Raw genomic sequence first — 115,343 nt, 5'->3', positions numbered from 1 at the left:
GTGAAATTTTCTCAATATTTATGTGTAAAGTGAACACAATACTTTAGAAAGAAATTTCTAAATCCATTCCTTATCCCTAAAGCTTTTCATATTACTGTTTAAAAAAATAGGCTATTTTTTACCTAACGGTAGGTTGAAAAAATCACTTGTAAATGATACGATTTAAATAACCTTTTTTTAGGAGGATCTATATGAGTAAAAGTGAAGAAACACTCTCTTCAATAATGGAAGCAAGTTATCGCCTTTTTGCTACGTACGGTATTGTTAAAACAACTTATACAATGATTGGTGAGGAGGTTGGTATCGCAAAACCATCTATATATTACTACTTTAAGTCTAAAGATGCTTTAATTGAATGTATTTTTACTGAATTATGTAAAGCTATGCAGTTCTCTTCGTATTTCCATACAGAAGAGTTTACAAAATCAAATTTTATTGAAAAATGTATTGCAATTGGCCTTAAAATAATTGATGAACAGCGAAACGACCCTTATTTTAACCGAGTGCTACAAGAATATGTATTACTATCTTCAAGAAACAAGATGTACAAAGATCGATTACTAACTGTGCAAACAGAATATTTACATGGATTTGAAGTACTCCTTACAAAAGCAAATGAACTTCAATTAATTGAAAATAAAAATCTAGTTTCAAAAGCTCATATGTTAGCATTAGTGCTTGATAATATCGGAAATTTTATGATGATTGATGCAAAGATAGATTATAAACAAATTTGGATTGAAGCTGTAAATAACATTTTTGAAAGAAGGGGTTGAAGTGAATATAAAAAAACGCATTATCGGCTTAGATTTTGCTAGAGCTTGGGCGATGTTTGGTATGCTACTTGTTAATTTCATGGTGATAACAGGTGCAGAAGGAAATGGTCCCCCTTTTTTAATAACCTTCATGTCACTATTTGAAGGTAGAGCCTCTGCTTTGTTTGTTATACTTGCTGGCATCGGTATAACTTTAATGACTAGGTCAGCCGTTGCTAGCAATGAACAAATAAAAATTTCTAATAGCCGAAAGACCATATGGAAACGATCACTTTTCTTATTTATTTTAGGATTACTACTATATGTAATGGAGTGGACTGGGGATATATTACACTACTATGGTGTTTACCTTTTCGTTGCTGCATTACTCATGACAGTACGCAAAAAACTATTACTTTTTCTTTCTATCATTATTTTATTGTTCGCACAATCTCTTCAGCTTACTTTCAATACTTTCGAGGGTTGGGTAGGTCCAACTCCATTTATAAATTATGTAGACTTCTGGACAATAAAGGGTTTTCTTCGCAACTTATTCTTTAATGGCTATCACCCTATTTTCCCTTGGTTCTCGTTCTTCTTAATCGGTATGTTAATTGGCAGGTTAGATCTTCATAATAAAAAAATAAAAAAAAGATTACTCTTACTCGGTATTACAATCACAATATTGACAGAACTTTTATCAAAAGGACTTACACACTTTTTTATTCCATACATCGGCAGAGAGGCCGCCACATTTTTATTTAATACAGGACCCATCTTACCAAATGTATTATATATTTTATCTGCTACAGGATCCTCTATTGCTATATTAATCATTTGCCTCTATATCGCTGAAAAATATAGAAATAATTGGTTTGTCACTTCCATTGTACAAACAGGACAATTAACATTAACTCATTATGTCAGTCATGTATTTATCGGTATTGGGACATTAATTCTATTAAATAGAATGGAAAATCAATCACTACTATTCGTTTTATTATTTGCTACTGCATTTTTCATTTTCAGCATTTTAATTAGTGTGTTATGGAGAAAGAAATTTTCTAGAGGTCCTATCGAATGGATTATGAGGAAATTAGCCGGATAAATTTCCATCATACAAAAAGGAAGTTGGAATCATTCCAACTTCCTTCTCCTTTAATGAGCCGCGCTTAATTTAATTCGAACTTTCGTTTCACCTAAAGAAAGTTCATCATCTTCGTTCGTTAAGTGACCAAATGTAAATTGTTTAACGAGTAAGTTTTCTTCCAATAAATCTTTATGGTTCGTTAACGTTCGCTGTAGCTCTACTTCTGTATCAAGAATAACATCCACTCGTAAATTAACTGGTAAATTCAACTGTTTACGATATTCTTGAACCGCACGAATGAATTCACGCGCTACTCCTTCTTGCAACAATTCTTCCGTTACATTCGTATCTAACATAACCGTATATTGTCCGTTAGTCGTATTAGAGAATCCTGATTTTGCAACTTTCTCAACTAACACATCTTCAGCAGTTACAACTACTTCTTCTCCTGGTGTTGCTTCGTAAACTGCTCTTCCTGTTGATACAAAGTTTTGTACTTCTTCTTGTGATAATTGTTTTAGCCAACCATTCACTGCATTCACATTTTTACCGAATTTCGGCCCCGCTGTTTTAAAATTAAGCTTCAATTGATATGATGTGTATTTTGTTTCATCGAGTTCAACATGGAATGCTTTTACATTTAACTCATCCATAACGATATCACGATAAGATTCCCAATCCATATCATTCTCGTTATGCTCAAGTAATACAAGTTCTGCTAGCGGCTGTTTTACTTTTAAAGAATGCTGATTACGGTTACTTCTTCCAAGTTCAACAACTTGTAAAACAGCATCCATTTCCGCTTCTAATTTCGGTTGAAGTAGTGATTCATTTACAACTGGATAATCAGCTAAATGAACGCTGCCTCCTTCTAAATTTAGATGAATGTCTTCCGCGACAAACGGTGTAAATGGTGCAATTAATTTACTAATTGTTACAAGCACTTCATGAAGTGTCTCATACGCAGCTGCTTTCTCAGCGTTCATACCAGATTCCCAGAAACGATTACGTGAGCGTCTTACATACCAGTTACTCACTTCATCTACAAGTGCTGCAATTTCACGAGCTGCATTCGTAAATTGATAATCATCAAGTGCAGTTCTTACTTTTTTCGTTGTACTATGCAATCTTGATAATACCCATTCGTCTAATTTTGTAAGCCTTACATCATACGTTTCTTTCGGATTATATTCATCTAAATTTGCATATAAAACGTAGAAGCTATACACATTGACTAATGTATCTACAAATTTAGATTTCGCTTCCAGTACTGTTCTTTCAGAAAAACGCTTCGCATTCCACGGGGCACTATCAACAAGTAAAGCCCATCTTAGCGCATCTGCACCAAATTTATCTACTAAATCAACTGGATCTAGTGCATTTCCTTTGCTTTTAGACATTTTCTGCCCTTCTTCATCTAAAACATGCCCTAGTGATAACACTCGTTTATACGGTACTTTTCCTGTATATAGTGCTGATACTGCTAATAAACTATAAAACCAGCCGCGTGTTTGATCAATTCCTTCAGCAATAACATCCGCTGGAAACTGCTCTTCAAATAACTCTTTATTTTCAAATGGGTAATGATATTGTGCAAATGGCATAGAACCACTATCAAACCAAACATCAATCACTTCTGGTGTACGATTCATTGTGCCTCCGCATTTCCCGCAGCACACTTGCACTTCATCTACATAAGGCTTATGCAATTCCAAATCTTCTGGTGTTTCTTTCGTACTATGCTTTCTTAATTCGGCAATGCTTTTCGGTGCGAACTGATGATCACAACTTTCACATTCCCACACGTTTAATGGCGTTCCCCAATATCTATTTCGGCTAATATTCCAGTCCACCATATTTTCTAAAAACTTACCAAAGCGCCCATGTTTCATATGATCCGGATACCAAGTAACAGAATCATTATTTTGTAAAAATGTATCTTTAATTGCAGTTGTTCGGATTAACCAACTTTCTCCTGCATAATAAAGTAGTGGTGAATCACAACGCCAGCAATGCGGATAGCTATGTTCATATTTTTCTTTATGATACAGTAAACCTTCCTTCGCTAAATAACGAACGATATCCACGTCACAATCTTTTACAAATTTCCCTTTCAAAAATGGTACTGCCTCTGTATACTCACCTTTTTCATCTACAACGTGCAAGAATGACAAGCCTTCACTTTGAACAACTCTATAATCGTCCTCTCCATATGCTGGAGCAATATGAACAAGTCCTGTACCACTATCTCCCGTTACAAAATCTGCTGCAATAACGCGGTAACCATTTGTAACTTCTTTCATCGGAAATGGCGCTGTATAAGATGTGTTTAATAATTCTTCGCCTTTATGAACAGATAATACTTCATAGTTCTCTTTTAATACTTCTTGTACACGTTCTTTCGCAACAATGTATACATGACTTTCTTGTTTTGCTTTAACGTATTCCATATTTGGATGGACAGCAAGCGCAACGTTTGCTGGAAGTGTCCAAGGTGTTGTGGTCCAACCTAAGAAATACTCATTTTCACTATCTTTCACTTTAAACTTCACAGTTGCACTTAAATCTTTTACTGTTTTATACCCTTGTGCAACCTCATGTGAGCTCAATGAGGTTTGGCAGCTTGGGCAGTATGGTGAAACTCTATGTCCTTTATATAACAATCCTTTTTCATGGATTGTCCCCAAAATATGCCATACACTTTCGATATATGGATTCTTTAAAGTTACATATGGATCATCCATATCTACCCAATAACCAATACTTTCAGTGAATTCACGCCACTGCTTCTCATATGTGAAAACACTCTCTTTACACTTTTGAATAAATGGTTCAATACCATATTCTTCGATCTCATGTTTACCAGAAATACCAAGTTGCTTCTCAACGCCTAATTCTACAGGTAAACCATGTGTATCCCATCCCGCTTTTCTTAACACTTTATAACCAGCCATCGTTTTATATCTTGCTACTAAATCTTTAATTGTTCGTCCAAGTGCATGACCTACATGCGGTAGTCCGTTCGCCGTTGGTGGTCCTTCATAAAATACGAAAGACTGTGCGCTTTCTCGATTCTGAATTGATTGTTCGAAAATATTTTGTTCGTTCCACTGTTTGCGAATTCGCATTTCTCTTCCTACAGCTGATTCTTTTACATCTACTTTTTCCATATACAATCACTCCTTTGAATATTTTAAAGCACACAAAAAACCCGTCCCTATAAAGTAGGGACGGGTTTACCCGCGATACCACCCTAATTCTATTAGCATTTTCACTAATAGCACTTAGCAACGTACTATCATACGTGTTCTTTGTAACGGTAGACATCCGTCCGGGCTTACTTACTTTCAGCCTCGGCTCCTCGGAGATGATTTTCAAATAACGTCTGCACACCGGCTTTCAGCAATATACCGGCTCTCTGGAGAACAGCTCACTATTTTACTCTTTCTCGTCTTCAGATTTGTATACTTTGTTAAAAGTTATTTTATGCCATTTAGCAACTAATTGTCAACTAATTCAAAATATATCCTTATCTTTTTTCCCTATTCTTATACAATTACTTTTCAAATTCTCGCAATGCTGCTAAATTTTCATCATCCTCAATAAGTTCAGCAAAGAATCCCGATTCATCCTCACGAAGGACAAATTCAAGCTCTTCCTTCGCCTCTTCATTTCTATTTAACTGCGCTAAATAACAAGCACGATCATATCTTGCTAACAAATCACTCGCGTCAATTATTAATACTTCATTTGTTATTTTTTCTGCCTGTATCGTTTGGCCGGCACCATGATATGAAGATGCTAAAGAAAGAAGAATTGCTGTTTCATTTGGATGATGTATAGAAGCATTTTCTAATACATGAATTGCCTCTTCAAACCTTTCTTGACTTTGATATATTTCTCCTAAAGCAAGAAATGCTCTACTTACAAACGGTGTTTGCTCTGTTAATTGTAAGATAATCTTTTCTGCTTTTCTTTCTTCCCCTGCTTTAAAGAATACTTGTGCTTGCAGAAGAAGAGTATCATAATCATCTGGTAGTTCTCGAACCATTTGTTTCGTTAATTCCAAAGCATCTCTTAACATATCTTCTTCCTCGCACTCAACGAAAAGATTTACAAGTTGCTTCGCTACGTCATAATCCCATTTATTTTCTAGTGACGTGTGCAGAATCTCTATTGCTTCTTTATCCATCTCTACATTCTCATAAAATAGCGCAAATCGCTGTGCTGCCATACTATTTTTCGGATTTAACTTTAAAGAGATTTCATATAAATCAATTATCATAGTAACCATTGAAATTTCTTTCGCACGATTTTTCATACGATAAAAAGCTCTCGTAATGATAGATCGTTTTGGCTGTTCATGCAGCTGGCGTTCAATCCATATTTCCGTGACCGCAGCTGCAGCATACATGAATGCTGTACTCCTTTCTGCTTTTTTCACCTTTAACGTATGAAGAAAATCTCGTATGTTAGACAATTTTTTATGTTGCTCTACTGCTTTTACATAAACATCAAATATACGTTCATTATCAAAATCTTTTTGTATTACTTTCATTGCAACTTCAATTGCTTTTACATTTCTTTTTTTCACTAATACTTTTGCATAATGATATAGAACTTCTATATGCTCACCATCTAATTGTAGTGCGTATTCAACCTGTGCTTGTTCTTTATCTATTTCATTCATCGCTCCGTACACATATGCAATCGCATCTAAACGCCATATTTCAGGTACTTCGTCCGCTAATTGTTCTAGTTCAGTCAGCAATTCTTCCTGAAGATTCATATCTACTGAAAGCTGTGCTAAATATTCCATATTAATATGCAACGGCTCTTCTTTCATCGCCTGAACCATATGACTTTGTTCTTTAGAACGGTTTTCTTCTTTTTCGTATATTTCCGCAAGCTGTAAATGTACACCTACGAAATTCCCATCAAGCTCTAAACATGTTTCATACGCTTGTTTTGCTTCCGTCAATTGCCCTAATGCCATAAGTGTTTCACCAATTCGGTAATACGGTAATGCCGTTTCCATTTGTTCTATCGCCTTATTATATCTTTTCATCGCTTGGCCGTACTGTCCAATAGATTCATATAAAATACCTGCATAACAACCGTACTCACTTACTTCATTTCTTTCTTTGTGTAACGTTCTTAAAAATGCTATACCTCGTTGTACAAATTCCGTTCCTTTAATTCGATTCACATATTCATCTAACGCACTTGCTACATTATAATCACTTTTCTTTATACCACTTTCTAACTTAGATAGTGCTACTTTAAACCCTTCTTCATTTCCACCAAGTTCAATTTCAGCATCCCATAAAACCATTCCTGCATTCATGAGGAAATCTTGGCTCTTTTCAATTTGCTTCTCAAGACCAAGTATATATTCTTTTGCTTCCTTATATTGTTCTCTTGCCATATAAACTTGTGTAAGTCCGAAGTGAGAATAAACATCCTCATCATTTTCTTCTAAAGCACGCTTATACAATACTTCTGCTTCTTCCAAGCTATCATTTTGAAAATGATAATCACCTAATTTTACGTAAAGAGGTGCTTTATCATCACAATTCTCAATACCGTTTAATAAAATTTCTTTCGCACTTTCCTCATCCTTCAAATCAGATTCGTATATTTCCGAAAGTTTCGTATAAATGTAAGGTGCATTACTATCCAAATGAATCGCTACTTTAAGCCCTTTTATTGCTAAATATAATTTCCCTAGTTGATGTGCACATCTCGCTCGTTCATACCATACATGCGCTTCATATTTGTACTCTTTTAACAAGTCATTAAAGATTTCATATGCTTCTTCATATCTTTCTAAATCTATTAATATTAAACCGTGATTTGTTAAAGTGAACCTTTCAGGACTATGCTCTAACGCAACTTGAGAGTATTGCAATGCTTTTTCAGATTGATCAATATACATATAGGATAAAGCGAGAAAACTCCAAGCAATAGGCTGATCTGCGTCTAATTGTAACGATAAACGAAAGCTTGAAATCGCTTCTAGATAACTTTCCTGTTCAAACGCATATCTTCCGTTTATTAAATGATATAAAGCACGATTATTTTTCTTCTCAACGCTTGTCAGCATTTGCTCCGCTTTCTCTACTTCTTGAAGACGAATAAAACATTGTGCACCATGCAATTTAACAAAGTCCGAGTTCGGAAACTTTTCCATTAACTTATCGATACAATATAAAATAAATTTTTTATCTACTTCAACATCTAAGTGCTTTATCGTATATAACCACGTATTTGGATTATCACTCGTTTCTTTTAAAAATTGTACTAAGTTACTAATTCCCTCTTTGTCATGTTCATCTAAATGATCCGTAAGAGAAAAAATAGATTTAAAGTAACGATTTTCTTCCTCACTTAGAAACGCTAGTTGCTCCTTCTTTTCTTTCGGAACAAACGTGATTGCTAAACAGCCTGTATAACGATATTTTTCTTGTAATTTACTATATTCCACAAGAACTGGTTCTATAAAGTTTGGATCTTGAACATAGAAAGCTTGCAATGTATCATCATATCCAGATAGAACTTGTACGTGTGAAGCATGCTCAATATCTATACTTAATAAAACAGGAATTCCTTCGTCAATCAGTCTCTTATAATTCTCTTCGTTCCCTTTAAAATAACGATATTCATAACCTAATTCTTCTAAATAAGAAACAGTATCTGAAAACTTCGATCCTGTCATATCAAAAATAAACTCTGCTATTTCATCTTGTGTACGTTTCTCTCCCCATATACGCAACATCATCTCTAAACTTGTCGGAACACAATAATTATCCTTTTGTACAATTGGAACTATCGGCAAGTGAACCTTTTTTCCATCCGGATTTTTTTCTAAATTATGATATAAAGATTCTTTTAAACTCTTTTCTTCTTTTAATAGTTTTTGTAAATCTGCAAATTTATTCATTTTGTACAGTGCTTCTGCACGTAAATGTACAAAGTAAGTATTATAGGCATGATATGGCAGCTGAGTATTTATGTTATCTATTACCGCTAACATCTCTTCATATTGCTCTAAATCTAATAAATACTTTATCTTCTCAAAATGAAAATATGGTACTTGTGGGAATTTTACAATCGCATCATCGATTAACTGTATCGCGCGTTTTTGTTCTCCTTTATTCGCATACAATTGTGATAATAAATAGGTAGATAACTCTTCACAATCTTCATGCTGCATGCCAGCAATAAATTGTTCTTCCGCTTTCTCCCATTCACCTGTATGCATATAAACGTAGCCCCATTTATCAAACACTGCGCGCGCACTGTACTCCTCTGCTTTTTGCATATACATTAACGCTTCTTCGTTTCGTTTCATTTCTAAAAGACATCGTACTAACGTAAAATATGTTTTCGCTAAAAAATCTGCATCTATTTCTTCTTTACTTAACTCTTCTAAAGAAGATTTTAACAACTGCTCTGCTTCAAGAATTTTCCGCTCATCAATTAACTCATCACAATATAAAGAGAGCGTTCTCATATTTGGGAATTTTTTATAAGCGTAACGAATGAGGAATGAACTGTATTGGTGCATAAGCCCTTCATCAGTAAGGCGAATTAATATATCGAACTCCTTATGCGAAGGAATATTGGCAAGCCAATTCTTCACATAGGATAAAGTATTCGTTTCTTTTATATATGCAATTTCATTATTTATTTCCTGTAATCCATCTACAAATCTCTTGTCTTTTAAACAAGTTTCTAATTGCTTAAAATCTAGCATGCATTCACCTCGAATTTATATTTAAACTGCTACTTGCTTAGATTTTACACACCATATAGTATGTATTCAACTAAAATCTCTTAAAATGGATGGTATTAATTAATATTATTCAAATTTATAACAAAATATAGTAAAAACGATTGTTTTTCTCCGTATTTTGTTTAATTATATGGAATAACGTAACATGCGGTTTTTATCTTGTAGAAGCTGAAATTAGTACATAAAATTATATCGGCGATAATTCAAATATATCAGCGATTCTTTCATTTTATCGGCGATTTTCAAATTATATCGACCGATTCTTAACATTTATCAGCGATTATATGTCGAATATCGACTTATCGACATTAAACGACAATCCTTATACATCATACCTTTTAACAAACTATGTCACCAAATGTAATTTTCATATTGGGAGCGTATACAAAAGAAGAATACACATGAAATATGTTAAAAAATCGTAGTTCAGCTTCATATTGAGCTAGCGCATTATCATATGTTAATCCTCTGGCTATTAAACGTTCTACAAATTGTTGCTTATCACCCGGATCACCTGCAATCCCCTCTTCTTTTAATGATTGATACAAATCGTTTTTATCATTGTGATGCATATTTGAATCTAAAAAGTTCACTTTATCGCTTACTCTACATTCAATATTTTTCACACCTAATTCACTTAAATATATCGGTATTTTCATGCCTATATTGCCATCTTTACCATTTCTTTGCGTATCACTTTCAAATAATTTCTGCAAAACACCTAGCTGAATAAATTCCGATTGTTTCTCCCCATCTAGTAAATAAGAAGCCATATTAGAAATCCAATGTGGTTCAAAACAGATTATTTTTCCACCCTTTTTAACTGAATGTATCATTTTTTCTAGCATTGTTTCTGGAGTAGTCATATGTAATAAGAAAGCATGACAGATTGCTATATCGTATTTATCGTTCAGTTCAATTTCTGTAGCATCTCCTTCAAGAAATTCTGAATCATACGGAAGTAAACGAAACAACTCTCTGGCTTCAGCTAATAATGTTTCTCCACTATCAATACCTGTATACTTTGAACCTTCTGGGAGTAATGGCATTAATACTAATCCTAAATAACCATATCCACAACCGTAATCAACGATATGTACAGGCTTAGTAATCTTCCAAACTGTATTTACTAAAAAGCTTACATAATCGTCGTTGTAATATAAATCTCTCGTGTTTTTTAAATATGTTAGTTTATTGTTCCAATCATACGTTTCCAACATCTAACGCCTCCTTTTATATACAAAACTAAAGTTCTCTATATAATAGCCGTATTCCTACACTTTTCTTAAAATTTCAAAGCAAAAAAGCTAGTGTATTTTTAATAATGCACTAGCTTTTTATTTGGAAGAAAAATTTAACAAGTACAATCACAATCAAAACAATCCGTACAGTCTAAATCGTCACAATCTGCTTTTCTCTTTCTTTTGTTTCTTTTAAGATAATAATACAGTAGCCCAAACAATAGTATACAAATAACAAAAGCTATTATTGCTTCTGTATACTTATTTTGAATCATAAAACCAATTCCACTTCCGCCTGAAATAAAAATTAGAATTAAGTAAATCCAGAACATCTATGTAAATACCTCCATTACTATATATCTTAAGATAATATCCATATAACACTAGAGGAAATGAATAATCCCATACCATTACCGCTTAATACACCAGTAGTTATTCTTAGCAAATTTGAGCTACTTCTCCATTTCCACTTTTGGGTGAACCCATCGATAAGTAACGGAATTTGAGCGAAAAATGATAGTATGATTGCCAAAAGAAATGAAGGTGTCATATAAAAATAAATTGGAAACATTAAAATACCAATAAGCATGCCTGTACAACGCGCACATAAAGGTATGTACTTTTGTAGTTTAAAAAAACTCCTATCTAATCTTCTATGACAAGGAATTTGTAAAATAAAAGTTCGAATCAATATGAATCACCCTCTCTAAAAAGATTTTAATTGATTTTGCAAAAAAAATATATATCCAATAAAAAAACAAACCAGGTTTATACTAGACCCAGTTTGTCAGTTTACTACTATGTTACATTTCCTCAGGTGCCTCCACCCCAAGTAAACGTAATCCTTCTTTTAATACAACCGTCACAGCATAAACCAATGCGAGTCTGCTGTCTTTTTCTTTGCTCTCTTCTAATATACGAACATTACCGTAATATTTATTGAATGATTGTGCTACATCTAATATATATTTCGAAATAATCGATGGCTCATTTTTATTGAAAGCTGCTTCAATTATTTGCGGGAATTTATTTAGTAATTTTACGACACTCCAGCTATGATCGTCTTTTAAAGCAAATGTACATGTTTCAAATTCTACACTTTCTTTTCTTAAAATAGAACAAGCACGTGCATGTGTGTACTGTACGTAAGGTCCTGTTTCTCCTTCAAATTTCAGCATATTTTCTAATGAGAATTCGATATTATGCATACGCTCATTTTTTAAATCGTGGAAGATGACTGCACCAACACCGACTTGCTTTGCTACTTCTTCTTTCTGTTTTAAGTTTGGATTTTTCTCTTCAATATTTTGTTTTGCAAGTTCGATTGCTTCTTCGAGTACTTCTTCAAGTAAAATAACTCTTCCTTTACGTGTCGACATTTTCTTACCATCTTTTAAAATGAAGCCAAACGGTACGTGTTCCATACCATCAACCCAAGTATAGCCAAGTTTTTTTAATACGGTGAAAAATTGATTGAAATGTAAGCTTTGTTCTGGACCAACAACATATAGCGCTTTATCAAACCCATAAGTGTTTTGACGATATAAAGCTGCCGTTAAGTCACGCGTTGCATAAATCGTCGCACCATCTGATTTTCTAATTAAACAAGGCGGCATTCCTTCTTCTTCTAAATTAACGACTAATGCACCTTCTGATTGTTCAAGCAACTCATGTTCTTCTAAAATCCCAATAAAATCTTCCATTAAATTATTATAAAATGCTTCTCCCTGAAAATTAGTAAATTCTACGCCGAGAAGTTCATAAATGCGAGAAAATTCTTTAAGGGACTCATGACGAAACCAATTCCAAAGTTCTACCGCTTCTTCATCACCTTCTTCTAGTTTCTTAAACCAAGCACGTCCTTCTTCTTCTAGTTCTTCGTCGTCTTTTACCTCTTCATGGAATTGGACATATAACTTAAATAGCTCACGTATTGGATCTTCTTTAACTACTGCTTCATTTCCCCATTTTTTATAAGCCGTAATTAACTTTCCAAACTGTGTTCCCCAATCTCCTATATAATTAATCCCTACAACTTCATAGCCACATTTTTCAGCGATATGTTTCAGCGAATTTCCTATCATTGTAGAACGTAAATGCCCCATCGAAAAAGGTTTCGCGATATTAGGAGAGGAATAATCAATTACTACTGTTTTTTCACAGCCAAAGTGGTTTTGACCGAACTCTTCTTTCTCCGCTAAAACTGTTTTTAATACTGCATCACTTACAGTTTCACGATTGAAAAATACATTTACATAAGGACCAACGGCTTCTACTTTCGTAAAAAACGGATCATTGAATTTCTCAGCAACTTCCTTTGCGATAAGAGCTGGTGCTTTTTTATATTGCTTCGCTAATGAAAAGCATGGGAACGCTGCATCTCCAAATTCATCTTGTTTCGGTGTTTCAATTAAATCTAAAATTTGTTTTTGCGTTAATTCATTCGTGAAAATATTAGATAAACTTTCCGCAAACTGCATTTTATAATCCATGATACAACCTCCTTATTTTTTAAAACACAAAAAACTCGTCTCTAAAAAAGAGACGAGTTTTAACCCGTGGTACCACCCTTGTTGTTCGTTACGAACCACTTTCCCGTTTATAACGAGGACAGGGGGCCTCGGCTTTCTCTACTATTCGTTCAAGAAGCATCTCCGAAGTGCGCTTCATCTTTTTCTTCCGTACTAGGCTCACACCATCCCTAGCTCGCTTTCCTTCTAAAAAAGACTACTCTCTTCATCACAGACAGTATATTTAATTAATTATTGCTTATTATACATCTTTTCAAACAATTAGCAAGGGTCAATTACACCAAAGTGAAACTTAGCACTTTTTCTTTTGTATACATAAAAATTGTGTTTTTCAAATCTAGAACTACGAAAATGATCTTTTAAAACGACACGTTTTCTCGCCACTCGTTTTGCCTCCGCAATTGTTTCGTCAGTAATATCATGATACAAAGCGAAGTGTTTTAATCCTTTAATTCCATCGGATTCTATGACAGTTTCTTCAAACATCGGATCAAGGTAAACGACATCGTAACTATTGTCTTCACATTGCGCTAAAAATGAAAAATGCTCCGTTTGCTTTACTTGGATTCTTTGCATTGCTTCATCAATTTCAGAAACAGATGAAGACCATGTTTTCAAACCATTTTCCATAATATAAGCCATATACTCATTGCCTTCAAGTCCTGTTACTTTTCCGCTTTCCCCAACAACATAACTAGCTACAATACTATCTGATGCCATCCCGAGCGTACAATCTAACACTGTCATTCCTCTCTCTAATTGCGTGGCTTGTACAAACGGATCGTGTTCTCCACGCATTAACCTTTTCACACGAAACATCGCTGAGTTCGGATGAAAGAAAAACGATTCTTCCGTACCTTTTGGATAAATAGCTAATCGGTTCTTCCCTACGACAAGCACATCTTGTTCATACTGCTCATGTAGCTTATGTACCGGTATGTCATTACGTTTAACGAAAGAAGCATTTAATTCTGCTGCTACCTCGTTTGCATAATCTGTCATTTCTTTGTTCGTTCTTCCTGCTGTTGTTACGATCATTGTTTCACCTCTATATAAAGAAAAGAGGGAGATTTACTCTCCCCCTTCTTTAGCAATTCTTTTCGAAAGCTTGTTCTAAGTTCGTAATAATTTCGTCCATAGTTGCACCTTCAATTTCATGACGGTGAATAAAGTGAACAACTTCTTTTCCTTTTAATAATGCCATAGATGGTGAAGATGGAGGAATTTCTCCGAAGTATTCACGCATTTTTGCAGTAGCATCTTTATCTTGACCTGCGAATACAGTTACAAGATGATCAGGTTGTTTTTCAGCACGAACAACCGCTTGACCTGCTGATGGACGTGCTAAACCAGCTGCACAACCACAAACAGAGTTTACAACTACTAAAGTTGTACCTGATGTATTTTCCATAAATTCTGTTACAGCTTCTTCTGTAGTTAACTCTTCAAACCCAGAACGCACTAACTCTTGGCGCATTGGGATTACCATTTGGCGCATGTATTCTTCATAAGCATTTGACATCTTGTAATCTCTCCTTCAACTTTCATTCCAAATTCATCATATCACGCTCTATTAATAGGTGCAAAAGAAAGATAACGATGATTTCATTTTTTTGTAGGGATTTCACAAACCCCACCGCGGCAATGTCCCACTGGAACAAGTTTTCTATTATTAGCGATATAATCGTATACTTTACTTCCAAAACCAAGTACGATAGATAGCTTTATAAAAGGAACTGCAAACCAATAAGATGGAACGGCCTTTGCTAATACATCTATGCTCTGAATACCGTCATACCACTTATTATTTTTAAAAATATACAGTCTTTGTTCCATCTTACTTTGTAGTTCTTGAGAAAGCTCATACTTCTCAACTACATCTTCATTTCGAAATGAAACAAATTTCATCTTACCCTTTTTATCTAATTTTTTCGTACGTTCTGCAACGGCCGTACACATCGGACACCAACTATCATAGAAAACAATCATACATTATTCCCCTTTACGAGACTCCGTCATTTGTTTCCATACAGAACCTTTTGCTTCTTCTCCGCCTTCAATACGCTCTAATGCTAGACGTGCTTGCATGGCTACTTCAAACTCTGGATCATCTTGCGCTGCTTTTAATGCTGGAATCGCACTTTCATCTCCAAGTTCAAATAAGAACATCGCTGCACGCCAGCGTACTAATTTACTTGGATCTTTCAGAGATTTAATCATAACGAACATCGCTGCCGGATCACCTACATCTGATAAACAATCTCCTGCAGTACGGCGAACACTTACAGAGCGATCTAACAAAGCTTTATATAATAACGGTAATACTTCATCACCTTTTACCATACCTAAATAAGCTGTTGCTAAACGGCGTATTGAAACTTTTTCATCATCTAACGCCATCTTCAACACTGGAATATCTTCTTCAGTAGGATCCATTTGTTCTAATGCTGCAAAACGATTTTTCCAGTCAGAATCTTTCATCATCTCTTCTGTTACTTTATATGGCTCACGCTTTTGAATCGTTACTTCAACAGCACCTGCTTGATTTAATAATTCTTTAACCGTTTCATTTACACGTTCTTCTGAATAAGCAGCAACAATCTCTTCCACTACTTCTTTCCCAATTTCTTCAAAATTACCGTAACGTGTACTTTGTTCTACCCATTTACGCTCTTTTACAACGTTTGGTGCAGACATTTGCACTTTCATAATTGATTCTTTAAAACGATCTGGTAAGCCAACACGTTCTTCCGATGTTCCATCTGTTAACTTTACTTGCATTGGAATTGTAAAGAACATTTGAACAAACACTTTCACTTCTCCAAAATGAGACAGTTGTTGTTCTTCACTTTCTTCCAATACTTCTTCGCCGAAAACCGCACGAACTTGTTGTAATAAAACTTTCCAGTCATACTTCGCATTTCGCTCCACTGCTAAAAAGTCGGCTACATGATATACACCTTTAATGCCTTCAATTTTCAAAATTTCTTGCACTTGCATTGGTGCTTGTTCTTTATTTTCATTTGTATAATTATTACGTGCTCCTGATGGTAATAATTCATTCAAAATAACTTTCATTGTATTTGGACTTGGCGTCGGTTCAATTGCTTTAATCTTCACGTAAAAAACTCTCCTTTATTGCGTGTTCTTAGCTGTATTGTAACATGTTATCACTCTATACTCCTACTGGGATGCTTAATTTTACTACTTTCTTCCCGCTACCATACTATTTCATTCTTTTTACATTTTAAATTAGGAACGGGATTTTAAAAGCTTTCGTTTCCGATGATTTTTATTTTTTATCCATTTCTTGAGGTACCACCAGTATAAAAAAAAAAAAAAAAACACGCTAAGCAAAAAAATATATTAAGCTATCCATATGGATAGCTTATTTACATAATTTTCGTTATTGGAAGACAACTATTTTTATAAATACAAAAGGCAGAAAAGTATATAGATTCTACAAAATATTTTGATTGTGATACATTTACAGAATCTCTTATTTTGTAATTAATGTCTTATTATTTTTTGGAGGGAATTCGATGAAAAAGTTTGTTTTGATATTTGGGCCACAAGCAGTTGGGAAAATGACAGTTGGACAAGAACTAGCAAAGATGACTGATTTAAAATTATTTCATAACCATATGACAATTGATTTATTGGAGCCATTGTATGGATTCTCTTCGGAAATGTGGCGATTAACACATCTTTTTCGAAAGGAAATATTTCAATCATTTTCAAAGAGTGAACATTATGGAATGATTTTTACATACGTATGGGCGTTTAATGAAAAGAAAGATTGGGATGATGTTGAAAGTATATGTAATATTTTTCGTTCCCAAGGGGTTGATATTTATTTTGTTGAATTAGAAGCTGATGTAGAAGAAAGACTTCAACGAAATAAAACACCTCATCGACTTGAACATAAGCCAACGAAAAGAAAGATTGAACAATCTGAACAAAATTTATTAAGCACATTTGAAAATTTTAGATTAAATTCAAGAGAAGGAGAAATTACAGAGAAAAATTATATAAGGATCAATAATACGAATTTAAATGCTACAGAAGTAGCTGAAATTATAAAGAAAGAATTTCAACTATAGTTTTTTTTAACAAATTGAACAGTTCGGATTTTATGAATATCGTATACATTTCTAATTAACATAACGTCCTATTATCGGTAGCAACAAAAAGGAGGATTCCTTACTCTCAGAAGGAATCCCTTTTTTATTTTCTATCACTCGATTCATCTTTTTATACATTCCTATCCTGTGATGGGTTTTACGGTTCTCGTTTGTTACTGGATTAGCCAAAAAACGTTATAAAATTTTGTATACTCTTTACTTGTTTTTTCAAAAAAGCTGGCGGTATCCCCTCTTTAAGTTTATTAAAATACTTTCCACAATTTTTTCCGAAGCTATTACTTCAAATCACCTTTTATTACGATGCCCCCTCCCGCCTTCTCTCCAAAAAGGTAATACTCTCAATCACAACTTCAGTTCTATATATTCTCTTGCCTTGTTCATTATCGTAATTACTAGTCTGAATACGCCCTGTAATCCCAACGAGTGATCCCTTTTTACAATATTCAGTTACATTCTCAGCCGATTTGCGCCAAACGACACAATTAATAAAATCGACTTGTTGTTCACCTAAACTATTTCGAAATCCTCTATTCACCGCAACACATATTCGTGCATAAGCGACGCCTTGTTTTGTGTAGTATAATTCTGGCTCCTTTGTCAATCTACCGATTAATACAACTCGATTCATCATAAGTTATACCACCTCACATGTTTTTCTTCATTGTAAGGAGAAATGTTTGAATGGTAAAAAGCACAAAATGATATATCCGTAAGTAAAAAGTATTATTTTAGACCTTACAAAACAAAAAAAGAAACCATACATAGTTCAAACATGTATGGTTTCAAAATTTATTACACTTCAGTACAAGATATGTAATATCCTCCGCGAGCCATCTTTATTTCAGCACGGTACATTGCATTTTCTAAGTAGAAAGTAATCGGTTTAACTTTACTCTCAAATTTTAGTCTTTCATTGCATTCAGCTGCATATCCTTCAATCGCTGAAGTAATAACTTTTGATGATGGATACGTTAAAGCTTCATCTAGTTCTATGAAAAAACTTTTAGAAAATAGTTTTTTCATAATCCCCTTCTTCTCTTTCATCATATTCCATCTCCTTCACTTCAAGTTGCTATCATCCATATTATACCATGCATTCAATATATCTTTGAAAATAAAAAAATCCTGCATTTTTCATGCAGGATTTTTTTATTAGTCATTTTTCGTAAAGTAAGAAACGAAACGAAGAATTTCTAAGTATAACCATACTAATGTAAGCATTAGTCCCATCGCAGTATACCACTCCATATATTTCGGAGCTTGACTACGTACACCATTTTCGATTAAATCGAAATCTAGTAATAAGTTTAATGCAGCAACTACAATAACAACTGCACTAATAATAATACCGATTGTACCACCTTGGTGAATGTATGGAACAGTTACACCAAACATATTTAGTAGGAATACGACTAAATACATAACCATAATTCCAAGTGTTGCTGCCATCACGCCTGTACGGAATTTATCCGTTACTTTTACTACGCGTGTTGCATATAACACTAACATTGCAAATAGAATTGAGATTGTTAGTAATACAGCATTTAAAACGATAGAATCGCCAAATTTCATTGTATAAACTGCTGAAATACTTCCTAACACAACCCCTTCTACCGCTGCATAGATTGGTGCACCAAAAGGTGAAATACGTGGGAAGAACATAGACGCAAATGCGATGATTGCCGCAACGATTAAAGCACCAATTAATACTGGCATCTTCATCGTCCCCTGCATCATCTGTATGTATGAATAGACAGACGTTGCAAGTAGCAAGATAAGCATAATGAACGTTTTGCCTACTGTTCCGCCAATCGTCATCGCAGAAGCACTTGCTCCCTCTTTACGGAATGCCTCTTTTTTCAACATTGGATTAGATGTTCTCATTTTTTCCCTCCTAAAATAGGTTCTACCAATAGTGTAAAGTTTTTCTCTTTACTTTTCAATATATGCAGCTTGTTTTTATTTTAATCCTTCAACGATGTCTGATAGTTCACTCCATCTTTCCATCTTTTTTTCTAGCTCTTCTTCTGTTTTCTGCTGTGCTTCAGATAATTCTTGTGCCTTTGTGAAGTCAGATCCAACTTTCGCAAGTTCTTCTCCAATTGACTCAATTTTCTCTTCAAGTTCGGCAATTGTATCTTCAATCGTTTCCCATTCACGCTGTTCATTGTATGAAAGTTTACGTTTACGTTGTTGTTTTGGCGCTTCTTCTACAACTTTTTTCTCTTTTTGAACTTCCGCTTTCTCCATAAGTTCTCTCGTTTTTTCCATTTCTAAATAATCTGTATAACTACCTAGAAACTCACGCACTTCGCCTCCGCCAGTAAAGATGAACAGTTCATCTACTACTTTATCTAAGAAGTAACGGTCATGCGATACAGTTAAAACGACACCTGGGAAATCTTCTAAATAATCTTCTAGTACTGTTAATGTTTGTGTATCTAGATCATTCGTAGGTTCATCAAGTAAAAGTACGTTTGGTTCTCCCATTAAAATACGTAATAAATATAAACGTCTTCTTTCACCACCAGATAGTTTACCAAGCGGTGTACCATGTGAATGAGTCGGGAATAAGAAACGTTCTAACATTTGAGATGCACCAATTACTTTTCCATCTGTCGTATGAATAACTTCTGCAATCTCTTTAATGTATTCAATCATACGCTGATTTAAATTCATCTCTTCATTTTCTTGCGTATAATAAGCAACTTTTACAGTTTGTCCTACTTCCACTTCACCACTATCAGGAGATAACTTACCTGCAAGCATATTTAATAGGGAAGATTTCCCGCTTCCATTCGCCCCAATAATTCCGATACGATCACCCGGTTTCACAATATGATTAAAATTATGTAATACCGTCTTATCGCCAAATTTTTTCGTTACATCTTTTAACTCAAGTACTTTCTTTCCTAGACGACTTCCGCTTAGTGCAATATCAACTGACTGTTTTGCAGCTGGTCCTTCTTGTTCCTTTAGCTCATCAAAACGCTGAATACGCGCCTTTTGTTTCGTAGAACGGGCTTTTGCACCACGACGAATCCAAGCAAGTTCACGACGATATAAATTTTGGCGTTTCGATTCTTGTGCCAATTCTTGCTCTTCACGAAGTGCTTTCGCTTCTAAAAATGTACTATAGTTTCCTTCGTAGCTATATAGTTTACCATTATCTAATTCAAAAATACGATTCGTCACACGATCTAAGAAATAACGATCATGGGTTACAAGTAATACCGAACCTGTATATCTCGCTAAATATTCTTCTAACCATTCAACTGTCTCGTGGTCAAGATGGTTCGTAGGCTCGTCTAAAATTAATAAATCCGGTGTTTCAATAAAACATTGTGCCATTGCGATACGTTTTTTCTGTCCACCAGATAAATTCCCAACAATTGCAGTGAAGTCCGTAATTCCTAATTTCGTTAAAAGAGATTTCGCATTTGCATTTGCTTCCCATGCACTCATTGCATCCATACGTTGCTGCACTGCAAATAATTGTTCCTGTACTTTTTCATTACTTGGATCTTTTTCAATATTTAATAGTGCTTTTTCATAATCACGAAGAAGACGAATTAAAGGTGTATCGCCATGGAACACTTGCTCTAATACTGTCAGTTTTTCATCAAACTCTGGTTGCTGTGATAAATAACTAATTGTATACCCACGTGAATGCGTCATATCACCTGTATCAGGAGTTTCTAATCCCGCAATAATTTTTAATAATGTCGATTTACCAGTTCCGTTTACACCAATAATTCCGACACGTTGTCCTTCTGTAATACTACATGATAATCCATCAAATAACGGCTTTTCTCCATATGATTTTGATAAGTTCTCCACAGTTAACATTTTCATATTTGTGCATTCCACTCTTTCATAAATTGTTCAATAAACTGTTCCATATAAAGATGACGAATTTCAGCCTCTTGTTTTGCTGCATTCGTATTTATTAAATCTTTTAATTTCAAAAGTTTTTCATAAAAATGATTTAAAGATGGATCATTATTTTTTCTATACTCTTCTTTCGTCATTTCTTCACGCGGCGGAATAGTTGGGTCATACATTAATCTCCCTTTCGCCCCGCCATATGCAAATGTACGAGCAATTCCTATTGCACCAAGAGCATCTAAACGATCCGCATCTTGAACAATTTTCCCTTCAAGTGACTCTACTGTGCCGCCATGGCCACCTTTATAAGACATATTGGCGATGATATGAAGAATATGTTTACTTTCCTCTTCTTCAACACGTAGCTCTTCTAACCAATCAGAAACTTTTTTCATTCCTGCTTCTTCACTTTCATTTAGCTTTTCATCTGCCACATCGTGAAGTAATGCTGCCATTTCAATTATAAAACGATTTCCACCTTCTTGCTCAGATAAAGAAATCGCCATTTTATGTACACGTTCAATATGATACCAATCATGCCCACTCGCATCTTTTTCTAAAATATGTTTTACAAAAGTAATTGTTTTTTGAATTTTTTCTTGTTTTGTCATTTTATCTTCACCCAGTTACTTATTGTAACACGCCCGCATTTTTTCATCACATATTTTCTTGTCCGCCCATACACTAGGTGGTAGGCATCATCATGAAGGAGGAATAAACATGTTCTATAATAATCAACCGCCTTATCCAAGGCAACCATTGTATCCTCAACAACAAGAACAGAGATACACAGAACAATACGAAGAACAAGAGTTACAACAGCAAGAGCAACAACATGACGAAAACCCATATGCAACAACGCAAAACCAAGAAACTGAATTTCAACAAAATCCATATGACACACGTCCAAATTATGAATATCCTCAAAATCCATATGCAGCACCACAAAATCAAGAACAGCGATATCCTCAAAATCCATATGTAATACCACAAAACCAAGAACAACAATATCCACAAAATCCATATGTAGCACCACAAAACCAAGAACAACAATATCCACAAAATCCATATGTAGCACCACAAAACCAAGAACAACAATATCCACAAAATCCATATGTAGCACCACAAAACCCATACACAACTCAGCCGCAACAACCGCAATATCAACAACAAATGTATCAACCAAACTACGACGCACGTGTCTCACCACCTAAACCACCAACAATAGATCCAACTCAACCACAAATTTTACCGCCCGGACCAACACTAGACATTACACAACCACAAATCTTACCACCTGGACCAATTACTGAACCAACACAACAACAAATTCAACAAGTTGTCGGTACACAATTTTTACCTTTCAAGAAACCTGTACTAGATTTCGTAAAACCATGGGTAGATTACGGTTTAAATGAAGCAAAACATACATCACACGAACACGCATTAACAGAAGTTGCTGCGATTATGTTTTTAGTTGGTAAAGGCTTCAATCCGACGATTGCACATTATATCGTTGAATCTTGGGAGAAGAATGAGCAGTTTTAGGGTTGTTTATTTGATAAAATATAAAAAACACAAAAGTGCCAAACCCCTTATACCACAAGGGTTTTGGCACTTTTTAATATCTAAAACAAATTTTATTGAAATAATTATTTTTATAGATTTTCATACTTTTTTATATAGTACGTGAACATATACAGTACAAAAATACACCTTTGTATACACATTTTTAGAAACATCTTACGTTTATCAAACAATAACCAAAAGACGTACCTGCAACCTCATCATATAAATAATAGATATTAAAAAGAGGACACTATAAGCGCCCTCTTCCTTAGGTTTTAAATATGTTCTCCATGATCCATAAACACTTCAATTGCTTCGTTTTGTGGTATGTCTTTTGCATTAGTAAGACCAAAAGTAAAAACAGCGGATAACATCATCATTAATAAGATTGCTTTTTTCATTTTAGCGCCCTTCTTTCTATGCTCTTTTTGTCTGCATCTAAAGCGATGTGCAAATACTTGCTTGCTTTTCTATGATTTTCTGAACCATAGAATATTTCACCTAAAAGAGAAGCATATTCTTTTACCCAATCATATAATTCTTCTTTTTCAAAATACGAAATACCTTCTATAACCACATTTTCTAATTCTTCTTGCGGTACATAGTTATGTACTGCTTTTAAAATTCGGAAATGATGACGATAACATAAGTCGCTAATCTTATAGCCATTCTCAATATATTCATTAGCGATATGACTATAACCTAACTTAAAATGTTCTCTTGCTAAAAGAAACATAGTTTTAGCGTTATTTTCTAATGAATCCTCTAAGTGTTTAATTGCTAACTCTGGCATGTTTTGACTTGCGTATAAAAGTCCTAAATTATGCTTAACTCGTTTAATAAGAAGTTCATCATTAGATTTTTGGAAGGTACCTAGTGCTGAAAGTAAATATTCCTCTGCACTTTCGAATTCATTTAGTCGAATGTGTGCCATTCCTAAAGTATTTAAGCATGCTGCAGTTTTTAATTCATACCCTGGACTAATTGAAAATACTTCATTCGCCTTTGTAGCAAATTGAACTGCTAGGATCGGTTTTAATACGTGATAGTAATGGACTGCAAGCCAATAATTAAATTCAGCTTTTTCAATTTCATCATGCATGTACTCTAAAAACGTTTCAGCTTTTTCAAATTGCATTCTTGCTTCACTATGGTTTGCTTTATTAATAGCGTAAATTGCTTTAAATAAATGATGATAGTACTCTAAAAATGTTTCTGTAGACTCTGGTAAAGGCTCGATTTTGTCCAGAATATCTTTTGTACTATCCATATCCCGAATTAGCAGTTTATACCGTGCATTCAATAAAGCGTAGTAGACTAATATTGTTTGGTCTTCCTTAATATTATTGATTTTATTTGCAATATCTTCTTTTATTTTCTGAGACTGTAATACACGTTGTGAAATCATAGCTTGATACCAGTCGTTTAATAATTTTGTGATTTCTTCTTTAGAAATAATGTCAACACTCATCTACTTCTACCCCCTTTTGTTAAATGTTATCATGACATGCTTGTTTGCATAAATAAGTTTTTGAATATTCTAACTTGAAAAAATTATTTTTGAATATTCATGTTAACAAAATGGTCCCTTTTCAAACCCAAAAAAAGAACACACGTTTGTTTGTAGTGGAGTTAAAAAAACAAAAGTGAGGTATTACATCATGGAATATAACGGCTTTCCTGTAGTACGTGGAAGAGGTATGGTGAAATGGAATCCGTTTGCTTCAATACCGGAGCAATACGAGGAAATACATAGAATGTTTGAGGAACAATATAAAGTACCTAAACCTTTTTTAACACAAGATACTATGGAACGAATAGAAAGAGCGTTAATGCAATCTTTTCACGAGGAAGAAGAAATACATATCTCATACTATCGTGATGGAATGGTGCAAGACATGTACATAAATGTATTACATATTGAACCGATGACGAAAACTATATATTGTACAGATGCTTTTGGTTTGAATACTAAGTTTAAGTTTGATGAATTGGTGAATATAAATTAAAAGAAGCCGCCCGACAGGACTGAAGTGGCTTTTGTACGACAAAAAAAGAGCTCTGCTATACAGCAGAGCAAAAGAAAAATATATAACCCTATAAAAATAATACAAATTATTGATACTTTCAAAAGACGAAATTTAAATTTCCATCACAATAATACCTATGTTTAAGTATGAAACATTCTACCTTCCCTATAGCTATGAATATTCTTATTTTAGAATTCCATAGTATCCAAATAGCTCTTTGAGAAATACCTCAATACCGAACTTCTTCAAAGAATCTTTTCTTTATTCAAAGAGAAGTTCTAAAACTTTTTTCTTATCTTTGTCTCTTCCATAATGAATCAACCTATGACAGTTCGGACATATACTAACTATACTTCCAACAACATCTAAACTATTTTCAAAATCATGTTGCATTCTTAACGGTATTAGATGATGGGCCTCCATATAATTTTTTCGGCTGGCTTCCGATACAAATGTTTCATGTGTGTCATCTATTTCACATTTAAATTCTGCCTGTTTAATAGCTTGTTTAGCTTTTTTCGGATCACGAGGCCATACTTCCCTACCAGATTCCATTTTAGTTTTTTTTCGATTTTCCGATTTCTCTTCTTCTGCAATCTTTACTTTACTAAAATCCGAATCAATATTAGTAAATCCTTGTGGTGTATGGTTCAATTTGTAGCCAAAGAAAGCTGCGAATTCGATTGCTTTAATGTTTACAGGTTTTAGGTCCTTAATAAAATAGATGTATTCCCAAGTTTCATCATTATCGTTTGTTTTCTAAATTTTTCTAGCCACATCTGGGTTATGAGTCTTAGCAAAAATTGTCCCGAAAAACTTAAATTCCCCTTTAGAATATGCTAAAATCCCGTCACCCTCTTTTAACTTTTCCCATCTATCAACATTTGAAGAACCAGGAGTTGCTCCCCACATACATACATTCTCATGTAATTCATTATCTTTAAGTTTAGTTACTGTATCGGCATCTAAATCTGCTAAACATGTAGAAATAGGATATGTTTTTTCAATAGTAGCTTCCAAATTTTTTATAGCACTATCATTACTTGCAGTAAAAAGATATAACATATTTAATTCCACCTTTTTTAAATTTCATTATATTTCTTTTTAGAGTCTCGAGATTTCTCTACTGGATATTTTTTATTATTTTTTCTATTTTGTTTATAATAATCTCTTCTAAGTCAATATCCAATTGATCTGCCAACTCATCTTTCATGTCTTCTTTTTTTGTTTCTACAGCTTCCTTACTGCTTTTCCACTGAAAATTCTCCAACAACTCACTCGCCTCTAAAGAAAGAGAAATAGCTAAATCTTTAGGATTGTGGAACTGCTTCCAGTTCCTATCATCCCGAAATTTTAGGACTTTCTCTAAAATAGTTTGATTCATTTTTTGAATCCCCCAGTTACTTTTCATTGGTAAACTCTTCTATTTATCAGGTAAACTATCATAAAAACGTTCAATGGCCGCTACTAAAACTAAATCTTCTAAATGAGCAGTTTTAGGGTTGTTTATTTTTAAAAACATCAAAAATACCAAATCCCTTATATCACAAAGGATTTGGCATTTTTAAGTATCTAGAACACACGCTAAATTTAAGGAGAAATTAACAGACATGCGTCCGGCATAATGCCGTGTCCACACCCAAGGATCGGTTACATAAAATAACGTATCTAACATGGGAAGTCTATTGGTCTTTTCCCCTTATAGTAACACTCTCTTCTACTAAGACCTTTTCTTTCTAGGACCTACAATTAATTTAATCGCTGTTCTTTCTTCATTATTGATAGAAATCTCTTGAAATGCTGGTACGAAGGCTAAGTCAATACCACTTGGAGCGACGAACCCTCTTGCAATCGCAATTGCTTTAATCGCTTGATTTATAGCTCCAGCCCCAATCGCTTGAATTTCCACATTACCACTTGTTCTTAGTACACCCGCTATTGCACCCGCGACTGAATTTGGGCTTGATTTTGAAGATACCTTTAATATATTTTCCATGTAAGTTGCTCCCTCTATTATTTAATCTCTCTTTCGTTACAATTTTAAATATTTTAGCGTATCTTTAATTACTATTCACACCAAAAACAAACGATGCTTCATATGTACATTATTCTATATTTTCTGACTTCTTCCTGCTCAGCTACGCAAATAAAAAAATAAACTGAATAACCTAATATACATACAGTTAAATGTCATAACTTCACCAAATGATAACATCCATACAGCTAAAGATAATATTGCTGTTTTGTCAGACTAAATAAATATAGTAAATTGAAATTTTAATGAGTGGGGGTTTAATTCATCCCCCCACCTAACTTCTTTGCTTTCGCTGAATTTTGAGATGGGAGTCTTACTGCTCGAAAAATAGCGGGATAAACGTTTCCTCGTTACTTCAATCTATTTAGAAATTCCATTTATTTTTCTATCAAATTATGAACCTTATCATCTTCAAAAGGTGTTACAGGTAATACCCAAATACTACATTTCATCATTTGACCACTTTATATTCCACATCTATCTCCTTTTATAGTACAAGCATACACGCCAATTTTGATTCATCTTCATAAACTACTATGTGGTTTAAATTTATTAAGAATAGGAGGTAATATATTGGGTTCATACTATCATTCTTCAAACTCGTATAAAAAATGCTCATGCAAATCTTCTTCCAGTTCAAATAAAAAATGTTCATGTGACCATTCACATAAACGAAGCTGTCCTGCATACGGAACTTTTTGGCAAACTGAATTTATAACTGTTCCTTTTGGCGATCCTTTTCCATTTAATCACGTTGGACCTTTAGCAGGAGGCGTTTCCTTACTAAACCCTACTACTATACAATTTAGACAAGCTGGTGATTATAGAGTTTCGTTCATTTCCAGTATTAATACTACTTTAAATCCTGTATTTCCACATATCCCAGTCATAACTATATTTTTAAATAACAATCCACTTGCTAATAGTCAAGGTGACTTCGCTATTCAAATGAATACTTCATCAAATAACGAATGTCTTCAACTCATTGGCGAAACGATTGTTACAGTGCCAGCTAATTCAACTCTTCAACTTAGAAATAATAGTGGCTTTAATCGTCAAAGTATTGTAACTTGTGACAATGGTATAAATTCAGTTGAATTAACAGTTACAAAACTAAGTTAATATTATTTCTTTACATTCAGATGCTATTTCAGCATCTTTTTTTATTGAATAACAGTTTTCTTCGACTTTTATTATCTTTCATCACGCAAAAAAAGTGCAGAATTCTTTCTAACACAAGATTTCTGCACTTTTATATTATGCTTATTTATTCTTCCTTATTTCTCTACATAAACCGACTTAACAATCGTACGATTATATGGTTTTCCTTCTTTATTCATCCCTTTTATATCCATCGTAACGTTATATACTCCCGGTTGTTTTATATCTTTCAAAGCACCTGTAAATGTATTCGTATTAACATTTTGTAATTCATTAAATTCAGAGACTAACTTACCTTCTTTATTAACGACTCTTACTGTTATGGAAAGATCCCCTTTCATTTCAGGTGCCACTGGTGATTTTTTCAGTTTATACTCAGGTTTATTTACTTTAACTTTTGTAGGCATTTGAAGAACAAATGGCGCGCTATTATTGTAATCGCTTACAACTAAATATGCATCTTTCGACTGCTTCGCCATCATTTTGATTTTCCATTCGCCTACTTCCAATTTATCAAACTTAAATGTTCTAATTGTCGCCCCATTAAAGAAAGATTCGCCTTCACCAGTAGTTATAGCGCTATCTTTGTTTGCATAGATTTCTCCTTTTGGAGATACCATTTGTACTTCTACATCAGAAGAAGCAGTTAGTACAGAAACTATTCCTTCAGCCTTTTTATCAACAGAAATACTTTGCTCTATCCACTGATTTTGTGGTAATTCGCCTCCTAAAATATTTTGATTTGAAGTTGTATTTAATTGTTCTAGATTTTCATTTGAACTAGTGCTGGATGCTACTAAAGCTGGTAACCCCACATTTGTCGTACGTAAATATGGTTCAATTCGTGCAAAAACAGCTGATCCTTTTCTTATATTGTCATGATCAAATCTGGAATCTGTAAATAAATGTGTACCGTACGATAGCTTCGCACTCCATTCATTTACTAGTCCATCATTTGAACCGTACGATGATAAATATAACCCGCCCATAGATAATGCAGAAAATGTTGGTCCCCAGCTAGTCCCAGTAGCCGTATAGTAACGGTTTAATTTAGCTGCTGGGTTGTTATCTATTATTGAACGAAACTTTGCCATTTCACCTATTTGTAACGAATACGTACCATCATCTTTTTGACCTAATATAGAAGCAAGCCACCCTGCCCACCAACTATATGACAAATCTGCTAAATTTGAGCCATGATGCGGTGTAGCAAGTGTAATAACATTTCCAACAAATCGATTCGCACCATATTCAACTAATGCAGCTTGTGTATCAATTCCACCTTTACTATGCGCTACAATATTAACTTTCTTACCGAAATGATTATATATTTCTTCAAGTTTTTGTGCCAACAATTTTCCGTTATCCCACTGACTAGCCGAACCTTTCCCCGCTGCATCATACAATTGTATAAACACTGTTTGATAGCCTGCTTTTAAAGCATAATCATACATATCATTTATATCATGATATACTGTCTTTCCATACCAACTATCAGCATTACCATTTCTTCCTTGTACAAAGAGAATTGGCGGTTTATTCTCATCATAATTAGCAGGTTTTTGGCCTAAAAACCATTCTCCAGGTGTGAATACTTCTGTATCAGGAAACCCCTTTCCAAGCTCTTTTACAACTTCTGCCTGTACATTTGTGCTAATCGTTGGAGCCATGATAAAAAATACAATTAGTAAGGCCACACATCTTCTCATCAGTCGCATATTACTCCCCCTATTTTTTTGAAAGAAGGTGTTCTTTATAATATTTTATATTTTCCCTTCCTTAATAATAGCTAATCTTTTATTTTAAAAAGATGTTAGCCCTATTTTTAGAAGGTTACTAGTTGTATACCCTCTTTCTTAACTCTCGTTATTCTCTTTGTTTCTACCTCTTCCTTTTGATAGAATACGACAAAAAAGTTTCTCAATAATTGTTTACTTCGCTACACCCAGATATTTTTTAAATCATTATTGTTTATATAAAGCATACAAATCTTGAAAAAATTTTAGTAAAAAAACATTTTATTACTAGTTAGTTATTTAAAAATATAATAAAGATATGTACTTTCTTTTCATTAAATACAAACTAATTTTAAAGGAGCTTGTATTATAAGACTTTCCTACGATTAAAAATTAAACTGAAATTTCCGAATAGAAAATCATATTTCCAGAAACATATATTATGATAATTTCCGCACACTTGAATTAACTTTTTAGAAGTACTAACCTATCGGTGAGCAGAAGAAAATTCTGTAAAAAGAAAGGAGAATACTTTATGATGACCAAATTACAAAAGGAGTTTTTTAAACGCTTAGAAATTCCTGCAAAAGAAATAACATTTGATGATTTAGATGAAATTCTCTTAAAAATGGGAATGATTCTCCCCTATGAAAATCTTGATATTATGGCTGGTACTATTAAAAATATCTCAAAAGATAACTTAATAGAAAAGTTACTTATTCAAAAACGAGGTGGACTTTGTTATGAATTAAACTCCCTATTGTATTATTTTTTAATTGATTGTGGGTTTCAAGTATACAAAGTAGCCGGTACTGTTTATGACCTTTACGATAATAAATGGAAACCCGATGATGGTCATGTCATTATCATATTAAGTCATGAGGATAAAGATTATGTTGTGGATGCAGGTTTTGCATCTCATCTCCCTTTACATCCAGTCCCTTTTAACGGAGAAGTCATCTCCTCTCAAACAGGAGAATATCGAATTCGTAAGCGAAATACTCGAAAAGGTACGCATATTTTAGAAATGAGAAAAGGAGCTAACGGGGAATCTACAAGTTTCTTACAATCTGAACCTTCAAACGAATGGAAAATAGGCTATGCTTTCACTGTAGATCCAATAGATGAGAAAAAAGTGAATAAGATTCAAAAAGTGATTGTAGAGCATAAAGAATCTCCTTTTAATAAAGGAGCTATCACTTGTAAATTAACTACTTATGGTCACATATCATTAACAAATAAAAATTATACAGAAACCTTTAAAGGCACCAAAAATAAACGACCAATAGAATCTAAAGATTATGCTCGCATTCTTCGTGACTCTTTTGGAATAACGCAAGAGAAATATGTAGGAAAAACACTAGAAAGAGGCTAGTTGACTACAAGTATTTCATAATAAAGCAGATTCTATATTTAGAATCTGCTTTATTTTATATTTTGTTATAAATTAATTTAATTTTGTTGTTACCCTTTAATTTTCAATTATATACTCATCATCATATTTATCGTATTGTAGCCCTTTCCCTATCTTTGACTCCGTAACTTGATCTTTTAAAAACGGTGCAGCATCCATTTTACTAGTTGCAATTTCAATTCCATATTTTTTCGTTAAATGAGCTAACTCTATTAAAAACCACTCTCTTCGCAATGTAACTGGAATATCCAATGTTTTTCTTTTCATATATAATAGCACCTCTTTTATTTTCATAGCTTAAAAATATCACTGGATGCACTTATTAAAACTACCTTTCACCGCTAACATCCAATGAAACATTATAGTATATGCATGTCCATTTCAAACGTGCTATCACAAATATGATATTTAAGTTTACATAATTATATTATGTAATAGTAGAAAAGGAAGGCATGTCCCTTCCCCTTCTACTATAGAGATTTAAATTAAGAACATCTTGGTACACCTAAAGCTAAAAATAAACCTGCTACTCCCGCAGTAATCGGTACTTTTAACGTAATAACATCATCTACCTTCGTTACTAAAAAGTAAGCATTACCTTCTTGTAATATACAAGTTACCAACAATTGAAATTCCATTCAAATCTCCTCCTTTCAATCGATATACTATAATTTATGAAATCTCTTTCAAAAAGTAATAGGAAATATATCCATTTTTCCTTATATATAAAATAAATGTTTATAAGTCTATTAAAAATATTAATTTTCTAAATTTATACAAAACGTGTAATATCCAATAAATTCCTATATAATCAATAAGAAGAATCTTACAAATGGAGGTATGAAAATGTCGATTTTAAGTAATATTGGTGCAGCTTTATTTTTTATTGCTTTTATTCTTTTAATCTTATGTATCATTTCATTCTTTAAGAAAAATGGAAAATCAAAACAATATGGACGTCCTACCGTTATTCTTTTTATGATTTCTATTATATTAATAACGGCCGGTACACCAAAATCGGAACACCCCGTCGTCGAGTTTTTTTCTACTTTAAGTTTCATTCTATTTATATTCTTCCTTGTTCTAGCAATCTTATCTGTTATTAAGAAAACAGGTGTAGCGAAAAAACAATTTATTATTACAGCTGTATTATTTGTCATTTTTGTTGCGTTATTAGGTATTTCAGCTCCTTCTTCTGAAAAAACGACAGCAACTAGTACAAAAGTTGCCTCTAATAATGAAGAGCCAAAAGATAGCGAACAGAAAAAAGAGCTAGAAAAGAAAGAGGCGGACGAAAAAACTCAAAAGCAAGAAGATGAGAAGCGTCTAGCCGAAGAACAAGCTCGTAAGCAAGAGGATGAAAAACGTCTGGCTGATGAACAAGCTCGTAAACAACAAGAAGAACAAAAACGTCTGGCTGATGAACAAGCTCGTAAACAACAAGAAGAACAAAAACGTCTGGCTGATGAACAAGCTCGTAAACAACAAGAAGAGCAAAAACGTCTGGCTGATGAACAAGCTCGTAAACAACAAGAAGAACAAAAACGTCTGGCTGATGAACAAGCTCGCAAACAACAAGAAGAACAAAAAGCACAGCAAGCTCAAACACAACCAGCTAATGGTAATACTGATAGTGCATACTACAAAAATTGTGCTGCAGTTAGAGCAGCTGGGAAAGCTCCTTTACATAAAGGGCAACCAGGTTATAGCTCTCATCTTGATCGTGATGGCGATGGAATTGCATGTGAAAAATAGTAATAAAAAAGAAGCTTTTACTAAGCTTCTTTTTTATTAACGTAAAATATTACCACTTATTACTTTCCCCCTTATTTTAATAACATTCTTCTTATTATTCTCAAAAACGACACAGAATAAGTGATTTCAATCACTACATAGATTTTAATTTATCGCTATTCTTAATTCAGATATTACATTAAAATTTTATGGAGGCATTCATATGGAACATACATTTACTGAAACTTCAATTGTTGGTGAGATTGTTACACAATTTCCGAAAGCTAGTGATCTTTTTAAATCATATAGAATAGATTTTTGTTGTGGCGGTAATAAGCCACTTATTGATGCAATTCATGAAAGAAATTTATCAGCTACTGAAGTGCTTACAGAGTTAAATACGCTTTATCATAATACGAAACGATTAAATGAATCGGAAATTGATTGGAAAAATGCTTCTTATCGTGAATTGATTGATTATGTTATAAATAAGCATCACCGCTATTTAAATGAAGAATTACCACAGTTAAGTCCATATGTGACAAAAGTATTACGTGTTCATGGGGCAAGTCAGCCTCATTTAGCTCAAATTCATAAGCTATTTCATGAACTTAAAATGGAATTAGAACAGCATTTAATTAAAGAAGAAATGGAAGATTTTCCATTAATTTTAGAATTTGAACAAAATCCAACTAATGAAAACTATGCTAAGTTACGTAAAGTAGTAAATGAACTAGAAAATGAGCACAATCATGCTGGAAATATTATAAAAGAACTTCGTAAAGTGACAAATGACTTTACTCCTCCAGAAGGTGCTTGCGGTACTTATCGACTTGTTTACCAACGCCTCGAAGCGCTAGAGTCTGATTTATTTGAGCATATTCATTTAGAAAATAATATTTTATTTCCGCGTGCCATTACGAAAGCATAAATCAAGTGCAGGACATGAGTGTAAATACTTATGGCCTGCTTTTTCGTTTTGCGAAAAATATTCACATCCCCTTCACATAAAACCGAATTTTAACAATTTGTGAATCATTATAAAAATGTGATAAATATCACATCTCCCCCTTATTTGATTTTCTATAATAAAAATATAATCCTTTGTTCAATATTTCACATAAAAAGGGGAAACGAAAATGAAAAAACGTTTAGTTATGATCGGGAATGGTATGGCTGGCATTCGCTGTATGGAAGAAATCTTAAAACATGATAGTGATTCATATGAGATTACTATTTTTGGAGATGAACCGCATCCAAACTACAACCGCATTATGCTCTCTCATGTTTTACAAGGCAAAACAAATATGCAAGATATCATTATGAATGAATACAGTTGGTATGAAGAAAACGAAATAACTTTGTATACGAATGAAAGAGTTCAAAGTATTAACCGAGAAGAAAAAATTATTATTACAGAAAAGAAGCGTACTCTTACATACGACAAGCTCATTATCGCAACAGGTTCTAGTGCTTTTATTTTACCTGTTGAAGGTTCCGCACTTTCTGGTGTAACAGGATTTCGAACTATTGAAGATACACAATTTATGATAGATACCGCTAAAGAAAAGAAAAAGGCCGTTGTCATTGGTGGCGGGTTACTCGGTTTAGAAGCCGCAAGAGGTCTAATTGATTTAGGAATGGACGTACATGTTGTTCATTTAATGCCTAGCTTAATGGAGCAACAACTAGATACGAAAGCAGCTGCTCTTCTGCGTGAAGATTTAGAAGCACAAGGCATGAAGTTTTTAATGGAAAAGAAAACTGTAAAAATTCTTGGTACAGACCATGTTGAGGGCATTCAATTTGAAGATGGTGAAGTTGTAGATTGTGATTTAATCGTAATGGCTGTCGGTATACGCCCAAATACGCAAATAGCAAAAGATGCTGGTCTAATTGTAAATCGCGGTATTGTAGTCAATGACTATATGCTAACAAATGATGAGTCCATTTATGCAGTTGGAGAATGTGCAGAGCATGACGGTATCGCATATGGACTTGTTGCTCCTCTTTATGAACAAGGTGCGATATTAGCAAAACATATAACAAATTTACAAACTGATGGATATTCGGGCAGTATCGTCGGTACACAATTAAAAGTTGCTGGTTGTGATTTATTCTCTGCTGGCCAAATTTATGAAGATGATCAAACGAAAGCAATATCCATCTTTAATGAATGTAAACGTTCCTATAAAAAAGTATTAATTCGTGATAATAAAGTCGTCGGTATCGTTTTATACGGTGATACAGCTGACGGTACCCGCCTCTTTAGCATGTTAAAGAAAGAAGAAGATATACAAGAATATACACCAGCTTCCATTCTTCACAAAGCTGGTGAAGAATGTGAACTTGACGTTGCTACTATGAGTGCGGATGACACAATTTGCGGATGTAATGGTGTTACGAAAGGCACAATCGTTCACGCCATTTTAGAACAGGAGTTAAAGACTTTTGAAGAAGTTAAAGCCTGTACGAAAGCCGCAGGGTCTTGTGGTAAATGTCGTCCGCTTGTAGAACAAGTTTTATCTCATACACTTGGAGATGCTTTTGATGCTTCTGCACAGTCTACCACCGGTATGTGCGGATGTACACCTTTATCACGTGATGAAGTCGTAGCGGCCATTCATGAGAAAAGTTTAAAATCTCCAAAAGAAGTACGAAACGTTCTTGGTTTTGTACATGAAGATGGATGTTCGAAATGTCGTCCTGCTTTAAACTACTATTTACGTATGGCGATTCCAGAAGAATATGAAGATGATAAATCATCCCGTTTTGTGAATGAAAGAATGAATGGTAACATCCAGCACGATGGTACCTTCTCTGTTATTCCACGTATGTACGGAGGCGTTACAACAGCAGATGATTTAATGAAAATTGCTGAAGTTGCGAAAAAGTACGATGTTCCACTTGTGAAAATTACAGGTGCGAGCCGAATTGGCTTATACGGTGTTAAGAAACAAGATTTACCTAACGTATGGGCTGAATTAAATATGGCTTCTGGATATGCGTATTCAAAATCTCTTCGTAATGTAAAATCATGTGTTGGCTCTCGTTTCTGCCGTTTCGGTACGAAAGATTCATTAGGACTTGGTATGTTGCTTGAACAATCATTAGAAATGGTAGATACACCTCATAAAATGAAGATGGGTGTAACGGGCTGTCCGCGTAACTGTGCGGAAGTACTGACGAAAGATTTTGGCGTTGTTTGTGTCGAAAATGGATACCAACTTTATATTGGCGGAAATGGTGGTACGGAAGTACGCGAAGCTGATTTTGTAATGATTGTCCCTACTGAAGATGATGTCCTTCGCATCGCTACAGCTTACATGCAGTATTATCGTGAAACTGGTATTTATGGAGAGCGTACTGCCTACTGGACAGAACGATTAGGCTTCGATCACATAAAGGAAATACTGCAAGATGCAAATATGGTCACTAAGTTAAATGAACGTTTCCAAAAAGCTCGTGGCACATATAAAGAAGCATGGGGACAAGCACTAGAAACGAAATCATTAAAAGCGATGTATGAAGTAGAAACTGTGAAATAAGGAGCTGTGATCTATATGATACAAACGAAAGAAAAAATAAAAGTTATGCGTGCAGAAGACCTTCCTATTCAAATCGGTAAAGAGGTACAAATGAAAGGTATGTCTATCGCCCTATTCCGCCTTTCAAATGGCGATATTCAAGCTGTAGAAAATCGTTGTCCTCATAAAAACGGGCCATTAGCGGAAGGTATTGTATCTGGAGAATTCGTCTTTTGTCCACTACATGATTGGAAAATTTCACTACTAACAGGTGAAGTTCAAAAACCTGATGATGGTTGTATTCAAACGTATGAAGTAGAAGTTATTGACGGAGATATTTATATATACATGTAATTTACAAAAGGAAGCCTCCCCTGGCTTCCTTTTAAATAAAAATAGACGAGGTGCGGAATATGAACGGATATGTATATTTAGTTGGTGCAGGACCAGGTGATGAAGGGCTTATTACAAAAAAAGCGATAGAGTGCTTAAATCGTGCAGATATCGTCTTATATGACCGCTTATTAAACCCTTCCTTTCTTAATTATACAAAAGAAACATGTGAACTTATTTATTGCGGAAAAATGCCAAAGAATCATACTATGCGTCAAGAAATGATTAACGCACACCTCCTTCAATTTGCGAAAGAGGGAAAAATCGTAGTCCGCTTAAAAGGCGGAGATCCATCTATTTTTGGCCGTGTTGGTGAAGAAGCAGAGACTTTAGCATCAGCAAATATTCCATATGAAATTGTACCAGGTATTACATCTAGCATCGCCGCTAGTATCTATGCAGGTATTCCCCTCACCCACCGTGACTACAGTAATAGCGTCACTTTATTAACCGGACATGCAAAAGGTCCTTTAACCGACCATGGAAAATATAATTCATCTCACAATAGCGACACAATTGCCTACTACATGGGTATAGAAAACTTACCTACAATTTGTGAAAACTTACTACAAGCAGAAAAAAAAGAAGATACGCCAGTAGCAGTCATTGAATGGGGTACAACTGGTAAACAGCGCGTTGTCACAGGGACACTGTCTACCATTGTTTCTATTGTCAAAAACGAAAATATTTCTAATCCTTCTATGACAATTGTTGGTGATGTTGTTACTTTGCGGAATCAAATCTCTTGGAAAGAACGTAAACCATTGCACGGCAAGAAAGTTTTATTTGCAGCTGCAACAAATAAAAAAAGCGCAATAAAGCAAAAGTTACAAGAGTCCGGTGCAGAAATATATCAAATTCCAACTTTCAAAAAGAAAGAATACACATTAACCTCTGAACAAATCAATAAGATTTTTAACGTTGATCGTCTTGTATTTTGTTCCGCTGACAGTGTAGACATCTTAATGCAATCATGCAGTAAATATCATAAAGATATTCGTTCCTTACAGGCAGAACTTCAGTATATGAACCTTTCTATTCAAGAAAAGCTCATGCAATATGGATTGTTCAGTAAACCTGCGCAATTTTCTTCGAATTCAACGATTTATTTAGGACGAAACATTAACCGAATTGCTGTTATTCAAGAAAAAATTGGTGCTGGTTCCTATATGATGACTCATGAGTACACAATTGATCATCGCTTCGATGAAATTCATTCACGTATTCTTTCTGAATTCTCATGGGATAGCATTGTATTTGAAGGTCGTGCTTCTATTGATACGTTTCTAGCAGAAATAAAACGCCTTGGCTTTATCAATATTCTTACTCTCCCATTCTCGTATACCGACGTTCCAACTTTATACTATGCAAATAAAGTTGGGTTTCATAACGTAGATCATCAATTACAAGAAACTCTTATGAAGAAAGACATGGTGAGACAATGAAAGGAATTGTATATGTTGGACATGGGAGCCGGCTACAAGAAGGTAATGAACAATTCATTCAATTTATTCAATCTGTTATGAAAGAGCGAAACGAAAGAATTCAAAAAATAGCTTTTCTAGAACTAACGACACCTACTATTTCGGATGCAGTTACAGAAACGATAATAGAGGGAGTAACTGAAATAATGATTGTACCTGTTTTATTATTTGCAGCAGCTCACTATAAACGTGATATTCCTTTTGAAATAGAACAACTACAAAAGAAATATCCACAAATAACATTTTCAGTTGTACCTCCTTTTAGTACACATCCACATATGGTGGAACTTGTAGTGAAAAGAATACGTGAAGCTATGCCAATGCAAAATAGTAGTATTTTACTCGTAGGGCGAGGCAGTAGTGATCCACAACCGATACATGAATTACAACAAATCGGAGCAGCTGTCGAACGAAAACTTGGTATGCCAGTATCCTGTTCCTTTTTAACGAAAGGAACTCCCTCTTTCGCTGCTGAGCTCAAGGCTATAACATCGACTGCGTCCCATGTATATGTCATGCCGTACCTTCTCTTTACCGGATTATTACTTCAAAAAATTAAATTGCATACAAAAAAATATAATCACGTCACGACTTGTAACTGTCTTCAGTTTGATACATATATGAAACTAACATTATTAGAACGAATGGAGGAATGCATATATGTATAACATGTACCCTCTTATGTTTAATCTACAAAATAAAGTTGTCATTATCATTGGTGGAGGTAAAATTGCATATCGAAAAGCGTCTGGATTAAAAGATACAGGCGCTTTCGTCACTGTTGTCAGCCCAGAAATTTGCGAGGAAATGAAGGAACTTTCTTATATTACTTGGAAACAAAAAACTTTTAGTAATGATGATATTAAAGATGCTCATCTAATTTATGCAGCTACAAATCAACATGCTGTAAATATGATGGTCAAACAGGCCGCTCATGATTTCCAGTGGGTTAACGTTGTAAGTGATGGTACAGTATCATCGTTTCACACACCTGGTGTCATTCGAAATGATGAATATGTTGTCACTATTTCGACTTCAGGTAAGGACCCATCGTTTACGAAGCGTATGAAACAGGAATTAACTTCTGTCCTTCCTAAACTTATAAAAAGAATTTCTCGTACTCATAAAATGGAATCTATCACTTAGCTAAAATAGGAATTAACTGTGAACAAACGTTTTTTAGAGACGTTTGTTCTTTTTGCTTTAGTTTCGTTTTTTAGGATCAGACAAACAATTGGACAAGAATCTGTGAAGAAAAATAACGGCAACAATTACGGACAAAAAAGCAGTTGCTTGAGAGCAACTGCTTCAATACAGGTTTTATATTGGATATTCATTCAACCAAATTAGCGCTTGTTCATAATCATCAAAAAATCTCACAGATTCTTTCGTATTAGATTGTTGTAAATAATCCATTATCTCCCCCTCTTCAAGGAGAAATGCAATTGCCTTACTGTTATTCAAAATGATTTCATTGAAGAACTTCTCTTTCCATACTTTTTGAACAGAAAAATGATTTGGCGTGTATCCTTTTCTATCCACCAACAGTTTGTATTTCCGCCCTTCAGAAATGAATTGTTGACAAACCTGCTCAAAACCATTAAACCATTCATACACATCATCTGTTTTTATATTGCCAACTAGATGGGTAACAATTATATCTCCTGAAACTGTTGTGCTGATATTCTGTTTACTCAACTTGGAATCCCCCCTTAGTTACAATTTTGCGGAAAAACCGCATAAAATCAATAAAGAAAAAATTCTTACTTGACGCTCCCACCCCACCGCTATCAAACTAAGCTCATGTAACGTCAATTATAAGCGAAATTGTGTCTTTTTTCGCAAGTCTATATGTAGATGCTTTAAAGATTTTCATACGAAATAACCCGTAACGAGTTTCCTTTTTTTGAATTAAGCCACTTGATTATCAGACACGGTACAATTGTAAACGCCCCCCATATATCATAGACTGTTTTCTTCTCATATCGATGGGGTTTCCGTCCATCATTTACCGCCTCAAATCTATTCGTTTTTGCACGTATATTCAAAACAAAATATATGACAAATAAATAACAACAGTTACTGTAATAATACTGAAAAGTGTTGAAAATAAAACGATTTGTGCATGTAATTCAGGCTCTATTTGATATTCCATAGCAATGGTTGATGTATTTCTTGAAGTAGGAAAAGAACTTGCAATAAATAATGATTGTGCAACAATACCATCGATGTTTAGTATGTATATTACGGCAAGTGCTAATAATGGTCCCATCAGTAACCTTCCAATTAAAGCCCATGTTATGACTCGATGGAAAAAATTAAGTTTAATGTTAGATAATTGTGCCCCTAGCAATATGAGTGCTATTGCAACAAAACCATTCGCAAGCTGATTAAGAGGTAGCAAGATAGAATTAGGTATTTGAATTTTAAAAGATTGAAAGAGAACCCCTAATACGAGCGCATGAAATACAGGCAGTCTTAGAAATGATCGAATAATACCTCCGATTGTTTTTGTTGCTGATAGTAAGTTATATATCCCATATGAATAAGTTAAAAGATTCTGGAAAATCACAATAAAAATTTGAATGGAAACCCCCACTGGATTGTGACTGAAAATCAATTGACTTACTGGTAACCCATAATTACCAGAATTCATTAACGAAATGCTATTTTTTAGAGCTGCACTTTCTCCTTTTTCTAACTTTAATATTTTTGAAATGAAATGACTTACTATGATCAGACTCAGACTATAAAGCATTAAATAGTATATTATCTGGAGCAAAAAACCTGTTTCTATACGAATATCATATATATTCACAAATACAGCCGCTGGCATTAAGCAATAAGTAATAAGTGTAGATAGCTGCTTTAAGTTAAATTGGAACTTTCTTTGTAAGATTGCACCAATTAGCATCAATATTAATATCGGTAATATTACGTCTAATATAATAAATACAAACATGTAAAACCTCATTCTAAATATATTTTAGTTGGATTAAACGCTTTACTAAATGTGGACACATTTCATTCATCGGAAAACACCCTTAGTTCTCAATAATCAGAAAACTGAAATCGATAATATGAAAATGCTCATCAAAAATTCTTATTTCATTCCCCTCTCCTCTCTTTTCTTTAACATATCAAATATAACTCATAAAGAAAATTATGGATTATTTATACAAATTCATAATTTTATCTTATCGAACTAAACTGTATTCTTTAGTGTAGTACTTTTTCACAATATCCGTTAGCCTTACCAAAAAATTTGGCCCTAAAAAAATCTGATACTGCAGTTACTATGCGAAGAATACTTACATCAATCCCATACTTGTCGCTTAAACTACCTAACACACCTGATACTTGTTTATCTTGAGTGGACTTATATTTTTTTCATCTAAACATCCCGATTCAATTAAATATTTGCATTCTAAAAATGAGTTCGATCTTTAGAATATATTTAAGATTTCCTTCACTAATCTACCCTTTAATTGAATAACTTTTGACTTCTATATTTTAAAATAAAATTCCATAAACCTTCTGTTTTTCATTTTAAAAGCACATTCTTTTAGAAAACGAGCGTTTGTTGAGATAGCAATAAAAACATGTTGAAGCCTATTACTAAAAGAACCATCCCAATATACTTTGGGACGGTTCTTTTTCCTTATTAATGATTCTTTAACATCACTAAGAGTTTCTCCTGGCTATACATCCATACTGTAATAATTAAACAAGCAAGTGCGACTTCTGATAGCGCCATAAATCCAATTGCATAATGACCTGTTAATTGGAATAGTAATGTTAAAATTAGCGGTGGGAAGAATCCTCCTAGTCCACCTAAAGCTGATACGAGACCATTTACAATACCAGCTTGTTCTGAGAAATACATTGGAACGAGTTTGAAGATTGTACCATTACCAATCCCTGCACAAAATGCGACTAGTAAGCAACCAAATGTATACACGTTCATACTTGGCATAAACGATAAAATAATACCTGAAAGTGTTAAACCGATAAATACGAAGATTAATATTTTAAATGGATTAAACTTATCACCGAGCCAACCACCAATCGGGCGCATAATTGTTGCGAGTACGATGAATCCGGCTGTCCGCATACCTGCATCTACTTTCTCTAATCCGAAGTGAGATACTAGAAAGTTTGGTAAGTATACTGTAAATGCGACAAATGATCCGAATGTTAAAAAGTAAAAGATACATAAAAACCAAAGTTTCTCATTTTTATATACACCTTTTATTTGTTCCATTAGTGGTGTATTCACTTTTTTCTCTTTACGATCACCTAATAAAAAGTTCATAAGTGCAAACGCTGCAAGTAAAACTAAATAACATTGTACTGTCGTTCTCCAGCCAACTGAAGTTGCAATGACAGGTGCTAAAAACGAAGTAATTGCTGTTCCGGCGTTACCGACACCGTAAATACCATTTACAAAACCGTGACTCTCTTTCGGAAAGTATTTTGGTAAAGAGGTTACTCCTACAGAGAATACAGCTCCACCAATTCCTACAAATAATCCACCAATAATTAAATCCATCATAGAATTAGCAACACTAATATAAAAGACAGGAAATAATAATAGAATAAAACTAATATAGAATAATTTTCTTGCTCCGAAACGATTTGTCCAATAACCAATTGGAATGCGAAGAACAGAGCCTAAAATAACAGGTACTGCTGTGACCATAGAAATTTGCCCCGCAGTTAATGGGATATCCACTTTAATATAAGGCATTAATGATGATAAAATGACCCATACCATAAAACCTATAATTAGATTAGAAGTTTGTAAACTTAATTGAAAATTAGGACTTTTCATCCTGTTCCCTCCTATGTATGCATAGTTATATTCATTCTCTCCAGCCTAATCACGTCGTAACATGATTAAGTCGAAAAGAATCAACCACCACTTACTGGCGGAATCATCGCCACAGTATCACCAGTTTGAATGATGTCATTCTCATTTGCATACTCTTCATTTATAGCTACCATGATTTCATTTGAAATCGCTACGTTGTATTTCTTAATGAGTACCTTCTTTAGTTCAGCAACTGTAATATTTTCACAATCGATTTGTAATGCTGGCTTACTTACTTCTTCTTGTAAATGTGCAAATAATAGTACTTCAATCATATTCTCATCTCCTCTTCAGGTTCACCATTCTCATATGCTACATTCTCTAACTGATCACCAATCCATGATTCACCATCTTCCCAAAATTCTTTCTTCCAAATTGGAACGATTTGTTTTATACGCTCCATAATATATTCGTTCGCCTCATATGCAGCTTTCCGGTGTGGTGTAGAAACAGCGACGACAACAGCAAGATCAGAAATTTGTAATGTACCAATGCGATGTGTAATGGCGACAAATGTCCCAGACCACCTCTCTCCTACTTCAGTACCAATTCTCTCAAGTTGTTTTTCTGCCATTGTTTTATATGCTACATACTCTAAATGTAGCGTACGACGCCCTTTCGTAAATTCTCTAACAGTACCAACGAAAGTAGTAACTGCGCCACACTCACGACGAATTACTTTGTTTGTAACTTCCTCAATTGAAATAGGTGTATCAATTACTTCATAATACGTTTGTATCATTTTGCACCTCTTATCTTTGTATAAGTTAGTAATCTATTTTTCTATTATTTGTATGATCGAAGTGGTTCTTCCCACGGCCACTCACTTCCAGCGTTTGATTCTAATAACAGTACGGAAACAGTTATTCCTGCTTCAAATCCTCTCGTTCCTCCTGGCAGGACGATAAATGCGTTCGCCTCTGCAAGTGAAGAAATTGCACTAGATTTATCTAAACCAACTGGTATAGCTTGCAATGTTCCATCTACAATTTCTACTTTCCCTCTTACAAATCGAGTAAATGGATTTGCTTTCGGAAAGTCTTTTTGTAATATTGCCTCTGCACGATATATGTGCGGATCTTTCCTATGCAAGTATGTTCCAATGACAGGTCGAACAAACAATTCACATCCGACATAACAAGCAGAAGGATTACCAGATAGACCAAATAATAGTTTTCCCTCTAACTCAGCTACAGTTGTCACACTTCCTGGTCGCATCGCTATTTTGTTAAAAAGTACATTAGCTTGTAATCTCTCATAAATAGCCGGTAAATAATCATAGTCTCCTACTGAAACGCCACCAGTTGTAATTAATATATCAACTTCTTTTATCGCTTTTTTTACAGTGTTATAACACGTCTCAAAATTGTCAGCGAATTGCCCATAATACTGTACAATTCCACCTGCTCGTTCAATTTGAGCAGCTACCATATAAGAGTTACTATTTCGAATCTTCCCTGGCTTTAATTGTTCATGTACTTCGAGCAGTTCACTTCCTGTCGTTACAATTCCAATGACTGGCTGTTTTACAACATATACCGTACTATAACCAAACGTAGCAAGAAGCGCTGCAACTCCAGGTTTAATAACAGTCCCTTTTTTCACCAGAATGCTATTTTGTTTTACATCTTCTCCTTTAAAAGAAATGTTATCCCCAGCAACAAAGGAGCGTTTCAATTTCATATAAGTCTTTTCGTTTTCTTCAAATCCTTCCGTTAGCTCTAACATAACTACTGCATTACACCCCGCAGGAATTGCCGCACCTGTCATAATACGGACAGCTTGAAATTCTTTCACTTCTTCTGTAAAAACAAAGCCTGCTCCAATTTCGCCAATTACTTCAAATTGAATGGGGTTACTACTACTCGCTTCTTTTGTATCTTCCGCTCGAATCGCAAACCCGTCGTACGGAGAGCGATCAAAATGCGGAACATCATGATCTGCAATAACATCTTCTCCAAGTGTTCTACCGTAGCTTTCTATAAGAGAAACCTTTTCCATTTCACCTTGGTAGGCATATTTCATTACACGAGCAACTGCTTCTGCTACTGGAATTGGTATACGTTTTTCTAACATTCTTTTTCACCTCGTTTTAATAAGGGGCAACTCTCTTTCTGTTCATCCTATATATTTTGCGTATAATCGTTTTGCTATTTTCACATCATTTGTTCCATGAATAAATGCCCTACCGTCTGTAAATAAAACGAAACGATATTCATCAATTAGAAATGATAGTAAGTAAGGCGTTTTTTGGACAAGTACACTTTTTTGTAATCGTTTTTGAACTTCCTCTAAATGAAGAACACGTTTTATCCCTGGACGGATTTGAACCGTATTCCGTCCACATAGCACTTCCGTTTTCATCTGTGCTTCAAATGTTAAACTTGGATACGTGCGTGTATTTCCACAAGATGGACATGTATTTTTCTTCTGTCTATTTACTTTTAATGAGAGATATTGATTGTTCCAAATATCAAATGACAACATCGTTCCTCTTAATGATTCATAATCACCCACCAATATTTTCATCGCCTCTGTAACTTGGTGAGCAACGACCATTTGTACAGCTGACTGAATGATTCCGGCTGTATCGCATGTTGCACCGCCCATAGGATGATCCATTAGACAGCGAAAACATGGTGTTTTCCCAGGAAGAATTGTATACGTTACACCGTAACTCCCAATGCATCCGCCATATATCCAAGGTATATTTTCTTTTTGTGAAATGTCATTTATAAGTAGACGCGTATCGAAATTGTCAGTCGCATCTAATATGAGATCCACATCTTTTGTTAACTCTTCTATTTCTCGCATTGTGACATCTGTTACAACTGGTACAATTTCCACTTCAGAATTAATCTTTCTTACATGTTCTGCTGCTGCAATTGCTTTTGGTTTACACTGCTGCGCATCTTCTTCTGTATATAACTGCTGCCGCTGTAAATTACTCCATTCGACGTAGTCACGATCAGCAATTGTCAATTTCCCAATTCCCATCCTAGCAAGTGCTTCTGCATTCGCAGCTCCTAGCGCACCCGCACCGATTAGGAGCACATGCTTTTCTCTTATTTTTCTTTGTCCCATTTCACCAATTCCAGAAAACAACACTTGTCTTGAATAACGCTCTTGCATAAGAAATCCTCCTTTCACTATCCACCAATGTAAGACATTTCAACTTTTGGACGTTTACTTGTATTCTCAACCGTTCTTTCATCTGAATATCGATCTGTTCTATATCGCCATGTATCATTTAAAATTTTTAATAGTGATGCATCAGAAATATTTTCTCGAAGAAGCGTTCGCAAATCCGTTCCTTTCGCTCCAAATAGGCACGTGAAAAACTTGCCGTCTGCCGAAATACGAGCTCTCGTACAAGAAGAACAAAATGACTCAGAAACAGAAGTAATAAATCCAACTTCTGCATTACTCCCTACATATCGATACAATTTCGCAACCTCTCCAAAATAACGAGGCTGAGCGGGCTCAATTGGATATACACGATTAATTTTCTCTATTAATTGTTCCTTCGTAATGACTTCTTCAAAATTCCATCCGTTTGTACTGCCTACATCCATAAACTCAATGAAACGGAGCTGAATTTCTTTTTCTTTAAAATAACGAGCCATATGAAGAATTTGACTATCATTCATCCCTTTTTTTACGACCATATTTACCTTTACTTCTAATCCAGCAGCATTTGCTGCTTCTATTCCTTTCAGTACAGGTTTTGTACTTACATTTCTTCCGTTAATTTTTTTGAAGACATGGTCCTCTATCGCATCTAAACTAATATTTACACGTTTTAATCCCGCGTCTTTTAGCGCCTTAGCTTGTTTTGCTAAATGAATTCCGTTTGTTGTGAGTCCAATGTCTTTTAAGCCTTCTAGATTTGTAAGTCTTGCAATTAATTTCGGTAAGTCTTTACGCAATAAAGGTTCACCGCCAGTAAGCCTAATTTTATTAACTCCCATACTTATAAATAATCTAGCTAACCTTTCTATTTCATTAAATGTTAATAAACACTCTTCCTGTAAAAAAGCATAATCAGGTCCGAACACTTCAGCAGGCATACAATATGTGCACCTAAAATTACAACGATCAATAACTGAAATGCGTAAATCTTGAAGTGGCCGCTTTAAAGAATCTTTCATGTTCTCGTGCATCTATATCCCTTCTTTTCTGCTGCAATCCTTAGTAAGTTTTCATTTTTTTATTTGCCTTCATTATAAAAAAGAAGCTACATATTCAATGTGACTTTTCTCACATCACTTTCCCCATTCAAAAAATTTTCACAAATCCGTTCGCATTTTGTTCACATCTTTAGCCACTCCTCCTTACGGTCATTGAAATTTCAATTTATTTTTAAATAGCTCTTGCATTTTCATCATACTTACACTCAAAATAGGAAATGTATTGCTTATAAGAAGAAAGGTGATCACTGTGGCAAACAGTATGACATTATCTCAAGATTTAAAAGAATTACTTGCATCTGTTGAATATAAAATGCAGATAAAAAAAGGTAGTTTTATTTTTCAAGAAGGTATGGAGGCAACAGAACTCTATATCATTCACTCAGGGAAAGTACAAATTAGTAAACTTAGTGCTGACGGACAAGAATTAACACTTCGAATTTGTTCGGAATATGACATTATTGGAGAATTAACATTGTTCACGGATAATGCAAAATATTTATTAAACTCAAAATGTCTTGAAGATGTTGAAGTAGGTGTAATAAAACGTGAAGCGTTAGAAAAAGCATTACTCCAAAAACCCGCTCTTGTATTTGAATTTATGAAATGGATTAGTGAACATTTAAGAAGAATGCAAACGAAGTTCCGAGATTTAGTATTACACGGCAAAAAAGGTGCCCTGTACTCTACTCTTATACGAATGACAAATAGTTACGGTGTATTAAAAGAAAATGGTATTCTCATCGATTTACCATTAACGAATCAAGAACTCGCTAATTTCTGTGCAACTTCACGTGAAAGTGTAAATCGAATGTTAAATGAATTAAAAAAGCAAGGTACAATTTCAATTCATAAAGGAAAGATTACAATCCACGATTTACAATTTTTAAAATGTGAAATTGCTTGTGAAGATTGCTCTGCTTCTGTTTGTAGCATTGATTAGCATCTTATTTAGATGCTAATCTTTTTTCAATTTAAGCTATTTATTAACGGTTATTCCCTATGTAAACAAAAACGAGGCCTTCCATATTAGACCTCGTTTCGTTTTAACCATTAGCTCCTATCCGTTTACAGCAGTATTATTTTTTCAACTCATTAGGAATACGTCTTCTGTAAATTACATAACTACGGCTTACATATTTAATTGGGGCACTAAATACATGTACTAGTCTTGTAAATGGCCATACTGCGAATAAACCCATCCCTGCAAGAATATGAATTTTAAACCATACTGGTACTTCCATCATATATTCAACTTTCGGTTGGAAAATAAAGAGACTTCGGAACCAAGGGCCAATTGTTGTACGATAATCAAATCCTTTTGAATCGATATTTAAAAATGTTGAAGAAATTCCTGCTAACATTACGATAAGTAATAAAATAAGCGCAATATAATCTCCCTTTGTACTCGTTGCAATGATACGTTTTACAGTTACGCGGCGGTAAGTTAATATAATTAAACCGATGATAGAAGCAACACCTGCCGGAAGCCCGAAACTAATTGCCATTATGTGATACGTATGCTCAGAAATACCTATCGAACGGTATACAGCTTCTGGAATTAATATCCCCATAACATGACCGCCAATTACGAACATAATCCCAAAGTGGAATAATAGACTTCCGATTCGGAGCATTTTCTTTTCTAATAGTTCACTAGATTTTGATGTCCATCCAAATTGATCATAGTTGTATCTAAAAATATGTCCACCGATAAAGATTGCAAAAATGATATAGGGAAACAATACCCATAGAAATTGATCCATCATTTTAACAACTCTCCTTTCTAATTTGTCTGTACACCCCATGTATCGATAGCGAGTAGAACAGCCGCAAGAATTGGTTCATACATACTACCTGCTTCTTTTAACTGAACGTGTAATGCTTGGATGTTCTCCTTGTATTTACTCATAATTGGTTCAATATCTATCTCATTTGCATTTGCAAAAAACTCAAGCAATAGCGGTAAATAATCAGGTAGTTCTTTATCTGTTACTTCAAAACCAGATTTTTTATAATGCTGTTTTAACTCCAGTAATTCAATACCTCTTTCTCTTTGTTCACCAGTGTTCATATAAGTAAGATACATATTTGTTTTCTTACCAAAATCGAATGTATATACGTAACTATCAATGAGTTGATCATTCGTTTTATTTAGCGCTTGCTTTATAAAGGCTGTAAGTGATGCTTTAACTTCTTCCTTTTCTATCGTTTCAATCTCTTCTTGCAATTCAGTTACAGCTTCTCTCCACCCTAGTTCAGGATAGGAGAGAAGAAAAGAAGAACAAGAAAAAGCAGTTTGTAAACTTTGTTTCATCATTTTCTGCCCCCTTTATTTAAGAAATTGTCATACAAGAGCCTGGACCACCTGCGAATGATAAACCACAGCTTCCTTGTTCGCTATATAAATCTGCCACTTGTTCACGGTGAGTGCCCGGAATGACGAAGCGATCTTTATATTTCGCAATAGCAAGAAGACGATACATATCTTCTACATCCTGTTTTGTTAAACCAAGTTCTTTTAATACAGCTTCATTTGGCTCTTTATTAATTTGCAGCGCTCTCATATGCGTTCGCATAACAGCCATTTTCTTCAATGTAAGACGAATGTGTGATTCATCTCCTGCAGTGAGTAAATTCGCTAAATATTGAATTGGAATACGCATATTATCGATAGCAGGGAAAATCTCTTCTGCTTGCCAGTTACTTCCTTTCCCTTCCACCATATTCATAATTGGACTAAGCGGCGGGATATACCAAACCATTGGCATTGTACGATACTCTGGGTGAAGAGGTAGAGCAATTTTCCAATCGATAATCATTTTATAGATTGGTGACTGTTGTGCCGCTTTAATCCATTCTTCAGGAATGCCTTGTTTTTTCGCTTCAGCTGCTACTTCTGGATCATTTGGATCTAGGAAAACAGTAAGCTGAGATTCATATAAATCTTTTTCGTCTTCAACAGACGCTGCTTCTTTTACTTTATCAGCGTCATATAGCATTACCCCAATATATCTGATACGTCCTACACATGTTTCTGAACAAATTGTTGGCATGCCAGCCTCAATACGTGGGAAACACATTGTACATTTTTCAGCTTTATTCGTTTGCCAGTTAAAATACACTTTTTTATATGGACAAGATGATACGCAGAATCTCCAAGCACGACATGCATTTTGATCCACAAGTACAATCCCGTCTTCTTCACGTTTATACATTGCACCAGATGGACAAGATGATACGCACGATGGATTCATACAATGTTCGCATATGCGTGGTAAATACATCATAAAGACGTTTTCAAAATCAGTTTTAATTTCTTCTTCCATTTTTTTTACGTTCGGATCTTGTAATCCTGTTATATGTCCGCCTGCTAAATCGTCCTCCCAGTTTGGACCCCATTCAATTTTGTCGATAAATTCGCCTGTAATTGCTGATTTCGGACGAGCAACTGGTTGATGCTTACGCTGTGGGCTATTTGTTAATGTTTCATAATCATAATTCCAAGGTTCAAAGTAATCATCAATTGTTGGTTGATCTGGATTGTGGAAAATGTTCATAAGACGCTTCATTTTCGAACCAGATTTCAGCTGAATTTCACCATTTTTCAATTCCCAGCCGCCTTTATATTTCTCCTGATCTTCCCATTGCTTCGGATAACCAATACCAGGTTTCGTTTCTACGTTATTGAAGTACATATATTCAGCACCTGGACGATTTGTCCAGGTGTTTTTGCACGTTACGCTACAAGTATGGCAGCCGATGCATTTATCTAGGTTCATTACCATTCCGACTTGTGCTTTAATCTTCAAGCCAATCTACCTCCTTCAGTTTGCGAATTACAACGTTTAAATCGCGCTGATTCCCAGTCGGACCATAATAGTTAAATCCATAACTTAATTGACCGTATCCACCAATCATATGTGTTGGTTTAACATGAATTCGAGTTGGACTATTATGCGTTCCCCCACGGTTACTTGTTAATTTCGTACCAGGTACGTTTATATGACGATCTTGCGCATGGTGCATAAACGCCATTCCTCTCGGTATACGGTGCGTTACAACAGCACGCGCTACAACAACACCGTTACGATTAAAGCACTCAATCCAATCATTATCTGCAACACCCGCTTCAGCAGCGTCCTCTTTATTCATCCAAACAGTTGGACCACCTCTAAATAGCGTTAACATCGGTAATGAATCGAAGTACATACTATGAATCGACCACTTATTATGCGGTGTTAAATAGTTTAGTGTAATCTCTTTCCCTTCTACTTCGGGCCGTGATTTACGGAACGGTTTATGTTGCAGAATTGGTTTAAATGTTGCCATCGTTTCACCAAATTCTTTCATCATGTCATGGTCTAAGTAGAAAGATTGTCGACCAGTTATCGTTCTCCAAGGGATAAGACGTTCCACATTTGTTGTAAACGGTGAGTAACGGCGTCCACCTTTTTCTGAACCTGTAAATGCTGGAGAAGTAATTACTGTTTTCGGCTGTGCTGTAATTTGTTCGAATGTGAAGCATTCCTCTTCACGTTCTTCTGCTAAATCACGTAATTTTAGATCTGTTTGTTTTTCAAGTGCTTCCCATGCTTTTACTGCCATATGACCGTTTGTTGTAGAAGATAGTGTTAATACCGCTTCAGCAGCATTGATTGCTTCTTTAATGTCTGGGCAACCTTTCGCGATAGAATCCGTTCGAACAACTCCTAATCGGCTCTTTAGTTGCTCATATTCTTTTTCCGCAGACCAAGAGATCCCTTTCGTACCAATCGGTTGTTTTCCGACATTCGGTCCAAGCGCAGTCATTTTGTCATAAATCGTTTTATAATCTCTTTCGACAACATGAATTTGTGGCATCGTTTTACCCGGGATTGGTTCACATTCACCTTTACTCCAATCTTTAATCTTGCCAAGTGGTTGCGCTAATTCTTGCGGTGTATCATGAAGAAGTGGTGTTGCAACAACTTCTTTCATTGGTTCAAGATCAATTTTCTTCGCTAAATCTGACACAGCTTTAGAAAGTGAAGTGAAAATATCCCAGTCAGAGCGTGCTTCCCACGGTGAACCGATTGCTGGATTAAAAGGATGCACAAATGGATGCATATCTGTACTACTTAAATCATGTTTTTCGTACCAAGTTGAAGCTGGTAATACAATATCAGAATACAGTGCTGTTCCAGCCATACGGAAATCTAAATTAATGAGTAAATCAAGCTTCCCTTCTGGTGCTTCTTCATGCCACTTAATTTCTTCTGGTCGTAATGAATCACTATCGTCATTCATTAATCCGTTTGTTGTACCTAGTAAATGTTTTAAGAAATATTCGTGCCCTTTACCGGAACTTGAAATTAAGTTCGCACGCCATACGAATAAGTTGCGCGGGAAGTTATTTTTGTTATCTGGATCTTCAATTGCAAATTTCAGTTCTTTTTCTTTTAGTTTTTGTGCAACGTATTTTCCGATTTCTTCTTGTGTTGTTGCACCAGCAGCAACAGCTTCTTTATATAGTTCAATTCCATTTTTCTCAAATGTAGGATAAGAAGGTAACCAGCCGAGTCGTGCTGCTAATACATTGTAATCACCGTGATGTTGATAACGAGAGTTTCCTTCCACTGGTGATGCTAAATGTCCAACTGGTGTATCTTCATAGCGCCATTGATCTGTTACGAAATAGAAGAAAGATGTACCATTTTGTAATTTTGGTGGCCCTTGCCAATCTTTTGCCATCGCGATTGTTTGCCATCCTTCTGCTGGTCGTAATTTTTCTTGCCCAACGTAATGCGCCCAGCCACCGCCGTTTACACCTTGTGCCCCAACGAGAAGTACAAGATTTAAAACGGCGCGATAAATCGTATCAGAGTTAAACCAATGGTTAATACCAGCTCCGACAATAATCATTGAGCGACCGTTCGTATCAACAGCATTTTGTGCGAACTCACGAGCGATTTGAATAATAAGCTCACGTTTTACTCCTGTCATTTTCTCTTGCCATGCAGGTGTAAACGGAACGTCATCATTGAAGTCTTTCGGCTCTTGTCCGCCAAGCCCTCGGTTCACACCGTAATTTGCTAACGTTAAGTCGTATACAGTTGTAACGAACACTTCGCCTTCTTCTGTCATAACCTTTTTCACTGGAATTGTACGTTCTAATACTTTGTTTCCATCATCAGAGAAGTACGGAATTTGTACAGTTCCAATCGATTCTTCCATTCCAAGTAAAGAAAGACGTGGATCAATCTTTTCACCTGTTTCTTCATCTTCTAAACGCAAGTTCCATTTCTTTTCGTTATCCCAACGTGAGCCCATTGTGCCATGAGGTGTTGCAAAATCATTCGTGTTCTCGTTCCAAAGAACAGGTTTCCATTCTCCTAACTTCGTTTCGCGTCCAATATCAGCAGCGTTTAAGAAACGATCAGCAACGAATTGATCTCCTTTTTGTTTCAATGTGACAAAGAAAGGAAAATCAGTATATTGCTTCGCATACTTTGTGAAATATTCCACTTGATTATCTACGTAAAACTCTTGTAAAATCACATGCCCCATTGCCATCGCAAGTGCACCATCTGTACCTTGTTTCACACTAATCCAATCATCCGCAAACTTTGTAGATTCAGCGAAGTCAGGACTGACAGAAACGACTTTCGTTCCTTTATATCGAACCTCTGCTAAAAAGTGAGCATCTGGTGTTCTCGTCATCGGTACATTTGAACCCCATGTCATAATGTAACCAGAGTTATACCAGTCACTACTTTCTGGTACGTCTGTTTGATCGCCCCAAATTTGCGGAGAAGCTGGTGGTAAATCTGCGTACCAATCATAGAAACTAAGCATCGGCCCACCCATAAGTTGCATAAAGCGGCTGCCTGCAGCATGACTTAACATCGACATAGCTGGAATTGGTGAAAAGCCAACATTTCGGTCTGGACCGTATTTCATTACTGTGTACAGTAATGAAGCTGAAACGAGTTGTAACACTTCATCCCAATTCGCACGAATGAATCCCCCTTTACCACGCGCCTGCTTATACGTACGTGCCTTTTCACGGTTTTCCACAATGCTTTTCCAAGCCTCTAATGGTGACTCGTTATTTTGCAATTCTTCTTGCCACATATTCCAAAGAACACCACGTACATACGGGTATTTCACACGAAGTGGACTATAAATGTACCAAGAAAAACTTGCTCCACGTGGGCATCCTCGCGGTTCAAAATCTGGCATATCAGGACCTGTAGTCGGATAGTTAAGCTCCTGCCCTTCCCAAGTTACAATTCCATCTTTCACATATATATTCCAGCTACATGAACCAGTACAGTTCACGCCGTGTGTAGAACGAATTACTTTATCATGCTGCCAACGCTTTCTGTACACATTTTCCCATTCGCGATCTTCATATGTTTCTTGTGTATGATTATCGTTATAACGATCTATTGGCGAAAAATATTTTAAACGTCTCATTAGTGCTGAAGTTTTTTTCTTCATACTGTTCACTCCTTTAATACGTCTCTCTTACATACCCTTACTATAAGAGAGGTTGTAAAATACAGATGTGACATTTCGCACAGTTCAAGAGATTGTCAAAAATTCAGTAGAAAATAAGTTTGTGAGAAAATCTTTTGTTCCGTTGTGAAGATTATGGTTAATCTTAATTATTAGGAGAATGCTATTTTGAGGTATCGACTATTTTGCAAAAGAAAAAGAGTTTTGATATTATTTCAAAACTGCCATAAGGAAAAGAGTATAAATTGTATGTAAAAAAATTTTTCCCAATGTTATTATTTTATATTGAGTCTGATTTTACATAAAACTACAAATCATTATTTACTGTATTGCCCTTAGTTACGGAAACAATTATACTAGATGTAATCGAAATAAATAATCTGAATATTCTTAGAATTTAAGGTAGACCTTTTACTATCTACATATAGAATTAGAAATATGTCCACTAAATTGATTAGAAAACGATAATATCATTAGGAGGATTACGATGCCCCAGCTTGATTCATTACATCCCACTGTAGAAAAAATAATCAATAATATTGAAAAAATAATGGTCGGAAAACGAAAAGAAACAATCTTAGCTTTGACAGCTCTCTTAGCTGAAGGTCATGTGCTATTAGAAGATGTTCCTGGTGTCGGGAAAACAATGCTAGTACGTGCTCTTTCTAAATCCATTGATGCTGATTATAAGCGAATTCAATTTACACCTGATTTATTGCCGTCAGATGTAACAGGAGTTTCTATTTATAATCCGAAAGAGCTCCAATTTGAGTTCAAGCCTGGACCAATTATGGGGAATTTTGTACTTGCTGATGAAATTAATCGTACATCTCCAAAGACACAATCTGCTTTACTTGAATGTATGGAAGAAGGCAATATTACAATAGATGGCATTACAAGACCTTTACCAAAACCGTTCTTTGTCATGGCTACACAAAATCCGGTCGAATATGAAGGAACATATTCTCTACCAGAAGCTCAGCTCGATCGTTTCTTATTGAAACTAAAAATGGGATATCCTACACCAGAGGAAGAATTTGAAATTTTAAACCGGATGGAAAAAACAAATCCACTCTCTCAATTACAGACCATTACTACAATAGAAGAATTAATTTATTTACAACAAAGCGTACGGGTAGTAAGTATGGACAAAGCAATTAAGCATTACATTGTAAAGCTTGTTAATCAGACTCGTACGTACAGTTCTATACAGTTAGGTGCAAGTCCACGTGGCTCGATTGCTTTAATGAAAGCTTCACAAGCTTATGCATTTATCCATGGCAGGAATTATGTTATTCCAGACGATGTTAAATTTTTAGCTCCTTACGTTTTAGCACATAGACTCATTCTAAAAATGGAAGCAAAATTTGAAGGAATAACAGGAGAACAAGTTATCGGAAAAATCGTTGCACGAACTACCGTGCCTACTCAAAGGACGATGAACCCTTGATGAAACGAATGCTGCGAGCGCTATATCACGTTATGAAGTTATTGCTACTCCCTTTATGCCTAGTCTTAACATTTATGTACGCTATGTTTCAAGGCGGGTTTGTCAGTTGGTTTTTGTTTTACAGCATAATTCCCATTGCTCTTTATTCGCTACTACTCCCCTTCTACGCTTTACGGGACGCTGAAGTAAAGCGAATAACAAACCAGAATGGATATGTAGTAGGAGAACAATTTGTAAGCACGATTACAATAAAAAGAAAATTTCCTTTTCCCTTACTTTATTTAGTTATAGAAGATGAACTGCCACCACAATTTATAAGTTGTAAACAAACAAAGATGAATAAGGTAGTACTCTTCCCAGGATTGAAACGAAATATTTCGTTTCAATATGTTATTGACACAATCCCTAGAGGCGAGCACACTTTTTCAAGCGTTCGTGTCAAAACCGGCGATTTATTCGGCATGATAGAGAAAGAAGTAACTTTTTCAGTTCCAGATACATTTTTAGTCTATCCCCAGTATGTAGATATAGCATATCGACAATTGGAAAATCATTTCGAACAAGGAGCGCTTTCAGCAAATATAAATTCAGCAAAAGACTCTACAATCTCTGTCGGTGTCAGAGACTATAAACCTGGTGATCGCTTTTCATGGATTGATTGGAAAGCAACTGCACGAACAAACAATATTATGACAAAAGAGTTTGAACAGCAGCGCAGCCATAATGTCATGATATTCATAGACAGAACCGAGTCTCCTCTATTCGAATCAGTCGTCACATTTACTGCCTCTATCGTAAGGGCTGTCTTGAAACAAAATTCACCAGCATCATTCGTGTCTATCGGAAAAGAACAAACTATCTTCCCTTTAGACAATGGAGATACGCAGTTACAACAAATCCTTTGTCATTTAGCAAAAGTGCAAGCAGACAGTGTATTCCCGCTCTCCCAGAGTGTAGACATGGAACTAAGAAAAATTTATGAGCCCGTCACGGTTATACTCGTGACCAGTAATCTTTCTCCCGATATTCAAAAGGCGGCTGATTGTGCTGCTATAAGAAATAGAAAATGTATGGTTTTTGTCGTGAAAGAAAAAGCGAATCAACTTTCACACCGAGAACTCAGTATACTAGAAACTCTAAAAAAACGACAAATATTTGTAAACACGGTTTATGAAAACCGGTATACAAACGTGTTTTTTGAGGTGAACAAATGATGATATTACAAGCAAAATACAAGTGGGATACGAACAGATTCTTCATGCATGCATGTGTATTTCTTCTTTTACTAGAATGGCTAAGACCTCTTATAGGTATTACAAATGTAGGTAGATTAGATATTTTCGTAACATTTATAGGAATTTGCTTCGCTCTCTCTTTTTTTCAAACGAGGTGGCAGATTCCTATAAAAATTGTCACAGTCTTATTTATCATTCATTCCCTATATTATAAAAATGCTTTTATAAATCCATCTTGGCTAACAACATTCTTTTCTGATATGTTTCGAAATTCCTCCCTGTTTTTCCAAGGGAATTTACTAGATATTTCTCCAGTTTTTCCGACGGTTTTATTTTTTCTCTCATTTTGGTTTTTGAGTTCTTTCACTTCATTTTGGATTATTCATAAAAAACGTGGGTTTCTATTCCTTGTATTGACTATTATTTATATCGCAACTTTTCATAACTTACATTTATACAATGCAAACTACGCTATTATTCGTACTGTTGTCATCGGCTTTTTTATGCTTAGTCTTCTTCAAGTAGAACGAATAAAAGAACGTGAACACTTACAAAATTATGCTAGAGAAATCTCAAAATTACTTAGACCACTTACAATATTTATCGTATTATTAGCAACCATTGCATACTTTGCTCCAAAATTTGGCCCTCAATGGCCAAACCCAATGGATTTTTTAAAATTCAACACATCTGAAGCAAGTAAAGAACAAAAAGTTTCTACAATTGGGTATGGTTTAGATGACTCGCGATTAGGCGGTCCTTTTAAGGCGGATCCTACAGTTGTTTTCACAGCACGAACGCAAAACAAACAATATTGGAGAGTAGAAACAAAAGATTTTTATACAGGAAAAGGCTGGGAAATTTCTGAAAATCCGAAAAAGATTTCTTTTAAAAATAAAAACGACGTCGTAAGCTGGTACGAACAAAATACAAAAATGAAAACGACTGAGGCAACAATTACCATGCAAAAAAGTTATCCTCACCTTACCTATCCAGCAGGATTAGTATCAGTTGAGGCTGCTTCTGATGTATCATACAGTGTTGACCCGTTTTCAGAAAAAATTTATACAATGAATGGAGACTCTTCTACTACTTTACATTCGTATAAAGTAACATATGAGATCCCTGAGTTTTCCATAGAAAACTTGAAAGCTGTAAAAACAAATGAAGGTCAAGAAACAAATCCTTATTTTATGACAAAGTACACACAACTTCCCAAGTCATTACCACAGCGCGTAAAAGACTTGGCTGTCAATCTTACAAATGATAAAGACAACCGATATGATAAAGTATTAGCTATTGAAAATTACTTTACAGACAACTCTTTTACATACGAATCAACGAATGTCTTATTCCCTGCCAAAAGCCAAGATTATGTAGATCAATTCCTTTTCGATACAAAAAGCGGCTACTGTAATAATTTTTCGACGTCTATGATTGTACTACTTCGTTCTGCCGGGATTCCTGCTCGCTGGGTAAAAGGCTATACAGAAGGAACTCTTGACAATACACTTGCCTCTGCAGAAGGTGAGGATGTTTATACAATCACGAACGATAACGCACACTCTTGGGTCGAAGTATATTTCCCAGGATACGGATGGATTCCATTCGAACCAACAAAAGGATTTACTAATCCCTATAATTTTATAAATAATACGCCTGCTCCTATTTCACAAAATAGCGAAGCAAATAATTCTAATAACACGCAAATACAACAACGAAATAATGAAGCAAAACTTAAAAGTTTAATAAAAAATACAGAAGAAGCTTCTACTAAAAAGGTCACAAATTCTCAAACTAGTTTTTCTTGGTGGTACGTATTCCTCTCTACGATACTAATTAGTATTATGGGATACATTCTCTTCACCACTAGAATGATATGGAGGACATTTCTTATTATTCATTTCTATAAATACCGAAAAAATGATGCTGTTTATCAAAAAGCTTACGGTGCACTTTTAAAACAATTTGCAAGAATTGGCATACCACGGGGTGAAAGTCAAACATTCCGAGAATACGCTCTCCATATCGATACACTTTACAACTCGGCCGATATGCAACAACTTACTGCCAGTTATGAGAACGCTATGTATAAACAGGGGCAGGCTGCAGCAGAATGGAAGAAATCCGTACACTTATGGGAAGTGCTTATGAAAAAAGCAGCTTCTCTACCTAAATCAGATGGCTTTGATACAGTAATTTAATCTTGAAAATGTAAGTTTAAAGAAAACGTCTCAAAGAACTACATTGTTCTTTGAGACGTTTTTTAATAAAGTGAAACTCCTAATTATTCTCCAAGTACCTTCTCAATCTCAACCTCTAAATCTACCGGCTTCGTCTGTGGCGCAAAACGCCCTACTACTTTCCCGTCTTTTCCAATTAAAAACTTCGTAAAATTCCATTTCACTGCTTTCATACCGAGTAAACCTGGTGCTTGTTCTGTCATGTATGTATATAAAGGATGAGCCTTATCACCTTTCACATCAACCTTTGCAAACATTGGGAAGTTTACACCGTAGTTTAATTCACAAAAACTAGTAATATCCGCTTCTGTACCTGGTTCTTGTCCTCCAAATTGGTTACAAGGGAATCCGAGTATTTCAAGTCCTTGGTCTTTATATTTATCATACACCTCTTGTAATCCTTTATATTGCGGTGTGAAACCACATTTACTAGCTACATTTACAATAAGAAGTGCTTTTCCTTCGTAATCTTTTAACGATTTTTCTTCACCGGTAATTGTTTTAGCTGAAAAATCATAAACTGTCATTGTCTTTGCCCCTCTCTTCACTATCATTCTATGTTTATACTATACTACATTCGTGAATATACATCTCTTATTACGTACTTATAAGATATAATGATAGCGCTTTATTTTCGTTCAAAATTCGACACATACTACTAGACTTTTATGATGGAAAGTTTTACAATTGAAATGTGAACAAAATGTGACAGTTTATATTCCATTATAAAAGAAAAGGATGGTGTCCATTATGAAAACTGCACAACATGAAACGATTTCAAATCGCGAGTTTTATTTCGTACTATATATGATGTTATTGTATGTTACTGGCTGGGTAATCGATGTAAATGGTTTATTCTTAAGCTCCTACTTTAATTTAGCAGGAGAAATTATGCTTCCATTAGTAGGCGGGATTGTTGGACTGTTCATTATGTCTATTAATAAACAACAAACGAAATAATAATATTACAAAAAGGCAGAAGACGAGCTTCGTTTTCTGCCTTTTTTCTATTTTAGCGTATAATAGAAACATGCAGTATATAAGGAGTGGTAAATATGAAAAAAGTAGAGCAATTATCTTCTCACCTATATCTGATTGATGATTTCGATTTACAACATAATGAACGAACTGGTACGTACGTTTTATTAGGTGACGATATTACTTTAATTGAAACTTGTGCAGCCCCTTCTCTTCCGTATATTTTAGAAGGCTTACAACAATTACATATTGATTTAAACGCAGTTAAAAACATTATCGTTACACACGTTCATTTAGATCACGCAGGGGCTGCTGGTTTAATGATGGAAAAGTGCCCAAATGCTACTTTATATGTGCATTCTCGTGGTGCTCGTCATATGATTGATCCAACAAAACTTATTTTAGGTGCAAAAGCTGTCTACAAAGAAGATTTCGATAAACTCTTTGACCCAATTCTTCCAATTGAAGAAGAACGTGTTCATATTGTACAACATGGTGATACGTTAAAAATTGCAAAAGACCGCACCCTTACATTTTATGATACACCAGGACATGCGAAGCACCATATTAGCATTCACGATTCATTAACAAACGGGATTTTTACTGGCGATACAATTGGAATTTATTATAGAGAACTCGCAGACGTTGATGTAGAGTTATATCTACCATCAACGTCCCCTTCACAATTCCAACCAGATGCGATGATTGCTTCTAAAAATCACATTCAAAGCATGAATGTAGATACTATTTATTTCGGTCATTACGGCGCATCCTCTCATGTTACAGAAGTATACAATCAATTGGAACATTGGCTACCTATTTTCGTTCAGACTGGTAAGGAAGTCTTTGACAAGTATAATGATTTCGATGAAGCGACTAAAGCTTTACAAACTTTGTTAATGGATAAAATCTCTTCTCATCTTACAAAGTTAAACGTTCCATCAGATCATTCCGTTTATAATATTTTACATTTAGATATAGAAATTAGCGCAATGGGCATTATTGATTATTTCACGAAGCAAGAAAAAGCAAACTCCACTATTAACTAACAGTAAAAGAAGAGATATACAACAGTAGTTATTGTATATCTCTTCTTTTTTTGAATATATTTTGAGTAAAGGATGGTGGAATATAATGCAAAAATTGATGCTATACCTCTGCTTTACATTATTTATCGTCTTATTATTATTTGTAGGAGTAAAAATTCAATTTTATTTAGATACAGACACGCAAGTGAACTTTAACGTTTATCCAAGATTATTCTACTTTACACTCTTCCCTCTTATAGTTGGCATTTTATTACGATTCCTTCAATCTATTAATCGCGAAACAAGTAAACAAAACTGGAGCTTTCAACCGGATAAATTTATTGCTATTACAGTGCCTACACTATTCATTTCCTTTTCCCCAGCACTACTCTTTTCACCACTTGCAGAATACCTACCTTATTTAGTTAATATTATTCTAATAAATACAACTTTTGTTACTATAATTAGTTTAATAGCTGGTTATTCACTTTTAGATTGTTTTATACAAAAAGATACTGCAAATATGAAAAAATATAATTGAACACTCTTTTTTTGTTTTAATAAAAAAGCTCAAAGCTAAAGCATTGAGCTTTTTACTTATCTCACCTTTTCATCTACATACTCCATAAACTGCTCCGCTTGAATAAATCTTTCTTTGTACGCCTCAGGTACTTCTTCTACTTTCATCCCACCAGTTGATTTTGTCTTCACTTGTACGATTTCATATGTCATTAAAGCTTCCACATAACGGTCAAACTCTTTTTGTGTTAATACTTCTTTACTAGACTTATGACCATTTAATTTATCAAAGTATGGCTGAAGACCCATACTTACCTTTTTCATTTCTTCTCTTTTTGCTGGTGATAATTGATCATAATCTATATTACCATTCGAATCTCCGTACGCAAGCTTTGCATTTGTTAATTTTTTTAGTTCTTTTGTAAACTCCTCATATTCCTTCGTGCCCATTTCATCTTTCGCTTCTGATAATTTTGCATTAAAACGCATATACGTTTCTAATGTCATTGCTCCGGCATGTTTTTTTAAATTCTCAAAAGATCCATATATACCATCCGCCATAATAGATTGATACGCAAAACCTGTCGTCGGGATTAAAAGAGCTGCTGCAAGTACTCCTGCGATAAGGCGTTTCTTCCTCTTACTCTCGCCGTGCTTCATTTTTATTTGCACGATTACTTTTTCTTTTAAATCCGGCGGGGCAACAATACCCTTTGCTTCTTCTTGTATAGATTCCCTAACTCTACAATCTAAACTCATTTCACATTCCCTACCTCTCCTAAAAAAATTTCTTCTACTTGCTCTTTTTGACGTAGTTTCTTTAATGCCGCATGAATTCTAGATTTCACTGTACCGATTGGAATATGTAATATTTGTGCTACTTCTTCTTGTGAATAATCGTGTAAGTATCTTAAGATAATAACTTGTTTCAATTTATACGGTAATTTATGAATGAGTTCGATTAGTTTTTGGTTTGATATTTTACTTACAACATCGTTAGAAAAATCAATTTGCACTGGCTTTCTTTGCTCTTCTGCTTTTTTTATAATTCGTAGTCGCATCCACCTCTTTCTTCTATAAGAATGAATTTGTTTAATCGCAAGCCCAATTAGCCAAGGGCGAAATGGCTTCTCGCTATCATATTTACGAAGCGATTCATATAGCTGTATGTATACTTCTTGAACGACATCATCTACATCCGTTTTATCTTCAATTAAAAAATGTGCTGTTTTATATACTTCTTGAATCGTTACATCATACAATTCGCTATACGCTTCTTTATTGCCTGATAAAGTTAATTGAATTAAATGTGCGTAATCTATTTCATCCTTCATATTCCAGCCCTCCTTTGTCTTACACTATATATTGGCAGGTAATTCATATTTCGTTCGATTTTTCCGAAAAAGTTTTTTATATAAATTAATATAATGATCCACTGAGTTCATAAGCTTCACTTATAACCACACATAACTATTATATAATTTTCCAATTTCTGATAAAGATTTAAAATAATTTATATAGTCAAATTTAGGAGGACATATAATGAAAGCTATCGTTGTAACGTCGTTCGGTGGTCCTGAAGTGATGAAATATACAGATTTTGATATACCGGCTATTTCAGAAGATCAAGTTTTAATTCGCGTAGTTGCTACTAGTGTAAATTTCGCTGATATTAAATCACGTTATGGTAAAAAAGGAAATAAAGCACTACCTTTTATTCCAGGTATAGATGCCACTGGTATTGTAGAACGTGTCGGTTCTCATGTGAAAAATATTCACCCTGGACAACGTGTCATTGCTTTTCCTCAAAATGGATCTTACGCAGAATACGTTGTTGCAAATGAAAATCTTACTTTCGTATTACCCCATGAAGTTGACTTTCACACTGCAGCCGCTTGTCCGATCGTATCTTTTACAAGCTATAATTTACTCGCAAATGTTGCAAGGATTCAAAAAGGTGAATCTGTACTCATTCATGCAGCTGCTGGCGGGATTGGTACTACCGCAATTCAATTTGCAAAACTATTAGGGGCTAGAACAGTTATCGGTACTATCGGAAGTGAAACGAAAAGAAAAATCGCTTTAGATGCTGGAGCTGATTATGTTATTTGTCATCAAACTGAAGATTTTGTAGAGAAAGTCAATGAGCTGACAAACGGAGAAGGAGTGAATATTATTTTGGACTCTATTTCTGGAACTGTTTCTGAAAGAAGTTTAAACTGCCTTGCTTTTTACGGTCGCCTCGTTCATTTCGGTAATGCTAGCGGTGAAATTGGTAACTTTCAAACGAAAGATTTACATGCAAGTTGCCGCTCTATACTCGGTTTTAGCTTTGGAACCACACGAAAAAAGCGTCCTGAACTGCTCCAAGAAACTGCAAATGAAGTTTTCCGTTATTTGCGTGACGGACGTTTACAAATTAAGGCTACGAAATCTTTTCCACTTCAAGATGCAGGGAAAGCACATGAATGGGTCGAAAGTAGAAAAAGTACAGGGAAAGTAATACTAACTGTTCAGTCCTCTTCCTGAAATGAATACTGGAAACAGAGGTGGCATTCATGGGATCACGAATTATGCATGTTATTATCGCTAACGGTATTGCTGAGAAACTATCTATTCACGATAAGACTTCTTTCTTACTTGGAGCTGTAGCCCCTGATGCTGTTCATTCAAAAAAAGAAAAAGGAACCTCACATTTTTATGACGGTACAACGAAGAACTATACGAGAAGAATAGATTATGATTCATTTTTTCATAAATATGAATCACATATAGATTCCCCATTTATTTTAGGCTATTATACCCACCTCATTGCCGATGATAATTGGCTAAGTGGATTTTTTCTACCTTGGCTAAAAAATAGAATAGAGAATGACGAAACTATCGCACCCCTGTACTATAACGATTTTAAATTGTTAAATGCAAAGTTGCTTCATCATTACGATCAAGAACAACAGCTTTTCTCTCTTCTCAATCAAGAGGCTCACATTGTGGATATTGAAGAGGTTTCTAAAGAAAACGTTTTAGAATTTCGAAAGTATCTTTTTGAAGATATGTTATATCCAAAGCAACACTTGCATGAAGACTTACAAGTATTTACGTTTGACCAAATTGTTGGCTATATTGAGACAGCTATTGAAAAAGGAGTATTTTTTATTAAACAACTCTCTAATGAAAAATCCACTTCAAAAATTTAATCCCCTTCAAATATATTTGAGGGGGATTTTCACATAGCAATATTATTATTGGTTCTTCTCCATAACCGCAAAATAATTCCCTTCGCTATCAGCAAAGTTAAACACTTTACCAGAAGGCATAGTTACCATTTCTCCAACAGTAACATTTTTATTTGTTAAATCTGTATATAGTTGATCAAGATTTTCTGAGAAGAACATTAAAGACGGTGTATCAAGATTCAATTCTGGGCTCATTTTCGAAATAACTTCTTTATTATGTAATATAATGCTCGTTTCCGCACCGCTTTTCGGAGCGATTTCAATCCATCTCATTCCTTGCTTATTATCTTCCTCTGCAACTACATGAAACCCTACCTTTTCCGTCCAAAAATTTACTGCCTCATCTTGATTATTTACATATAACATAATTTGTCCGACCTTATGAATCATTTGTATTCCTCCTATTGTTTTTATATTCTATGTAACTTTCTATAGATGCTATCGTTATTCCTTTTGAGTTGGTATGTACTTCTTTGCAAAATTTATCGACTGACTCATCCCATCCAGTTCATCAAAATAATCATTTCTTTCAATCATGTTATATCCGTCGAATCCAATTTTATCTAATACTTTGAAGAATATATCGAAATCTACTTCACCATTCCCTGCTGCGACTTCTATATACTTAGTTGAACGATCACTTTTCACTTCTTTACAATCTTTAATATGAGTTTGTACTATATAATCTTTTAATAGTAATAAACCTTCTCCCGGATTTTCATTTACATCACTTATTAAATTTGCTGGGTCAAAGTTAACAGCTAGTCCTTTCGAGTTTGCAGTTTCTAAAAATCGTTTTAATACTATTGCTTTTTCAGATCCCGTCTCAATGGCGAAGAATCCTCCAAATTTGAACGCTAATTCCCCTATCTCATAACAAACACGTAGCATTTTATCATAGTACTCACTATTTTCATCATCAGGGATTTTCCCAATATGGGCTGTTACTACGTTAGCTCCTAACCCTAACCCTTTATCAGTAATATATTTAAAACTCTCTATTACACATTCAGCTTCAGTTCCTATTATTCCATTTTCTCCGAAGCTAATTGCTAATGATGGGACTTGAATCTCATTAAAAGATAAGTTTTCTTTTAATGTATTCCATTGTATCTTTGAGATGTTAGCTAAGTTGAAAGTCGGATTCATAGCATATAATTGAATATATTCTAAATCCCATTCCCTTGCTTTTTGTATTCCTTCGTTTACTTCAATATGTTTCGTATTTAAAAACATTCCTAATTTCCTATCCATATGTGTACCTTCTTTTTATTATTTCGTGTCAGTTTAATATTCGACTTTTTTTATATTATTTCCTCGTATAAACCAAATAAATAAACTACCCTTTTTTCGATACTCCCAGTAGAAGCATATATATGATAGGCACATTAAAAACACTAATACAATTCCCATTATCGCTTGTTTACAAACAAAAAAGACGTAACTACAAATAGTTACGCCTTCCCTATCATTTATCTAGGCTTTTTCTTCCCAGTAAATGCTGGTTTCTTTTTCTTTGGTGCTTTCGGTTTCGTTTCTACAAATGATCCCTTGAACATTTCTTGCTTCGTAAATACGATGCCTAGTTTTTTCGCAAATTGTAGTAATTTACGCTCTTCTTGTGGTGTTACAAGAGACACGACAGTTCCTTCTTTACCCATACGTCCAGTACGTCCTGAGCGGTGAATATATTGGTCTACTGTGTCTGGTAACTCTAAATGAATTACGTGTGTTAAATCGTCAATATCGATACCGCGTGCTGCAATATCAGTAGCAAGTAGAATTTCTAATTTCCCTCCGCGGAAAGCACGCATTGTCGCTTCACGCTCTTGTTTACTTGCTTCTGCATGAAGAGCTGCTGCTTTCATTTTACGGAATTTCAATTTCTCAGTAATTTCATCTAAACGGAATGGGTCGTTTAAGAACGCAACTGCTTTTACATCGCCCATATGCATAATTCTTCTTACGTAATCATTTTTTTCGCGTCGCTCACAAATGATATACGTATGCTCAACTAAGCTTTTTGATTCTGCACGTGTTACACGTACTAATTGTGGTTCCACTGCTAAATCACGTGCCGCATCTTCTGCCGCTTTTGTCATTGTCGCCGAGAAGAATACTAATTGACGATCGCGCATCGTTGATTTAATTACATCTTGCACTGCGCCCATCATTTTTTGCTTTACAATTTGATCAAACTCATCAAATACAATTGTTTTTACTTCATGCATTTTTAGCTTTTTCATACGAATTAATTCTAAAATACGGCCTGGTGAACCGACAATTACTCTTGGGTGTTTCTTTAATTTTTCAACTTGGCGCTTAATATCTGCACCACCAATTAAAGATGCACCTGAAATTTCAGTTCCTGCTGTAAACTTTTGAACCTCTTCATGAATTTGCATTACAAGTTCACGTGTTGGCGCTAAAACAACAACTTGTGGCTGTTTTACTTCAGGATTAATTTTATGTAAAAGGGGTAATAAGTACGCTAATGTTTTTCCTGTTCCAGTTGGAGATTCAGCTATAACGTCTTGTCCTTCTAAAATAGTTGGAATCGCTTGTTTTTGAATTTCAGTTAACTCTTTAAAACCAGCCTTCTCCCAAGCTTGTTGTAAAAATGGTTGCATATCTTTTATCATTTGTTTTTCTCCTTTATCTCTATTTTTGAAGAAAATGCTGTATTGTTCGCACCGTTTCTATCATGTGTGAAATAACAGCTATTAAATCATCAACATGGTCTTCTGTAATCGCTTTTTGAAATAGAACCTCTACCTTATTATGATATGAAATCGCTTGCTTATTATATTCGTATGAAACTTTCTGCATAATCATTCTTTCTTTTCCCCATATAGAACGCATTAATGTTTCAATTTCTTCGCATTTTACTTCTGGTTGTTCTAACGGGAATGAAAATGCTAGCTTCATTTCACAACCTGGTGTAAACTGAGGCACTTCTAGTATTTCACCAGACAAGTTCTTTGCATCCACAGATAATGAAAATGTTGCTTCTACTAATGGTTCAAACGGTTCTGTTAATTGAAATGAGATATGATATATACGACTTAATGAAGCAAGATCCATCATATCTTTTCGATCTGTTACAAGAATATCTCCATGTAGATCAAAATCATACACAGCACCTTCTACGATTACTTTTAAATTGTCAAAAGCAGTTGGATCAAACATAATTTCCTCCAAAAAACAGGCGCCTTTCGATGGAAAGGCGCCACTTGATGTATATATAGTTTACAGATAAACGAGATGAATTACAACCTTTTAGAATAAACCTACTGCTTTTCCATCTTCATTTACATCCATTTGAAGTGCTGCTGGCTGTTTTGGAAGACCAGGCATTGTTAACATTGTACCTGTTAACGCAACGATAAAGCCTGCACCGATAGATGGTTTTAACTCACGAATTGTAACGATAAAGTCAGATGGACGACCTAATTTTGTTGCATCGTCAGAAAGAGAGTATTGTGTTTTCGCCATACAAACTGGTAGATTACTCCAACCTTCTCCTTCATATTGAGCTAATTGCTTACGTGCTTTCGGAGCAAATTCAATATCTTTTGCGCCATATACTTTTTGAGCAATTGTACGAATTTTTTCTTCTAATGGTAATTCTAATTCATAAAGTGGTGCGTAGTTGTTTTCACCTTTTTCGATTTCTTTTAGTACTTTTTCAGCAAGGTCAACTCCGCCTTGGCCACCTTTCTCCCAAACTTCTGTTAAGGATACTGCATAGCCACGCTCATTACACCACTCTTGTAAGTATGTAACTTCTGCATCTGTATCTGTAATGAATTTATTAATTGCAATTACGAAAGGCACACCGAAGCTTTGAATTGTTTCAACATGCTTCTGTAAGTTTTCCATACCTTTTGCTAATGCATCTACATTTTCTTCTTTTAATTGATCTTTTGCAACGCCGCCATGCATTTTAAGCGCACGAATCGTCGCAACAATAACAACTGCTTCTGGTTTAATGCCAGCTGCACGAGCTTTAATATCTAAAAACTTCTCAGCGCCTAAATCAGCACCGAATCCAGCCTCTGTAATAACATAATCACCTAATTTTGCTGCCATTGTTGTAGCGATAACACTGTTACAACCGTGAGCGATATTCGCAAATGGTCCGCCATGAATGATAGCTGGTGTATTTTCTAACGTTTGTACTAAGTTCGGCTTTAATGCGTCTTTTAATAATAGTGTTAACGCACCTTCTACACCTAAATCTTTAACCGTTACAGGTTGATTTGCAAAGTTATAAGCAACTACGATGCGAGATAGACGCGCTTTTAAGTCTTGAATATCTGTTGCAAGGCAGAACACGGCCATAATTTCAGATGCTACTGTAATGTCAAAACCGTCTTCACGTGGTACACCTTGTACAGGTCCACCAAGACCAATTACTACGTTACGAAGGGCACGATCATTTAAGTCAACACAGCGTTTCCAAACGATTTTACGCGTATCAATTCCAAGTGTGTTTCCTTGTTGGATATGATTATCAATAAACGCTGCTAATGCGTTATTGGCAGTTGTGATCGCATGGATATCTCCAGTAAAGTGAAGGTTAATGTCTTCCATTGGTACGACTTGTGAAAAACCGCCACCTGCTGCTCCGCCTTTTAATCCCATCGTTGGTCCAAGAGATGGTTCGCGAAGTGCAATTACTGTTTTCTTACCAATTTTGTTAAAAGCTTGACCTAAACCAACTGTTACTGTTGATTTACCTTCTCCAGCTGGAGTTGGGTTAATCGCTGTTACTAAAACAACTTTACCGTCTTCCTCATCTTGTAAGCGCTTAAAAATATCAAGAGATAACTTACCTTTATAATGTCCGTATGGCTCTAATTCATCTTCTAAAATATTTAAATCAGCTGCAATTTCTTGAATCTTCTTCATACTCGCTTCTTGTGCGATTTCAATATCGGATTTCACTGTTGTAGTAGTTGTCATATACCCTAGTCCCCCTTTAATTGGTTCTGATGATATTGTATCAGTTTTTTGTATTTTCTGCACTTATTTACCTCCTAAAAATTCTTTCATTTCTTTATACGTTTTTTAACATAAATACCCATAAGAATGTTAACGATTGTTGTAACTCTGTAGGTAGTTGACCTAACATCTTCTCATTTACTCCGCGCTTATATACGCCGATGCCATCTATAACTTTAAAACCTTGTTCTTTCGCTAACTGTTCAAATTCCCAAGGCATCATCGTATTACAAACAACGTCTTTTCCATACAAGCGAGGATAACTGTTCTCTCGTGGCTTTGCTGTCGGTCCTAAAATTGCAATACATGCATATCCATCTTTCTTTAACACACGCTTTATTTCATTTAACGCTCGTAATGGCTCTTCCGTCCATTCTAAAGAATTAATTGCCATAATTGATTCAAATTGCTCATTTTCAAATGGTAATGCAGAAAGATCGCCTTTTATAAAAGATAAATTCGGTCCTTCTCCGCGCTCCTTACCTTTTTGAATCATCACTTCCGATAAATCTACTCCCACTGCTTTATAGCCTGCGCTACTTAATTTATATGTACCGTACCCATCACCACAACCAACATCGAGCACTTGTGCTTCTTTCTTTACGTATTGTTCAAAAAACGGAATAATTGTACTTCTACTACCACTGTCCCACATCTCTTGACTATTTTGATTCCAAAACTCTGCGCTACTATCCCATTTCTTTTCTGCTGATTCATGCCAATTAAATTTCGTCATGCATTCCCCTACCTTCACGCTTTATCACTCATTTCATTCTACATCATTTTCCAAAATTCCTGTTTTATCCCGCTTGCAGTAAGACACCTACCTCAAAATTCAATGGATGCGGACCAGTTAATGGGAGAGAACTGCTCATAAAAATCCAATTGTTGCTGGCTGATAATCAGTCGTGATGGAAAAAATCCCTCACTTTATCTTCAATAGGAGATGGATATGTTAACGATGGAATACGTATTCTCCATTTTTTGCTTTACTTGGGTTTAACTCATACTCATGTTCTTCTCTTTATGAAAGATACTATAGGTACACCCAATTGAAAGAGAGGGATGTACATGCGAAGAAAAAGAAATCATCATTTTAAAAGTGGTGAAAAAAACGAAGAGTATGCAGCTGAAATATCACCAGCTGGCATTCCAATTAGACATAAGCGTAAAGAAATTGCAAATGAGATAGAAGGTACAAATACCGGTGCAATGGTAGGCTATGTCGCTTTATTTCTTTCGTTATTCTCCATTGCTTTTTATCCAGTTACGCTCGGCTCCCTAGCAATTTTAGTTGGCCTATTAGCTGTCAATTTCGGAGCAAGAACACTTGGATATACAGCCATTGGTTTTGGTAGTTTTTCTGTTTTATTTACTTTACTTTATCCGCTTGCTTTGTCAGCGTTTTAAAAAAACACACCAAGTCATACTTGGTGTGTTCATTCATGATACAACATAATATGGCCGCATCCACAACAATGTTTCGCTGTAATTTCTTGAAACACTGGATAATTTTCTTCATCTCGATGCTCAATAAATACTTTTTCAAATCGATACATGTTTGGTGCATATGCCCAATCTTGTTTCGTACGTGCATATAACGTTGAGGAAAAAAACTCCTCACCGCCACAAACAATACATGTGTTCTTCATCAATACCCCTCCTATGCTTGTCTTACTTCATCTATATGAACATAAGCATAAAAAAAAGACCTTCTATTACTAGAAAGTCTTCTCTGAAACAAAAAGAAATGTACCAAACATTCCTACTCCGCTATATTCTTTTGAAACACCAGCTTCTGTTTTAAATGTTTGCTTTACAGTCATAAAGAATACACCATTTCGTGCATCTGTACTTTCAAATTGTAGTTTTTCTTTTTTACCATCTACATTTTGCGTGCATTCAAAACTACTCTCATTACAATTCAACGCATACTTATCCTGTACATACACTTTAAAATCTGATTCTTTCGGACAAGTTATAAGTAATATTGCCACGAGAATAATACTTATAATACCCACAATTGTATAATATTTCTTCATTTGTACTCCTTTCAAATGACAAGAAAACTTGACTTCATACGCCAAGTTTTCTTAGTCAACAACCCATTGCCACTCTTGTTCTTTCTTATCAAAAATGAGCCAACCTGTTTCTGTTGCTTCCTCTTTCAATTCATCGATATTATCTAACACCTCATCCGTACTTTCATACGAACCAACTACATATACCGGAATTTCAAGACCTCTTCTTGACTCAATCTTCCCTGCTAGATCTATGTAAAGACCATCTTCCATTAGTGGAATAAGTCCCATAATCAATTCTTTTGAAATCGCTGGGAAAATTTTTGATTTTTGGAAGAAAGAAAAACGTTTCTTACCGAAAGCACCGAGTTTATACGGAATGACTTTACTTAACATTCCTACAAAATCAGCAATTCTACGATAATACACTTTGTTGTACCATCCGTCATCATGTGAAAAATAAACAAATCGATTTTTCAGTAACGGAAAGAATGTTCTTGCAAGTGGTTCTTTTTTGTGAGCCAAATATAATAATTCTGCAATTTCTTTCGGCTCTAATTCATCTAAATCGCTTGCATCATCAAAATCTACCCAACAAAATTCATCAAATTCATCAATCTCTGCTTGAATTAACTTATGTATATTTTCTTCCTCAACATATTCAAATAAAGTATGATAATGAAAATCCGTCCATTCAAAGTTGTGCTTTAAAAGCAACACTTGATGAAGCGGTGAAGGGATGTTACTCGCAAACTCTTTAAACGTAATTCCTGATGTAATAAAACAATGACCTCGACGATTACCATTAATATATATCATATTCTTTACTTGGTCAGATCCTCCAGACAAAGCACCTAGCCACCTTCGTTTTATATGTTTCAATTCTATAGCATATTTTAACATGAAAAATTTTAGAAACATAGAAAAAACTTCAAAAACTATTTACAATTTCATGTGTTTTATTACATAGTGATTACAAGAAAAAACGCCTGCTCATAAGCAGGCGTTTTTAAAGGATTTCATCAGGGTTTTGAGGATGATGATTTCCCTCTTTCTTTTCTTCTTTTTGGAACATCGATTGAATTTTATCAATTGTTTGTGGAGCTAATTCAATCATTTTTTCTGCTAAATGTGTCGCATTTTGTAGATGTAGAATATTTACTCCATCTTTATTCACCACAAGAAATGCTACTGGTGTAATCGAAACACCACCCGCGCTACCGCCACCAAATGCAGGGTTACCGTTCGCTCTTTGTCCATCATTCGTTTGGAAATCAGAACCTCCTGCTCCAAAACCGAACGCTACTTTAGAAACCGTTAACACTACACCACCGTCAGCCGTTTGAACAGGCTCTCCAACAATCGTATTTACATCGACCATTTCTTTTAAATTTTCCATTGCTGCTTTCATTAACCCTTGAATTGGATGATCCACCGTTCATAACCTCCTTTGTCATATCTTTCCTAGTTTTTCCGAAAGTTTGTGAACTAAACATAAAATTTTATATTGATTTCAAAAAACTTAAGTTGTAATATTTAGAAAAATAAAAAAAGAGGTCGATTCGTTATGATGCGAAAATTAACAAAGAAAGATCATGAACAAGTATTCGCTTATCTAAAAGAAGAAGCAGCCCTTAACTTGTTTATTATTGGAGATATTGAAGCTTTCGGTTATGACACAGATTTTCAAGAATTATGGGGAGTATTTAAAGAGAATGGAACATTAAAATCAATTCTACTCCGATTCCACGATTCATTTATACCCTATAGTAAAGAAGAATTTATTACCACTGATTATGAGGCACTTCTTTCCACATATAAGCCGCTTAAACTCTCTGGTAAGTCAACTATCGTAGAACAATTTGAAACTGCTTCAAATATACAACTAGGTACTAAAAATGAAATGTATTTTTGCGAATGTCTAAATGACAACAACTTACCTAGCACACCAATTCATGAAACAATTAAACTTGCCTCACTCGATGATATAGAACGAATTATGAAATTACGAAGTGACATCGCTGAATTTCCGACTACCAATGAATCAGAGAAAATATTAAGGCAGGCTATCGAAACAAATACAGGACGCACATACTATATTGAAAAAGATGGCGTGATCATCGCATCCGCCTCTACTTCCGCTGAAAATTCATTATCTGCTATGGTAGTTGGTGTATGTACACACCCGAATTATCGCGGAAATGGTTACGCTTCACTCATATTACAAAAAATGATCCAAGACTTTACGAAAGAAGGCCGAACACTTTGTTTATTTTATAACAATCCAGCTGCTGGACGAATTTATAAACGACTAGGATTTAAAGACATTGGAATGTGGACGATGTATCGATAATAAGAGATACTCTATAAACGAAAATAGTTGTAACTTAGCAATAAAAGCTGATTACACAAAAACCCCACACCGTTATTATGAAGAAACTACTTGTAAAGCCATGCCCCTAACTAAAACATGTCATGTATTCAAGCTAATTTTAGATAGATAAACGCCCCAATTGTTGCATCTACTCCAGCAATTGGGGCGTTTATCCTCAAATTCTTTCCACTATATTTATGAAATATTTATCACACCTATGTCGCTATTATCTTTACGTGCAAATGCTCTTTTTAATATTACTGCTTCTTATTATACTGTGCTTTAAAATCAATATATTCCTGTCTCGCGTCCTGATTATTACCTTGTTGACTATCAAAGTATGTGTGTATTTGTGATATGTGTTCTACTGACTTTCCTTCTTCATTTCTCTTTTTATAATTCACTACAATACTCACTTCCAATATCTGCTCTGAGCCCTTTGTAAACTCAATATGCAGTGCGATCGATCCACCACCATATTCATCATATTGTATTTTCAACTTATCATTAATAATATTTTGAAACTCTGATTCAGTTAGTGTATATCCAACAGTACTAGGCTGACCAAACTTTTTTATATCACCTCCTGACTTCATCTTTAGTTTCCCTATCCCTTTTAAACGATCTACAATTAAGTTCACGTATGAAACATCCAGACTTGAATCCCTACTTTGTACCTGTCCATTCTCATAACTAATATTTGTACTATAATTAACTTCTTCTTTATAATTTTTATTATCTACTTCCGAGGTAATTTCTTGTGTTGTATTTCCATATAAACTTTTATCTTTCGTATTATATATGCCTTTCGAAGTTTGATAGATTGTTTTACTGTGCTCTCCATCTTCCTTTTGCTCATATGTACTATATATACCTCTTTGTTTCACATACGCATATCCATCATCACTCGCAGACATAACCTTTTTCATATCACCTTCATCCAAAGCTTTGACAAATGGCTTATAATCTATCTTCGTCTCCCCAAAACTACATCCACTTAATAAACTTGATACTATTAACAGAACTATCATCATCCTAGCTTTCTTCTTTAACTTCATACTGACACCCCCTTGATTTCTCTAGGCATTTTTAGGTTCATTACATTCCCATTTTGATAGTAATATAGTTCACCTTTACTTACCGGTATTTATTAACTCATACAGATTATATTGAAGATACTTTAATTTTTAATAGCATCGATTTTTATACAATCCTTAATTGTTTATATATTCCGTTCGAATTTTCAGAAATCAAAACTTATTTTATTTCTTTGGCTTGCTTTTTTTCCTTTTCTTCATAAAGCTTTAGTCTTTTCTGACGTTCCTTTTCGTGCTCTTCCCACGAAATATAAAATGACGGAAACTTAAATCTACAATAGGCTAATAATTGGAACTCTGCTCCACCTATGGCTACTGTGTACATTACAAGGGTTCCTGCCATATACCCCACTAAAACCCCTGTTTCATAATTATTATGAAAATAAATTAAAATAAGAAGGGTTAGTACATATATCGTAATACCAATCATTGTATTGTTTTTTATTTTACTAAAAAATGAAGTTGCTCTTTCATCCATACTAAATGCTCCACTCTCTGCTTGTTTAAAGGTATCAATCGTTGTCACCAGATGAACAAAAACTGCTCCTAGGAATAATACGCCCACATACAATAATGTAATTTGATCAATTGAATAATTTGAAATTGCTGGAAGTATAAATAATGTGAATCCTATAGTTCCTAGCTGAAATGCAAATAATAATATCACAAATGCTTGCAACTTTTGATATTTGAAACGAGCTTTTGGAATTAGATATAGAATGAAAAAGATTACTTGCAAACCATATAACACTAATTCAATACTAACAATTATTTTGTCAAAGAGAGTTGGATAGTAACCCCAGCCAATCTTAATTAATGCTGCCAAAATAAAAAGCATGAATAATGAACTATAAACTATTCCTCCAAACATAAACACCATAGAATCTTCTGGGCTTAAGCGATTTCTACATGTTATTTTAAATTCATCTAAATCTTTTTCTTTTATATTCCACATATAATTACACCATCTTTTCTAAAATCATGTAATAACTCTATTTTTGTAGACAAACTGAGAGTAAATAAATGTTTTTGGTATTTCATATTAAACTAACCTTTTTTACTTTTTTTAACAAACACAAAATACAGCGATAGCATTAGTATTAAGCCTATTCCACAAACCAATACACCTCCATATTCTTTCTGGTATAAAAAAATAAACATAATCCGACAATAATAGGTGCTATTACACTTTCAAATAAACCTTTTTCTTTTTTTACAGCTTTAGAATCTTTATTCAAGATATTACATTCCTCCCTTTACTAGTTAATTTATGAATAATGTATTCATTCTATCTTCAATATAAGTTTACGAGTATCATTTATAACTTTCTTTTCAGTTTTTGTTTCGCTTTTGTTCTTTCTCTCTTATTCTTTTTCTATTTGCTATAAATTCTTGGCGTTCCTTTTCATGTTGTTCCCACGTAATATTAAATGATGGAAATTTAAAGCGACAATACACCAATAGGACGAATTCTGCTGATACTACAGCGAATATATATAATATTATTGTTTGTGTCACATAAATTGCCATTTCATCAAATGTATAATTAAGGTTTAAAAAAATTAATACAAGTAGAACTATTACACCGATCGTTATTCCGATCAATAAATATAATTTCGTGTTAGTAAAAAATGAGACAGCCGGTCCTTCTAATTTATATCCTCCATGCTTTGCTTTTCTAAAAACATCGATCGTTGCTACAATGTGGGTACAGATTGCTCCTAATAGTATTAAACCGATATAAACCAATGTTTTATTGTCACATGGAAAATCATATATTCCTTCAACAACCATAACTATGAAAGGTAATGTCGCTAACTGAAAAGCATAAAATACAGTTACGATTGTTTGTAGTTTCTGTAATTTAAAAGCAATCTTTTTAGACATGAATAATATTAAAAAAATGAACTCCAAAACATACAACTTAACCTCAGTTTGTACAACTATCTTTTCAAAAGGATTTAGAGAAATCTTGTCACCGTTCAACAAAAAAGCTAAAAACATAATAAGCATGGGTATAGAAGTATATGCAAAAACTCCCCCACAAAAGATTCTTATATAATCCGGACTTAATCGATTTTTATTTTCAATTTTGAAAAAACCTAAATCTTCTTCCTTTATTTTAAGCATTCATCTTTCCTCATTTCGACACAAAACTTATTTTATTTCTTTAGTTTTCTTTTTTCCTTCTCTTCATAAAGCTTTAGTCTTTTCTGACGTTCCCTTTCATGTTCCTCCCACGAAATATAAAATGATGGAAATTTAAATCTACAATAGGCTAATAATTGGAATTCAGCTGCGCCTATGGCTACCGAATATAGTATAAGGGTCAATATGGCATACCAACCTATTTGCCCCATCGTATAATCATTATTAATATAAATTAAGATTAAGAGAGTTAATACATATAGTATAGAGGCAATCATTAATAAATCTTTTGTCTTACTAAAAAATGAAACTGAATTTTCCCACTTACTAAATGCGCCTTCGCTAGCTTGCTTAAAGGTATTAATTGTTGTAAAAATATGAATAATAAAGGCTCCTAACAATAATAAGGCTCCATAAGTCAATGTAACACGATCATTTGAATAACCGAAAATACTCGAAACAACTACTGTTACAAATCCTATAGTCGCAAGTTGAAGTGCATATAGCAATATAACTATAGCTTGTAACTTTTGCAATTTAAAACGAGTTTTGGGAAATAAATATACAATAAGAAAAATGATTTGTATGCTATACAAACATAACTCTATTTTAATAATTGCTTCATCTAGTAAACTAGGATATACGGACCAACCAAATTTCACCAAACCATAAATTACACCTAACATTATTAATGAGGTGTATATGATTGAACCTAACATAAAACCTACAGCAGCCTCAGGACTTAAACGATTTCTACATGTAATTTTAAATTCATCTAAATCTTCTTCTTTTATATCCCACATCCAAGTTTCCCACCTTTAACTACCTTTACTTAAATCATGTAGATTTAAAATAAAAACCTTCTCATTTACATGAAAAGAGAAGGTTCTATTGGCACCATATAGCTTTATACTATTCAAAACTATCTCTTTTGAGATGCTTCATTTATAACAGATAAAAAATTTTTCAAAAATGAAATCAAGTTACTGCTCCTATTATATTACTGCGCTTCATCTTCTGGAGCTAAAACGTTCATATGATATTCTTCTAGCTTAGCAACTAATGTTTCTCTGTCTATTTCTAATAAGTTCATATGAATATTAAACGGTACAAATCCAGTACGCTTATTAATTCGATACATCCGTTGCGCTTTCGTTGGTAAAGAAGCTATATATTGCTCTTCAACATCATCCTCTATCAAAACTCCTAAGAACGACTGCCTGCGAATTTTATAGGGTAAAATACTATTTACATCTTTTAAAGCGATTTTCACAGGATATTTAGCATCATTAATAACCGTAATATACTCTGATTCTAAAATGGCTACTGGTGTTCTATTCATAATCTTCTTAAATATTTTCCACAAAGCAACTAACATGATTAATGCACCGATCCCAACTATAGCCCCCCTTACATAGTAAGCTTCCTCAGACGAGAAAGTGAATATAACAAAAATAAGCAACAAAACTTCAATTACAACGAATAAAAAAAACCTTCTGATTAATTTAACTTTCGATTCATAAATATAATATTTTTCCATATGATTCTCCTATTAATTTCGGTATTATAAATCTATTTTGATTTGTGCCTCTACATCACAACACGTTCTTGATTTATCCTATCATCATGTAACTCCTACTTAATCTCCCGACATGTTTAAACTATCGCTCTTTCTGCCCATGCTATTTCTAAGATAAAAAATGAAGGAACGGGCTAAGATCAGATACGTATAGCTGGACAGTAGGGTGTATGACATACTTTAAATAATGATTAAAAGCCAAACCGATATACAGACAAAAGAAGATAATCAACCACAAATAATAGGTGATTATCTGTCTTTTAATAGACTTTTTTTATTTTCACTTCGTTCATGTAATAATTATATTTTTGTAGATAAATTTAACGCCACACAAAAAGCTTTTTTAGTTTGCAACATAGAATTAACCCTTTTTACTTTTTCTAACAAACACAAAATACATCGATAGCATTATTATTAAGCCTATCCCACCAACCAATACACCTCCATATTCTTTCTGATATAAAAAAATAAACATAGTAACAATAAAGCTCGGTATTGACAAGATAATGAGCCATTTCCCCAGAAACTCTGCTACTTTATATAAAATTAAAAAAATAAACATAATCCCGACAATAATAGGTGCTATTACACTTTCAAATAAACCTTTTTCTGTTTTTGCAGTTTTAGGATCTTTATCCAAGGCGTTACATTCCTCTCTCTACTATTTAACTTATAAATAATGTTTTCATTCCATTTTCAAAATTCCCTTTTGATAATTGAGATAAAGTAAATGTACTATTATCGTCTAGTTGTGATAAATCAAATATAGTACTATCTTCTAAATGAGATAATATCCATTGTGTATGTGCTGTTTCAATAATAAAGAAACCTTTATCTGAAATAACCTCACCTTTGTCTTGTGTATCAAGTCGCATAACACTGTATATACTTTTTGTTGTTTTTATATCATTTAGGAAAACTTCTGCATGTGAAGGTTTTACACCGTTCTCAATTAAAATATTTTTCCCCTCTTCAATAGACAAAGTAATAAGATTACCAATTTCTTGTACTACATGATTTGGTAAAGTTTCTTCTAAATCAATATTTATATTTTGTTTTTCAATCTCAATTTGCAATAGATTTTTTGCTTCTGCATACAATTCATAATCTGATAAATTTTTAATTGTATGTACAATTCCATTCGTACTTTGATATGAAATATTAAAGTCACCTTGATTATAAATATTACCAGTGATTGTTATATCATTTTGAAAATCAATTTTTTGCAATAAAATAGAAATAGATGGACGATTAAAAATATTAAATAATATTTCTACATCAGGCTTTGGGAATACTTCTTGTTTTTGTTCATCAAATGTTAGTAAATTCCTTGCTAATAAGGAATGTGCTGCTGTTAAAAAGATCTTTTCTGTTTCCGTTTCTTTAAGCTCATCATAAACTATTTGTAATAGTGATTTGGCAAAGGGTTGATTATCTTTATAATTTAATAGGAATGCTAATTCTTCTAAAGAAAACGTATATTTTTTTTCCATAACTGTTAAAAAGTCTAGTTAAAAGACTTTTATTCCCCTCTTTTCTTTAATAAGTTTATTCAAACCATTTTTTTATAGATTTTGTAAAATTCGATGCATATTCTTTCATTTTTTTTCGTGGTGCAATATATTCAAATGCTTTACTAAACACTGTACTTCCTACAGTAGCTCCAATTATTCCACCTGCAATAGCTCCAACAGCAGTACCGATACCAGGGCAAATTAGTGTACCTAATGCACCTCCCGCTTCTACACCACCTACACCTCCAGCCCACGAAAAGTAAGTATTACCTGCAACTTTTGCTACAGAATAAGTGACGTCGGTTGCCTGCTCAACCCCGGTTTTGTCTGATTTAAGAGCTGTATGAAGTTCACCTACTTCAAATGCAGAGTTTATTAATACCGCCGGTATACCAAAAGGTTTCAAATTTTTTATTATATGTTTTGGAACATTAATTGCTTTAATACTGTTCTCAGGTAATGAGTGATTTAAATTCCCTACTTTTGCAGCTACTTTCTCAATTGTGGAAAATTCTTGTGCAACTTTCCCCATAGTTGTAACTGCCTTCCCGACTAATGGAATTTCCTTTAGCCCTTTCCCAAAAAGACTCTTAGAACTTGCTACAGAGAACGCTGAATTTACCCCTTTAAGCCATTTACTCCATGTATTCGCGATTTTTCCATTCGCTAAGAAACCTTTTTGAATATCAATAAGATCAGTACGTTTAGGTTTAGCATTTTGAACAAAATTTAATGCTCCTAATACGAATCCCATTTTTCCAGTTATAACTGTTCCTTTCGTTGCAAGCATTAAAAGAATATCTCCAATGCTCAATCCATCTCCTGAATTTCCATTACTCCCCCCCGTAGTGCTATTATTTATGGTTCCGTACCACTTGCTAGACATAATTTTTTCTATTGAACTACTAGAAAAATCTCCACTATTAGTTCGTATTTGATTCATTCCACTGTCTAATGCATGCATCATTTCACGAAACGCTTGCAGGTCATTTTGTTGACTGTTATAAGTTTCTAACTTTTCAAGCGTGTCACTAATTTCTTTTTGGCTTTTTACAGATCCTTCCGTAATTCCTGAGGATGATGGATATTGAATTGCAATAATATCACTAATGGATCCTACCGTTTGTCTCGCTTCGTCATTAGAGTGATTAAACCCTTCATTGTATCCATTAATTCTTTTCTTTACATCATCCAAATAAATTCCGTAAATTTTGACATCTGCATCACTGTCAACCGTAGAACTGAAATCCTCCACTGTTTTTTGAAATTGACCTTTTAATAACTCAGCTGATTCCATATAACTAGAAATAATTTTCCCATGAACCATGGCTAAATACCCTTTAATTCCATCAGCTGTTTTCCCTTGAAAAGAGCTAATTTGTGTAACACCCATTATTTTTTGTAATACTGATTCGAAATGTTGATTTAACTCTTCAACATTTGAATTAAAGCGCGTTTGAAGTTCTTTCACTTCCTGTAATTCAATATTTTTGTCCACCTTACATCCCCCCTATTTCAAAATTAATGGCCCGGAATGCTGCTTAAACTTTTTTCAAGTTGTTCATCTTGTTCGACTATTTTCTCCCCGGCTTGTTGTATGTTATTTAAATCATTTTCTAATAACTGTTCATATTGCTGCACCTTTTGAGATAACATTTCGATTGCTTCACAAAATTGAGTTAATCTAGTCAAATTCGTACGACTCAACTTCATATCATTAAATTTCGTTTTCCCTAAATCACTAGCACCACTTTTCAAATCACTTACTTTCGCATCAAATACCCCTTTATTTAATTTAATTTCCCCCATTTATCATTTCCCCGCCTTCTGTACTTCTACTTGAATACTAGCGTCAACCATTGAAACACTTCTACTTAGAGAAAGAATACTAGACTCACATGTAGCGATTTCTCTTTCAAGCCGCCGTATAGCTTGATCGATGTCTTCTTGCACTCTCCCTAGTTCTCCGATAAACTTCCCTAAATTCGAAATGACTTGTTGTTCATATGTTTCTTTAAAAGTAGTTGCTCTTTGCCCTTTCCAACTACTCTCGTTTATTTCTAAGGACTTAAACTGCTCTTGATTTTGTTTAATTGCTTCAAGATTATTTACAAATTTCCCTTTAGCAGTTATTAGCCTTCTTAGTTTCATTTGTAGTTCAGCCAATTGCCCTTGTTGATGACTTATACTACTTAATAAACCAGATTTTTGACTATTTAATTCCTCTATCCCCATGCAAATCCCCCCTTAAATAGTTGGCACTTTAATTCTAGTAGCAAAACGATTTTCAACAAAATACCCTTCAAATGGATTTAATTTTGTACTACTTAAATCTTTATTAGATACATCGAAGACCATTTGGCCTGATGATTTTCTAAGTAAAATAACATGAGATTGCGTTTTTATTGTTTTTGAAACTAAGTCATATCGACTGTCAATTGAATCAACATCACAGCCAATTACGAAGTGGATGCCCATAAATGCACCATTTGTTATTAATTCTGCTAAACTATATATATCGCTATCTTCTAAATTACTTAAAATATCATTTACATCTGCAATTACGATTACAATCGGCTTAAATTTCTTAATAAATTCTGCCGGATTCACTGTTTCACTTGATGCTTCCTGCTCCTCTTTAAACGCCGCTTCTCTCGATTTATAAGCGTTTGTAACTTGTTTAATCGTTTTCTCAATTCCTGTTTTTTCAGCTACATATAAAGCAGCGCTCTCTCTATAGTTTGAGAAATTTCGTGTTCTTGTATCAATTAAACCTAGGTCAAAGTGTCCACTGTCTGCTAACTGTTGAAGGAATTGATGAACTACATTTTCAACTTCATCTTTCTTAATTCCCCCTACAACAATATTAGACGCTTCCGTTAAATCTAATTCGAGAGGCGTAACGTTTTCTGTCTCTACACCAAATGTTAGTTTGCCTGCTTCAATAATTTTTCTTGTTTCTGGCCATGCAATGAATTCCTTGTATTCCAGAACTTCAGGTACCATAGGAATTGCTTTCGGTCTTTCTCCATCCCAGAAGGAATCCATCTCTTTTCCTTCAGCTTGTATATTTTCAATTCGAGTAAGGACATCTTCTCCATTTGTCGGTAAAGCTGTTTGGAAGATTGTTGGTTCGTCAATTTTAACTAAACCACGGCCTGCTAATTCTTCAATTTTTAAGTCTGTTCTTCCTACAATAGCTCTAGATTCTGCCTCATCTATCATATATAGAGCAATTTGTAGTTTAATATTTGTATTTACTTGTACTCTCAATGCATTTTGACGTGTAGCCGTAAGCATTAAATGAATTCCTACTGCTGCCCCTTCACGTACAATTTGTGCAATAATGCGTTCAAAGTCTTCGACAAATCCAGCTTCTCTAACAGCATCATAGTTATCTAACGTAATTAATATTGTTGGTAATACTTCTTTACTAGCTCTCTCATACATTTCAAGACTCGCAACACCATATTTACTTAGCAATTGCTTTCTATCTTTTAATAGGTCTTCTATGCGACGAAGAAATTTCTCGCATTTTTCAACTTGGTCTAATGTAATGATGTCTGCCACATGCGGTAAAGATTTTAATGGCATTAAGCCATTTGTTCCGAAGTCTAATAAATACACATGCAAATGCTCCGGACTATGCTGACGAGCTACATCCATAATGACTGATTGTAAGAATGTTGATTTTCCGTAGCCTGGACTTGAGAAGACCGCTACGTGTCCGTCTTTACTAATATCTAGTGTTAATGGTGTTTGTGATTGTAATTCAGGCTGATCTAGTAGACCAATTGTTGCTTGTAATGGTTTCTTTTCTTTCGTCCATGCTTCTTTGAACTGAATAGCGTGTAAGTCTTGTAAATATACGCTTTCTGGAAGTGGTGGTAACCACGGTCTAGCTAACGCTTCAATTTCATTTATTTCTGCGTAATCGTGAATGTAGTCAATAACAGCATCCAGTTCAGATGGTACGCTTATTACTTCTTTACTGCTACCAAGTCCACTTAAGTCTTCACTTAATATTTCATATTGTCCTAGATCATTTATTGCATAGATTGTTGCGTCTAAATGTTCTTTATCCTCTTTATTTTCTACATAGTCTGCTCCGCTCCAAGCTGATTGGAATAGTTCATAAATTTCATTATTCCCAACTTGTAAATAAGCACGTCCTGGTAATGTAATTTCAGCAGCATCTGGCGTTTTTAAAATTTCATTACTATCTGACGTATTTTGAACTTTTAGTGCTAGTTTGAATTTCGAGTTACTCCAAATTTGATCATCTACAACACCACTCGGTTTTTGCGTAGCTAATATTAAATGGATTCCGAGTGAACGACCGATACGCGCTGTTGAAACTAACTCTTTCATAAATTCTGGTTGTTCTGACTTCAATTCCGCGAATTCATCACTAATTAAAAATAGATGCGGCATCGGCTCACTTACTAAGCCTTCTTTATACAGTTTTTGATACTGATTAATATGGTTTACATCATTTTCACCAAATAATCGTTGTCTTTTCTGTAATTCAGCTTTAATTGATGCGAGCGCTCTCATACTTTGTGCTCCATCTAAGTTCGTAATTGTTCCTAATAAATGCGGTAAGTTTTTGAATAAATTCGCCATACCGCCGCCTTTATAGTCAATTAGTAAAAAGGCTACTTCGTACGGGTGGAAATTTACTGCTAGAGATAATATATACGATTGTATAATTTCCGATTTACCTGAACCCGTTGTACCTGCTATTAATCCGTGTGGTCCGTGTGCTTTTTCGTGTAAGTTTAAGTTTACGATATCTTCTTTACCACGTAATCCAAGTGGTACAGCTAAAGATTTATGCGCTGCATTTTTCTCCCAACGACTTGTAATATTCAGTTCTTTTACTTTTTCAACGCCATACATTTCTAAAAATGTTACACTTTCTGGAATACTATTTTTTAAGTTTTGCAAATGATTTAATGGTGCTAATGCCCGTGAAATATCTTCTAAATTGAATCCTTTTGGCACATGATTTAGTTTAAATTGACGGTTAACAAGTTCTCCTTGCTCTAAGATGATGTTCCCTTGTTTTGCATCTCTTATATCTATTACCGTTTTCACATGCTCCGGTAAACTTTGCATAACATCTTGTACAAATACAAGTGATACACCTAATTGACTCGGATCATCATTAAAGAATTCCATAACAACATGGTCTAATATTAGTTTTTCATCTGTAATGAGAACGACATAGTGCGGTGCAAAGTACATTTTTTCATTAGTAGAACTTTTTTCATCTAGTTTTAATTTTCGTTCTTTCAATATTTGATACAAACTATTTAACACTTGATCACGGCTACGATCATGGTATACAAATCCACGTACATTTATATCGCGAACACTTCCATGAGGTAACCAGCGCATCCAATCCCATTTTTCTTTTTCTTCTTCCGGAAAAATAGTAATAAACTGCAAGTCATAATAACTATGGAATAAAGCCGTTTGTGCAACTAATAATTGTAATTGCTCTAACACTAAAGAGCGTTGGCCAATATAACCGACTGGTCCATTCATTAAATCTGTTACAACTGGTACATCTTCCAATGATAGATAACGCTGTCTTAGTTCACGTGCTATATCAATTAATTCATCTTTCGTTTGACTAAATTCTTCTTCATTAAATTGAATTTCAAAACTCGTATTAGCTTGTCCTGTTCCAACGCTAAATGTTAAGAAATCATGATGTAACATTGTTTTTTCATAAATTCTAGGATTTACTTGAACTGCCATATTACGTATTACTTCTACATTTGGATTGTGATAATGTAATGCGTGACGCTGTTTTTCACTTTCTGCATGTAAATCTTTCGTTTTTTGTTTTATATACTCTCTATAGCTTTTATCTCGTTCAACAATGTCGACTTTATATTGCTTCAAATTTTTAATATACGATGTGACAGAAACAATGATTGTTACTAATGTCATCGCAATCGATGCGATAATAAACATTCCATATTTCATGAAAATAGCAAGTAATACAGTTACGACAATCATGACAAGTGAAGGTGCAATGATTCTTGCTAAATGCTCCGTTGGTTTTGATGGCATACTTGAAGGCTTTGCAATTGTCATTTTCTCTTCTGGTTCACGGTAAATAATACGTGGTGAACGATGATAGTCTGGATAACCACTTTGATAATTCGTTTCTGATTCTACTAAAATAGGTAACGCAGATTTCACTTTATCTTCTGAAGAAAGTACTTGAATGTCTTCACTACCAATCTCCAATAAAATACCATCAAAATATAATACGTCTCCTGATTCCAACATAACGCTATCTTTTAACTTCGTATAATTATGAAATACATCCCCGCCATACACGTTCACTTTAAAAGAATCGTACAACGTTTCGCGAGATAGCATTAAATCTACACTAGTCCCGGTAATAGAAATATCATCGTAATCGTTTTGACTCACTGTAAGAGAATGTTTCGTTCCAATATCAAACACTTTAGTTGTGCCAACAATAGATATAAAGATTTTCAAGCTCACATCTCTTGTTTTCCCAATCTCAATTTCCTTATTGAATTCTATTAATTGATCCTGTACCATCCAAGCATTTACTTCATTATTCCACTTTAACTCTACTTCTTGTTCTAAACTTGGATTCGTAATATCATTTGTCCACTCTTTTCCAATCGACACTATTGATTGCTCATTTGGATGTAATGTGCACTTATATATTTTGTCTCCATAAGTCAATACTAATAGTTGCTCCATCCGTGTTCACTGCTCCTTTTCAACTGTCTCATCAAGTGCTTACTCTTTTTTCTCTGTGTCCGACAAATTTTTATCGTTTGATGAATTGCCATATTTCTTTTTATATTCATCTAATTGTTGCTCATATGTTTTTAACTTTTGATCACGTTCTTCCCCTGATAAATCCGGATTATTTTTCAGTGATTCAATTTGTTTAACAAGGCCGTACATAATAAGCTGAGGATCATCAAGTGTTTTAGCTAAATCTAATGATTTATCAAAATTACCTTTTCCGTTATACATCCAATACAGCAAATACTTTTCATCACTTTTCAAACTAATGTTTTTCATAATCGATTTCTTTTGAGCTTCACCTAGTTTTTCAGCTGTAATGTATGCAAATGCTAACTCATATTTAGATGCAATCGGTAATGATTCAAACTCCTCCTCATTCAATTGCGTAATGACTTTGTCATAATCAGTTGCTATGAAACTTGCATTTGCTTCTAACAATTTATTTTGATAAGGAAATTTTATAAAAGTGAAATATATTAAAGGAGCAGCTAAAATAACTGTCGCCGCTATGAAGGAAAAAGCTAAGTATTTAAATGATTTATAGCTTTTTTTAGGTACTAACTGCATATTTTTTTCTGTTTTTGTTTGTTCCTTCTCAAAGCTGTCATCAAGAAACTGCAGTAATGCATCTAAGCTTTCCATTTGAGCAACGGTCTGTTCAAATGTTGTTTCTTTTGCATCTTTTAGTAACCCAGCATACAAATCATCAAAGTTATGTTTTTGGGAGAATAAAGCAATAATTAGACACTTATATTGTGTTAAAAATTGCTCTTCTAATAATGGGGTTGGCGGAACAATATCTCGAATTCCTCTATGTATAATACTTGGTATTAAATTAGCATTAAAAACTATATTGTCTGGATGTAAAAAGAACGTGATTCGTTTATTTAAATATTTACGAAACTGCGCAACATTCCGAAGTAGTCTTAATTTCTCATTTCTTCCAAAACGGCTAAGATCGCCCCACTTATATAATTTTTTATCTACTTGATATAGAAACGTAAACATATCATCCGTTTCTTCTATTGTTAATGGTACAAATTCAGATGATTCGCCCGTAATTATATCGAATTGACGGAAGTCTTTTATACGTGTTTGAGATTTGGTCATCTCCAATTTCCAATTTTCTTTTTCTATTTGAAATTGATAGTTCATTGCATCAATTTGAATTATTTTTTCCGTCATGTTTATCCTCTTCTCCTTTTCTTTATAACCCGTAATAACTTATTTTCAAATAACTAAAAGTAAAAAATATTCTTTATAAAACTTGCAAAATATCTCCATCTGTTATTTGGTGATCAATTAAACGATCATTATCTGTTAAAACAATTGACTTATTTTTCACTTTAATCACAAAATGCGAACCTTCATGATTATCAATCTTTAGCGTATCTAATAAGTTTTTCAATAAATATTTAATAGATTGATGATTCGGAATACGCAAATCATATGTATTTCCATTCCATTTACTAAAATCTACTGTCACATTGATATGTGTTTGTATTGCCATCGCTTTACCTCCAACTTTTACGAAGAACCGTATAAATACCGATGCAAATAAGTAGAATGCCGCCGCCAAATAATAATATTATTGCTATACTAATTGGCTCTTCATTCATTGTTTCATTACTTGCTACTTCATCTGCACTTTTTCTGACAATGTATTCACTGCTAAACAAACTATTTTTCGTATCTTTAACACTATTATTCTCTTTTTGTTTTATAAAAAGAGAATCTCGCAAAGCTTCCATATCTTTTTGTTCTTTCTTTTTCTTTTTCTCAATTTCTTCTTCTATATCTTTGTTAAATAATTCAATCGATGCTTTATCTAATTCTGTTTCCTTATGTTCCTTTTTATTTTTTTCTTGGTCGCTTTCTTCAAGTCGATCCACTTTAAACTTAATCTTCCCATCATCACCAAGATAACTGTCAGCCGCGCTCCTTATCGGTAGCGCGACAAACAGTAAAAGGATAGAGAGAAATGATAACTTAGCCACTATGCTCCATTGTTTGATCATTTACTTCTTTTTCCTCCCATTTCTTATGCCATACAAATAGATTACTAACCAATCCAATAATGGCAATTACAAACAATACGACAAAAATAACTTTCCCAGTATCTTTACCACTAATAAAATCATTTAGAAAACTTTCTATATACTGAAGCGGTGAGAATTGACGTATCTTTCCGACAGACGACATTTGATCTACTTTACTTCCAACTGCCTCAGTTAAAAACAGGTACATGCTTAAAAATACTAATAGTATAAACATTCCTACCATTTTTATTTGTCGTAATAAGTAGGTTGAGACTAATACAAACGCCATCATAATAAATGTGATGAACGCAATCCATAGTAAACTTTGATCCTGACCAAACTTTAAAAGACGCCCAGAAATGATACCTATACTAATCCCTTCCACAATTGATATACCGAAAGCTACTACTGTAGTTGGTACATTCATATCAATTAATGAGAATTTCTCTTCAAAATGATCTGATTGCATTCGTTTCTTTTCTTGATTCGCAATTGCGTATGCTGTAAATAATGCAACAATGAAACAAGTTAATACAATTAAGTATGGTGTAAAAGCATTACCTGCTACAATTACTCCATCATTTTGCTTTTGAACTGGACTAGCTAAAAAGTCATATAGCATTTCATTTTGACGATCTCCAATACGACTATTCGCTAAAATTTTCGTAAAGTTTTTGGAGAATGATTTATCATCTTCCATTTTCTTCGTAAAGTCGTTTAGTAATAAATCAGCTTTTGAAACAATTGTCGTTCCGCTGTCTTGAATTTCTTTTGCTTGTCCATTGATTTGATCAAATGTTTTATATACATCGTCTGAAGTTGCTAAACTATGCTTCGAACTTTCGACCAATGACTGACTTTGCATCATTAATGATTTAATACCAGAATCTAACGATAAAATAGCTGTTTGCTCACCAGCATGATTTGTTGTTAATACTTGCTGCTCTTCAACTAGCTTTAAGCTATTCTCACGCCATTTCGCTAAACCTTTTACATACTCTCCTAAATTTTCATTCATACTAGTTGCTTGTTGCGTCGTTCCATTTAATTTCTCCGCTAGTAGCATAGAATTTTGATCCGCACTAGTAATAGATTGTTGATAAGAGTTTATTTTTTGTTTTAAACCTGACATATCTTGCTTTATTTCTGTAGTAATACTTGATGAAACAAGATTTGAAATTAAATCAATTAAGCTTTGTTTATTTAATACGTAGTACAAAGATTGATCCGTCGCAATTGCATCTAAACTTCCCTCTTCTAACTTAGGACCTACATCTTTCGTTCTTAAATCAATCCCATAATACATTTCGTAAAGGCTCATTAAACCTTGATAACTTTCGACTGTATCTACTGCTTCTTTTATTAATACACTGGAAGTAATATCTGTTATTTTTTCTGTTTTTTGATGTACAACTTGATTCGTTGTACTTTCAATAATTTTTGAATTGCTACCGTTATCTGTCCCAGTGTCTGGCTTCTCTCCTGTATCAGGTTTTTCTCCTGTATCAGGTTTCTCTCCTGTATCAGGGTTTCCTCCCGTGTCTGGATTTCCTCCTGTATCAGGTTTCCCTCCTGTGTCTGGATTTCCTCCTATATCAGGTTTCCCTCCTGTGTCTGGATTTCCTCCTGTATCAGGTTTCCCTCCTGTATCAGGTTTCCCTCCTGTGTCTGGATTTCCTCCTGTATCAGGTTTCCCCCCTGTGTCTGGATTTCCTCCTGTATCAGGTTTTCCTCCTGTATCAGGTTTTCCTCCTGTATCAGGTTTTCCTCCTGTATCAGGTTTTCCTCCCGTATCAGGTTTTCCTCCTGTATCAGGTTTTCCTCCTGTGTCTGGATTTCCTCCCGTATCAGGTTTTCCTCCTGCATCAGGCTTGACACTGTCACCATTATTACTCTGTTCTGTTTTTTGAATAATAGGCGTTTTAGCATTGTGTACTAACGGCATTATGCCATACTGTGATTTATGAACCACATTTTCCACTTTGCTATTTTCCGTTTGTGTTCCTTTATCTTCTTTGTTAGGTTTTTCTTTTTCAGGACTAGTTTCTTTTGTATGAGTCCCACTCAATTCCCACTGCCATGTTACAGGAGAGAAAACATCTATATTGATGTTTGGATCTTTTAACTTCACATCCAAGCTAATCTTTATATCCCCTTCATTACGAGGAGCTATTGTAATTTCTCCTGCTTCGCTTTGAAGAAAGTCACTTGTACGATCCTCACCATCAATATGTAAGAATCCTGTACTTCCATCTAGTTTAAATTCTTCTGGAATCTTTATCTTCAAAATTTGCGGAGATTCCATTTTAATTACTTTAGCAGTATCACTAAATGTAATTCCCTCTGTATAAAGTCTATCCTTTACTTCTTTAATTGCGTTTCCTAAAGATATTTTATTTACAGGATCATAATAAAAATTATTTTCTTTATTATATTTTTTTGTAAATTGAATTACATTTTGCAGTTGTAATTTCGTTGTATCTGGCAAATCACTTTGACCGATTTCTTCCATGTTTAAACTAGGTAATTTCGCAATTAAATTCTCGATTTGTTTCTTTATTCGAGCATCTGGTTGTTTCATTAATGTATTTATGAAGATTTCTTGCTTTCCATCATTCGACATAGATTGCTTTAATTTCTTAATTACCGTCTCTTGAATATCACTTTCTAACTTCCCTGCAAGTTCTGTATCATATTCAGACACTTGTTTTTTTACATCTGCTAAATATTTTTGAATTGCTGCAGCATCAGTTAAAATATTTGGTTCTTTCTCTGAAAACGTAAATTGATTTGAAATAATTTTATTAGCGGATTCCAATGCACTTAATTGCTTTAAAGCATCGCCTGTATTCATATCATTCATATATTGATTGAATTGATTTGTGAAATTATTCGCTAACAAATTGTTATCAGTTTGCATTTTTTGAAAGTTATTAAAACCATCTAAGTACGTACTGTTAGATTTATTCCCTTCATCTAACGCTTGACCGAAACCTTTTAAAACATCCTGAAATCCTTTGAAACTATTAACAGAAACACCTGTATAATCTTGTACTGTTTTAAATTGATTTGTGTAATTCGCTAACGGACTATGTATATCTTTTTTATACATAGTTGTTTGAACGTTTCCTTTTTCAATTATTTTACCTATATTATCTTGTGCACCTTGTAGCTTACCGATAATACTCGCAAAATAAACGTCGATTATTTGCTTATTGAAATCTTCTAAAATAACAGAAGCTGTATTTTCTGCCTCAGCTTTCAAATCCTTATTCCCAGTTGCATTTACTTTGTAGTTTAACGTTAATTTCTCCGGAATCTCTGAATCAATCGCAACTGCTTTCCTAGAAAAATCATTTGGAATAACAATCATCATATTGTAATTATTATTTTTCAATCCATTTTCTGCTACCCCGCGACTAACTACGTACCATTCTTGTTTCGTATTTTTATTTACATTTTTAACAAATTGATCTCCAAACGCTATTTTATTACCCTCAAATACAGTACCCTGATCTTCATTTACCAACGCAACTGTCATTTTTGGTGTAGTATTCTCATTAGCTTTCTTAACATTTTGATTTAATGCTAAATAGGAGACCCCTGTTGATAGTACAAGAGCTAAAATAATAAACAACAAGATGCTCCATTTGAACTTTTTCACTACTTATCACTCCTGCGACTGCGAGTCTATCTAATGAAAGACTTCGTATCTTACTCTAGTTTTAAAGTAATTTAGCCATACAACGTATGGTTGCATGGCTAAATTATATATTTCTTTTTATCTGTCTTATTGTAGACCGAAATTACGAGAAAGATCTTCGTCATGTCTAGCAACAGCTTCTGCAGTTTTATTAAGCTGCATATTAATTTCTTGTAATAGCTGTGCGAAGTTTTGTACTTTTGGCTTTAATTGATTGAACTGTTGGTCAAAACCTTCGAAAGCACGACCTTCCCATTCTCCTCTTAATTCATTTTGTAAGTTTTGTAGTTGACGTAAAATGTCCTCAATTTGATTTGCACCTTGTCCATATCGAGTCGCTTTCGATTTAAGCTCCTCTGGTGACATACGAATTTGTCCTGCCATTATTAAATCCCCCTTAAAATTAAAAAATAGTAAAATTAACCAATAATCAATTCTACAAATTGATTATATCAATAATTTAAAAATTTCTAAACAAAAAAATGATATTTTTCCAAAATTTCTCTTTTACTATAATAACGATATATTGTATAATACTAATTTATTTGTTTTTTAAGCACACTCTATAAATCTACTATAAAATAAAGGCAAACCATCTATTTTATATATTTATAAGGACTTATTCACTTTAAATCCCAGCGATAAAGTAGCCACTAAATCATTATTTTCCTCCCATTCAGACTATAATACTCACTTCAAAGTCATAATTACCTGCCTTTCAACAAACCCAAACTCTTCGTACATCTCTTTTGCAAAATTCCCAGCAAATACATTCAACCGAATTTCTGAATACTTCTCCTTTAATTCCTTAATACCAGCTTCCATCAGTTCTCGCGATAATCCTCTCCCGCGATATTTTGGGAAAACGTACAATTCATATATAAATCCAAGTTTTTCACGAGAAAAATAGTCTGTATTTTCCCCTATTAATATCCATCCCATTACTTTATTTTCTTCTTTAATAATTAAATAGTATGCTCCTTTTTCTACAATCGGCTTTGTAATCTCAATTGCTTTCTTGGTACTTAATTGACAATTGCCTCTCGTCCCTTCAAAAAGCGATTGAGCCGCATATTTTAATATTTCATTGGTATCTTCTTGATTCGCCTTAATTATCATTTTTCACAACTCCCCTTGAATAATAGGCATTACTATCGCTTGTTCAAGATTCTCCGCTTCCATAACAATTGCCGTTAATCCGTGTTCTGTACTTGTTTCATGGAGCTCTCCCTTTTCCCAAAACACAGCTTGTCCCGCCTCTATCTTTATCTTTTCTTTATTTACTCCACATACATATCCTGTCCCGTCCACAATAAGAAGCAGTTGAGATACAACTGCTTCATGATTACCGATGATTCCATTCTCGTGTAAATGCATAGCACCGATATGTATATTTCCTCGATGGTTTAATATTTTCGACATGATGAAATTAGATTGAAATACTGATAGGTGCTTTCCTACTTTTTCACTAAAATCAAAAATTTTCATTACTAGTTCTCCTTATACGTATAAAACCATCCTTACTGTCTGCATCATATGTCCTTCAAAGTCTTCTTCAAATTGCTCTAATTCAGCAAAACCTTTCGCTTCATAAAAGCGTTTTCCTTTTTCATTTGCTGCTTCTACATGTATGTACAATTTCCGTATCCCATTTAATGCTTTAATTCCTTTTTGTAATAAAGCACTTCCGATCCCTTTTCCTTGCTGATCTGGTAACAAATAAATCGCACCTAATTCCGCTTCGTTTTGTAGTCTAACAGGTGAAAAGTTCGCAAACCCTATTACTTCACCCTCTTCTTCCGCAACGAATAAATGTGTATTTTTAAGACGATATTTCATTTTTTCATCAGAATATGCCTCGTCTAAAAAACTATCTTGAATTTCTCTCGGAATAATGCCTTCATATGTATCATGCCAAGCTATTTTTGCTACTGATTGTACAGCGTGAATGTCTTCTTGCTTCATTTCTCTAATTATATATGTCATCTCGATGTCTCCATTCTCTTTAAATTATATTCTGCTAATATACTAGAAGAAACGGCAAAACCATTTTCATAATTCACCTTAATTAATTTTAATTTCTCAATTGAAGCTGTTGCAAAATTAAACTTTCCATAAATATATTCCATTACACTTAAAAACTGCTTTGTATGTAATCTATTTGCAATTGTACAATGCGGAACCCATTTTCCCGGTACGTAATATGAATTTGGGTTGTCATGAAAAGTTTTAAAATAATCATGATAAGAATAATGAAGTTTTAACAATTCATCGGTAACGGTCGGCGCTAGAAAGACCGTTCCATTAGTAGGAAAAATTCCAACAGAAGGAAAAATTACTGCGTCTATATTTTCTTGAATAGCTACAAACTCCCCTAGTTTCTCCGTATACAAATGAACATCTAACTCATTATAATCCGCAATCGTTATATGAGGTTCTACTCCAGCTAATTGATTTGTTCCAATTACATTTGTTAATTCATTTTGCAGTTCTGTAATTTTATTAGTAAACACACCATCAAATGTAGCAATAATAGCGTACAATCTTTCTCACCCCTTCGTTACACATAGCGCTTCCCATTCTTCACGAATCATGCCCATTCGAATAGAATCATAGTATGTTCCGTTATAATAACGACACTTTCGCATTCTACCTTCTAAGCTCATTCCTATTTTCTCCGCTACTTTCATCATTCGTTCATTACCAGACCAAGTCGTGAGCCCTACTCTACCAATTTCCATCTTTTCAAATAATAAATCTCGATATAACGTTAACGCTTCTGTACCGTAGCCACCATTCCAGTAAGTTGGATTATAAATAACAATTCCCATCTCCAACCAACGCGTCGGTTTATGCTCCCAATAAAATCCGACCGTCCCTATAATTTGACCGTTATTTTCTATAATTAAATTTGACAGTGGTTCTTCTTGCAAACGAGTTTGCATCTTCTCTTTATAGGAAGAGTATTCTTGCATTGAGAACGGGAAATATGGCGCATCCCATTTCTTCCATTCTGGGCTTTCTTCTTTAAATATGATATTCCATAATGTTTTTATATCCGATTCTTCTATTGTACGAATTGTAACTTTCTTCCCCTTTAATACAACGTTTTGCATAATTCCCTCCTGCATTCCTCTTTATTTCATATATAATTATAATATTTTTTCAGAAAAATCAAAACTAATATCATTTATTATATTGTATAATTTTGTTATTAGATACCAATTATTGATTTAGAAAGCTGGTGATTTAGTGAATAATCGATTTAGTATTGCTATATTTCTCACTATTATTACGACAAATATTATTCTATATTTCTTCTTACCATCAAATATTGTTACGAAATGGGACTTCAATGGAACGCCTACATCAACAATGGATAAAAGCACTTTTGTAATCGTAAATATAATTATATGTTCCTTCTTATTCTTTGTATTTTTAGCTTTATCTAAAGCAGCGAGTAACCAGAAATTTCTCCATTGGATCGGCAACACAATGTTACTATTCTTATTTTTTGTCGATATTGTCATCGCCCTCATCGCTCTTGGCTTTTCACTTCCTCTTGATCATTTCATATTTTTAGCATTAGGGCTTTTATTTATATTAATAGGTTATTTCAGTTCCAAAATTGATACGACTAAATTAACCGTTTCATTAGAATGGAATGATAAGCACCTTGAAAAAAGAGCTTCAAATATTAGTAGTATTTCAATGATGATAGCAGGTATTTTTTTAGCGATACTTCCTTTTATCGTTTCTGCTCCCTATAGAGGTTATGCTATACTAGCAATTCTTTTAGGAATGACGCTTATCATTCTGCCGAGTACGATTTATTTACTTATTAAAGACAGCAAGCAATCTACTCCTTTAAAAAAATAGGAGGTTATATCCCTCCTATTTCAGCTTAATGTTTTATTTTTCACTTTTTCTATCTCAACTAAAATCCCTTTCCCTATCCAACCCTCTACGCCATCTTTTTTAATTAAATCATATCCTGAACAGCTATCATCAATGAGAGAAACGATATCTCCCTTCCTAACGCTTATTTGCGCACAAGAAATATCGGTTTTCACTGTATATTCACCTGACTCAAGTTGTTTCATATATTCATTTTTTACAGTGAGTAAATTATTCGTTTCCTTTTGTTTACATACGGTGTAATCTTGCATCTTCTCGATAGGCTCTATGTAATAATACGGATATGTCACTCCGCCCTGCATTTCTGAATTCGCATTAAAATCCGCTATTACTTCATACTCCGGAAAATAGTCTACATATGTATAAGAAAACGTATCGCCCGTTTGTTTCCTCTGAATAATAAATACGTTTAATTGCCCTGCTTCTTTAATTGCATTTCCTCCATCAATTGCAATAATTTTTTTCTCCTTATCAATAACTGGATTGTTAGACGGTGCTTCTTCAGAATAGTTCACGACAGGCCAATGACCAACTATTACATACTTATTTGCTTTATGTGATTTATTAAAAAACTGTGGCATTGCTATCGCATTTTTGCGCTCAGTTTGTTTCCAATCTACTCTATCTTCTAGACCGGCATGCACAAAAATATAATCTTCTGTTTCAATCGCTGTTGGCAACTCTGTTAGCCAATATAGTTCTTGTGAAAATTCACTTAACAATGCTTCTTTCACTTCACGAATTGAAGTGCCCTCATGAACTGAAAAACCCAATTGCTCTAGCCATTCATTAAAAATCGAGTGCTTTCTCATACATAAATAATTAATAAGATCAGGATTTTCATTTAGAAGAGCATCAACTATAACTTCACAATTCCCTTCAACAACGTGAACCTTTGAATTGTTCTTTACAAGATTCATAACGTAGTTTACTACGCCTACGCTATCTCGTCCTTTCTCGCAAAGATCTCCATTAATAATTAAATAATCTTCATCTTTAAAGTTAACTTTATGTAGTGCTTCTTTTAAAAGATTTAATTCTCCATGAATATCAGATATGACGATAACTCTAGCATCATTAGGGATTGATAGTTTCTTTATTTTTTTCAAGTATAAGCGCTCCAATCATTCTCTTTATTAAATTAAAACAATTCGACAAAATACACTATATAACCTTTTCAAATACATATACCATAACTTACAACCTATTTACGGTTTAATAATAACTTAAAAAATAAGAAGAAGCTGTTCCCAACTTTTGCGGGACAACTTCTTCTTATTTTTTATAATTCTTTATGAAAAGAATAACTCACCTTATCATACCCTTCTCTTTCATAAAAACGATGAGCATCAATTCTTGAAAATGCTGACGTGAGGACGATAGACTCACATTCGTTTTCCTTTCCCCAGTTCTCTATATACGAAAGTAATACTTTCCCATGTCTTTTTGAACGATGTGCTTCTGCTGTTACAAGGTCATATACGAAAATGTGTTTCTTATTATAAAAGTTCGTACAAATTGCTACACCTGCAAGGCTAACAACTTCACCATCCTCATTACGCAGCGAAAATAGTTTATAATTTTCTTCTTTCATATTTCGAAATAAAGAGCTTGTTTCCTCTTTTGAAAGTTTCGTTCTTAATTGCTGTAAAACAGGTAATACTTCATGTAATTGCTCTTCTGTTACTACTTCTTTAACATTCATTTTTAACTCTCCCTTAACTATTTAAATAATTTTCTAAATGTTATATCATTATTATAGAAAGAAACTGCCCTTTACTTAAGTGGCAGTTTAAGTGTTTTTTATAAGGCCAGTTTTAAAGGAGAGTTTTATATGGATTTTATTATCCCATTGCAATTACAAAGTAACACACCTATTTACTTGCAAATTTACGAATATATAAAAGCTGAAATTATACAAGGGACTATTTCTGTTGGCACACGTCTACCCTCACACAGAAATTTAGCATCACAACTTAATATTAGCCGCATTACTGTTGAATCAGCTTATCAACAGTTATTAGCTGAAGGTTATGCAGAAAGTAAACCGAAACGTGGTATTTTTGTAGCAAATTTCGATATTGACGTTATCCCAAATAAAAAACGAAATGCAGCAAAGAAGACGAACAATTTGATAGAAGAAAAATTTGAATATGATTGTAGCCAAGGGCTTATTGATCAAAATGCATTTCCGATTACAAATTGGAAACGAGCATTACAAGAATCCATACTTACATACGAAAATGCACTATTTGCCAAAGAAGATCCTCAAGGTGAATTCGCTCTTCGAGAGCATATATCAACATATTTATATCATTCTCGCGGTGTACATTCTTCACCTGATCAAATTGTGATCGGCGCCGGAACACAGCCACTTCTCTGGCTACTACTTCAACTGCTTGGCCCTACAAAAGAATACGGCATTGAAAACCCTGGATTTCACCGTATACACGCAATTATTAAAAGCTGTGATAGACAAATTCATCCCATACTATTGGATGAAAAAGGGATTGATATTTCTAGTTTATACAATACAAATTCCAATGTCGCATACGTTACACCATCACACCAATTTCCACTCGGGATTATTATGCCTTTATCTAGAAGATTAGAATTGTTAAAGTGGGCTAATGATTGCAATGGATACATTATTGAAGATGACTATGACGGAGAGTTTCGCTACGCTGGTAAGCCGATTCCTTCTTTACAAAGTCTTGATTCAAATGAACGCGTTATTTATATGGGAACTTTCTCAAAATCTTTTTTACCTTCTTTACGAATGGGATATGTTGTTTTACCACCACATCTTTTAAAAACATATCAAGAACTGCATGGAATTTTCAAACAAACAGTCTCTACAATACAACAACTTGCTTTTGCTAACTTTATACAAAACGGGAATTGGGAACGTCACCTTAATCGGAGTCGTACACTATATAAAAGAAAACATCATACGTTAGTAAAATCCATTACGAAAGAAATGGGGGCTAATGTTCAAATTCTTGGCGAACAGTCCGGACTTCATATTGTTTTATGTGTAAATAACAGTATGAATGAAAATGAACTGATTGAATCCGCTAAAAAACAAAGCGTTAAATTATACCCACTTTCTCCATATGATTTCGTGAATGATTTACGTAAGGAATCATACGTATTACTCGGCTTTGGTAGTATTCCGGAAAATAAAATTGAAACGTTGGCTATATTATTGAAAGACGCTTGGTTTCCTAGTTGCAAGGAAACTTGTTAACATTGGGTTTAACTTGTAACATGTTAACAATTCAACAAAATAAAAAAGAAGGCTGTTCCAAAATAACTTTTTGGACAGCCTTCTTCTAGTTATTCACCTGACCTAACTTTCCTTCCCGGACGTTTCACACCAGTCGTTTCTGTTGAATAGGAAGCTTCAATTATAGCGGTTGGATCTACAGAGAGAACGAGATCTTTCATTTTCGGATAAATGAATCGGTTTGTAATGCAATAAATGATTCTCTTATGCTCCCCTAAAAAACCACCTTCTCCATGTAGATACGTAACAGATAGTTGCAATTCTTTCATAAGTAAATCGCCTATTTCTTTATTCTTACCAGAAATAATCATAACGCTCTTACCTTGATTAATACCATCTAGTATAAAATCAATCATCTTCGTAACAATATAGAAAATTGCTAACGAGAACATCGCTTGTTCGATTGAAAATAAAATGGCAACAAAAATGAAAATAACTGCATTTACTGCAAGTAAAAATGTACTAATCGGTACATTAAAGTGTTTATTCATCCAAACTGCCAACATTTCCGAACCGTCAATTGCTCCACCCATTTTAACAACAATCCCAACACCAATTCCAAACAGTACTCCACCATAAAGTACAATTAATAACTCAGAAGTCGTAATTGCTGGAAATGGTTTTAAATAAATTAATCCGAGTGTTGTAACTACATTCGCATAAGATGTACGGATAAAAAATTTCTTTCCCATTACTTTTGCAGTAAATAATAAAATTGGGATATTAATTCCTAAGAACACACCATAAAGCGGCAATCCTGCGACTTTATTTGCCATAATAGCAATAGCCGTTACCCCGCCATCTACTAATCCATTAGGTGCTAAAATAAGCTCTAATGAACCTGCTACTATAATTGAGCCAATTGTTAATAATACGTATTCAAATACTTTCTTCATTCATTACCCCCAAAACTTATATATTTTCTTAGTATTATTTTAACGTAATTTTACTACTAATTCAAAGGTATCGATTTATATACAGAAAAGTTTCTCCTTTATCGCTATTTTTATGTAACACATGTAACGCGTAATACTAAAAACACACTTACAAATTAAAAGTAAGTGTGTTTTTAACATCTATTTAATCTTTACGTACGGCTTCATTTTTAATTTGAATATTTCCTCAACTGCCCTTTGATATCCACCGGCATTTCTAAGCGACTCTCCCACTTTACGACTATTCTCCTTAAACGTCACATCATCCATTACTTTCTTTACAGCCTCACGTAACAATTCAGAAGTTAACTCGTTGCGATTAAGTCTTATTCCTGCCCCTACTTCAGTCAATCGTTTTGCAACGAATGGCTGATCTCCTGTTACCGGAATTACAACTAATGGAACACCGTAATATAACGCTTCACTCGAACTATTCATACCACCATGTGTCACGAATACATCAGCATGCTGTAAAACTTCTAATTGCGGGACATAATTATACAACTTAAAGTTTTTCGGGATATTTTCAAATTGACTTATATTTATCTTCTTACCAACGACTAATACGACTGTCGCATCAACATCTTTAAAAGCTTCAAAACATTTTTCATACAAAGCAGGTTGTTCATTAAAAACTGTTCCCATAGAAATGAAAATCACTTTTTCATTTTTTAAATCTTCGGTAGGAAAACTCCCCACTTCTTTTCGAGTAGCAATTGATGGACCTACAAATTTATACGATTCATCAAATACCTCTGAACGTGGCTGATATTCTTTTGAAGTATATACAATCGTAATATCACCAGGATGGTTCATAATATCATACATACTATTACATTTCATTCCATACTGCTTATTCCATCTTTCCATTCCCGCTAAACAAGATTGATATAATGGATCCATTTCATCTACTTGTCTCGATTCTTGCTCATCATGAAAATTAATGTACTGATTAACAGCAAACGTTGTACAGGATGAAACACTTGGTAATTGTAAAATATTCGCTATAATACGTCCTACTGGAAAATGATTATCATATATTAAATAATCGTATTTTTCCTCTTTTGTTTCTTCTACAATTTGAGTAACAATACGCTCTGATGCTTCAATCATATGAGATAGCATCGTCAAAGGGCTCCCACCTTCATTTACTCGTTCCATAATATTAATTTGAGAGAGAAAATTCTCAAACACTCGGAATTCCGCACCTGTTGCTTCAACCTTCTTTCTATAATCTTCAATACAATAAGAAACAACTGTTTCCCCTCGCTGAATTAACTCACTTACAATAGCTAAAGTCGGATTAATATGACCTTCCCCAGGAAAATTTATTACGAGTACATTTGCCATAACATTCTCTCCTATCCAATTAATATAATAAAATTAACAATTAATTATATTAATTAATTTAAGTCTATTATAAATGAATGCATTCTACTTCTTCATGCTTTTCTCTTCATTTTATTATTGAGAAATATTTTCTATAGTCTACATTATTGTGATTCACAATCTTATAAATGAATGCTTAATTTTACTTTTACTCTTCATAGATTTAAAGATACGAGTCTTACATTCAAGTATTACCACCATTATTTTTAGACAATTCATACAAAAATAGAGAAATATAATATTTTTAATGAGTTTTCACTATAAATGTAAGTATGCTTTCAATCTTTTTATCTTTATCCTCATAACTCATCATCTGTTATATAATGAATTTATGGAATTTACAGAAAAAGGAGTCTTTTCATGTTACAACAACTATTCAATTCACCTATTCTATCCGTTCAAGCCTTGCACCCAGGTTATGAAGATCATGCAAGTGATGTTTTTCTCGTTCAAACAGAAGATACAGAAGTTATCGTTCGTGCTTCTAAAATGAATGAAGAACCAAATAATGATTTTTGGTGGGGATGTAAAAATCTATTTGGAATTGATCCAAGGAACGTCCATCATTTAGAAACTGTACATACATTGCTGCAAGAACATACGAATCTTCCTATCCCAACAATATTAGAAAAACATGTTTTAAATAGCCGTGAATTTGTGGTGGTCGAAAAGTTAGTAGGTAACACAGTTCAATCTTTTATCGAGCAACCAGATTCTATTTTATTCAGCCTAGGAAAAGGACTTGCAGAAATACATAAATTTAAAGCCGATTTCATAGGAAATCCGTCTGGCACGTTCCAAGTTCCACTAGATGAATTCCAATCACATATTTTAAACGTGAGTAAAGAGCTTGTGAATATGTTTTATTCCGATGATGAAAGCATAAAAAATGCATTCCCTACCTTTGAATCACAACTTTCTTCCCTGTCCGTACCAAAGGAATCTACACTCGTCTTAATTGATATGGATCCTACTCAATTTTTATCTGACGGTACAACTATTACGGGTTTAGTAGATACTGAAGCTTACGCTGTTGCTCCGCGAGAGTTTGATTTTATCGGACTAGAATATGTACTTACCGAAAAAGAAGCACATGCCTTTAAAAGTGGTTACGAAACAATTATGTCTATTCCTCACTTAGAAGAATATAGACAGCCTTATCGTTATTTATACCGACTGTTATCTGTGCAAGGTAATGTGGAATTAAAGAAATGGTTAAGTCACCCATCCTATTTTTAAATACAAATGAGAGGGAGTATACAATGGATATTCAGAAAAAGCGTTCTGTAACAGAAAGTGAAATACAGCAAATGAAGGATTTAGCTTATATTTGCGGACAACAAGATAATCTTGATTACTCTTCAGATTTACATATCAACTTTTTAAAAAATCGAAATGAAGATTATATAAACGTTTTTCTTCTTTATAACGGTACTCAATTAATTGGCGCTTTAAATATGTATGATTTCGAAAGACCAACAAAGCTTGAACTAATAGGCTTTGTACATCCTCATTTTAGAAAACAACATTTCGGAACTATCCTTTTACAAACTGCAATGAAAGAAATACAAAATAGAGCGACAGATGAAGCTCTTCTTATTATTAATGGGGATTCTATTTCTGGGAATGCATTTGTAAAACATATGAAGTTACCATATTTATATAGTGAATATAGTATGGCGTTCAAAACAAACGAAATTCAAAAAACAACAGATAATAATATACAGCTTACTCTTGCACCTTCAGAATCACTTCTTGACCTTATTAAAATTTCTAGTAAAGCTTTTGGTGATTCAGTAGAAAATACGGCTACATGGTTACAAAAAATGATGAATTCATCTTCCCATCAAGTTTACAGTGCCCTTATTGCTGAAAAAGTGATAGGAACAATTACAGTTTCTAAACAAGAGCAATCTACTACACTATCAGGATTCGCCGTTCATCCTTCTTATCAAGGTAAAGGATACGGAAAAGATATTCTTTGTAATATAGTACATACCCTTATTACAGAAGGAGTTTCAACAATTGAGTTAGACGTCGAAACGAAAAATATCCACGCTTTAAAACTATATACACAATGTGGTTTTGAAATTAAAACGAGGCATGACTATTATAATTTAATGAATTTTTAGGTGAATACATATGTTAAAAAAACAATTTATTCTAATTATGATATTTTAGCAAACATCTATAATAAACATTGGAGACATTTTGTTTAACACTCCTACCCAGCCTCGTTTTACAAGATGCTCTTCCCTACTCTCGTATATTAGATCTTTGTTGCGGGACTGGTCATCTCTGCCGGTGATAGTTTAATTTAGATGAACTAAAAAGTGTGTTTCACAAAGTTTACTCCGTATTACATAACGAGGGTATATTCGCATTTGATATGAATAAAAAAACTGAATCGAAATGATTCAGTTTTTTCTTAATATATTTACAACTGCAGTTGTTTCGTCATTTTCTTTATAGACACGCGGAATTCTTCTATCTAGCATACATGTAACTTCATAGTTTATTGTACCTAACATATCCGCTATTTCTTCTACTGCGATATTTTCTTCACCTTGTTTACCGTAGAATACTACTTCGTCTCCTACTTGTACTGGCATCGCTTTTGAAACATCCAACATTAACTGATCCATACAAACACGGCCAATAACAGGTACTCGAACCCCGTTAATTAACGCATAGCCTTTATTAGATAATTGACGATTATAACCATCAGCATAACCAATTGGTACAGTCGCAATCCATTCTTCACCAGTTGTTACATACGTATTCCCATAACTTACACCACGATTCTTCTTCGCATGTTTAATATGAGCTACTTTTGATTTTAACGACAACGCAGGCTGTAAAGAAACGACTGAATGATCCACTTCTTTTGACGGATACATACCGTACACGCCTATTCCAACGCGTACCATATTTTGAAATGTGTTACTTAATTCCATTGATCCCGCACTATTTGAACTATGAATATATGGTATTTGAATTCCTAATTCTTTCGCTGTATTAACAGCCTTTTCAAATAAACTTGTTTGCATATTCGTATATGATTTATCGATTTCATCTGCCGTAGAGTAATGCGTAAATATCCCTACTACCTCTACATACTCCATACGGTTTAATTCTTCTAAAAATGGTTTAACTTCTTCTTCTTGTAAACCGATACGACTCATTCCTGTATCAATTTTCACTTGAATTTGTACTTTCTTTTGAAGACGGTTTGCAATTTCATTTATACCATGTAAATCTTCTACTCTATAAACAGTCATCATAACGTCATATTGAATTACATCTTCTACAGCCGCTACTGGTGTGTATCCTAAAATTAAAATCGGCACAGTAATTCCTGCTTCTCTTAATTCTATTGCTTCATCTACAAATGCAACTGCAAGTTGATGTATCCCAGCTTCAATTGCAGCTTTGGCAACTTCAACTGCCCCATGGCCATACCCATTCGCTTTTACAGCAGCCATCATCTTAATTTCTTCATCATTTACATGTTTTTTAAATTCTTTTACATTATGTTTTACAGCATTTAAGTCAATTTCTACAATTGTATCTCTTCCATATTTCAAACTCATTGGTCTAACTCCTAACTCAATAATTGCATTCCATTCTATTTCACGTTTCATATGACCTTTTACAATATAATACTTTTCATTATGCTAGTCAAACTACTAGAATTTTCGGAATTTTGAGTATGATATAATATCCTCAAGAAACTATTATATACGGAGACGAGGAGAATTACAATGTTTGTTCAATCTGCATTGCATCAACTAAAAGTTGCTATTGATACTTCTATTTATATGCTTAACCAATATAGTGAAAACGATTTAAAAATACAACCGATTCACTCAAAACGATCATTATTTGAAATGTGTGCACATCTTTCTCTTATTTGTCATGCTGATTTACTCATTTTAAATGGTATTTCAGAAAAAGAATTACATACCTTTTATATAGAACATACGCCCGTAACAGTTGCTCACATGCAACAAACGATGATTGAAGGATACAACCTTCTCTCTAAAACATTTCTTTCCTACTCCCAAATAGAATTAGCAGAAGTTATGACTGCCTATTGGGGTATTTCTTATTCGCGCTTTGAATGGTTACTTGAAATCGTTGCACACTTTTATCATCATCGTGGACAAATTCATATTTTATTATGCGAGCATATGAAAGATCCTCGCATTCCTTTATTTGAGTGATTTTCCACTCATTCATTAATTATAAATAGAGAAGCTACAAAACCAATAAAAAGTATCATTCCTAATAAAATAAATGTTTGAGCATAACCGCCTATTTTCATAAGATAAATAGAAATGATAGGTCCTATACTAGTACCTAAAAATAAAATAAAAGTATAAATAGATACTGCTATTCCCCTTGCTTTCCCTCCTAATTGACCTACAAGAGAAACTAAAGACGGAACGGATATAGCAATACCTATTACAAAACAGACACTCATCATTACAAGTAGAGATAGATACGAAACAAAGCCCATTGAACTTAGACTAAAAATAGCAATCAACAATCCTCCTTGAAGAACTTTCCTTACTTCAAACCTCTTTGTTAAACGACCTGCAAGTGGTGACAGCAACATACCAAACAGCCCTGCTAAGCGAAAATAAAGGATTTGTTCTGCAGTTAAATTGTAAGTAGGAGAGCTCAAATAATTCCCTAAAACAGTATACATATTAACAAAAGCCATTATTAAAACAGGATTTTTCACACTGACTAACTATTAGTTTTAAATAATGCGCAACTTCTTTAACGCATAAGAAATTCCGCCTTCACTCGCCTTCGTTGTAAGGAAATCAGCCCTTCTCTTCAACTCCTCTCCACCATTTCCCATCGCAACTCCTAATCCTACATACTGCAACATTTCAATATCATTTCCACCATCGCCAAAGGCAATGGCTTCTGATTTACTAATATTTAAATGTTCCAATACTTTTTGAATTGCAGTTAGCTTCGATACTTTACTATCTTCCAATACATTTATAACGTAACCATGAAAACGCTCAAACGTAAGTGCTGGATATCTTTCAATGAATTTTTGAGCTTCTGTGTCATCAGCATACAGACATATGCAATACATTTCATCTGATAAGTTTCTAACTTTGTCAGGATACTGCTCTAAATTTAAAGTTTCATTTAACGCTCGCATGACACGTTCATCTTTGGAAGCAATATTATTCATTGCAAATTCTTCTGTAAAGTAAGAAACACTGTGACCATGTAATTCAGCAAAATTTGAAATATCATGAACGATTTCGCTTGAAAGTACTGATTTATGTATAACTTCTTTCCCACATTTTATATGTGCACCATTTGCTGAAATAAACGTATTTATACCTAGTTCCTTAAATTGTGAGCATAAACTATATGGTCTTCCAGTTGTAACAACTACGTGAATTCCTTTATCTATTAATCTTTGTACCGCTTCTTTTGTACTTTCGTGCATGCTTCTATCAATCTCACTTAATAACGTACCGTCAACATCGAAAAATACAACTTTGTACATAAGTCTTTACATCCCGTCCAAATGATTCGTATCATTAATGAAATGCACCGTTTTTTGTTCACCCTCAATTTCAATTAAACTTATTCCCGTATCTCCCATTTTGAAATAGTAGTCCATTGAAATTGGCATTTTGAAAAATGCACGTAATAGACTATTAATTACGCCTCCATGGGCAACAATTGCAATTCGGTCATATGTATTCTCTGTCAAGATTTTAGAAAAGATTCCTTCTATTCTCATTCGAAACTCAATAAACGATTCCCCGTTTTCAAAACGATCATGAAGAAACTTTGGCTCTGGATATTTCTTTGCTTCTTCAAATGATAAGCCTGCTTGCACTCCATTATTAAACTCCATTAATTCCTCTTCTAATTGAATTGGACAACCAATTGCTTCTGCTAATGTTTCACCCGTTTCACGAGCGCGTTTTAATGTGCTTGCCCAAATGAAATCTGGTGAAAAATCTTTTTTCACTTTCTGTACAAGTCTTTGTACTTGTTGTCTCCCTTTGTCAGTTAACTCAAAATCAGCTCGACCTTCATGCACATGTAAAATATCAGCTTCTGATTCTCCGTGGCGTATTAGTAGTATTTGCATGTTCCTCTCTCCCTTTATTTAACATTCATAAAATTCCATTATATCACATTTTAAGATTCCAAAATAAAAAAGGAACGGTCTCCCGTCCCTTATCCATTCACTTTTTCCGCATCATTCCAATAATATTTACTAAACGCTTCTGTTAACACATCAATTGTGTTATATAATTCATCTAACGTATTATCAACACCACCAACTTCAATTAACATCGCATTTTTCGATAAATCTTGGTTATAAACGCCATTTCCATCTTTTTTATACTTTGGAAAAATCCCTCTACTTAATCCGTAATAGTTTTCATCTAAATAACTATTGATCGCTCTTGCAATTTTTTCATTTTCAGCACGGCCTTCATTTTCCATCCCAATTATAAAATATAATCTTGCATACGATTTTCCGTTAATTACTTTTGTTGTTACTTTCTTACGCTGATCGTCACGGTGTATATCAATCGGAAACGCAATTTTATTATTTTGTGCTAATGCTTCTTTTACATATTCATGAGACGCTTTATATGACTGATACCATACCCACTTTTTACTCGCTAATAAATCACCCATATTCGTTTTATCATGAACTACCGGAATTCCTTGTCCTTCAAGTTGCTCTTTCATACGTTTCCCTAGTAAAGACACATTTACATCTGGGCTAGATGGATCAGTTGCCCCTGGTAATAATGGAAAGAAGGATTCCCAGCTATGTGTATGATAAATATATACTGCACTTTCACCTTTTTTCGCTCCGTTCTTTTTCTGAACCGGATTATTCTTTTCTGCTTCTGTAACTTTATCTTTTGCTATTTCCCGTTCTTTCGTTACTTCTTCAATCGGTACACTAGATTCATTTGGGATATTCGTCAAGTTTGTCCCTTCCCCAGCTACGATAATATTAGAATAATACTTTGACATACCAGGTACTTCTTTACCGACGAATGTTCTTAAATCTTTAATTTTCAAATCTGTCGCGATAGAGAACATTAAATTTCCAACTGACTCTCTTTTATTCTTCTTAAAATAATCAAATCCGTAATAGCGATTCTCACTTTCTATCATTTGAACAAAACCTTGCATCGATACTTTTCCAAACCATTGATTTGCATAATTCGATTTCATTGTATGTAAAAATGACGTCAAAATCGACGCTATTATAATTACTATTAGCGCATATAAAAGGAGTAACGAAATCAGTTTCTTCCCATGTATTCGAGTTGCATACTTTTTCACTGCATCACCTTCTTTATACATGGATATGTACAAGCTTTTCAGAATATACGCACAAAAAAAGAGAAATGGTATACCATTTCTCTTCCTCACTTTTATTGTTCTTTTCCTGTATCATTTGAAAGTAGTTTCTTCGCTTGTTTTTCTTTAAATATTTCTCCAATTGCCCCAAGAGTACCAAGTGTTTCAATTGCATTAGACGGAATAAAGACTTTATTTGCTGGTCCTTTTGCAACTTCAGCTAATGATTCAAATGATTTGTAAGCAAGTATACGCTCATCCAAATTTGCTTCACGAAGCAATTCAATACGATTTTGTTCTGCTTTTGCAATTTCTTCAATTGCTCGTGCTTCCCCTTGTGCTTCTAATTCTTTTGCTTCTTTTATACCTTCAGCTTCGCGAATACGCGCTTCTTTATCCCCTTCAGCCATCAAGATTTTACTTTGCTTTTCCCCTTCAGCGCGAAGGACTTTATCTTGTTTTGCTGCTTCAGCTTCTAAAATAATCGCACGTTTATTACGCTCAGCCTTCATTTGTTTTTCCATTGATGCTTGCACATCTTTTGGCGGGTTAATATCAACAACTTCGACACGTTCAATACGTACGCCCCATTTTTCTGTTGCTTCATCAAGCGCTAAGCGGATTTCTGTTGAAATTTTTTCACGACCAGATAACGTTTCATCCAGTTCCATTTTACCGATGATTTGACGCATCGTTGCTGAAGTAATATTACGAACACCATATTCATAGTTTGAAATACCATATGTCGCAAGTTCTGGTTCAACAATTTGATAGAAAATAATTGTATCAATCTCTACTTGAACATTATCTTTCGTAATTACCTTTTGCGGTGGTACATTCGTTTGTTGAATGCGTAAGTCATGATATACACGAACACGATCTACAATTGGTATTAAAATATTTAACCCTGGGTGCATTATACGTTGAAACTTACCAAATCTTTCAACAACCCCAACTTTTTGCTGAGGAATAATTTTAATTGTTAATGCGATAAATGTAACTACAATTAGTGCGAATATAATCGTTAACGTTAATGCTACCATATTTATTCACTCTCCTTTTTCACTTGTAATATAGTACTATGCCTCTTTATAACAACGACTTTTTCTCCAGCATCAATTGAAGAATCTGCAATAGCTGTCCAAGTATCTCCATCCACCTTCACAATACCATTCGCTTCATTTGTAATCGCTTGCATAACAATCCCTCTTTTACCAACAAGCATATCTACTGTATCAGTAAAACCTTTTGCTTCTCGAAAGTTTTTTGAAATTCTTTTCGTAAAGAATGTCAAAGTTAAACTTACAATTGCACCAACAGTAACTTGTAACAGTAGTGCATCAGGAGCAAACAAAGCAATAAGACCTCCGACAACAGCTCCAATTCCAAGCCAAAGCATGTAAAATGTAATCGACAACATTTCCGCGATAAATAAAATACCAGCTATTATAAACCAAATTACCCAAGCAGCCATATGCAACCCTCACTTTCTTTCTCATTTTCTATATGTATATGAAGAAAAGAATGGTTTATCCGCCCTTTCTTACACTTGGGCGTTTGCTACAAGCTATTGTACATATTCACTGTTACAATGATCATTAATATAATACTATATCAATATATTCTTCATTATACATGAAAATCCCTTTCAAAAAGTGACAAAAAATTAAATTCTTTAAAAATTTTAATTTTTAAATTACAATTATTACAATTACTAAATACTATTTTTTATAGAGGTGATATTCTTATTGAGAAACCTGTCACTAATCTACTATTTAGGTTCCAAAATATGCATTACTCTCGCTGACATCGTATATGTAATGATTATTACAACTCATATTTATATAGCAACTAAATCAGCTACTATTACTGCTCTTTTTCCATTATTACAAGTTATCACAAATCTAATTGCTAACATCTCTGCACCACTTATAATAAATCGTTTTCCATCTTATACGCTGCTATATACGCTCCAATGGTTGAAAACAGTCTTTTTACTATTATTAATGATTTTGTTCCCGGTCTTATCCACAAACATTATAGCTCTATTAACTTTTATTTTTGTCATTTCATTATGTAGCGGGTGGAGTGCTCCATTATTATACGGTATTCTTCCGCGCCTTACACCGAAAGAAAAATTAGTAAAAGTAAATAGTATCTTTTCCTTTTCAACACAAATTGTGCAAGCCGTTGCTTATTCATTTACGAGTATTGTCGTTCTTCTCATTGGCGCTACTTCTACACTCATGATTAATAACATTTTAATGATTTTCGGATGCATTGCATTACATTTTTCATTACGTTCCATACATACTGAAAGAATAGCAGATTCTCCCTCTTCCAAAAGTACTGTTTTATTGGAAGGTTGGAAACTCCTATTTCAAAATCCTTCTCTCCGTACCGTTACATATATGGACTTAATCGAAACTTTCGCAGGGACAATATGGATTGGCGCTATTACGATGGCATACGTTACGACTATCCTTCATAAGGGCGAAGAATGGTGGGGGTATATTAATACAAGTTATTATGTTGGCACGTTAATCGGTGGTCTATTAGCCTGGAAAATGAGTTCCTATATTCAAAACAATTTAATACGATCTATGTCGATTGGCTCTCTTATATTTAGCATTCTTACATTTTTATATGGTATGACAAGCAGCGGATTTATTGCGCTTTTTCTATGTGTTCTAATGGGACCCTGTTATCAAATTAGAGATATTTCCCAAACGACTGTTTTACAATCAAGTGTCGCCCCTTCTTTATTATCAAAAATGTATACAGCACATGGCGCACTTCTTTCAACAGCCTCTGGACTATCTATGCTTATCATTGGCATTATTACTGATATGTTCGGTGTTCGTACAATTTATATCATCGCTTCTATTCTTATTTTATGTTCCGCTTGTTTATCTTTTAGTTTATTAAAATATCATAAGACAGAGCAGAACGATATTTCAATTTAATCACTAAAACAAAGAGGACAGGGATTCCTGTCCTCTTCGTTTATTCTATTCATGATAAGTTGGGGATTTTTCTATGCTTTGTCGCTTGTTCAAAAGCATAAGCTAATTTAATTAATATCCCTTCACTAAAGGCAGTGCTTGCAATGGTAATTCCAAAAGGCCTCCCGCTTTCCATATACCCTGCCGGTATTGCTATAGACGGATAACCCGCTTTCGCACATATAGTAGAACCTATATAGGAAGGAAACAGTATCGCATCAAGATTATATTTTTCCAATGCAAAATCAATGCCTTGTTCTTGAGAAAAATATATATCTTCTAATCTCGCATTTAAATATTCTGGATTTCGTAACGTATTAGGAAAATCTTTTCTTCCCTCTAACTTAGTTTGTCCATATTTTAAAGCTCTTTCTGCTATGTTTTTATTAAACTCCATTAACTCCGAAATAGAATGTACCGGGATAGTAGAAGGTAATTTAGAAAGATAGTTATCTAAACTATGCTTCAGCTCATAAAGCGGAACTCCCCAGCTCCATTCTCTATGAAAAGAAGGAATATCAATATTTTCTACTACTGTCGCTCCTTCATTACGTAATACTTGGATCGTTTCCTTAAACAAGATTTCATCATACTCACCATTTTCGTAATAATCTTTTGGTGCATCGTTAAACACACCAATCTTCGCTCCATTTAAACCATTTGCATCAAGGTAAGATGTATAATCCCGATATGCCCTACCGTCACTTTTGTGAGTAACTACATCTTTCTCATCCACTCCAGTTAAACTTCCTAGCAAAATAGCAGCATCGGTTACCGTTCTAGCAAATGGTCCAGCTGTATCTTGCGAATAAGTAAATGGAATAATTCCTCTACGACTAATTAAACCGACAGTCGGTTTAATACCTACTACAGAATTTTGAACAGCGGGGCTCACAATAGAAGCATCGGTTTCTGTCCCAACAGATACTACTGTAAAGTTAGCAGCAACTGCTATTGCAGATCCTGTACTAGATCCGCCAACAAACATATGATCCTTGCCAGTTCCATATGGATTGATTGTTTGACCACCTCTTGCACTATATCCAGCCCACATGTCAAAAGACATTGCATTTGCTAATTCTGTCATATTCGTTTTTCCTATTATCACTGCCCCTGCTTCTCGCAGTTTAGTAACGAGAAATGCATCTTCACTGCTTATATTTTGTTCTAGAGCTATTGTACCTGCACTTGTATGCATGAAGTCATTCGTTTCAATATTATCCTTAAGCAAAACAGGTATTCCATGCAATGGTCCCCTTACGCCGTTTATCTTTCTTTCATAATCTAACGCTTCTGCAATAAAAATAGCATCTGGATTGATTTCTAAAATTGAATTAATTTTC

112 protein-coding genes, 4 pseudogenes and 2 other annotated features (1 of these 118 running past the window's edge) are annotated in these 115,343 nt (G+C 34.2%); of the genes and pseudogenes, 32 read left to right on the top strand and 84 right to left on the bottom strand.

What is annotated here, in order from left to right:
* Positions 1-191 precede the first annotated feature (191 nt).
* Both NST90_RS10615 and NST90_RS10610 read left to right on the top strand, forming a co-directional pair.
* Entirely contained in the window at positions 192-776 is a 585-nt protein-coding gene (locus NST90_RS10615) for a TetR/AcrR family transcriptional regulator (protein WP_000045224.1), read from the top strand.
* Between the two features lies 1 nt (position 777).
* The gene (locus NST90_RS10610; RefSeq protein ID WP_001022158.1) at positions 778-1,863 is read left to right on the top strand and encodes a heparan-alpha-glucosaminide N-acetyltransferase domain-containing protein; all 1,086 of its coding nucleotides are present in this window, start codon (positions 778-780) and stop codon (positions 1,861-1,863) included.
* 50 nt (positions 1,864-1,913) lie between these two features.
* Here the strand turns inward: NST90_RS10610 and ileS are convergent, their stop codons facing one another.
* The 10 genes from ileS to NST90_RS10560 all read right to left on the bottom strand — a co-directional run bounded on the left by ileS (position 1,914) and on the right by NST90_RS10560 (position 16,535).
* Complete coding sequence (gene ileS, locus NST90_RS10605; RefSeq protein ID WP_283748188.1) at positions 1,914-5,015, bottom strand: isoleucine--tRNA ligase; 3,102 nt, start codon at positions 5,013-5,015, stop codon at positions 1,914-1,916.
* A 53-nt stretch (positions 5,016-5,068) separates the two neighbouring features.
* Positions 5,069-5,309, bottom strand: a binding site (T-box leader).
* A 92-nt stretch (positions 5,310-5,401) separates the two neighbouring features.
* Complete coding sequence (locus NST90_RS10600) at positions 5,402-9,604, bottom strand: bacteriocin-processing peptidase family protein (RefSeq protein WP_283748189.1); 4,203 nt, start codon at positions 9,602-9,604, stop codon at positions 5,402-5,404.
* A gap of 377 nt (positions 9,605-9,981) precedes the next feature.
* Positions 9,982-10,860, bottom strand: a complete 879-nt coding sequence (locus NST90_RS10595) for a class I SAM-dependent methyltransferase (RefSeq protein ID WP_025709739.1) — start codon at positions 10,858-10,860, stop codon at positions 9,982-9,984.
* 137 nt (positions 10,861-10,997) lie between these two features.
* Complete coding sequence (locus NST90_RS10590; RefSeq protein ID WP_000498601.1) at positions 10,998-11,216, bottom strand: hypothetical protein; 219 nt, start codon at positions 11,214-11,216, stop codon at positions 10,998-11,000.
* 29 nt (positions 11,217-11,245) lie between these two features.
* Positions 11,246-11,575, bottom strand: a complete 330-nt coding sequence (locus NST90_RS10585) for a DUF2085 domain-containing protein (RefSeq protein ID WP_000621475.1) — start codon at positions 11,573-11,575, stop codon at positions 11,246-11,248.
* 112 nt (positions 11,576-11,687) lie between these two features.
* A complete protein-coding gene (gene argS / locus NST90_RS10580) occupies positions 11,688-13,376 on the bottom strand; it encodes an arginine--tRNA ligase (protein WP_000384910.1) in 1,689 nt (562 codons plus the stop codon).
* Positions 13,377-13,421: 45 nt separating this feature from the next.
* Positions 13,422-13,636, bottom strand: a binding site (T-box leader).
* A 40-nt stretch (positions 13,637-13,676) separates the two neighbouring features.
* On the bottom strand, positions 13,677-14,453 hold the full coding sequence (locus NST90_RS10575; protein WP_000637459.1) for a class I SAM-dependent methyltransferase: 777 nt from the start codon (positions 14,451-14,453) through the stop codon (positions 13,677-13,679).
* A gap of 49 nt (positions 14,454-14,502) precedes the next feature.
* Positions 14,503-14,937: a BrxA/BrxB family bacilliredoxin gene (locus NST90_RS10570; protein WP_000063706.1), complete on the bottom strand. Its 435-nt coding sequence runs from the start codon at positions 14,935-14,937 to the stop codon at positions 14,503-14,505.
* Positions 14,938-15,020: 83 nt separating this feature from the next.
* Positions 15,021-15,404, bottom strand: a complete 384-nt coding sequence (locus tag NST90_RS10565) for a DCC1-like thiol-disulfide oxidoreductase family protein (RefSeq protein ID WP_000634884.1) — start codon at positions 15,402-15,404, stop codon at positions 15,021-15,023.
* A 3-nt stretch (positions 15,405-15,407) separates the two neighbouring features.
* A complete protein-coding gene (locus NST90_RS10560; RefSeq protein ID WP_283748190.1) occupies positions 15,408-16,535 on the bottom strand; it encodes a conserved virulence factor C family protein in 1,128 nt (375 codons plus the stop codon).
* 422 nt (positions 16,536-16,957) lie between these two features.
* Between NST90_RS10560 and NST90_RS10555 the strand changes: the two genes are divergently transcribed.
* The gene (locus tag NST90_RS10555) at positions 16,958-17,518 is read left to right on the top strand and encodes an AAA family ATPase (RefSeq protein WP_000714950.1); all 561 of its coding nucleotides are present in this window, start codon (positions 16,958-16,960) and stop codon (positions 17,516-17,518) included.
* Between the two features lie 337 nt (positions 17,519-17,855).
* Here NST90_RS10555 and NST90_RS10550 read toward each other — a convergent pair whose 3' ends face one another.
* The 5 genes from NST90_RS10550 to NST90_RS10530 form a co-directional block, all read right to left on the bottom strand.
* A complete protein-coding gene (locus NST90_RS10550) occupies positions 17,856-18,191 on the bottom strand; it encodes a single-stranded DNA-binding protein (protein ID WP_000982019.1) in 336 nt (111 codons plus the stop codon).
* A 161-nt stretch (positions 18,192-18,352) separates the two neighbouring features.
* Positions 18,353-18,607: a DUF4318 domain-containing protein gene (locus NST90_RS10545; protein ID WP_000975137.1), complete on the bottom strand. Its 255-nt coding sequence runs from the start codon at positions 18,605-18,607 to the stop codon at positions 18,353-18,355.
* Positions 18,608-18,712: 105 nt separating this feature from the next.
* Positions 18,713-19,444 (bottom strand): Bax inhibitor-1/YccA family protein, encoded by a 732-nt coding sequence (locus tag NST90_RS10540; RefSeq protein WP_001260655.1) that lies wholly within the window; start codon positions 19,442-19,444, stop codon positions 18,713-18,715.
* 75 nt (positions 19,445-19,519) lie between these two features.
* Positions 19,520-21,415: an ABC-F family ATP-binding cassette domain-containing protein gene (locus tag NST90_RS10535; RefSeq protein WP_000783172.1), complete on the bottom strand. Its 1,896-nt coding sequence runs from the start codon at positions 21,413-21,415 to the stop codon at positions 19,520-19,522.
* Positions 21,412-22,059 carry an HD domain-containing protein gene (locus tag NST90_RS10530; RefSeq protein WP_283748191.1) on the bottom strand — a complete coding sequence of 216 codons (648 nt, stop codon included), beginning with the start codon at positions 22,057-22,059 and terminating at the stop codon, positions 21,412-21,414. The genes NST90_RS10535 and NST90_RS10530 overlap by 4 nt, the downstream gene beginning before the upstream one ends.
* Before the next feature lie 109 nt (positions 22,060-22,168).
* On the opposite strand from NST90_RS10530, the gene NST90_RS10525 reads away from it, so the two are divergent.
* On the top strand, positions 22,169-22,996 hold the full coding sequence (locus NST90_RS10525) for a hypothetical protein (RefSeq protein ID WP_025709741.1): 828 nt from the start codon (positions 22,169-22,171) through the stop codon (positions 22,994-22,996).
* Between the two features lie 296 nt (positions 22,997-23,292).
* Here the strand turns inward: NST90_RS10525 and NST90_RS10520 are convergent, their stop codons facing one another.
* Together NST90_RS10520 and NST90_RS10515 are read right to left on the bottom strand one after the other, a co-directional pair.
* Positions 23,293-23,418 carry an aspartate phosphatase gene (locus tag NST90_RS10520; protein WP_000709201.1) on the bottom strand — a complete coding sequence of 42 codons (126 nt, stop codon included), beginning with the start codon at positions 23,416-23,418 and terminating at the stop codon, positions 23,293-23,295.
* On the bottom strand, positions 23,415-24,488 hold the full coding sequence (locus NST90_RS10515; RefSeq protein ID WP_000109855.1) for a tetratricopeptide repeat protein: 1,074 nt from the start codon (positions 24,486-24,488) through the stop codon (positions 23,415-23,417). Before NST90_RS10515 ends, NST90_RS10520 begins: the two co-directional genes overlap by 4 nt.
* 190 nt (positions 24,489-24,678) lie before the next feature.
* Between NST90_RS10515 and NST90_RS10510 the strand changes: the two genes are divergently transcribed.
* Positions 24,679-25,026 carry a YolD-like family protein gene (locus NST90_RS10510; RefSeq protein WP_000456182.1) on the top strand — a complete coding sequence of 116 codons (348 nt, stop codon included), beginning with the start codon at positions 24,679-24,681 and terminating at the stop codon, positions 25,024-25,026.
* Between the two features lie 282 nt (positions 25,027-25,308).
* On the opposite strand, the gene NST90_RS10505 is transcribed toward NST90_RS10510, so the two are convergent.
* The 4 genes from NST90_RS10505 to NST90_RS10490 form a co-directional block, all read right to left on the bottom strand.
* A complete protein-coding gene (locus NST90_RS10505; RefSeq protein ID WP_016122401.1) occupies positions 25,309-25,701 on the bottom strand; it encodes an HNH endonuclease in 393 nt (130 codons plus the stop codon).
* Between the two features lie 105 nt (positions 25,702-25,806).
* On the bottom strand, positions 25,807-26,112 hold the full coding sequence (locus NST90_RS10500) for a hypothetical protein (RefSeq protein ID WP_000966113.1): 306 nt from the start codon (positions 26,110-26,112) through the stop codon (positions 25,807-25,809).
* A gap of 58 nt (positions 26,113-26,170) precedes the next feature.
* Positions 26,171-26,458 (bottom strand): hypothetical protein, encoded by a 288-nt coding sequence (locus NST90_RS10495; protein ID WP_309306784.1) that lies wholly within the window; start codon positions 26,456-26,458, stop codon positions 26,171-26,173.
* 309 nt (positions 26,459-26,767) lie between these two features.
* Entirely contained in the window at positions 26,768-27,043 is a 276-nt protein-coding gene (locus tag NST90_RS10490; protein WP_000427801.1) for a stage V sporulation protein S, read from the bottom strand.
* Positions 27,044-27,655: 612 nt separating this feature from the next.
* Between NST90_RS10490 and NST90_RS10485 the strand changes: the two genes are divergently transcribed.
* A complete protein-coding gene (locus NST90_RS10485; RefSeq protein WP_016122400.1) occupies positions 27,656-28,204 on the top strand; it encodes a hypothetical protein in 549 nt (182 codons plus the stop codon).
* 155 nt (positions 28,205-28,359) lie between these two features.
* Here NST90_RS10485 and NST90_RS10480 read toward each other — a convergent pair whose 3' ends face one another.
* Positions 28,360-29,961: a hypothetical protein gene (locus NST90_RS10480; RefSeq protein ID WP_048567931.1), complete on the bottom strand. Its 1,602-nt coding sequence runs from the start codon at positions 29,959-29,961 to the stop codon at positions 28,360-28,362.
* 553 nt (positions 29,962-30,514) lie between these two features.
* On the opposite strand from NST90_RS10480, the gene NST90_RS10475 reads away from it, so the two are divergent.
* Positions 30,515-31,354: an arylamine N-acetyltransferase gene (locus NST90_RS10475; protein ID WP_000988427.1), complete on the top strand. Its 840-nt coding sequence runs from the start codon at positions 30,515-30,517 to the stop codon at positions 31,352-31,354.
* A gap of 96 nt (positions 31,355-31,450) precedes the next feature.
* Here NST90_RS10475 and NST90_RS10470 read toward each other — a convergent pair whose 3' ends face one another.
* Entirely contained in the window at positions 31,451-31,660 is a 210-nt protein-coding gene (locus NST90_RS10470; protein ID WP_000824205.1) for a hypothetical protein, read from the bottom strand.
* Positions 31,661-31,878: 218 nt separating this feature from the next.
* A complete protein-coding gene (gene exsG, locus NST90_RS10465) occupies positions 31,879-32,031 on the bottom strand; it encodes an exosporium protein ExsG (protein ID WP_000395679.1) in 153 nt (50 codons plus the stop codon).
* Between the two features lie 208 nt (positions 32,032-32,239).
* Between exsG and NST90_RS10460 the strand changes: the two genes are divergently transcribed.
* The 7 genes from NST90_RS10460 (at position 32,240) to NST90_RS10430 (ending at position 39,677) form a co-directional block, all read left to right on the top strand.
* The gene (locus tag NST90_RS10460) at positions 32,240-33,148 is read left to right on the top strand and encodes an excalibur calcium-binding domain-containing protein (RefSeq protein WP_000025815.1); all 909 of its coding nucleotides are present in this window, start codon (positions 32,240-32,242) and stop codon (positions 33,146-33,148) included.
* 202 nt (positions 33,149-33,350) lie between these two features.
* On the top strand, positions 33,351-34,058 hold the full coding sequence (gene ric, locus NST90_RS10455) for an iron-sulfur cluster repair di-iron protein (RefSeq protein WP_000401361.1): 708 nt from the start codon (positions 33,351-33,353) through the stop codon (positions 34,056-34,058).
* 208 nt (positions 34,059-34,266) lie between these two features.
* Entirely contained in the window at positions 34,267-36,675 is a 2,409-nt protein-coding gene (gene nirB, locus NST90_RS10450; RefSeq protein WP_000746947.1) for an NADPH-nitrite reductase large subunit, read from the top strand.
* A 15-nt stretch (positions 36,676-36,690) separates the two neighbouring features.
* Positions 36,691-37,008: a nitrite reductase small subunit NirD gene (nirD, locus tag NST90_RS10445; RefSeq protein ID WP_000616684.1), complete on the top strand. Its 318-nt coding sequence runs from the start codon at positions 36,691-36,693 to the stop codon at positions 37,006-37,008.
* Between the two features lie 59 nt (positions 37,009-37,067).
* Positions 37,068-38,492: a uroporphyrin-III C-methyltransferase gene (locus NST90_RS10440; protein WP_283748194.1), complete on the top strand. Its 1,425-nt coding sequence runs from the start codon at positions 37,068-37,070 to the stop codon at positions 38,490-38,492.
* Complete coding sequence (locus NST90_RS10435; RefSeq protein ID WP_000676473.1) at positions 38,489-39,199, top strand: sirohydrochlorin chelatase; 711 nt, start codon at positions 38,489-38,491, stop codon at positions 39,197-39,199. Before NST90_RS10440 ends, NST90_RS10435 begins: the two co-directional genes overlap by 4 nt.
* Positions 39,192-39,677, top strand: a complete 486-nt coding sequence (locus tag NST90_RS10430; RefSeq protein WP_283748195.1) for a precorrin-2 dehydrogenase — start codon at positions 39,192-39,194, stop codon at positions 39,675-39,677. Before NST90_RS10435 ends, NST90_RS10430 begins: the two co-directional genes overlap by 8 nt.
* A 174-nt stretch (positions 39,678-39,851) precedes the next feature.
* Here the strand turns inward: NST90_RS10430 and NST90_RS10425 are convergent, their stop codons facing one another.
* From NST90_RS10425 to moaA, 9 genes and pseudogenes are all read right to left on the bottom strand, one after another.
* Positions 39,852-40,229 carry a hypothetical protein gene (locus NST90_RS10425; protein WP_000043368.1) on the bottom strand — a complete coding sequence of 126 codons (378 nt, stop codon included), beginning with the start codon at positions 40,227-40,229 and terminating at the stop codon, positions 39,852-39,854.
* Between the two features lie 346 nt (positions 40,230-40,575).
* A complete protein-coding gene (locus NST90_RS10420; RefSeq protein WP_000497494.1) occupies positions 40,576-41,493 on the bottom strand; it encodes an AEC family transporter in 918 nt (305 codons plus the stop codon).
* Positions 41,494-41,792: 299 nt separating this feature from the next.
* Positions 41,793-41,882 (bottom strand): annotated as a pseudogene (locus NST90_RS10415) (hypothetical protein); the annotation flags it as partial.
* A 313-nt stretch (positions 41,883-42,195) separates the two neighbouring features.
* Positions 42,196-43,365 carry a nitrate transporter NarK gene (gene narK / locus NST90_RS10410; RefSeq protein ID WP_283748196.1) on the bottom strand — a complete coding sequence of 390 codons (1,170 nt, stop codon included), beginning with the start codon at positions 43,363-43,365 and terminating at the stop codon, positions 42,196-42,198.
* Positions 43,366-43,445: 80 nt separating this feature from the next.
* Entirely contained in the window at positions 43,446-43,679 is a 234-nt protein-coding gene (gene moaD, locus NST90_RS10405) for a molybdopterin converting factor subunit 1 (RefSeq protein WP_000573682.1), read from the bottom strand.
* Positions 43,676-44,146: a molybdenum cofactor biosynthesis protein MoaE gene (locus NST90_RS10400; RefSeq protein ID WP_065223592.1), complete on the bottom strand. Its 471-nt coding sequence runs from the start codon at positions 44,144-44,146 to the stop codon at positions 43,676-43,678. Before NST90_RS10400 ends, moaD begins: the two co-directional genes overlap by 4 nt.
* Positions 44,147-44,190: 44 nt before the next feature.
* Positions 44,191-45,480 (bottom strand): gephyrin-like molybdotransferase Glp, encoded by a 1,290-nt coding sequence (gene glp, locus NST90_RS10395; protein ID WP_065223591.1) that lies wholly within the window; start codon positions 45,478-45,480, stop codon positions 44,191-44,193.
* A 42-nt stretch (positions 45,481-45,522) separates the two neighbouring features.
* The gene (locus NST90_RS10390; protein ID WP_231009108.1) at positions 45,523-46,536 is read right to left on the bottom strand and encodes a molybdopterin-synthase adenylyltransferase MoeB; all 1,014 of its coding nucleotides are present in this window, start codon (positions 46,534-46,536) and stop codon (positions 45,523-45,525) included.
* Between the two features lie 17 nt (positions 46,537-46,553).
* Positions 46,554-47,567 (bottom strand): GTP 3',8-cyclase MoaA, encoded by a 1,014-nt coding sequence (gene moaA / locus NST90_RS10385; RefSeq protein ID WP_000545029.1) that lies wholly within the window; start codon positions 47,565-47,567, stop codon positions 46,554-46,556.
* Positions 47,568-47,844: 277 nt separating this feature from the next.
* Here moaA and NST90_RS10380 point away from each other — a divergent pair, with 277 nt between their 5' ends.
* Positions 47,845-48,537, top strand: coding sequence for a Crp/Fnr family transcriptional regulator (locus NST90_RS10380; RefSeq protein ID WP_000013866.1), 693 nt, complete (start codon positions 47,845-47,847; stop codon positions 48,535-48,537).
* 136 nt (positions 48,538-48,673) lie between these two features.
* On the opposite strand, the gene narI is transcribed toward NST90_RS10380, so the two are convergent.
* The 4 genes from narI to NST90_RS10360 are packed head-to-tail and all read right to left on the bottom strand — an operon-like array spanning position 48,674 to position 55,079.
* Complete coding sequence (gene narI, locus NST90_RS10375) at positions 48,674-49,363, bottom strand: respiratory nitrate reductase subunit gamma (RefSeq protein ID WP_000969216.1); 690 nt, start codon at positions 49,361-49,363, stop codon at positions 48,674-48,676.
* Positions 49,364-49,380: 17 nt separating this feature from the next.
* A complete protein-coding gene (gene narJ, locus NST90_RS10370) occupies positions 49,381-49,911 on the bottom strand; it encodes a nitrate reductase molybdenum cofactor assembly chaperone (RefSeq protein WP_002204795.1) in 531 nt (176 codons plus the stop codon).
* A 19-nt stretch (positions 49,912-49,930) separates the two neighbouring features.
* Entirely contained in the window at positions 49,931-51,406 is a 1,476-nt protein-coding gene (gene narH, locus NST90_RS10365) for a nitrate reductase subunit beta (RefSeq protein WP_000692671.1), read from the bottom strand.
* Complete coding sequence (locus NST90_RS10360; protein ID WP_283748197.1) at positions 51,396-55,079, bottom strand: nitrate reductase subunit alpha; 3,684 nt, start codon at positions 55,077-55,079, stop codon at positions 51,396-51,398. The genes narH and NST90_RS10360 overlap by 11 nt, the downstream gene beginning before the upstream one ends.
* A 505-nt stretch (positions 55,080-55,584) precedes the next feature.
* On the opposite strand from NST90_RS10360, the gene NST90_RS10355 reads away from it, so the two are divergent.
* The 3 genes from NST90_RS10355 to NST90_RS10345 are packed head-to-tail and all read left to right on the top strand — an operon-like array spanning position 55,585 to position 59,986.
* Complete coding sequence (locus tag NST90_RS10355; protein ID WP_001135807.1) at positions 55,585-56,547, top strand: MoxR family ATPase; 963 nt, start codon at positions 55,585-55,587, stop codon at positions 56,545-56,547.
* Positions 56,547-57,761 carry a DUF58 domain-containing protein gene (locus NST90_RS10350; RefSeq protein ID WP_283748198.1) on the top strand — a complete coding sequence of 405 codons (1,215 nt, stop codon included), beginning with the start codon at positions 56,547-56,549 and terminating at the stop codon, positions 57,759-57,761. The genes NST90_RS10355 and NST90_RS10350 overlap by 1 nt, the downstream gene beginning before the upstream one ends.
* Positions 57,758-59,986: a transglutaminaseTgpA domain-containing protein gene (locus tag NST90_RS10345; RefSeq protein WP_088859480.1), complete on the top strand. Its 2,229-nt coding sequence runs from the start codon at positions 57,758-57,760 to the stop codon at positions 59,984-59,986. The genes NST90_RS10350 and NST90_RS10345 overlap by 4 nt, the downstream gene beginning before the upstream one ends.
* Positions 59,987-60,069: 83 nt before the next feature.
* On the opposite strand, the gene bsaA is transcribed toward NST90_RS10345, so the two are convergent.
* Entirely contained in the window at positions 60,070-60,552 is a 483-nt protein-coding gene (gene bsaA / locus NST90_RS10340) for a glutathione peroxidase (protein WP_000219434.1), read from the bottom strand.
* Positions 60,553-60,775: 223 nt separating this feature from the next.
* On the opposite strand from bsaA, the gene NST90_RS10335 reads away from it, so the two are divergent.
* The 3 genes from NST90_RS10335 to NST90_RS10325 all read left to right on the top strand — a co-directional run bounded on the left by NST90_RS10335 (position 60,776) and on the right by NST90_RS10325 (position 62,572).
* Positions 60,776-60,985, top strand: coding sequence for a DUF3925 domain-containing protein (locus NST90_RS10335; RefSeq protein ID WP_000844984.1), 210 nt, complete (start codon positions 60,776-60,778; stop codon positions 60,983-60,985).
* 95 nt (positions 60,986-61,080) lie between these two features.
* A complete protein-coding gene (locus NST90_RS10330) occupies positions 61,081-62,052 on the top strand; it encodes an MBL fold metallo-hydrolase (RefSeq protein WP_000755000.1) in 972 nt (323 codons plus the stop codon).
* Between the two features lie 85 nt (positions 62,053-62,137).
* Positions 62,138-62,572 carry a hypothetical protein gene (locus tag NST90_RS10325; protein WP_001170917.1) on the top strand — a complete coding sequence of 145 codons (435 nt, stop codon included), beginning with the start codon at positions 62,138-62,140 and terminating at the stop codon, positions 62,570-62,572.
* Between the two features lie 56 nt (positions 62,573-62,628).
* On the opposite strand, the gene NST90_RS10320 is transcribed toward NST90_RS10325, so the two are convergent.
* Positions 62,629-63,309 (bottom strand): DUF3600 domain-containing protein, encoded by a 681-nt coding sequence (locus tag NST90_RS10320; protein ID WP_088859479.1) that lies wholly within the window; start codon positions 63,307-63,309, stop codon positions 62,629-62,631.
* Positions 63,306-63,884 carry a sigma-70 family RNA polymerase sigma factor gene (locus NST90_RS10315; RefSeq protein ID WP_000650920.1) on the bottom strand — a complete coding sequence of 193 codons (579 nt, stop codon included), beginning with the start codon at positions 63,882-63,884 and terminating at the stop codon, positions 63,306-63,308. Before NST90_RS10315 ends, NST90_RS10320 begins: the two co-directional genes overlap by 4 nt.
* A 208-nt stretch (positions 63,885-64,092) precedes the next feature.
* Between NST90_RS10315 and NST90_RS10310 the strand changes: the two genes are divergently transcribed.
* The gene (locus NST90_RS10310; protein ID WP_000644623.1) at positions 64,093-65,079 is read left to right on the top strand and encodes a quinone oxidoreductase; all 987 of its coding nucleotides are present in this window, start codon (positions 64,093-64,095) and stop codon (positions 65,077-65,079) included.
* A gap of 29 nt (positions 65,080-65,108) precedes the next feature.
* On the top strand, positions 65,109-65,747 hold the full coding sequence (locus NST90_RS10305; RefSeq protein ID WP_000535624.1) for a zinc dependent phospholipase C family protein: 639 nt from the start codon (positions 65,109-65,111) through the stop codon (positions 65,745-65,747).
* A gap of 45 nt (positions 65,748-65,792) precedes the next feature.
* Here the strand turns inward: NST90_RS10305 and NST90_RS10300 are convergent, their stop codons facing one another.
* The 6 genes from NST90_RS10300 to NST90_RS10275 all read right to left on the bottom strand — a co-directional run bounded on the left by NST90_RS10300 (position 65,793) and on the right by NST90_RS10275 (position 71,529).
* Positions 65,793-66,176 carry a VOC family protein gene (locus NST90_RS10300; protein WP_000581462.1) on the bottom strand — a complete coding sequence of 128 codons (384 nt, stop codon included), beginning with the start codon at positions 66,174-66,176 and terminating at the stop codon, positions 65,793-65,795.
* A 54-nt stretch (positions 66,177-66,230) separates the two neighbouring features.
* Positions 66,231-67,040 carry a TIM barrel protein gene (locus NST90_RS10295; protein WP_000375207.1) on the bottom strand — a complete coding sequence of 270 codons (810 nt, stop codon included), beginning with the start codon at positions 67,038-67,040 and terminating at the stop codon, positions 66,231-66,233.
* A gap of 218 nt (positions 67,041-67,258) precedes the next feature.
* The gene (locus tag NST90_RS10290) at positions 67,259-68,428 is read right to left on the bottom strand and encodes a DEAD/DEAH box helicase (protein ID WP_000588613.1); all 1,170 of its coding nucleotides are present in this window, start codon (positions 68,426-68,428) and stop codon (positions 67,259-67,261) included.
* 19 nt (positions 68,429-68,447) lie between these two features.
* Positions 68,448-68,975, bottom strand: a complete 528-nt coding sequence (locus tag NST90_RS10285) for a hypothetical protein (protein WP_000460219.1) — start codon at positions 68,973-68,975, stop codon at positions 68,448-68,450.
* 90 nt (positions 68,976-69,065) lie between these two features.
* Complete coding sequence (locus NST90_RS10280) at positions 69,066-70,754, bottom strand: formate--tetrahydrofolate ligase (RefSeq protein ID WP_013141915.1); 1,689 nt, start codon at positions 70,752-70,754, stop codon at positions 69,066-69,068.
* Between the two features lie 94 nt (positions 70,755-70,848).
* A complete protein-coding gene (locus NST90_RS10275; RefSeq protein WP_000160049.1) occupies positions 70,849-71,529 on the bottom strand; it encodes a class I SAM-dependent methyltransferase in 681 nt (226 codons plus the stop codon).
* A 335-nt stretch (positions 71,530-71,864) separates the two neighbouring features.
* Between NST90_RS10275 and NST90_RS10270 the strand changes: the two genes are divergently transcribed.
* Positions 71,865-72,203, top strand: a complete 339-nt coding sequence (locus NST90_RS10270; RefSeq protein ID WP_001253201.1) for a hypothetical protein — start codon at positions 71,865-71,867, stop codon at positions 72,201-72,203.
* 29 nt (positions 72,204-72,232) lie between these two features.
* On the opposite strand, the gene NST90_RS10265 is transcribed toward NST90_RS10270, so the two are convergent.
* The 4 genes from NST90_RS10265 to ytfJ form a co-directional block, all read right to left on the bottom strand.
* Complete coding sequence (locus NST90_RS10265) at positions 72,233-72,445, bottom strand: hypothetical protein (RefSeq protein ID WP_000798747.1); 213 nt, start codon at positions 72,443-72,445, stop codon at positions 72,233-72,235.
* Between the two features lie 69 nt (positions 72,446-72,514).
* Entirely contained in the window at positions 72,515-72,835 is a 321-nt protein-coding gene (locus NST90_RS10260) for a hypothetical protein (RefSeq protein ID WP_000761174.1), read from the bottom strand.
* Positions 72,836-72,886: 51 nt separating this feature from the next.
* Positions 72,887-73,663 carry an oxalate:formate antiporter gene (locus tag NST90_RS10255; protein WP_000014087.1) on the bottom strand — a complete coding sequence of 259 codons (777 nt, stop codon included), beginning with the start codon at positions 73,661-73,663 and terminating at the stop codon, positions 72,887-72,889.
* A 160-nt stretch (positions 73,664-73,823) separates the two neighbouring features.
* Entirely contained in the window at positions 73,824-74,249 is a 426-nt protein-coding gene (gene ytfJ / locus NST90_RS10250; RefSeq protein WP_000349991.1) for a GerW family sporulation protein, read from the bottom strand.
* A 132-nt stretch (positions 74,250-74,381) separates the two neighbouring features.
* Here ytfJ and NST90_RS10245 point away from each other — a divergent pair, with 132 nt between their 5' ends.
* Entirely contained in the window at positions 74,382-75,167 is a 786-nt protein-coding gene (locus tag NST90_RS10245) for a GNAT family N-acetyltransferase (RefSeq protein WP_000984760.1), read from the top strand.
* Positions 75,168-75,445: 278 nt separating this feature from the next.
* Here NST90_RS10245 and NST90_RS10240 read toward each other — a convergent pair whose 3' ends face one another.
* From NST90_RS10240 to NST90_RS10135, 22 genes and pseudogenes are all read right to left on the bottom strand, one after another.
* Entirely contained in the window at positions 75,446-76,246 is an 801-nt protein-coding gene (locus tag NST90_RS10240) for a DUF3952 domain-containing protein (protein WP_283748199.1), read from the bottom strand.
* 199 nt (positions 76,247-76,445) lie between these two features.
* On the bottom strand, positions 76,446-77,240 hold the full coding sequence (locus tag NST90_RS10235; RefSeq protein WP_283748200.1) for a hypothetical protein: 795 nt from the start codon (positions 77,238-77,240) through the stop codon (positions 76,446-76,448).
* A 92-nt stretch (positions 77,241-77,332) separates the two neighbouring features.
* A pseudogene (locus tag NST90_RS10230) lies at positions 77,333-77,523 on the bottom strand (hypothetical protein).
* A 94-nt stretch (positions 77,524-77,617) separates the two neighbouring features.
* Entirely contained in the window at positions 77,618-78,415 is a 798-nt protein-coding gene (locus NST90_RS10225; protein ID WP_006923828.1) for a hypothetical protein, read from the bottom strand.
* Between the two features lie 32 nt (positions 78,416-78,447).
* On the bottom strand, positions 78,448-79,236 hold the full coding sequence (locus NST90_RS10220) for a hypothetical protein (RefSeq protein WP_006923827.1): 789 nt from the start codon (positions 79,234-79,236) through the stop codon (positions 78,448-78,450).
* A gap of 197 nt (positions 79,237-79,433) precedes the next feature.
* Complete coding sequence (locus NST90_RS10215) at positions 79,434-79,973, bottom strand: STM3941 family protein (protein WP_003193390.1); 540 nt, start codon at positions 79,971-79,973, stop codon at positions 79,434-79,436.
* Between the two features lie 400 nt (positions 79,974-80,373).
* A complete protein-coding gene (locus tag NST90_RS10210) occupies positions 80,374-80,652 on the bottom strand; it encodes a hypothetical protein (protein ID WP_003193391.1) in 279 nt (92 codons plus the stop codon).
* Between the two features lie 25 nt (positions 80,653-80,677).
* The gene (locus tag NST90_RS10205; RefSeq protein ID WP_003193393.1) at positions 80,678-81,505 is read right to left on the bottom strand and encodes a hypothetical protein; all 828 of its coding nucleotides are present in this window, start codon (positions 81,503-81,505) and stop codon (positions 80,678-80,680) included.
* Positions 81,506-81,560: 55 nt separating this feature from the next.
* Entirely contained in the window at positions 81,561-83,024 is a 1,464-nt protein-coding gene (locus NST90_RS10200; RefSeq protein WP_087967961.1) for a T7SS effector LXG polymorphic toxin, read from the bottom strand.
* A 23-nt stretch (positions 83,025-83,047) separates the two neighbouring features.
* Positions 83,048-83,335 (bottom strand): TIGR04197 family type VII secretion effector, encoded by a 288-nt coding sequence (locus tag NST90_RS10195; protein ID WP_003193397.1) that lies wholly within the window; start codon positions 83,333-83,335, stop codon positions 83,048-83,050.
* 3 nt (positions 83,336-83,338) lie between these two features.
* Positions 83,339-83,761, bottom strand: a complete 423-nt coding sequence (locus tag NST90_RS10190) for a DUF5082 family protein (protein WP_000510565.1) — start codon at positions 83,759-83,761, stop codon at positions 83,339-83,341.
* A gap of 12 nt (positions 83,762-83,773) precedes the next feature.
* Positions 83,774-88,285 (bottom strand): type VII secretion protein EssC, encoded by a 4,512-nt coding sequence (gene essC, locus NST90_RS10185; protein WP_048558205.1) that lies wholly within the window; start codon positions 88,283-88,285, stop codon positions 83,774-83,776.
* A gap of 39 nt (positions 88,286-88,324) precedes the next feature.
* Positions 88,325-89,524, bottom strand: a complete 1,200-nt coding sequence (essB, locus tag NST90_RS10180; protein WP_016122371.1) for a type VII secretion protein EssB — start codon at positions 89,522-89,524, stop codon at positions 88,325-88,327.
* Positions 89,525-89,597: 73 nt separating this feature from the next.
* Positions 89,598-89,849 carry an EsaB/YukD family protein gene (locus tag NST90_RS10175; protein WP_001007571.1) on the bottom strand — a complete coding sequence of 84 codons (252 nt, stop codon included), beginning with the start codon at positions 89,847-89,849 and terminating at the stop codon, positions 89,598-89,600.
* Positions 89,850-89,853: 4 nt separating this feature from the next.
* A complete protein-coding gene (essA, locus tag NST90_RS10170) occupies positions 89,854-90,357 on the bottom strand; it encodes a type VII secretion protein EssA (RefSeq protein WP_088859475.1) in 504 nt (167 codons plus the stop codon).
* Positions 90,329-94,042 (bottom strand): type VII secretion protein EsaA, encoded by a 3,714-nt coding sequence (esaA, locus tag NST90_RS10165; RefSeq protein ID WP_283748201.1) that lies wholly within the window; start codon positions 94,040-94,042, stop codon positions 90,329-90,331. The genes essA and esaA overlap by 29 nt, the downstream gene beginning before the upstream one ends.
* Before the next feature lie 126 nt (positions 94,043-94,168).
* Positions 94,169-94,465, bottom strand: a complete 297-nt coding sequence (locus NST90_RS10160; RefSeq protein ID WP_000918601.1) for a WXG100 family type VII secretion target — start codon at positions 94,463-94,465, stop codon at positions 94,169-94,171.
* A 306-nt stretch (positions 94,466-94,771) separates the two neighbouring features.
* Entirely contained in the window at positions 94,772-95,200 is a 429-nt protein-coding gene (locus NST90_RS10155) for a GNAT family N-acetyltransferase (protein WP_000584245.1), read from the bottom strand.
* A 3-nt stretch (positions 95,201-95,203) separates the two neighbouring features.
* Complete coding sequence (locus NST90_RS10150) at positions 95,204-95,569, bottom strand: cupin (protein WP_000688074.1); 366 nt, start codon at positions 95,567-95,569, stop codon at positions 95,204-95,206.
* A 12-nt stretch (positions 95,570-95,581) separates the two neighbouring features.
* On the bottom strand, positions 95,582-96,067 hold the full coding sequence (locus tag NST90_RS10145; protein WP_000221048.1) for a GNAT family N-acetyltransferase: 486 nt from the start codon (positions 96,065-96,067) through the stop codon (positions 95,582-95,584).
* Entirely contained in the window at positions 96,064-96,624 is a 561-nt protein-coding gene (locus NST90_RS10140) for a 2'-5' RNA ligase family protein (protein ID WP_283748202.1), read from the bottom strand. Before NST90_RS10140 ends, NST90_RS10145 begins: the two co-directional genes overlap by 4 nt.
* A 6-nt stretch (positions 96,625-96,630) precedes the next feature.
* Entirely contained in the window at positions 96,631-97,197 is a 567-nt protein-coding gene (locus NST90_RS10135; RefSeq protein WP_001181857.1) for a GNAT family protein, read from the bottom strand.
* 136 nt (positions 97,198-97,333) lie between these two features.
* Here NST90_RS10135 and NST90_RS10130 point away from each other — a divergent pair, with 136 nt between their 5' ends.
* Entirely contained in the window at positions 97,334-97,960 is a 627-nt protein-coding gene (locus tag NST90_RS10130) for a DUF1648 domain-containing protein (RefSeq protein WP_048558203.1), read from the top strand.
* 20 nt (positions 97,961-97,980) lie between these two features.
* Here the strand turns inward: NST90_RS10130 and NST90_RS10125 are convergent, their stop codons facing one another.
* Together NST90_RS10125 and NST90_RS10120 are read right to left on the bottom strand one after the other, a co-directional pair.
* A complete protein-coding gene (locus NST90_RS10125) occupies positions 97,981-99,108 on the bottom strand; it encodes a metallophosphoesterase (protein WP_061113136.1) in 1,128 nt (375 codons plus the stop codon).
* Positions 99,109-99,281: 173 nt separating this feature from the next.
* Positions 99,282-99,704, bottom strand: coding sequence for a GNAT family N-acetyltransferase (locus NST90_RS10120; RefSeq protein ID WP_048558201.1), 423 nt, complete (start codon positions 99,702-99,704; stop codon positions 99,282-99,284).
* A 129-nt stretch (positions 99,705-99,833) separates the two neighbouring features.
* Between NST90_RS10120 and NST90_RS10115 the strand changes: the two genes are divergently transcribed.
* Entirely contained in the window at positions 99,834-101,249 is a 1,416-nt protein-coding gene (locus NST90_RS10115) for a PLP-dependent aminotransferase family protein (RefSeq protein ID WP_048558200.1), read from the top strand.
* Between the two features lie 89 nt (positions 101,250-101,338).
* On the opposite strand, the gene NST90_RS10110 is transcribed toward NST90_RS10115, so the two are convergent.
* Both NST90_RS10110 and NST90_RS10105 read right to left on the bottom strand, forming a co-directional pair.
* Positions 101,339-102,184, bottom strand: coding sequence for a YitT family protein (locus tag NST90_RS10110; protein ID WP_000755127.1), 846 nt, complete (start codon positions 102,182-102,184; stop codon positions 101,339-101,341).
* A gap of 180 nt (positions 102,185-102,364) precedes the next feature.
* Positions 102,365-103,573, bottom strand: a complete 1,209-nt coding sequence (locus NST90_RS10105; RefSeq protein WP_006923787.1) for a macrolide family glycosyltransferase — start codon at positions 103,571-103,573, stop codon at positions 102,365-102,367.
* Between the two features lie 399 nt (positions 103,574-103,972).
* Here NST90_RS10105 and NST90_RS10100 point away from each other — a divergent pair, with 399 nt between their 5' ends.
* The 3 genes and pseudogenes from NST90_RS10100 to NST90_RS10090 form a co-directional block, all read left to right on the top strand.
* Positions 103,973-104,851, top strand: a complete 879-nt coding sequence (locus NST90_RS10100; RefSeq protein WP_006923785.1) for a hypothetical protein — start codon at positions 103,973-103,975, stop codon at positions 104,849-104,851.
* Between the two features lie 23 nt (positions 104,852-104,874).
* Positions 104,875-105,744, top strand: coding sequence for a GNAT family N-acetyltransferase (locus tag NST90_RS10095; RefSeq protein WP_086388647.1), 870 nt, complete (start codon positions 104,875-104,877; stop codon positions 105,742-105,744).
* Positions 105,745-106,013 (top strand): annotated as a pseudogene (locus tag NST90_RS10090) (class I SAM-dependent methyltransferase); the annotation flags it as partial.
* Positions 106,014-106,029: 16 nt separating this feature from the next.
* On the opposite strand, the gene alr reads toward NST90_RS10090, so the two are convergent.
* Positions 106,030-107,205, bottom strand: coding sequence for an alanine racemase (gene alr, locus NST90_RS10085; RefSeq protein WP_002182683.1), 1,176 nt, complete (start codon positions 107,203-107,205; stop codon positions 106,030-106,032).
* Positions 107,206-107,376: 171 nt separating this feature from the next.
* Here alr and NST90_RS10080 point away from each other — a divergent pair, with 171 nt between their 5' ends.
* Entirely contained in the window at positions 107,377-107,838 is a 462-nt protein-coding gene (locus tag NST90_RS10080) for a hypothetical protein (protein ID WP_000498002.1), read from the top strand.
* An 8-nt stretch (positions 107,839-107,846) separates the two neighbouring features.
* Here the strand turns inward: NST90_RS10080 and NST90_RS10075 are convergent.
* From NST90_RS10075 to NST90_RS10050, 6 genes and pseudogenes are all read right to left on the bottom strand, one after another.
* Positions 107,847-108,350, bottom strand: a pseudogene (locus NST90_RS10075) (MFS transporter); the annotation flags it as partial.
* Between the two features lie 30 nt (positions 108,351-108,380).
* Positions 108,381-109,157: a Cof-type HAD-IIB family hydrolase gene (locus tag NST90_RS10070; RefSeq protein ID WP_000278974.1), complete on the bottom strand. Its 777-nt coding sequence runs from the start codon at positions 109,155-109,157 to the stop codon at positions 108,381-108,383.
* Positions 109,158-109,163: 6 nt separating this feature from the next.
* Positions 109,164-109,754: a histidine phosphatase family protein gene (locus tag NST90_RS10065; RefSeq protein ID WP_001166439.1), complete on the bottom strand. Its 591-nt coding sequence runs from the start codon at positions 109,752-109,754 to the stop codon at positions 109,164-109,166.
* Between the two features lie 89 nt (positions 109,755-109,843).
* On the bottom strand, positions 109,844-111,049 hold the full coding sequence (locus NST90_RS10060) for a stage II sporulation protein P (protein WP_309306822.1): 1,206 nt from the start codon (positions 111,047-111,049) through the stop codon (positions 109,844-109,846).
* 20 nt (positions 111,050-111,069) lie between these two features.
* The gene (locus NST90_RS10055) at positions 111,070-112,038 is read right to left on the bottom strand and encodes an SPFH domain-containing protein (protein WP_000226251.1); all 969 of its coding nucleotides are present in this window, start codon (positions 112,036-112,038) and stop codon (positions 111,070-111,072) included.
* A 2-nt stretch (positions 112,039-112,040) separates the two neighbouring features.
* On the bottom strand, positions 112,041-112,469 hold the full coding sequence (locus NST90_RS10050) for an NfeD family protein (protein ID WP_000741976.1): 429 nt from the start codon (positions 112,467-112,469) through the stop codon (positions 112,041-112,043).
* A gap of 274 nt (positions 112,470-112,743) precedes the next feature.
* Between NST90_RS10050 and NST90_RS10045 the strand changes: the two genes are divergently transcribed.
* Positions 112,744-113,961 (top strand): MFS transporter, encoded by a 1,218-nt coding sequence (locus NST90_RS10045; RefSeq protein ID WP_001245229.1) that lies wholly within the window; start codon positions 112,744-112,746, stop codon positions 113,959-113,961.
* Positions 113,962-114,010: 49 nt separating this feature from the next.
* Here NST90_RS10045 and NST90_RS10040 read toward each other — a convergent pair whose 3' ends face one another.
* Positions 114,011-115,343, bottom strand: partial view of an amidase family protein gene (locus tag NST90_RS10040; protein WP_048558197.1) — the 3' portion only. It continues 143 nt past the right edge of the window; 1,333 of the gene's 1,476 nt are visible here — the last part of the coding sequence; its start codon lies off the right edge, out of view; its stop codon occupies positions 114,011-114,013.

Source organism: Bacillus sp. FSL E2-8900 (genome assembly GCF_037966225.1).
Taxonomy (GTDB): domain Bacteria; phylum Bacillota; class Bacilli; order Bacillales; family Bacillaceae_G; genus Bacillus_A; species Bacillus_A cereus.
This window is presented reverse-complemented; position numbering and strand designations above follow the sequence as displayed.

Bases quoted from the DNA above. Each gene is read 5' to 3' on its own strand.
- NST90_RS10615 (WP_000045224.1), top strand. From the start codon at position 192: ATGAGTAAAAGTGAAGAAACACTCTCTTCAATAATGGAAGCAAGTTAT.
- NST90_RS10295 (WP_000375207.1), bottom strand. From the start codon at position 67,040: ATGGATAGGAAATTAGGAATGTTTTTAAATACGAAACATATTGAAGTA.
- NST90_RS10500 (WP_000966113.1), bottom strand. From the start codon at position 26,112: ATGTTATATCTTTTTACTGCAAGTAATGATAGTGCTATAAAAAATTTG.
- NST90_RS10110 (WP_000755127.1), bottom strand. From the start codon at position 102,184: ATGAAGAAAGTATTTGAATACGTATTATTAACAATTGGCTCAATTATA.
- NST90_RS10325 (WP_001170917.1), top strand. From the start codon at position 62,138: ATGCAAAAATTGATGCTATACCTCTGCTTTACATTATTTATCGTCTTA.
- nirB (WP_000746947.1), top strand. From the start codon at position 34,267: ATGAAAAAACGTTTAGTTATGATCGGGAATGGTATGGCTGGCATTCGC.
- NST90_RS10430 (WP_283748195.1), top strand. From the start codon at position 39,192: ATGTATAACATGTACCCTCTTATGTTTAATCTACAAAATAAAGTTGTC.
- glp (WP_065223591.1), bottom strand. From the start codon at position 45,480: ATGTTAGAAAAACGTATACCAATTCCAGTAGCAGAAGCAGTTGCTCGT.
- NST90_RS10310 (WP_000644623.1), top strand. From the start codon at position 64,093: ATGAAAGCTATCGTTGTAACGTCGTTCGGTGGTCCTGAAGTGATGAAA.
- moaA (WP_000545029.1), bottom strand. From the start codon at position 47,567: ATGCACGAGAACATGAAAGATTCTTTAAAGCGGCCACTTCAAGATTTA.
- NST90_RS10440 (WP_283748194.1), top strand. From the start codon at position 37,068: ATGAACGGATATGTATATTTAGTTGGTGCAGGACCAGGTGATGAAGGG.
- NST90_RS10100 (WP_006923785.1), top strand. From the start codon at position 103,973: ATGTTACAACAACTATTCAATTCACCTATTCTATCCGTTCAAGCCTTG.
- NST90_RS10525 (WP_025709741.1), top strand. From the start codon at position 22,169: ATGTTCTATAATAATCAACCGCCTTATCCAAGGCAACCATTGTATCCT.
- NST90_RS10590 (WP_000498601.1), bottom strand. From the start codon at position 11,216: ATGTTCTGGATTTACTTAATTCTAATTTTTATTTCAGGCGGAAGTGGA.
- NST90_RS10095 (WP_086388647.1), top strand. From the start codon at position 104,875: ATGGATATTCAGAAAAAGCGTTCTGTAACAGAAAGTGAAATACAGCAA.
- NST90_RS10320 (WP_088859479.1), bottom strand. From the start codon at position 63,309: ATGAGTTTAGATTGTAGAGTTAGGGAATCTATACAAGAAGAAGCAAAG.
- NST90_RS10115 (WP_048558200.1), top strand. From the start codon at position 99,834: ATGGATTTTATTATCCCATTGCAATTACAAAGTAACACACCTATTTAC.
- NST90_RS10105 (WP_006923787.1), bottom strand. From the start codon at position 103,573: ATGGCAAATGTACTCGTAATAAATTTTCCTGGGGAAGGTCATATTAAT.
- NST90_RS10285 (WP_000460219.1), bottom strand. From the start codon at position 68,975: ATGTTTGATCCAACTGCTTTTGACAATTTAAAAGTAATCGTAGAAGGT.
- NST90_RS10235 (WP_283748200.1), bottom strand. From the start codon at position 77,240: ATGTGGAATATAAAAGAAAAAGATTTAGATGAATTTAAAATAACATGT.
- NST90_RS10245 (WP_000984760.1), top strand. From the start codon at position 74,382: ATGATGCGAAAATTAACAAAGAAAGATCATGAACAAGTATTCGCTTAT.
- NST90_RS10155 (WP_000584245.1), bottom strand. From the start codon at position 95,200: ATGATAATTAAGGCGAATCAAGAAGATACCAATGAAATATTAAAATAT.
- NST90_RS10270 (WP_001253201.1), top strand. From the start codon at position 71,865: ATGCGAAGAAAAAGAAATCATCATTTTAAAAGTGGTGAAAAAAACGAA.
- NST90_RS10550 (WP_000982019.1), bottom strand. From the start codon at position 18,191: ATGATGAATCGAGTTGTATTAATCGGTAGATTGACAAAGGAGCCAGAA.
- NST90_RS10280 (WP_013141915.1), bottom strand. From the start codon at position 70,754: ATGACAACTACTACAACAGTGAAATCCGATATTGAAATCGCACAAGAA.
- NST90_RS10435 (WP_000676473.1), top strand. From the start codon at position 38,489: ATGAAAGGAATTGTATATGTTGGACATGGGAGCCGGCTACAAGAAGGT.
- NST90_RS10530 (WP_283748191.1), bottom strand. From the start codon at position 22,059: ATGACAAAACAAGAAAAAATTCAAAAAACAATTACTTTTGTAAAACAT.
- narK (WP_283748196.1), bottom strand. From the start codon at position 43,365: ATGAAAAGTCCTAATTTTCAATTAAGTTTACAAACTTCTAATCTAATT.
- NST90_RS10545 (WP_000975137.1), bottom strand. From the start codon at position 18,607: ATGATGAAAGAGAAGAAGGGGATTATGAAAAAACTATTTTCTAAAAGT.
- NST90_RS10305 (WP_000535624.1), top strand. From the start codon at position 65,109: ATGGGATCACGAATTATGCATGTTATTATCGCTAACGGTATTGCTGAG.
- NST90_RS10495 (WP_309306784.1), bottom strand. From the start codon at position 26,458: ATGAAAAGTAACTGGGGGATTCAAAAAATGAATCAAACTATTTTAGAG.
- NST90_RS10260 (WP_000761174.1), bottom strand. From the start codon at position 72,835: ATGAAGAAATATTATACAATTGTGGGTATTATAAGTATTATTCTCGTG.
- NST90_RS10175 (WP_001007571.1), bottom strand. From the start codon at position 89,849: ATGGCAATACAAACACATATCAATGTGACAGTAGATTTTAGTAAATGG.
- NST90_RS10220 (WP_006923827.1), bottom strand. From the start codon at position 79,236: ATGTGGGATATAAAAGAAGAAGATTTAGATGAATTTAAAATTACATGT.
- NST90_RS10205 (WP_003193393.1), bottom strand. From the start codon at position 81,505: ATGGAAAAAAAATATACGTTTTCTTTAGAAGAATTAGCATTCCTATTA.
- alr (WP_002182683.1), bottom strand. From the start codon at position 107,205: ATGAGTTTGAAATATGGAAGAGATACAATTGTAGAAATTGACTTAAAT.
- nirD (WP_000616684.1), top strand. From the start codon at position 36,691: ATGATACAAACGAAAGAAAAAATAAAAGTTATGCGTGCAGAAGACCTT.
- NST90_RS10460 (WP_000025815.1), top strand. From the start codon at position 32,240: ATGTCGATTTTAAGTAATATTGGTGCAGCTTTATTTTTTATTGCTTTT.
- essB (WP_016122371.1), bottom strand. From the start codon at position 89,524: ATGACGGAAAAAATAATTCAAATTGATGCAATGAACTATCAATTTCAA.
- NST90_RS10475 (WP_000988427.1), top strand. From the start codon at position 30,515: ATGATGACCAAATTACAAAAGGAGTTTTTTAAACGCTTAGAAATTCCT.
- NST90_RS10355 (WP_001135807.1), top strand. From the start codon at position 55,585: ATGCCCCAGCTTGATTCATTACATCCCACTGTAGAAAAAATAATCAAT.
- NST90_RS10240 (WP_283748199.1), bottom strand. From the start codon at position 76,246: ATGAAGTTAAAGAAGAAAGCTAGGATGATGATAGTTCTGTTAATAGTA.
- NST90_RS10570 (WP_000063706.1), bottom strand. From the start codon at position 14,937: ATGTCAAATGCTTATGAAGAATACATGCGCCAAATGGTAATCCCAATG.
- NST90_RS10350 (WP_283748198.1), top strand. From the start codon at position 56,547: ATGAAACGAATGCTGCGAGCGCTATATCACGTTATGAAGTTATTGCTA.
- NST90_RS10575 (WP_000637459.1), bottom strand. From the start codon at position 14,453: ATGATCGTAACAACAGCAGGAAGAACGAACAAAGAAATGACAGATTAT.
- NST90_RS10080 (WP_000498002.1), top strand. From the start codon at position 107,377: ATGTTTGTTCAATCTGCATTGCATCAACTAAAAGTTGCTATTGATACT.
- NST90_RS10490 (WP_000427801.1), bottom strand. From the start codon at position 27,043: ATGGAAAATATATTAAAGGTATCTTCAAAATCAAGCCCAAATTCAGTC.
- NST90_RS10535 (WP_000783172.1), bottom strand. From the start codon at position 21,415: ATGAAAATGTTAACTGTGGAGAACTTATCAAAATCATATGGAGAAAAG.
- NST90_RS10265 (WP_000798747.1), bottom strand. From the start codon at position 72,445: ATGAAGAACACATGTATTGTTTGTGGCGGTGAGGAGTTTTTTTCCTCA.
- NST90_RS10390 (WP_231009108.1), bottom strand. From the start codon at position 46,536: ATGCAAGAGCGTTATTCAAGACAAGTGTTGTTTTCTGGAATTGGTGAA.
- NST90_RS10540 (WP_001260655.1), bottom strand. From the start codon at position 19,444: ATGAGAACATCTAATCCAATGTTGAAAAAAGAGGCATTCCGTAAAGAG.
- NST90_RS10510 (WP_000456182.1), top strand. From the start codon at position 24,679: ATGGAATATAACGGCTTTCCTGTAGTACGTGGAAGAGGTATGGTGAAA.
- NST90_RS10515 (WP_000109855.1), bottom strand. From the start codon at position 24,488: ATGAGTGTTGACATTATTTCTAAAGAAGAAATCACAAAATTATTAAAC.
- NST90_RS10520 (WP_000709201.1), bottom strand. From the start codon at position 23,418: ATGAAAAAAGCAATCTTATTAATGATGATGTTATCCGCTGTTTTTACT.
- ric (WP_000401361.1), top strand. From the start codon at position 33,351: ATGGAACATACATTTACTGAAACTTCAATTGTTGGTGAGATTGTTACA.
- NST90_RS10335 (WP_000844984.1), top strand. From the start codon at position 60,776: ATGAAAACTGCACAACATGAAACGATTTCAAATCGCGAGTTTTATTTC.
- essA (WP_088859475.1), bottom strand. From the start codon at position 90,357: ATGATCAAACAATGGAGCATAGTGGCTAAGTTATCATTTCTCTCTATC.
- NST90_RS10160 (WP_000918601.1), bottom strand. From the start codon at position 94,465: ATGGCAGGACAAATTCGTATGTCACCAGAGGAGCTTAAATCGAAAGCG.
- NST90_RS10190 (WP_000510565.1), bottom strand. From the start codon at position 83,761: ATGGGGATAGAGGAATTAAATAGTCAAAAATCTGGTTTATTAAGTAGT.
- ileS (WP_283748188.1), bottom strand. From the start codon at position 5,015: ATGGAAAAAGTAGATGTAAAAGAATCAGCTGTAGGAAGAGAAATGCGA.
- NST90_RS10470 (WP_000824205.1), bottom strand. From the start codon at position 31,660: ATGAAAAGAAAAACATTGGATATTCCAGTTACATTGCGAAGAGAGTGG.
- NST90_RS10400 (WP_065223592.1), bottom strand. From the start codon at position 44,146: ATGATACAAACGTATTATGAAGTAATTGATACACCTATTTCAATTGAG.
- NST90_RS10195 (WP_003193397.1), bottom strand. From the start codon at position 83,335: ATGGGGGAAATTAAATTAAATAAAGGGGTATTTGATGCGAAAGTAAGT.
- NST90_RS10050 (WP_000741976.1), bottom strand. From the start codon at position 112,469: ATGGCTGCTTGGGTAATTTGGTTTATAATAGCTGGTATTTTATTTATC.
- exsG (WP_000395679.1), bottom strand. From the start codon at position 32,031: ATGGAATTTCAATTGTTGGTAACTTGTATATTACAAGAAGGTAATGCT.
- NST90_RS10315 (WP_000650920.1), bottom strand. From the start codon at position 63,884: ATGAAGGATGAAATAGATTACGCACATTTAATTCAATTAACTTTATCA.
- NST90_RS10225 (WP_006923828.1), bottom strand. From the start codon at position 78,415: ATGCTTAAAATAAAGGAAGAAGATTTAGGTTTTTTCAAAATTGAAAAT.
- NST90_RS10070 (WP_000278974.1), bottom strand. From the start codon at position 109,157: ATGTACAAAGTTGTATTTTTCGATGTTGACGGTACGTTATTAAGTGAG.
- NST90_RS10555 (WP_000714950.1), top strand. From the start codon at position 16,958: ATGAAAAAGTTTGTTTTGATATTTGGGCCACAAGCAGTTGGGAAAATG.
- NST90_RS10420 (WP_000497494.1), bottom strand. From the start codon at position 41,493: ATGTTTGTATTTATTATATTAGACGTAATATTACCGATATTAATATTG.
- NST90_RS10135 (WP_001181857.1), bottom strand. From the start codon at position 97,197: ATGCAAAACGTTGTATTAAAGGGGAAGAAAGTTACAATTCGTACAATA.
- NST90_RS10145 (WP_000221048.1), bottom strand. From the start codon at position 96,067: ATGACATATATAATTAGAGAAATGAAGCAAGAAGACATTCACGCTGTA.
- NST90_RS10480 (WP_048567931.1), bottom strand. From the start codon at position 29,961: ATGCGACTGATGAGAAGATGTGTGGCCTTACTAATTGTATTTTTTATC.
- moaD (WP_000573682.1), bottom strand. From the start codon at position 43,679: ATGATTGAAGTACTATTATTTGCACATTTACAAGAAGAAGTAAGTAAG.
- NST90_RS10120 (WP_048558201.1), bottom strand. From the start codon at position 99,704: ATGAATGTTAAAGAAGTAGTAACAGAAGAGCAATTACATGAAGTATTA.
- NST90_RS10330 (WP_000755000.1), top strand. From the start codon at position 61,081: ATGAAAAAAGTAGAGCAATTATCTTCTCACCTATATCTGATTGATGAT.
- NST90_RS10055 (WP_000226251.1), bottom strand. From the start codon at position 112,038: ATGGTAGCATTAACGTTAACGATTATATTCGCACTAATTGTAGTTACA.
- NST90_RS10300 (WP_000581462.1), bottom strand. From the start codon at position 66,176: ATGATTCATAAGGTCGGACAAATTATGTTATATGTAAATAATCAAGAT.
- narJ (WP_002204795.1), bottom strand. From the start codon at position 49,911: ATGAAACAAAGTTTACAAACTGCTTTTTCTTGTTCTTCTTTTCTTCTC.
- NST90_RS10275 (WP_000160049.1), bottom strand. From the start codon at position 71,529: ATGACGAAATTTAATTGGCATGAATCAGCAGAAAAGAAATGGGATAGT.
- NST90_RS10065 (WP_001166439.1), bottom strand. From the start codon at position 109,754: ATGCAAATACTACTAATACGCCACGGAGAATCAGAAGCTGATATTTTA.
- NST90_RS10565 (WP_000634884.1), bottom strand. From the start codon at position 15,404: ATGATTGTTTTCTATGATAGTTGGTGTCCGATGTGTACGGCCGTTGCA.
- narI (WP_000969216.1), bottom strand. From the start codon at position 49,363: ATGATGGATCAATTTCTATGGGTATTGTTTCCCTATATCATTTTTGCA.
- NST90_RS10360 (WP_283748197.1), bottom strand. From the start codon at position 55,079: ATGAAGAAAAAAACTTCAGCACTAATGAGACGTTTAAAATATTTTTCG.
- NST90_RS10290 (WP_000588613.1), bottom strand. From the start codon at position 68,428: ATGATAAAAGATATGCAACCATTTTTACAACAAGCTTGGGAGAAGGCT.
- essC (WP_048558205.1), bottom strand. From the start codon at position 88,285: ATGGAGCAACTATTAGTATTGACTTATGGAGACAAAATATATAAGTGC.
- bsaA (WP_000219434.1), bottom strand. From the start codon at position 60,552: ATGACAGTTTATGATTTTTCAGCTAAAACAATTACCGGTGAAGAAAAA.
- NST90_RS10150 (WP_000688074.1), bottom strand. From the start codon at position 95,569: ATGAAAATTTTTGATTTTAGTGAAAAAGTAGGAAAGCACCTATCAGTA.
- NST90_RS10215 (WP_003193390.1), bottom strand. From the start codon at position 79,973: ATGGAAAAATATTATATTTATGAATCGAAAGTTAAATTAATCAGAAGG.
- NST90_RS10600 (WP_283748189.1), bottom strand. From the start codon at position 9,604: ATGCTAGATTTTAAGCAATTAGAAACTTGTTTAAAAGACAAGAGATTT.
- NST90_RS10345 (WP_088859480.1), top strand. From the start codon at position 57,758: ATGATGATATTACAAGCAAAATACAAGTGGGATACGAACAGATTCTTC.
- argS (WP_000384910.1), bottom strand. From the start codon at position 13,376: ATGGATTATAAAATGCAGTTTGCGGAAAGTTTATCTAATATTTTCACG.